A 115,343-nucleotide genomic window follows, 5' to 3' on the forward strand; every position below is an offset into this window, starting at 1 on the left:
ATCCCGGCCACCCGCGACGACCGCCTGCTGATCTGCTCCGACGGGCTGACCGACGAGCTCACCGACGCCCAGATCCAGGAGATCCTGCTGCGCGTGACCGACGCGCAGGAGGCCGCCGAGGCTCTCGTGGCCGCAGCGCTGGACGCCGGCGGGCGCGACAACGTGAGCGTCGTCGTGGTCGACGTGGCGATCGTCTGGCACGGGCTGACCGCGGACCAGACGCACAGCTACGACCCCCCGGGTCCGAACGGTCGGGTGTGCCCCGAGGCGCCCGCGGACCCGGAATGGGACGAGCAGATGCACGGCATCACCCAGCCGCGGATGCGAGGCGGCGACGCATGATCATCCCCATGTACGTCTCCGGCGACTGGTACGCCGTCGTGACCGACGGCGCCGTCGCGCTGCTGCCGCCCACGATCTCCGAGACCAAGCTCACCCAGGTCTGGGACGCGCTCCGGGAGAGCGCCGACCTCACGCACTCCCTCACCGCGCTGGCCCGCGGCGGGCTCGTCGGCCTGCCGCCCTTCGCCCTGGTCTCCGTCGTGGACGGGCACGTCCGCGGGTTCTTGCGCGGGGACGTGCGCCTGCTGATCACCGACAGCCACGGCACCCAGGAGCACACGGCCGAGCACGTCGCGACGTGGGCCGAGATCAACGTGCCCGACGCCGCGGCGCTCACCGTCGCGGTCCCCGCCGCCCTCTCCCCGACCGGACGCACCGTGCGGATGCCGGCGCTCGCGGCCGTCGTGGCGGCGTCGAGCGTCGAGGTCCGGCTGCGCGACGGCGCGATCGCCGCACCGTCCCTGGTGGCCCCACGCGCGACGGCCGACGACACCGCCGCGGAGACGACCACCTACTCCGACCTCGACCTGCCCGCTCCCGTCGCACGCCGGGCACTGCAGCCTGAGCCGGCACGCGCCGTCGTGCAGGCACCTGCTCCGGCTCCCCACCCTGCCCCGGTGCGGGCGCTCGAAGCCGCCTTGCCCGCGGGACTCGCCTCACGGCCCGTCCCCGGACCGCCGCCTCCGCCCCCCGTGAAGCCGGAGACCGACGAGGACCCTTACGGCAGCACCGTGCTGAGCACGAGCCTCGTGGAGATCCGCCGCCAGATGCCCAGCTGGCAGGAGGACCCGGTCCCGGGCCCCTTCGCCATCCCTCCGGTGCCCGCCCGCGTCCCGCGGATCCGGATGTCCTCTGGGCTCTCGGTCCCCCTCGACCGCGCGGTCCTCATCGGGCGCGCCCCGGTGGTCTCTCGCGTGGCCGCCCGTGACCTGCCGCGCCTGGTCACGGTTGTCAGTCCGAACCAGGACATCTCCCGCACACACGCCCAGGTGCGTGTCGACGGTGAGGACGTGCTGGTCACCGACCTGAACTCGACCAACGGCATGCTTCTCGTCGAGCCCGGCCTGCCCCCTCGGCGGCTGCGCTCGGGGGAGCCGACTCCGCTGCGCGCGCACGCCGTCGTCGACCTCGGTGACGACGTGACCTTCACCTTGGAGAGTGACTCGTGAGCGCCCGTCGCCAACCCTCGATCCCCCCGAAGATCCCCGGTTTCGAGTACGTCCGGCTCCTCGGCATGGGTGGCTTCGCCGACGTGTTCGAGTACCGCCAGGAGCTGCCGCGGCGCTCCGTGGCGGTCAAGGTCCTGCTCAGCGGCTCCCTCGACCAGGACGCTCGCGAGGCGTTCTTCGCCGAGGCCAACGTCATGGCGCAACTGTCCCACCACCCCTCGATCGTCACGGTCTACCATGCCGACATCGCCTCGGACGGGCGCCCCTACCTCGTCATGGAGTACTGCTCCCGGCCCGGGTTCGGGACCCGGTACCGGATGGAGCGGTTCACCGTCGCGGAGGTCCTGCGGACCGGAATCCGGGTCGCCTCGGCCGTGGAGGCCGCCCACCACCTGGGGATCCTGCACCGGGACATCAAGCCCGCGAACATCCTGGCGACCGACTTCGGCTGGCCGGCGCTGACCGACTTCGGTATCGCCGCGACGCTCGGCTCGTCGATGGCCGCGACCGGCATGTCCATCCCGTGGTCCGCGCCCGAGCTGCTCGCTGAGCACCCGGCCGGCGACGCCCGTGGCGATGTCTACTCCCTCGGCGCGACGATCTACTCCCTGCTCGCGGGCCGCTCTCCCTTCGAGATCCCGGGCAAGTCCAACACCCCGGCCGATCTGCTCTCGCGGATCGAGCGGTCCCCGCTGCCACGGATCGAGCGCGAGGACGTGCCTGCCGGGCTCGCCGCGGTCCTTGCTCGCGCGATGTCCAAGGACCCCGACCGCCGGTTCCTCAGCGCCCTCGCCTTCGCGCACGCGCTGCAGACCGTGGAGCGCAGCATGCAGCTGCCGGTCACGAGCATCGACCTGTCCCAGGACTCCCTCTCCGACCTCGGCGTCAGCCGGCCCGACGCCGCAGCCGAGGGATCTGCGTCCTTCGCGCCCCCCGCTCCGGGCGGGTCCGCGGCAGCCGGCGAGCAGCCGGCGGACCAGGCGACGCGGCTGCGTCCCGTCGTGAGCATCGACCCGCTGGGCAGCGCCGTGGCCGCGGCCGCAGTCCAGCGCGCGGCGGAGTTTGACGACAACGCGACCCGGCTGCGTCCCGTCACGACGATCAACGCCCAGACCGGTCCGGTCCGGCCGTCGAGCGGCCGGCCCGGTCGGCCCACGCCGCCGGTCCCGCCTGCCCCCGAGGTCGCCCAGGGTGGGTACGAACAGGGTTGGTACGCCCAGCCAGGCCCGCAGGGTTACGCGCAGGGCTACCCCCAGTCGCAGGGCTACGGCCAGGACCCGGCCACCCAGCAGGGCCAGCAGCAGGTCTATGCCCAGGAGCAGCTGCAGGGCTACCCCGCGCAGGGCTACGCGCAGGGATACCAGCAGGGCTACCCACCCCAGCAAGGCCCGCCCCAGCCAGGCGGCCAGACGGGCTACCCGGGCCAGACGGGCTACGCGGGCCAGCCGACGCAGGCCTACCCGGGGCAGCCGGGTCAGCAGGCCTTCATGCCGTCCCCGGATGAGCGTCGCTCGCGCAACTACCGCCAGTCGCAGGTCCAGTCCAACGACGGGGACGCTGGCCGTCGTTCGGCGGGCCGTACGATCGCGATCGTGGTGAGCGCCGTCGTCGTGCTCTCGGCCCTCGGTCTCATCGCGTACCTCACGCTGGGACGCGACGCGGGATCGGCCGGGCCTGACGTCGACCCGACCGCGACGTCGACCCCGTCGCTGATCGGCGGGGACACCGTCCCCGCGCCGACCAAGCTCGCCGGCACCAACCTCGGCGACGGCACCGCACGTTTCACGTGGACCAACCCGGACGCGTTCGAGGGCGACGAGTTCCTCTGGCAGGTCGTCGCGGCGGGTGAGACGACGCGCGCTGAGAAGATCGACAAGACCTCAGTGGTCGTGGACCTTCCCCAGGGAGCGGACGTGGTGTGCATCGAGGTCTCGCTCGTCCGGTCGGACGGACGCGCGTCGTCGACGCCCGCGCAGGGGTGCAGCCAGTGAGGTTCTTCGCGGGGGAGACCCGCAAGGAAAGGGTCCGCTCGGTCTCCACGGTCGTGGCCGGGGTCACGGTCCCCGCCATCCTGGCGATGCTGGCGATCATCAACCCGGGCGTCAAGATCGCCGAGGTCGACCTCAACGACGGCGCGGTCTGGGTCACCAACGCCCAGGGCCTCAAGCTCGGCCGGTACAACGCCAAGGTGCAGGAGCTCAACGGCGGGCTCATCGCGAGCGACCCGGGCTTCGACGTCCTGCAGGACGCTCAGACGATCCTGGTCAGCGAGCCGACCAAGCTCTCGGTCGTCGACCCGGCGACGGTCACCCTCACCACGCAGGCTGAGATCCCCGCCCGGTCCCAGGTGTCCATGGGTGCCGGCGTCGTCGCGGTGGTCGGCCCGGACGGGGCCGTGTGGGTCCGCACCGCCGCCTCCCTCGAGTCCATCGACGCCGTGACCGACGCCGACCTCGACCTCGGTGACGGCGCCCGCGCGGTCGTGACCACGACCGGCACGGTGCTCGCCTTCGATCCTGCGGACGGTACCGTGCACCGCGTGGAGCTCGCTCCCGACGGGCTGCAGGTCAGCGAGGTGGGCAGCCTCAAGGACGCCGCGGGGGTGGTGCCCGAGGAGGTGACCGCCGTCGGCGACACGCTTGTCATGCGGGCCGGGTCCCGGCTCTACGGCGACGGCTGGACCCGCGACTTCGCCGACCAGGGGGCCTCCCTGGTGCTGCAGCAGACCGGGCCGGGCAGCCGTGTCGTGCTCGCGGCGACCACGACGCGGCTGCTGTCGATCGACCTCGACAAGGGCAGCTCGTCGGCGATCGAGACCAAGGGCAACGGCTTGCCTGCCCGCCCGGTCGCGCTCGGCGCGTGCATCTACGGCGCCTGGGCCTCGACGACCGGGAACTACGTCAGTCAGTGCGGAGGCGCCGACCCCGAGCTGGTCGACCTGGCCGAGATGACCGCGGCCGACACCCTCGTCTTTCGCGTCAACCGCTCGGTGATCGTGCTCAACGACACCGCGCAGGGACGTATGTGGCTGCCGGACGACCTGCCGCAGGTGCAGAACCCCAACTGGGACGACATCGAGCAGGAGGAGGAGCCCGAGGACCGTCAGGACGAGTCGGACAGCATGGAGACCGTGCAGCAGGTGCTGTCCCAGTGCACCGAGCAGTCCCTCGCCCCCGGCGCCTCCGACGACGAGATCGGGGTGCGCCCCGGGCGCACGGCGATCCTGGAGGTGCTGGGCAACGACACCGCGGGGGAGTGCGGCATCATCGCGATCAGCGAGTTCGAGCCGATCCCCGCCGAGTTCGGCCGGATCGAGTCGATCTACGGGGGCCGTGCGCTGCAGATCGAGGTTGCCCCCGACGCCCGCGGCGCCGTGACGTTCACGTACACGATCACCGACGGCCGCGGGCAGAACCCGCCCTCGACCGCGACCGTCACGCTGACTGCCCGCGACGACTCGGAGAACAACGACCCCGTCGAGATCCGCAAGGGCTCGGCCGAGGTCGAGCAGGGCGCGACGATCGAGTACGACGCGCTCGCGAACTTCACAGACCCGGACGGGGACGACCTCGTCCTCGTCTCGGCCACGACCGACGGGACCGGGACGGTCCGCGCCCGCCAGGACGGCGTCCTCACGTTCATCGCCGAGGGCGACCAGCTCGGGCGTCAGACTCTCCAGCTCGTGGTCAGTGACGGCACGGCGCAGGTGACCGGGACTATGACGGTCGACGTCCGCGCTGCCGGTTCGGTGCCGCCGAGGATCGACCCGGTGCACGCGGTGACGTACGTGGGCTCCCCGGTCGACGTCGATGTCCTCGCCTCCGTGCACAGCGCCTCCCGCGAGCCGGCCCGCCTGGCCACGGTCGACGAGGTCGCCGGGACGACGATCGCCACCAACCTCGACGACGGCCGCTTCACCTTCACCGCGACCAACCCGGGCACCTACTACGTGGGCTTCACCGTCGTCGCCGCGCCGCAGCAGGCCGTGGGACTCGCGCGGATCGACGTGCGCGAGTGGCCGAGCGAGCCGCTGCCGCCCGTCGCCGTCCGCGACATCGCGCTGCTCCCGGCCGGCGGAGAGGTCACGATCGACCCGCTCGCGAACGACGTCGACCCCGGCGGCGGGGTGCTCGTGCTCACCTCGATGACCACCCAGGACGGGTCCGCGCTGCAGGTCGCCGTGCTCGACCACCGCCTCGTCCGGATCACCTCCCGGCTCGCGCTCACCGTTCCCGAGACGGTCAGCTACGTGATCTCCAACGGCGTGGCCGAGGCCCGCGGGGAGATTCTCGTGGTCCCCGTGCAGCCCTCGAGCCAGCAGCGGGCTCCCGTGGTCCGCGACCTCGACGTCTCGGTCCGCACCGGCGGCGTCGTGACCATCGAGGCGCTCGCCGCGGCCTTCGACGCCGACGGCGACACCATGACCCTCGTCCCGGAGCTGCCCGAGCCGCTCTCCGCGGGCCAGGGCCTGCTCTTCGCCTCCGGCGACACCCTGCGTTACCAGGCCCCCGACTCGCCGATGACGGTGCGCGCGGTGTTCAGCGTGCGCGACTCCGCCGGGAACGTCGGCTCCGGGCAGGTGACCATCTCGGTGCACGCCTCCGCGCCGGAGAGCAAGGCACCCCCGCAGCCCAAGAACCTCACCGCCCGGACCTTCGCCGGGGAGACCGTGCGGATCCCCGTGCCGTTGACCGGGATCGACGGTGACGGCGACGGCGTGACGCTGCTCGGCCAGGGTGACACGGCCCCGCTCAAGGGGCGCATCGTCGCGATCGGCGCGGACTGGATCGACTACGAGGCCCTTCCTGGGGAGACCGGGACCGACACGTTCACCTATGCGGTCGAGGACTGGGTGGGCCAGCGTGCGCTCGGAACCGTCCGGGTCGGCATCGCCACGCGTCCGAGCGAGGCCATGCCCATCGTGGCGCGCAACGACGAGGTGACCGTCCAGCCCGGTCAGCGTGTCGAGGTGAGGGTGCTCCGCAACGACGTGGACCCCTCCGGTGGGGAGCTCACGCTCCTGGACGAGCTGGTGGTCCCCGAGGGTGTCAGCGCCCACGTCGAAGGCCGCCGCATCGTCGTGGACACCCCGGCCACGGTGACCGACCCGATCTCGATCACATACACGGTGACGAACGAGCGGGGCGGGCAGGCCTCGGCCGTGCTCACCCTGTTCATCGTCGCGAACGCCGTGATCGCACCACCCATCGCCGGTGACGTGATCGTCGCCCCCCTTGAGGTGGTCGACAAGTCCACCGTCGAGGTCAACGTGCTCGCGGTTGCGGAGAATCCCTCTGGGCCGATGAGCGACATCGCCGTGTCCGTGCCGTCCTCGCACGCGTCCGTGGCATCGGTGACGGCGTCCGGTGGGGTCCTGGTGACGCTGACCGACCGTGCCGAGACGATCCCCTACCTGCTGACCAACACCCGGCCCGAGGCGAACGGGGCCAAGGCCTACGCCTTTATCTCCGTCCCGGCGCTGGGTGACTTCCCTCCGATCCTGCGGCCCAAGGCACGCGAGCTCCGGGTGGCCTCGGGGGCCGAGCTCGTCATTCCCATCGCGGAGTTCGTCCAGGTCGGGACGGGCAAGACGGCTCGGATCGGCGCCGCAGGGCAGGTCAGCGCGACCCGCTCTGACGGCAGCGACCTCATCGTCGACGAGGCGACCCTGCGGTTCGTCTCCGCCCCCGGGTATGCCGGGCCCGCCTCGGTCACCTTCCAGGTGACCGACGGGTCCTCCCGCGACGACGCCAACGGCCGCCGAGCGACGCTCACGCTGCCGATCACGGTCTACACCGAGGACGACTTCCCGCCGACCTTCACACCGCAGATCCTCGACATCGGTCAGGGAGACGTCGGCACGACGGCCAACCTGCTCGCCTATACCAAGGGCCCCCAGGGCGCCGACGCCGCGCAGACGTACACCTACCGCCTGGCCGGCGCCGCGACGGCCGGGTTCGTCGTGACGATCGACGGGACCAAGCTCAGCGTGTCTGTGGCTGCCGACGTCCCCCGCGGGACCGTGGGAGCCGTCCCGATCACGCTCGGCTACGGCCGGGCCGGGACCATGGATGTCCAGGTCTCTTTCAAGGTGACCGCGAGCGGTCGGGTGCTGGCCACCGCAAGCGCCTTCAACCTCGTGGGCAATGCCGGCGAGGAGACCCGCGTCGACGTGCTGACCGGGTCCTCCAACCCCTTCCCCGGCGAGCCGCTGAGCGTCGTCGGTGCCACGGTCGTGACCGGGACCGGGACTGCCGTGGTCTCCGGGAGCTCGGTGCTCGTGCGCCCCACCGAAGGGTTCGTCGGCGAGCTGGTCGTGCGTTACCGGCTGCGGGATGCGACCAACGACGCGCTCCGTGAGGTGGAGGGCAAGATCACCGTCGTCGTGCGGGACAAGCCCGCCACTCCGGCCGCCCCTCGGGTGGGGGACGTGACGAGCCAGACCGTGGTCCTCGCCTGGGACGCTCCGGCCAACAACGGCACCCCGATCACCGGGTACCGGGTGACCCGCGGCAGCGGCCAGACGACCGCGTGCGCGACGACGACCTGCACGATCACCGGGCTGACCAACGGCACGGACTACACCTTCACCGTCGCTGCCCAGAACGCCGTGGGCTGGTCGGCCGAGTCGCCACCCAGCGCCAAGGCCACGCCCGACGCCGTCCCGGACACCCCCGGAGCCCCGACGCTCACGGCTGGTGACGGACAGATCACCGTCAACTGGACCGCTCCGGCGAACCAGGGGACGCCGATCGAGAAGTACACGGTCATGCTGTCCGGCGGTGGCGCGCAGTCGAAGGTGGTTAGCGCGACGTCCGTGACATTCACTGGTCTGGCGAACGGCACGGGATACACCGCACAGGTGAGGGCGCACAACAAGGCGACCCCAGCCGAAGGAGGGCCGTGGAGCCCGTCCAACGGTCAGCCGGTGACTCCGGCGGGTCTGCCCGGAGCTCCAACGGTCACCGCCCAGCGCACGAACGACGTGTTCGGCGGTGCCATCAAGGTGGCTTGGACCCCTGGTTCGTGGAACGGTGACAGCAGCGGGGGCTTCACGGTCACGATGACCGGGCAAGGGACGGTGACTCGTGATTACGAGCCAGGGGCGACGTCCGACGACTTCACAGCGGTGAACGGGGTCACCTACACCTTCTCCGTGGTGGCTCGGAACAAGGCGGGAACCGGACCGGCCGGGACGGCGACCGCCCAGACCTATGGGACGCCGGGCAAACCGGTCGCGGGCACGACCACGCCGATCAATGGCCGCGCGTTCGGTGACGGCCAGGTTCAGCTGAACTGGTCTGCTCCCGCCGAGACCGGTGGAGTGGGCATCGCGTACTACCTGCTCAATGACACGGAACGTGTGACATCGACGAGCGCGGTCAAGGGAGGGCTCCCGGGAGGTACCGCAAGCCCGACCTACACGCTCGTCGCCTGCAACACCAAGGACGTCTGCGGTGACGAGGTCACGCTTGGTTCGGCGACGCCGTTGACAAAGCCCGCTGCTCCGAGCGTCACCGTCGCGGGTGGCCTCAACAAGGCAATCGTCAGCTGGGTCGGCAACGGCAACGGCAACGGTGGTGCGGACGTGACGTACCAGTACGCCCTCGGTTCCTCGCCCGACGTCTGGTCGACGGCATCGGGCACCTCACTGGCGCTGGACATCACCCTCCCGGACACGGAGAACTCCCGCGTCATCGAGGTGCTTGTCCGGGCGGTCAACTCCGAAGGGCAGAGCCCGGTCGGGCGTTCCTCGGGCACGGTGACCCGACCGCGCGAGCCGAACGCACCCACCTCGGTGGACCTCACGGGGTCAGGCCCCAAGACGCTGAACATCTCCTGGCCGAACGCCGAAGGGAATGGGACGGCGGTGAGCAAGTATCGCTACCGGATCGTTCGCGGCGGGACCGAAGGAGACTGGGTGGAGGTCGGTCTCGTGAACTCGGTGAGTATCACCGGAGTCGACGCGGGTCAGGTCAAGGTCGACGTCCAGGCCTACAACGGCGCCGGTGCCGGGTGGAGCCCGTCGAAGCGAAGCGGCAACTTCACGGTCGAGGCGGAGGCCCCGACCACTCCCGACCCCGGGACCGGCGACGGTGGCTGACCCCGCTCGCCGGCCCGCGCCACGCACCCAGCTCCGTTCACGCCTCCCCGACAGAAAGCAGCCCACCCGATGACATCGCAACCCACGACTGCCGCGGCGACCATGACCCCGGAGCAGTCGGTCTGGTTCGCCCAGACCTTCAGCACCCTCGTCGACAACGTCGGCCAGGCCGTCCTGGGCAAGACGCATGTGGTGCGCCTGGCCCTGACGGCGATGCTCGCCGAGGGGCACATCCTTCTCGAGGATGCCCCGGGTACGGGCAAGACGATGCTGGCCAAGGCGCTCGCCGCCACGGTCGACGGCACCCACCACCGCATCCAGTTCACCCCGGACCTGCTGCCCTCTGACGTGACCGGCGTGACGATCTACGACCAGAAGACTGCGGCCTTCGAGTTCCACAAGGGCCCGATCTTCGCCTCCGTCGTGCTCGCCGACGAGATCAACCGAGCTTCGCCCAAGACGCAGTCCGCGCTGCTCGAGGTCATGGAGGAGTCCCGGGTCACCGTCGACGGCGTGACGCACTCCGTGGGTCGCCCCTTCATGGTCATCGCGACCCAGAACCCGATCGAGCAGGCGGGCACGTACAAGCTGCCCGAGGCCCAGCTCGACCGCTTCCTCATCAAGACGTCGCTCGGCTACCCCGACCACGCCTCGACCGTGCAGATCCTCGCCGGGTCCGCCGCCCGCGACCGCACCGCCACGCTCGAGCACATCATCACGTCTGCGGCGATCGCCGACATGGCCGACCTCGCGGCGACCGTGTACGTCGACGGCTCGATCAACGACTACATCGCCCGCCTCGCCGAGGCGACCCGCACCGACTCCGAGACCCGCCTGGGCGTGAGCGTCCGCGGCTGCCTCGCTCTTGTGCGATGCGCCAAGGTGTGGGCCGCGGCCCAGGGCCGGGCATACGTCATCCCCGACGACGTCAAGGACCTCGCGGTCGCGGTGCTCTCGCACCGTCTCGTGCTCGACGTCGAGGCGGAGTTCTCGGGTACGACGCCCGAGGAGATCATCGAGCGGATCATGTCCTCGACCACCCCGCCGTCGGAGCGGGTCGCCTGAGATGACCGACCCAGCAGACGCCCCGCTCGACCGGAGAGCCAGGGCGGTGATCCGGGCGCGTGCCATAGCGCAGACTGTGCGCGCCCGGACCGGGGTCCTCTCCGGCCTGGGCTGGTCGGTTCTGCTGGCTGGCGTCGTCGCGCTCGTCGCGGGGCGCCGCTACGGCTGGGCCGAGCTGGTCGTGGCCGGCTGCGTCCTGGTCATCACGTTCCTCGTCGCGGTCGCGATGACCGTGGGCCGCTCGAGCTACGCCGTCGACGTCGACCTCGCCGACCACTTCGTCACCGTCGGTGAGCGGGCCATGGGCCGGATCGAGGTGCGCAACGCCGGCAGGCGCCGTCTGCTGCCCGCGCACATCGAGCTGCCGGTCGGCGTCGGCGCGGCGAGCTTCGCGCTGCCGAGCATGGCCCCCGGCGCGGTCCACGAGGAGATCTACGCGATCCCGACCGCCCAGCGCGCCGTCGTCATCGTCGGACCGGTCCGCTCGGTGCGGGCCGACCCGCTCGGCGTGGCCCGCCGCGAGATGCGCTGGACGGACCCGGTCGAGCTCTACGTGCACCCGGCGATCGTGACGCTCGCCGGTACCCGCGCGGGGTTGCTGCGTGACCTGGAAGGTCAGGCCACCCGGACGATCTCGGACAACGACATGTCCTTCCACGCGCTGCGCGAGTACATCCCCGGTGACGACCGCCGCAACATCCACTGGCGCACGAGCGCCCGCACCGGGACGCTCATGGTCCGTCAGTTCGAGGACACCCGGCGCACACACACCGCGCTGGCACTGTCGAGCGAACGCCCTGACTACGCGAGCGACGAGGAGTTCGAGCTCGCGGTGAGCACCTTCGCCTCCCTGGGTGTCCAGCTCATCCGGGACGGCCTCGACCTGACCGCCCTGACGTCGACCTCTGACCTGCGCATCCGCAGCCCCCGGGTCCTGCTCGACGACTGCTCCGCGATCGTGGGCGCGCCGCGCGCAGCCGATGCCCGCGACCTCGCCCAGACGGTGGCCCGCGCGGTCCCGGGCGCCTCCATGGCGCTCCTGGTCACCGGCTCCGTCGCCAGCCCGACGACGCTGCGCACCTCCGCGGCCGCCATCCCCACCGGCGTGCGCACCGTATTCGTGCAGTGCGACCCGGGAGCCGAGGTCGGCCTGCGGACCCAGGGCTCGCTGTCCGTGGCCACGCTCGGCGAGCTCACCGACCTGCCCCGACTGCTGCGACGGTTGGTGACCCAATGACCCGCACCTCCACGGCCCCCGCACCGCTGCGGACGATCACGACAGCTCTCGCCCGGCGGACCGCGGGTGACCAGCTCATCGACGTCGTCGTGATGGCCCTCGCGGTGCTCCTCGCACTCGTGCCGCTCGTCCCGGTCTTCGGGCTCTCGGCGGCCGCCCCGGCGATCGTCGGCGGCGTGGTCCTCGGCGCCCTGATCGCCGCCCTGGCGGCCGTGCGCCGGTGGCCCGTGGTCACCACGATCGCCGCGACCCTCGTCGTCTACGCGGTCTTCGGTGGCGCACTGGCCGTGCCGTCCACGACCTCCGCGGGGGTGCTGCCTGGCGTCGACACCCTGGTCGCCCTGGCCGAGGGGGTCGTGACCAGCTGGAAGCAGGTGCTCACCCTCGACCCGCCGCTCGGTTCCACGGGAAACGCCCTCGTCATGCCGTACGTCCTGGGCCTCATCGCCGTGGTCGCGGCGGCAGGCGTGGCCGCCGGGCGCAAGCACCCGCTGCGCATCCTCGTCGCGCCGATGATCCCCGCGGGCGTACTTGTCCTCTCGATCCTCTTCGGCACGGTCGACCGGACGCTCGCCACAGTCATCGGCGCCTCGATGGCCGCCCTGCTCGTGGTGTGGGCGGCCTGGCGCCGCGGGCACTGGAAGCCCCGACGCGCGGCGTCGCTCGCGGTGCTGGCCGTCCTCGCGATCGGCGGCGGCACGGTGGTGGCGCCCCTCGTCGCCGGTGACGTTCCCCGCTTCGTGCTGCGCAGCGTCGTCGTGCCGCCCTTCGACCCGCGTGAGCACGCGAGCCCGCTGTCGGCCTACCGGGCGTTCATCAAGAATTCCAAGGAGACGGATCTGCTCGCGGTGAGCGGCCTGCCTGAGGGCGGGGTGGTTCGTCTGGCGACCATGGACAGCTTCGACGGAGTGGTGTGGAACGTCCTCGGCGACGGCGAGCCCGCCGCGTCGGGGTCCTTCCGCAAGGTCGGGGACGTGATCCCCACCTCGGTCACCGGGAGCCAGGTCACGGTCGACGTCGAGGTGCTCGCCCTGGACGGGGTGTGGTTGCCCACCGTCGGGCAGACCACCGAGATCAGCTTCGACGGGAGCGATGCCGTGCGGTCCCGCAACGCCTTCCGCTTCAACGACGCGACCGGGACCGGCGTGCTGAGCACGGGGCTGACGCAGGGGGAGAAGTACACCCTCGACGCGGTGATCCCCGCGGTGCCCAGCGACGAGGAGATCGGCTCCGCGCGGCCCGGCGACGTCATCCAGCCGGCGCCTGTCGGCGTGCCGGACATCGTGGTCACCCGGTCCTCGGAGGTCTCGGCCAGCGCCACGACCGCGGCCCTCGTCGCCCGCAACCTGGAGACCTACCTGCACGACACCGGTTTCTTCAGCCACGGGATCGAGGCATCCGGCGACTACCCGTCGCTGTCCGGTCACGGGGCCAGCCGGATCGCCGAGCTGCTCGGCGCCGACGTCATGGTCGGCGACGCCGAGCAGTACGCTTCGGCGATGGCGCTCATGGCCAGCCAGCAGGGCCTGCCGGCCCGGGTGGTCATCGGTTTCATCCCGTCCGAGGAGCAGCAGGGCGCGGAGAAGATCACCTTCACCGGTGACAACATGCAGGCCTGGGTCGAGGTGAACTACGCCGGCGTCGGCTGGGTTGCCTACTACCCGACGCCGCCCACGAACCAGACGCCGCAGGAGAACGAGGACCCGGTCGAGAAGGAGCCGCAGCCGCAGGTCATCCAGCCGCCGCCGCCCCCGGCGGACCCGGTGGTGCCACCGAAGGAGGATGCCGAGGAGCCGAACGTCGAGGCGAACGACGAGCCCGCGGAGACCGGCGTCGACGTGCGCCGGATCGTGCTCATCTCGACCGCGGTCGGTGTGCCGCTGCTCCTGCTGCTCCTGCCGCCGCTGTTGATCGTCGCGGCCAAGCGGCGTCGTCGTCGCCGGCGCCAGCGGGCCCTCCACCCCGTCGCCCGGATCAGCGGTGGCTGGGACGAGGTGCTCGACACCGCCCGCGACCACGGGACGGTGCCGCCCGCGGACGCCACCCGCCGCGAGACGGCCCGGGCGCTGGCCGCTGTCTACCCGCGGATCCCCGCGACGGCGCTCGCCGAGCACGCCGACGCCGCGGTCTTCTCCGGCGCGCTGCCGACCGAGATGATCGTGACCCAGTACTGGCAGACCGTCGACCAGTCGGTCGCGGCGATCAGCTCTGAGGGCACTGTCTGGTCGCGGGTCCGCGGCCGGTACTCCCGGGCCTCGCTGCGCGCGGCGAAGCAGGCACGCAAGGCCGCCCGGTCCGCGGGTCTCGGGAAGGCCGGGCGGGTGCCGGTGCGGCCTGGACGGGCGGCTACCCGGCGGTAGGCGCGGAGGTCTCCTCGAGCCGGGCGACCTGCGCCGTCACGGCCGCGAGGACCTCCGGGTGGGCGACGGTACGGAAGTGCCCCATGACCGGGAGATGGACGTTGACGGCCCCCTCGAGCGCGCTCCCGCCCGGGATGTGCGGGTCGAAGTCGCCGTAGATGCTCACGATCCGCCCGTGGGACGTGCTGTCGCGGGCGAGGTCGACCATGTCCGGGAACCGCGGGGCCAGGGCGCGGACCGGGCGGGAAGGAAAGCGGGTTGCGTAGACCGACCCGCGGAAGGGCGTGTTCACGGCGACCACGCCGACGACGGCGTCCGTGAGGCCCGGCCGGTTCAGCAGGTACTTGCCGATCAGGCCGCCCTTGGAGTGGGCGACGAGGACCACCCGGTGGCCGCCCAGCTCGGCGATCCGGTCCGCCACCAGGCGCGCGGAGGTCTCGAGGTCGAAGGTGTTGAGACCGAGTGCGGGGACCGTGACGACCGGATGCCCGGCCCGGTGCAGTGCCCGGGCGAGCGGCTCGAGGAAGAACCACGTCTCGTAGATCCCGGGGACGAGCACAACCGGTATCCGGGGCCCCGATGCCAGTCCCGAGGGGTCCCGGGGGCGCAGCAGCCCGCGGGCCTGACGCCATGTGACATAGGCGTAGTCCGTCCCCCACGCCCAGCCCGCCCGCGCGGCCCGGAGGACCGCCGGGGCCCTGGTCATCGACCCAGGTGGTCGAGGATGTGCTCGGCGACCGCGTCGGAGTGGTCGTAGATGACGGCGTGCGCGGCGCCGGGGATCTCGTCCCAGCGGCCCTGGGCAGGCAGTGCCGCGATGAGATCGATCCAGGCCTGCGGAGCGACGTGGTCGTGCGTCCCGCGCAGCACCAGCGTCGAGGCCTCGACCAGGGGCAGTCGTTCCTCGATCGGGTACGCCATCATCCGGGGCAGGACCTGGAAGAACCACCACGGTCCACAGCGCAGGTACCCGCTCATCGCGATCCGGCGGGTGCGTGAGGACTCCCGCACGGAGCTCTGCAGGAAGCGCAGCCCTTGGCGGGTTGTGGACCGCTCCTCGACGTTGACCGGAGGGCCGATGAGCACCGCGTGCGTGGCGATCTGCGGCTGCTGGACGAGCACCTCGGTGACGATCTGGGCGCCCATCGAGTGCCCGACGAGGACGGGAGCGACCAGGCCCTCGTCCTGGATCCACCGTGCCACCAGGGCCCCGAAGTCTTCGATCTCGAGCGGGTGTCCAGGCCGGGGGACACCGGCGAAGCCCGGTAGGTCGAGCAGGTAGACCATGCCGACCTTGGCCAGCGTGAGCGCCAGCCGCTCGAAGTACTGCGAGGAGACGCCGATCCCGTGGACCAGGACGAAGTCGTGGCGGTCCGCGGAGTCGGCCTCGATGAGCTCGTCGACGCTCGCCCGCCACACCCGCAGGCACAGCCCGTCGTGGACGACCCGGGTGACGCGGATGTTCAGGCCGTTCGGGGCGCTCGACGCGCGAAGTGTGTGCGGCACGTGTGACCCTCTCTCGTGTTCGAGCAGAGCGTAGCGTCCCGGCGGGCGTCAGGTCAGCCGCCGAGCGCCACGGTGCCTACGTCGGAGCGCTCGCACACGAGTTCGCCGCTGATCACGGTCAACCGGGCGACCTGGATCGAGGACCGTCGCTGGGCGTAGGTCACCTCGCCGAAGGGCGCGCCGTCCTGCCCTGGGTGGGTGAAATAGAAGACGTACGCATGCTCGGCATCGGCCGGGATGGTGTCCAGCGACACCGCACCGGGCACGATGACGTCCGCGTGCAGTCCGATCGACGTGTCGTCCGGGCGGGTGCCCGGCCGATCGAGGATGAGGCCCTGCCCGTGCCAGGTCTGCAGGTCGCCCGAGCGGTAGACCCGCTGGCCCTGCCACTCGTCGACGATCATCCAGAAGTACCCGCCGAGGGCGAACACGTTCGGGCCCTCGTGCGGGCGGCCGGTGATCACCGGGCCGATCGGTGTCCACGTGAACAGGTCGTCGCTGTCGGCCGCGTAGGTGTGGGAGTCGGCGGCCTCGTTCTTGAACCACATCCGGTAGGCGGCCGTGCCCTCGGGGGCGGCGTCGTCGGCAGCGTTGTCGTTGGGTGATGCGGCGCGGAGCGCACCGGCGAGCGGGAAGATGCACGCGTCGATGACCTTGTGCGAACCGAGGTCGAGGCGGCTCACGTGGGTCCACGTCAGCAGGTCCGGGCTCGTGTAGTGCTCGATCTCGCGGTCGTGGCCCGGCCACTGAACCGGTACGCCCCGGATGTAGGAGACGTACATGTGGTATCGCCCCTGAGCCCAGACGATCTCGGGAGCCCAGAACGTGTTGCGCCCCCACTCGAAGTCGAGCCCCTCCAAGATTCCCCGATACAGCCAGGTCGCGCCGTCGTCGCCGGAGACCGCCACGCCGATGTCGGAGCCGTGCACCCAGGCGACACCGGGGCCCTCGGCCGTGGCGCGGCGTTGGGTGTAGAACATCCACCACTGCCCGAGATCACGGTTGAAGACGACGACCGGGTCGGTCGCGCCGTCGAAGATCGGATCGCGGAAGAGCGGGGCGGCGGCCCGGGGGGTCGGGTTGCTCAGGGTGAGCGGTGCCGTCTCGGCGTCGACCGCGGAGTCGGCTGTGGTGGCGCTCATACCGACGCGCTGACGCTGAGCCCGAGCTCGACGCGTGGGTCGCGGACCGCGCTCTCGAGCGACGTGGCGAGCAGCGCCTGCTCGCGCAGCTCGGTCGCGGTGATCCGGCGCCCACCGGCGTCGGCTGAGGCGTAGATCGCCGTGACGATCTCGAGCGGCCTGCGGGCCGAGCTGGCGACGTCGGGCAGGACGGTGCCTTCGCGCAGGGACCGGTAGGTCTCGCGGATCAGGGGCACATGCCCGCTGGGCTCGTCGTGACCCGGGAAGGCCCAGGTCGCGGCCTCGGCGGCGTCGACGATCGGGGCCGCCGTGATGCGCCAGTCGGGGCCGGCGTGACCGTAGAGGTGCTCGACCTCGATCGTCGCCTTCTCGCAGTCGATGCGCACGTGGCTCGTCTCGCGCGGGCACAGCGTCGACGAGGTGGCTGTGGCGACGACGCCGTTGGCGAAGAGGATGGTCGCGGTCGAGGCGTCCTCCATGGTGGTCGCGCGGTCCAGTCGCCACGTCTGGGCGCTGATCTCCGCCCAGTCGCCGAGCAGGTGGGCGAGCAGGTCTATCTGGTGGATGCCGTGCCCCAGGGTCGTGCCGCCGCCCTCGGTGGACCACCTGCCGCGCCAGTCGACGGCGTAGTAGCCGGCCCCGCGGTACCAGAGGGTCTCGCACTGGGCGATCAGCGGCCTGCCCAGCGCGCCCGAGGTGAGCAGCGCGCGCACGTGCGCGGCACCGGTTCCGGTGCGCTGCTGGAAGACGATCGCGAAGGCCAGCCCGGCATCGTCGCAGGCCTGCTGCATGTCGTCGAGCTCGGCGAGGGAGAGCGCCGGTGGCTTCTCGCACACGACGTGCACGCCCGCGGCGACGGCCTGCAGGGTCTGCTCGCGGTGCGCGTCCGGGGGAGTGCACAGGTGCACGACGTCGACGTCCTCGCCCGCGAGCAGCTCGGCAAACGTCTCGTAGCGACCGGGGATGTCGTAGGTATCGGCGAAGGCCGTGAGCCGTTCGGCGATGCGTTCCGCGCAGGCGACGGTCACCGCGAGCGGGTCCAGGGCGATCGCCTGGGCGTGCAGGTGGGCGACGGACCCGGTGCCGATGATGGCCACGCGGATCGGCCGGTCGTGGCCGATCGCGGGCCACGGCGCGGCCGCGGTCGGCGCATCGGCGGGAGCTGAGGCATAGGTGGCGTAGGGGTCGAAGGGCAGGGTAGGACGTGCAGAGTCAGACATCGTCGTGTGCTCCGGTCGGGTGGGGCGTGAGGTGTCAGGAAGAGCTGCTCGACGCGCGGACGACAAGCTCGGGCTGGAACTGCACCTGCTCGGGGCGGAACTTCTCGCCCTGCTGATGTTCGGAGAGCAGGAGGTCGGCCGCGCGGTAGCCGAGCTGGTGGGTGGGTTGGCGGACGGACGTGAGCGGGGTGGCGAGCTCCCCGGCAAAGTTCACGTCGTCGTAGCCGACGACGGCCATCTGACCGGGCATCTCGATCCCGGCCCGGCGCAGCGTGCGCTGCACGCCGAGTGCGACGAGGTCGTTCACGCAGAAGACCGCGGTAGGCCGGTCGACCCCGGCGGTCGTGGTCGCGAGCAGGTGCGTCATCGCGGCCTCGCCGCCGTCGGCGTTGAGTGCGGAGGCGGTGATCTCCACGAGGTCGGCGGTCGGGTCGAGGCCGGCGGACTCGAAGGCCCGCAGCAGCCCGGCGTAGCGGTCCCCGCACTGACGGATGCTGTGCGCACCGTTGATGAACGCAATCCGGGTGTGCCCCTCCTGGATGAGGTGGTTGCCGGCCAGCTGCCCGCCTACCACGTCGTTGACCGCGGCCGAGGAGATGTCCGGAACCGGTGAGGTTGCGTCGAGCAGCACGACGTTGACGCCGCGGGCGCGCAGCTCGAGCAGCGGCTCGATGTCGTCGCCCGAGGGGACCACGAGCACGCCCTGGACGCCGTGCTCCTCGAAGAGCTTGAGGTAGCGGGCCTCGCGCTCGGGATCCTCGTCGGAGCTCGCGAGCATGAGGGTGAAGTCGTCCTCGGCGAGACGGTCCTCGATGCCGCGGGCCACCTCGGTGAAGAAGGGGTTGCCGATGTCCAGGACGATCGCCCCGACCGTGGTGATCGTGCCGGCGCGCAGCTGCCGGGCGGATCCGTTGGGGACGAACTGCAGCTCGGCGATGGCACCCTCGACGCGCTCGCGGGTGGTCGGTGAGACGCGGTCGGGCCGGTTGAGCACGTTGGAGACGGTCCCCACGGAGACCCCGGCCTTGCGTGCGACATCGCTGATCGAGCTGCGCCGGCGTGGGGCGGTCGTGGTCACGGTGGGGCCTTTCGGTGAGGGGTGCAGCGGCTCGTCGTTGAGCCTCGCGCGACATGATCCTATCGGCGCTTGACCTGCCGGGATGGTGACCGTACCGTCCCCAGCACAGCAATGAACCGATTCACTCACTGTATCGCAGATGCTTGCCCATCAGAGGAGGACTCATGTCCCGTGTGTGTTTTGTCTCCCAGGTCCGCTCCGACCGGCTCGCCGAATACCGGGAGCGGCACGCGGCCGTCTGGCCCGACATGCTCGAGGCGTTGCGCGATGCGGGCTGGTCCGACTATCACCTGTTCCTGTCCCCGACCGGCCTGCTGGTCGGTTTTGTGGAGACCGACGATTACGAGGGCGTGCAGGCCGCCATGGCGTTGACCGAGGTCAACGCGCGGTGGCAGACCGAGATGGGGGAGTTCTTCGTCGCTGACGACGTGCGCCCGGACGAGGGGATGGTCGCCCTGGACGAGGTGTTCCACCTCGAGGGCCAGCTTGCGGCGGCTGGGCTGGCGACCGAACGGCCATGAACTCCCGCGCGACGGCTCCCGCTTGACCGGAGTCGGGATGACTCCGTACTGTCATCTTGAAACGATTCACAACGAGGTGGAGACCACAATGCCAGCACGCGAGCTGAGCCCCCAGGTGCGCGCAGCGCTTCTGTCCCAGACCATTGAGCTGCCGTCCTGGGCCTTCGGCAACTCGGGCACCCGATTCAAGGTCTTCGCACAGGCAGGTGTCCCTCGTGACCCGTTTGAGAAGATTTCTGACGCCGCACAGGTGAATCGATACACCCAGGCCGCCCCGCGGGTGTCCCTGCACATCCCGTGGGACCTCGTCGACGACTACGAGGTCCTCGCTGCCCACGCCCGCGACAACGGCGTGACGATCGGCGCGATCAACTCGAACCTCTTCCAGGACGACGACTACATGCTCGGGTCGCTCACCAACCCGGACCCGATCGTGCGCAAGAAGGCGATCGATCACCACCTGCAGTGCCTCGACATCATGCGTGCCACGGGCTCGACCGACCTCAAGCTCTGGCTGCCCGACGGCCTGAACTACCCGGGTCAGGACAACCTGTGCGCCCGCCAGGACCGCCTCGCCGAGGGCCTCGCGGAGATCTACGCCGCCCTCGACCCCGAGCACCGCCTGGTCATCGAATACAAGTTCTTCGAGCCGTCCTTCTACGCGACCGACATCCCCGACTGGGGCACCGCGCTGCTGCACTGCCTGGCCCTCGGCGAGCAGGCCGTCGTCGTGCTGGACACCGGGCACCACGCCCCAGGCACCAACATCGAGTTCATCGTCGCGCAGCTGCTGCGCCAGGGGCGCCTGGGCGCCTTCGACTTCAACTCCCGCTTCTACGCCGACGACGACCTCATGGCCGGGGCTGCGGACCCGTTCCAGCTGTTCCGGATCATGCACGAGATCGTCTCGGCCGGCGCGCTCGCACCGGACTCCGGCGTGAACTTCATGCTCGACCAGTGCCACAACATCGAGCCGAAGATCCCCGCGCAGATCCGCTCCGTCATGAACATCCAGGAGGCCACCGCCAAGGCGCTGCTCGTGGACACCGTGGCGCTCGAGGCCGCGCAGAGCTCCGGCGACGTGCTCGCTGCGAACGGCGCGCTGATGGACGCCTACAACACCGACGTGCGGGGGCTGCTCGCCGGCCTGCGCGAGGACCAGGGACTGCACCCGGACCCGATGGCCGCCTACGCGGCATCGGGCTACGCCGAGAAGATCGTGGCCGAGCGCGTCGGCGGCGCGCAGGCCGGATGGGGAGCCTGAGATGACCAAGACGACAACGACAACGGTCGCCGCCGACCTCCTCACCCGCTCCAACCGGCTCGGCGCGGACCCCCGCAACACCAACTACGCCGGCGGCAACACCTCCGCCAAGGGCAGCGAGACCGACCCCGTCACGGGCGAGCCGGTCGAGCTGCTCTGGGTCAAGGGCTCCGGCGGCGACCTCGGGACGCTGACCGAGAAGAACCTCGCCGTGCTGCGCCTGGACCGCCTGCGCGCCCTCACCGCGGTCTACCCGGGCGTGGACCGCGAGGACGAGATGGTCGCGGCCTTCGACTACTGCCTGCACGGCAAGGGCGGCGCCGCACCGTCCATCGACACGGCCATGCACGCCCTCGTCGACGCCGAGCACGTGGACCACCTGCACCCCGACTCCGGCATCGCGCTGGCCACTTCCGCCGACGGCGAGGCGCTCACCGCGCAGTGCTTCGGCGACGCGGTCGTGTGGGTGCCCTGGCGCCGGCCCGGCTTCCAGCTGGGTCTGGACATCGCGGCCATCAAGGCCGCGAACCCGCAAGCCATCGGCTGCATCCTGGGCGGGCACGGGATCACCGCCTGGGGCGCCACGAGCGGTCAGGCCGAGGCCCGCAGCCTCGAGATCATCAACAGGGCCGAGGCCTTCATCGCCGAGCGCACGGCCGAGCTCACCGCACAGGGCACGCACCCCTTCGGCGCGCTCGTCGCCGACCACGCCGCCCTGCCCGACGACGTCCGCCGCACCAAGGCGGCCAAGCTAGCCCCCGTGATCCGCGGGCTCGCCTCGACCGACGCGGCCCAGGTCGGACACTTCTGCGACGACGACGTGGTCCTGGACTTCCTGTCCCGCGAACGCCTCGCCCCGCTCGCCGAGCTCGGCACGAGCTGCCCGGACCACTTCCTCCGGACCAAGATCAAGCCGCTCGTCGTGGACCTGCCGGCCACGGCCACGGTCGAGGAGATCACCGCGCGGCTGACCGAGCTGCACGAGGCCTACCGGGCCGACTACGCGGGCTACTACGACCGCAACGCGGTCCCCGGCTCCCCGGCCATGCGCGGCGGCGACCCGGCGATCGTGCTGGTGCCCGGCGTCGGGATGTTCTCCTACGGCAAGAACAAGCAGACCGCGCGCGTGGCGGGGGAGTTCTACGTCAACGCGATCAACGTCATGCGCGGCGCCGAGGCGATCAGCACCTACGCCCCGATCGACGAGGCGGAGAAGTTCCGTATCGAGTACTGGGCGCTCGAAGAGGCCAAGCTCGCGCGGATGCCCGCGCCCAAGCCGCTCGCCACCCGCGTTGCGCTCGTCACCGGGGCCGGCTCCGGGATCGGCCGCGCGATCGCCGAGAGGCTCGCCGCCGAGGGAGCCTGCGTCGTCATCGCCGACCTCAACCTCGAGGGCGCGCAGGCGGTCGCCGACGAGCTCGGCGGGCCCGACGTCGCCATCGCCATCCGCGCCGACGTCACGAGCGAGGACGACGTCGCCGCCCTGGTCGACGCCGCCGCGCTGGCTTTCGGCGGGGTGGACCTCGTCGTCAACAACGCCGGGCTGTCGATCTCGAAGCCGCTGCTGGAGACGACGTCCCAGGACTGGGACCTCCAGCACGACGTCATGGCCAAGGGGTCCTTCCTCGTGGCCCGCGAGGCCGCCCGCGCGATGATCGCCCAGGGGATGGGCGGGGACATCATCTACATCGCGTCGAAGAACTCCCTGTTCGCGGGGCCGAACAACATCGCGTACTCGGCGACCAAGGCGGACCAGGCCCACCAGGTGCGGCTGCTCGCGGCTGAGCTCGGTGAGCACGGCATCCGCGTCAACGGGGTCAACCCCGACGGCGTGGTGCGCGGCTCGGGGATCTTCGCTGGCGGCTGGGGCGCCAAGCGCGCCGCGGTCTACGGCGTCGACGAGCAGGACCTCGGCGCCTACTACGCCCAGCGCACGCTGCTCAAGCGCGAGGTGCTCCCCGAGCACGTCGCCGCAGCCGTGTACGCGCTCACCGGGCCGGATCTCTCCCAGACCACCGGGCTGCACATCCCGGTGGACTCGGGGGTGGCTGCCGCGTTCCTGCGGTAGCGACGGATCCGCGGGGACGGGACGACAGTGAGCAAGCAGGACGACGCGGGCGGGGCCGCGGCCTTTGTGGCGGTCGATATCGGTGCTTCGAGCGGGCGGGTGATCGTCGGGCGGGTGCTGGGGGGGCCGGCGCCGGGTGGGCGGGTTCGCGGGGAGCAGCTGGTCGAGCTGCACGAGGTGAACCGCTTCCCCAACGGCCCGGTCGACGTCGGGGGCACGCTGCACTGGGACGTGCTGCGCCTCTACCAGGGCGTCACCGACGGCCTGCGCGCGGCGGCCGGTGAGATCCACACCCGCGGAGACGTCCTCGTCGGGATCGGCATCGACTCCTGGGCCGTGGACTACGGCCTGCTCGACGCGGACGGCGCGCTGCTTGCCAACCCCGTGCACTACCGGGACTCCCGCACCGCCGGAGTTTCAGACCGCGTGTTCGCCCAGATCAGCGCGGCAGACCACTATTCCGTCAACGGCTTGCAGACGCAGCCGTTCAACACGGAGTTCCAGCTCGTCGCGGCGGCCCGATCCGCCCTGAAGGCCGCCGCGGCGTCACTCCTGCTCATCCCCGACCTGCTCGGGTACTGGCTCACCGGCAAGCAGGTCGCCGAGGTCACCAACGCCTCGACCACGGGCCTGCTCGACGTCCGCACCCGCGACTGGTCCGCGTCGCTGCTCGACAGGCTCGAGGAGGCCTTCGGGGGTGAGTCGATGGTGACCTTCGCGGGTCTGCTGCCGCGCGTCGTCGAGCCCGGGACGATCGTGGGTCCGCTGCGCCCCGCCGTCGCGCATGCGCTGGGCATCTCCGGCGCGGTCCCGGTGATCGCCGTCGGGTCCCACGACACCGCCTCGGCGGTTGTCGCGGTTCCAGCCAGCGGGGAGAACTTTGCCTACATCTCCTGCGGCACGTGGTCGCTCGTGGGGCTCGAGCTCAGCGAGCCCGTCCTCAGCGAGGCGAGCCGCGAGGCGAACTTCACCAACGAGCTCGGCGTCGACGGCACGGTCCGTTACCTGCGCAACGTCATGGGCCTGTGGCTGCTGCAGGAGTCCATCCGGACGTGGAAGGCGGCCGGGCTGCCCGCCGACCTGCCCGACCTGCTCGCAGCGGCGGCCCAGGTCCCCGCGCTGACCACCGTGATCGACGTCGACTCCCCGGAGTTCCTCGCCCCCGGAGACATGCCGGCCCGGATCGCCGAGGCCGCCGAGCGGACCGGCCAGACGCCCCCGCGGTCCCAGGCCGAGACGGTCCGCTGCATCCTCGACTCCCTGGCACTGGCCTACCGGCGCGCCGTGCGGCAGGCGAGCGAGCTGTCCGGGCGCGTGGTCGACGTCGTGCACGTGGTGGGCGGCGGGGTGCGCAACGAGCTGCTGTGCCAGCTCACCGCGGACGCGACCGGCCTGCCGGTCGTGGCAGGCCCGGTCGAGGGGGCGGCACTGGGGAATGTCCTCGTCCAGGCGAGGGCGGCGGGAGTGCTCACCGGTGACCTTGCGGCCCTGCGTGCGGTCGGGGCGCGCGGCGTGGCGCTGGCCAGGTACGAGCCGAGCGACGGCGTCGGGCACGTCCCCGAGCCGCACTGGGCGGTCGCGGAACACAGGCTGGTGACGGCGGCTGTGTCCGACGACGAGGACCTGCTTCCCGCCTAGGTGCTGCTGGGCTGTCGCCCCGTCGTGTACCGAGCGGTGGCCCGCCGCCCATCCTGCGCTGAGTGCGGGCGAATGGCTGGGTTCTCGACCGAAAACCCAGCCATTCGGCTGCACCCACGGAAGTTGAGGAGGTCTGTGGGAGGACTGCGGTATGTAAACGGGAGGACGTGGGGAGGTGCGGGCTGGGTGATTGGGGCACCGCTCGTTTACCGTGAAGTCATGACAACGCAACCTGTGGCTGCTTCGCGCCCTGAAGTCACTCTGCGTCGCGTCCGCGGGACCGACCTCGAAGCGTTCTTCGAGATGGAACGGGACCCCGAGGCGAACTGGATGGCCGCCTTCACGGCCAAGGACCCCTCCGACCGCGTCCTCTTCGACGCCCGCTGGGCCCTCCTGCTCGACGACGCGCAGGTCACGGCGCGTACGATCTGCGCCGACGGCCTGATCGCCGGGAGTGTGATGTCCTACATCGAGGACGGCGAGACCGAGATCACCTACTGGATCGCTCGGGAGTACTGGGGCTCCGGGGTCGCCAGCCAGTCTCTGGCCCTCTTCCTCGACGAGGTCACCGTGCGCCCGCTCAACGCCCGCACCGCCAAGGACAATGTCGGGTCGCTGACCGTGCTGAAGCGGTGCGGCTTCGAGATCGTCGGCGAGAACGAAGACTTCGCGAACGGCCGCGGAGAGCTGGTCGAGGAGCACCTCCTCCAGCTGGCCTGAGGCTGCGGCGCCGCTCGGCCATACGGGGCGTGCTCTTGACTACAGGGCGTGCCATCAAACGCACGTTTCGTCGTCAAGAGCACGCCCCGTACGGTGTCGAGTGGGCGCCCGTTGGGCCGGGCGGCCGTTGGGTCGGGTCGTCGCTGGAGGGCTGGGGAGCTGGGCGGGTGGGCTTCGGGTTACAGCGAGGTCGTCAGGAGGGTGTTGACCAGGACGACGTAGGTCCCGGTCCCCGCGACGATGCTCAGCAGGGCGTTGCGCCGCCAGAGGTGGACGCCGACGGTCACGGCGAGGGCCAACGCCTCGGGCAACCCGTGCCAGCCCGAGCCGAGCGGCACGGTGCGCAGGGTGTAGACGACGAGGATGAGCATGATCCCGACCGGCATGTACCGGCCGAGGAATGCGATGTACGGCGACGCGCGGAGAGGCTCGAGGGCCGCGAACGGCAGCGCCCGCAGGGCGAAGGTGATGACGAGGATTGTCGTGAGCGACGCGAGGATGTAGCCGGCGCTAGGCATGGGACGGACCTACCTCATCGTCGGGTGCCGGGGGTGCCGGGGGTGCCGGGGAAACTGCGGGTGCGTCGCGGGAGCCCGGTGCGTCGCGGGAGCCCGGTGCGTCGAGGGCATCGCCGGGCGCGGTGCCCTCCCGGAGTGGTCGGCCTCCGTGCTGGTCGGTTCCGGGACCATAGACGTGGCGCCGGTCGAGCAGGAACCGCACCGTGAGCGCCGCGACGAAGAGGGCCATGGCGACGATGAGCATCTGGTCGGGGGCGACGACGAGCGCGACCAGCGCCGACAGCAGGGCCAGGATCGGGGACGGCACGTCTCGGGTGACCCGGAACGCATCGATCGTGAGCACGGTGAACAGTGCCGTCAGAGCGAAGTCCATGCCACGCGGGATCGACGGCAGCACCGTGCCCAGGAGTGCGCCGAGCACCCCGCCGACCACCCAGTACCCCTGGCACAGCACCTGCATCCACAGAATCCGGGCCGTTGTGCGCTCGGCAGCGGGGACGTGGTGGGCGAGGGCGTAGGCCTCGTCGGTCAGTGCGTACATGCTGTATGTCTTCGCCCACCGGCCGCGGACGGCGTGGAGCGGGAAGGACAGCGCGTAGAAGACGTGCCGGAAGTTGACCAGCACGGTCGCCAGCGCGATCTGGGCGAGCGGGGTCATCGCGACGATCAGGCCGATCGCGAGGAACTCGAGCGATCCGGCGTAGATGAACACCGAGAACAGCGGCGCCCACCACCAGGCGAGCCCGGCCTGGACGACGAGCAGCCCGAACGCGATCCCGAGCGGCACGAGGGCGATCCCGACCCCGGCGGTGTCCCTCAGGGCGTGAAGGAACGGTCGAGACGTAGGCATGCCAACCACGCTACCTGCGCCGGCCCCTGCTCCCTACCGATCCGACCCACAGCCCGAGACCGCTAGTCCATACGTACGGGGCGTGCTCTTGACGACGGGGCGTGCCGTCAAACGCACGTTTCGTAGTCAAGAGCACGCCCCGTATGGACGGGAGTTGTGCCAATAGCTGGGGGGCAGGGGCCGGGCGGCACATAGGTGCGGGGTGGTGCTCGGGTGGCGGGTGGTGCGGAGGTGGGGCGGGTACCTGGGGAGGGCGGGGCGGCGTCGGGCAGCGACGCGGAAAGACGCGGGACACGAGAGGCGCTGGGGGACCGGATGGTCCGCCCAGCGCCTCGGGTGCTCAGCGCGAGCTCTTCAGCGCGCGCTGATCAGGAGATGCAGGTCAGGCGTCGACGACGATCGCGTTGACCAACGGCTCGCGGCGGTACTTGCGCTGCAGCCACCGGGAGACGGCACGGGCGATCGTGGCCTCGAGGCGGTCGATGTCCCCGACGTCCTTCTTCGGGATCTGCGCGAGCGCCTTCTCGATCTCGACGACGGCGTCGTCGAAGGTGTGCCCGTCGTGGACGAACCCGCGGGTGATGAACTCCGGGGTCTCGGCGAGGACGCCGAGGTCGAGGTCCACGAGCGCGAGGACGGTGACGATTCCCTTGGAACCGAGTGCGAGGCGCTCGGCGAGGGTGTCCTCGGTCGCGGCGCCCACGGTCTGGCCGTCGACGTAGACGTAGCCGGCCGGGACCTTGCCGACGATGGAGACCTTGCCCTTGAACAGGTCGACGACCGTGCCGTCCTGAGCGATGACGACGTTGTTCGCGGGCACGCCGGTCTTGACCGCGAGCTCGCCGTTGGCACGCAGGTGACGGGCCTCGCCGTGGATCGGCATGACGTTCTTCGGCTTGACGATGTTGTAGCAGTACACGAGCTCGCCGGCGCTGGCGTGGCCGGAGACGTGCACCTTGGCGTTGCCCTTGTGGACGATGTTCGCGCCCAGATCGGTCAGGGAGTTGATGACGCGGTAGATCGCGTTCTCGTTACCCGGGATGAGCGAGCTGGCGAGCAGCACGGTGTCACCCTCGTCGACCTTGATGACGTGGTCGCCCTTGGCCATGCGGGACAGTGCGGCCATCGGCTCGCCCTGGGATCCGGTGCACACCAGGCAGATCTTGTTCGGCGGCATCGACTCGAGCTTCTTGAGGTCGACGACGAGCCCCTGCGGGATCTTGAGGTAGCCGAGCTCCTCGGCGATCCCCATGTTGCGGACCATCGAGCGACCGACGAAGGCGACCTTGCGGCCGGACTCGTGGGCGGTGTCGAGGATCTGCTGGATGCGGTGCACGTGGCTGGCGAAGCTCGAGACGATCACGCGGCGCGGGGCCGTGCGGAACACCTGGTCGATCGCCGGGATGAGGTCCCGCTCGGACATCGTGAAGCCGGGGACCTCGGCGTTGGTCGAGTCCGTCATGAACAGGTCGACACCCTCTTCAGCCAGCTTGGCGAAGTGGTTGAGGTCCGTGATGCGCGAGTCCAGCGGGAACTGGTCCATCTTGAAGTCGCCGGTGTTGAGCACGAGGCCCGCACGGGTGCGGATCGCGACGGCCAGCGCGTCAGGGATGGAGTGGTTGACCGCGACGAACTCGAGGTCGAAGGGACCCTGCTTGGAGTGCCCGCCGGCCGCGACCTCGATCGTGCGAGGACGGATGCGGTGCTCCTTGAGCTTGGCGGAGATGAACGCCAGCGTGAGCTTGGAGCCGATGATGGGGATGTCGGCGCGCTCCTTGAGCAGGTACGGGACACCTCCGATGTGGTCTTCGTGACCGTGCGTGAGCACGATCGCGACGACGTCCTTGAGACGGTCCCGGATCCAGGTGAAGTCGGGGAGGATGACGTCGATCCCGGGCTGGTGCTCTTCGGGGAAGAGGACTCCGCAGTCGACGACGAGGAGCTTGCCCTCGAACTCGAACACAGTCATGTTGCGCCCGACCTCGCCGAGGCCGCCGAGGGCGACGATGCGCAGGGCACCACGGGGCAGAGCGGGCGGGGCATTGAGGTTCATCTTCATTGAGCTGAGCAAGTTGTTACCTTCAAACTACTGATGGCCCGGAAGGGCCGGTCGGTCAAAACAGAGGTCTTTGGGGGCCAGTCGGCTGCCCGGTCAGGTGGCTACGAGGGGTTCGAGCACGGCGTCGGGCAGGCGGTTGCGCACGGAGGTGACGCGCCACCGGTCGGGGAAGAGCGCGAGGTATTCGCCGTCCTCGCGCTGCAGGACCTCGACGCCGAGCTGGGCGTTGAGGTCGGCGACCCACTCCGCGGTCGTGCGCAGCGCGATCTGGTACTGCAGGCGGTCGAGGGAGACCGGGGAGTTGAACTCGGTCCCCATCCGGTGCTCGGCGACCTCGAACTGCATGGGCCCGACGGCGGCCAGCACGGGCGCCTGGTCCCCGCGCAGGTCGGAGCGCAGCACCTGGACGACGCCTTCGGCGCCGAGCTGCATGACCCCGCGCTGGAACTGCTTGTACTTCGACACGTCCTTTGCGCGCATGACGGCGAAGTGCTCGGGCGCGAAGGTCGGCAGCGGGGGGAACTCGACACGCTTGTCGAGGTAGAGGGTGTCGCCCACGCGCAGGTTGGCGGCGTTGACGAGGCCGATGACGTCGCCGGGGTAGGCGACGTCGACGATCGAGCGCTCGCGGCCGAAGACCTGCTGGGCGTACTTGGTCGCGAAGGGGCGGCCGGTGCGCGCGGAGGTGACGACCATGCCGCGCTCGAAGACGCCCGAGCAGATCCGGGCGAAGGCCAGGCGGTCACGGTGCGCGGTGTCCATGCCGGCCTGCATCTTGAAGACGAAGGCGCTGAACGGGGCCTCGACCGGCCGGGGCTCGCCCGTGATGGTCACCCGCGGGGTGGGCGACGGCGCGACGTCGACCAGCACGTCGAGGAGCGCGTGCACGCCGAAGTTCTGCACGGCCGAGCCGAAGAGCACCGGCGTGGTCAGGCCGGAGCGGAAGGTCTCGTCGTCGTGGTCGGCGCCCGAGGCCTCGAGCAGCTCGGACTCCTCGACGGCCGTCGTCCAAGCGTCGCCCTCCCGGGCGAGCGCGGCATCCGGGCCCATGTGCTCCTCGGGGGCGATCGTGGTGCCACCGGCTGTGCGGGTGAAGCGGGTGTACTCCCCGGTGCGGCGGTCGAGCACGCCGCGGAAGTCGCCGCCGATGCCCACCGGCCAGGTGAGCGGGGTGGGGATGAGCCCGGTGCGCTCCTGGATCTCATCCATGAGCTCGAGCGCGTCCTTGCCCGGGCGGTCCCACTTGTTGATGACCGTGATGAGCGGGATGCCGCGGTGCTTGCAGACGGCGAACAGCTTCATCGTCTGGACCTCAAGGCCCTTGGCGGCGTCGACGAGCATGACGGCGGCGTCGACCGCGGAGAGCACCCGGTAGGTGTCCTCGGAGAAGTCGGCGTGGCCGGGGGTGTCGACGAGGTTGATGACGGCGTCGCGGTAGGTGAACTCGAGGGCCGCGGAGGTGATCGAGATCCCTCGGGCCTGCTCCATGTCCATCCAGTCGGAGACGGTGCGCTTGCCAGCCTTGCCGTCGGCCCGGCCTGCTTCGCGGATCGCCTTGGCGTGCAGCGCGAGGGCCTCGGTGAGCGTGGACTTCCCGGCATCAGGGTGGCTGATCACCGCGAAGGAGCGTCGCCGGGCGGCTTCTGCGAGGACGACGACGCCGTCCCTGCTGGTGGAGGGCTCCGTGGCGGGGACTGCGGTGCTTTCGTGGGTGGCCTGAGGCACTGAACTTCCTGCGCTAGTTCGACAAGTGTGGGGGTGAGGGCATGCCCCCAGCGGTCCATTGTCCCGCGAAATGTGGGTGCTGGGCGACACGAACGATGTGGCGGGGTTTCTTAGGTCGGCGCGGGTGGCGCCCCGGACGGGCCGGTGCGGTGTGTCGCGGGGGTTGGGAGGGGACCTACGTCCCGTGGAATCGGTGGCCCGTGTTGAGACGATGACTATGTTGAAACGATTCACTCGCTTCGAGAGTGGCCGATACGATGAGGTGGGAAAATGCACACGACCGCGAGCCGCGCGACCCGTCAGACGCGGGACGAGATCCTCTACTACTGCCTCGAATCGGTGCGTACGGGACTCAACTTCAACACCCAGGGCAACATCAGCGTCCGTCTCCCGGATGCCCACGACGGGGCCGACGCGATCGTCATCACCCCGTCCGACGTGCGCTACGACGCGATGCGTCCCGAGGACATGGTCGTCGTCGGGTTGGACGGGACCGTGCTCGAGGGGACCTTGTGCCCCTCGACCGAGCTGCCGGTGCACCTGGCCCACTACCGCCGGCGTCCGGACGTGCAGGCGATCGTCCACACCGAGTCGACCTTCGTCAACGTGCTCGGCGCGCTCGGGCGGCGCATCGACCCGGTGCTGCTCAACATGGTGCTCTACGCCAAGGGGCCCGTCGAGATCATGCCTTTCGAGTTCTCCACGAACGCCGACTTCGGCCGGCGCAGCGCCGAGCTCATGGGCGACGACGTCAACGCCGTTGTCTGGGGCAACCACGGTCTGCTCGCGGTCGGGGTCTCGCTCAAGCTCGCCTTCAAGGTGGCCGTCGCGGTCGAGGAGAACGCCGAGGTGCTGCACCGGGCGAGCGGGGCCGGGGTGCCCAACGTGCTCGTCTACGGCGAGATCGACATCCCGGTCGGGGCGCGGCTGCCGTAGCGGAGTGGGCGGATCCGCCAGTCGGATGGGTGGTCCACCTCCGGCTACCTCCGCCGGTGCCGCAGTACGGGGCAGGGCCGGGCGGCTGAGCTGGTGCTGTTCCGTTGGCCCGTCGTGAAGCAAGCGGAGGTAGTCGCTTCCCTGCCAGAGGGTCGTCTGGGATGATCAACGGGTGACTCGATACCTTGCAGCTGAAGACCGATACTCCTCCATGCCGTACCGCCGCAGCGGACGCAGCGGCCTGGACCTCCCCGCACTGTCGCTGGGCCTGTGGCACAACTTCGGCGACACGACCCCCTTCGAGACCCAGCGCGGCGTCCTGCGCCGCGCCTTCGACCTCGGAATCACGCACTTCGACCTCGCGAACAACTACGGCCCGCCCGCTGGCTCCGCCGAGGAGAACTTCGGCCGCCACATGGCCCAGGACTTCCGCCCGTACCGCGACGAGCTTGTCATCTCGAGCAAGGCCGGCTACGACATGTGGCCCGGCCCCTACGGTGACGGCGGCTCGCGCAAGTACATGCTGAGCTCCCTCGACCAGTCCCTGACCCGGATGGGCCTCGACTACGTCGACATCTTCTACTCCCACCGCCCCGACCCCTCGGTCCCGATCGAAGAGACCATGGGCGCCCTGCACACCGCTGTGACCAGCGGCAAGGCCCTCTACGCGGGTGTCTCCAACTACAGCCCCGCGCAGACCCGCGTCGCCCAGCAGGTCCTCGCGGACCTGGGCACGCCGCTGCTCATCCACCAACCGAGCTACTCGATGTTCAACCGTCACGTCGAGCTGCCCGACGCCGGCCGCACCGACGACCCGGCCGCGACCGGTCAGTCTCTGCTCGAGACCGTGGGTGACCTCGGCGTCGGCATGATCGTGTTCTCCCCGCTCGCCCAGGGCATGCTGACCGACCGCTACCTCTCCGGCGAGGTGCCCGCGGACTCGCGGGCCGCCGTCGGGCACTTCCTCAAGGCCGAGACGGCGCTCAGCGCGACGTACCTCGAGCGGGCGCGCGGCCTCAACGCGATCGCCCAGGAGCGTGGGCAGAGCCTCGCGCAGCTGGCGCTCACCTGGTTGCTTCGCGACGAGCGCGTGACCTCCGCGCTGATCGGCGCGAGCAGCGTCGCCCAGCTCGAGGACAACGTCAAGGCCGCGCACGCCGCGCCGCTGTCGGCCGAGGAGATCGCGGCGATCGAGTCCTTCGCGATTGATGGCACCAACCGCTGACGCTGTGACCTTGCCCGACGTGAAGCGGGTCCTCGTGCTGTCCGGCCGCGGCCGGTACGAGGACCCGTGGCACGACATGGCGGCGACCTCGCACCGGGTCGCGACCGTGCTCACCGAGGCCGGCTACGACGTCGTCGTGCGCGGGTCCTTCCCGAACGCGCTCGACGACGTGGCGGATGTCGACCTGCTCGTGGTCAACACCGGCTCGGGGCGCCCCGACGCCGCCCACGACGGCGACGACGCGCGGTGGGCGCCGTTCCACGAGGCCGTGCGGGCGTGGGCCGACGCCGGGCGACCGGTCCTGGCCCTGCACCAGGGAGCCAACACCTTCGGCGACAGCCCGCACTGGGAGCGGATCCTCGGCGGACGGTGGGTGGACGGGGAGTCGATGCACCCACCGATCGGCCCGGCGACGTTCGTTGTCGCCGACCCCGACCACCCGATCGGCGCGCCACTCGTCTCGCGGCTGACCGGCGCGGTGACCGCTTTCGACGAACGGTACAGCTACCTGCGGGTGGCCCCCGGCATCGACGTGGTCCTCACCCAGGTGCACGACGACGTGGCGCACCCGGTCGTGTGGGCGCACCAGGTCGGGGGAGTGCGCGTCGCCTACGACGGGCTCGGCCACGACGTGCGGTCCTACGACTCGGCCTCCCGCCGCGCGCTGCTGCGCAGCGAGGTGACCTGGCTGCTCGCGCCATAGCGCTGCGAGCGAGCGTCGCGGTGTGCCGACCTCGTGAACGGTTCGTCGAACTCGTGAACCACGCCCGTTTCTCGCGTGAAACGGCCGGTAGCTCACGAGTTCGGCGGCCCGCTCACGAGTTCGGTCGGGGGACCGGGACCGGGACGGGTACCGGGAGAGGAAAAGGCGCGGTCAGAGGCCGTGGCTTCCGCCGCCGCCGCCACCTCCGCCGGAGAAGCTCGAGCCACCACCGGAGAAGCCGGAACCACCCGAGGATCCCGTCGTCGAGTGTGACGGGGCGGACGGGGTCGAGGACAGGGTCGACGAGGACGTCTCGGAGAAGCGGTTGATCGTCGTCGCGAAGGCCCCGAAGGCGAAGGTGTCGGAGGTCGACCAGTACCAGGTGGGACGCTGGACCGCGATCCCCTGGGCCTCGAGGCGGGCGAAGATCGCCGCCCATCGGTCGGCCAGGTCGTAGACGATCGCGTACGGCAGGTACCGGCTGAACACGTCCTGCCCCTCCTCGAAGCGGAGCTGATTCGCTTCGGCGACGCTCAGGTACTTCTCGAAGCCGCGAGACTGCTCGTAGTACGCGCGCCCGAGCGCGGTGCGCTGCTTGAAGGAGGCGAACGAGCCGCCCTCTTGTCCCAGCTTCTGGGTGACCAGGCGACGCGCGTGGATCTCGGAGCCGACCTCCCCGAGGACCGCGCCGAGGCGCGCTGCGAACTCGTCCCTGAGGTCGCTCATCCGGACCGTCGTCCGCTTGCGGAACAGGGCCTGCAGCAGGGTGGTCTCGTAGCCGAGCAGGTCAGACTGGGCCGGCGGAGTTGCCACGAGGGTCCAGTCGTTGGCCGGCCTGCCGCTCTTGCGCGGGATCTCCTCGATGCGCAGGTAGCCGCGCACCGCGAGGTCGATGATCGTCGCCGTGGCATCGCGGCTGCGCAGCGTCTTGGTGTGGATCGCCCCGACCTCGGCCACACTGAGGTCGTCGGGTGGGGTGAACCGGACCGCGACGGGTGGCTCGTGGGTGACCACGGCGACCGGTGTGCCGGAGCCGGGGGCAGGGATGACGCCGGGCGGGATCCCTGCATAGGCGAGGTCGCGGCGCTTGCGGCGCAGGGCGAGGGTGCTTCCGCCGATGCCGCCGCCGAGGACCACGATGAGCGCGCCGGCGCCGATGAGCGAGCCCTTGATCGTCGAGCGGACGCCGTCTGCTGACTTCTGTGATTCGGCCATCCAGTCGTCGTCGATCTCCTCCGGGACGAGGATCGGGTCGGTGTTGGCGAAGGTGCCCAGCGGGTAGCCCACGGCCAGGGTGAGGTCGGTGTCGGCGGGCAGGTCGGTCGCGCTCGCGGTCACGACGGCGCCGGGCGGCGAGATCGGGTCGCACGGCGCGCCGTCGGCGGACTGGGTGCAGCGCACCCGCTCGGCGGGGACCGGGGCCGTGACGGTGACGTCGACCTGGTCCATCGCGACGTGGCTGTCGCCGGTGATGTTCCAGAACAGCTCTTCCCCGTCCGGGGCGTCGGGATCGCCCTCGATCCGGTTGAGCGCGCCGGCGATCCGGTAGCTGAGCACGTAGGTCTGCACACCGGTGACCCGGACGTCGGAGTCCTCGGGGGCGGCGACCTGGACCTCCAGGCTCCCGCCGTGGTCGATCACGACGACGTCCGACGGCGCCCCGGAGGGGCTGCCTGCCTCGAAGTCGGAGTACTGGTACTCGCGATAGCCGCCCGCGGGGTAGTCGAAGAGGACGTTGAGGTCCCGGGCGAAGCCGCGCCCCTCGCGTGAGCCGAAGTCCCACCGGTAGGTCTCGGTGACCAGCACGTCGCCGGAGTCCTCGATCACCAGGTCGACGGCGAGGTGGCGCACCTGGTCTTCGCCGGCGCTGCCGGAGTCGGCGCGGGCGGCGGCGGTTCCGGTCAGCAGGAGGACCGCGGCCAGGAGGAGCGTCAGAGCGGCCGCGACGACCGAGGTGACCAGGACACGACGTCGAGCGACGTGCTCGCTGGGGAGCGTGACGCCGGGACGGCCGGCCAGGTTGCGCGGTGTGCCGAGCAGATTCGGAGCCATGCCAGCACCTTAGCGGCGCGCGGGTGCGGGGCGCGTGAGGCGTCCGCCGCGCCGGAGCGTGCTGTGGTCGAGCGGGGGGTGTCAGTCCCCGGCCAGCCACGGCGTCGGGTCGTCCACCACGTCGTCGAGGCTCTGGCGTGCCCCCCCGATCGTCGCCGCGCCGGCCCCCACGGGCGCGCGGCGCACGGTGAACGAGGACCACGGCGCCGACAGCACCCGGGTGCCCAGCTCGGCCAGGATCACCGGTCCGAGAAGGTCGGCCAGCTCGGAGTAGGCCCCGCCGAGGAGGATGTCCGGCACGTCGATGAGGTTGACGAAGTCGGCCAACGCCGCGCCAAGTGCATGGCCGGCGCGGTCGAGCGCGGCGGTCGCGCGGGCGTCGTCGCGCGCGACGGCACGGAGCAGGTCGGTGACCGACGACCCGCGGGGCAGATGTGCGGCGCGCAGCACCGCGTCCGTGCCGGCGTACTGCTCGAGGCAGCCGGTCGCCCCGCACTGGCAGGGCGGCCCGGCCGGATCGACGACGACGTGCCCGAGCTCCCCGCTCCACCCGCGCCCGCCGCGGAACAGCTCGCGGTCGAGCACGATCGCGGCCCCGATGCCGACGTCGGCCGAGACGTAGAGGAAGGAGTCCGGCACCTCTGTGGTGGTCCCGGGCACGGGGACCTGGGCGAGGGCCGCGAGCTTGGCCTCGTTGGCGATCATGATCGGCGCGGTCCCGGTGTGCGCCGCGATGGCTCGGGTGTCGACGGGGGACAGCTCAGCCCAGCCGAGGTTCGGGGCGACGCGCAGCGTCGATGTCGCGGAGTCCACCAGCCCGGGGAGGGCGACGCGGACGCCGGCCAGGCGCGCGCCGTCGTGCATGGAGCGGGCGGTGGCGAGGAGGTCGGCGGAAAGCGTGCCGAGCTGGGCGAGCACGGTCGCTGGGTCGCTCGCATGGAAGTCGCCCGGGACGGTGCGGGTGGCGAGCGTGGCGCCCGAGAGGTCGAGCACGGTGCCGGCGAGGTAGCCGACGTTGACCTCGAGGCCGAGGCCGATGATGGTGCCGGTGGCCGGGGCCAGCGGGACGGCCGGGCGCCCGGCGCGGCGGGCGGGTGCGGGGATGAGCTCGGCCACGATCCGGGCCTCGATGAGTCGGTCGACGAGGGCGGAGACGGTCGCGCGGGTCAGGCCGGTCGACGCCGCGACGTCGGCCCGGGACGGAGGGGTGGGGGCACCGAAGATCTCCCGCGCGACGAGCGCGATATTCTGCTCTCGCAGCGAGTGCTGCCCGAGCGCGGGGGTTGCGGCCATAGTGTTGACCTTACCGGCTTCCGGGGATAAGTTCATCCATACAACTAATCCGTCGGGTGGGAATGGCCCCCTCGACGGACAGCTCTCGACGAGGAGACCTCACGTGACGAACAACTCCGGAATCAACTACTCCTTCGGCCTGTGGACCGTGGGCTGGCAGGGCCAGGACCAGTTCGGTGGTGCGAGCCGTGCGCCGCTGCCCGCGGCGGAGTCCATCCACAAGCTTGCCGAGGCGGGTGCGTGGGGCTTCACATTCCACGACGACGACGTGGTGCCCTTCGGCTCCGACGACGCAACCCGCGACCGCCTGCTCGGCGAGGTCAAGACCGCGGCCGAGGAGACGGGCCTGACCATCGAGATGGTCACGACCAACCTCTTCTCCCACCCCGTCTTCAAGGACGGGGGCGTCACGTCCAACGACCGCTCCGTGCGCCGCTTCGCGCTGCGCAAGGTGCTGCGCAACGTCGACCTCACGGCCGAGCTCGGCGCCAAGACCTTTGTCATGTGGGGCGGGCGCGAGGGCACCGAGTACGACGGTGCCAAGGACCTGCATGCCGCCCTCGAGCGCTACCGCGAAGGCGTCGACCTGGTGGCCGGGTACATCAAGGAGCAGGGCTACGACATCAAGATCGCCCTCGAGCCCAAGCCCAACGAGCCGCGCGGCGACATCTTCCTGCCGACCATCGGCCATGCCCTCGGCTTCATCGCCGAGCTTGAGCACGGCGACATCGTCGGCCTCAACCCTGAGACCGGCCACGAGCAGATGGCGGGCCTGAACTACACCCACGGCCTCGCCCAGGCACTGTGGGCCGGCAAGCTCTTCCACATCGACCTCAACGGTCAGCGGTCCATCAAGTTCGACCAGGACCTCGTCTTCGGTCACGGCGACCTGCTCTCCGCCTTCTTCACGGTCGACCTCGTCGAGAACGGCTTCCCCGGAACCCCCGACGGCCCGCGCTACACCGGCCCGCGTCACTTCGACTACAAGCCCTCGCGCACCGAGACCACGGTCGGGGTGTGGGACTCCGCCCGCGCCAACATCGAGTCCTACGAGATGCTCGCCCGCAAGTCCGCGGCCTACCGCGCCGACCCCGAGGTCCAGGAGGCGTTCAAGAACGCCGGCATCTTCGAGCTCGCCACCCCGACGCTCGCGGCCGGTGAGACCGTCGCCGACCTGCTCGCCGACACCTCCTCCTTCGAGGACTTCGACGCCGACGCCGCCGCGCAGCGCGACTTCGGCTTCGTGCGGCTCAACCAGCTGGCCCTGCGCCACCTGATCGGGTCCTGATGACCGCGACCTTGCCGTCCGTGGGCGGCGCAGCTGATCCGTCGGTCTTCGGGGCGCCCGTCGGTGCGCTCGTCGCTGGGGTCGATTCGTCGACCCAGTCGTGCAAGGTCGTCGTCCGCGACGCGGTGACCGGGGCGCTCCTTCGCTCCGGTTCCGCGTCGCACCCCGCCGGGACCGAGGTCGACCCCGCCGCCTGGTGGGTCGCCCTCGGCTCCGCCGTGGCCGCCGCCGGTGGCCTGCACGACGTCGCTGCCCTCGCCGTGGGCGGGCAGCAGCACGGCATGGTGCTGCTCGACGCTGACGGAGAGGTCATCCGCCCGGCCCTGCTGTGGAACGACAACCGTTCCGCCGGGGCTGCGTCGGATCTGATCCATGACCTGGGTGTGCGCACGGGCGGCTCCGGGGAGCAGGCCTGGGCCGATGCGATCGGCACCGTCCCGGTGGCCTCCCTCACGGTGACCAAGCTCCGCTGGGTCGCCGATCACGAACCCGAGAACGCCGCCCGGATCGCGGCCGTGTGCCTGCCGCACGACTGGCTGACCTGGCAGATCTCCGGCGCGGGAGGGGTCCCGGGCGCTGCCCGTGACCTCGGCGCGCTGACGACCGACCGGTCGGATGCCTCGGGCACGGGGTATTTCTCCGGGGCCACGGGCGAGTATCGGTTGGACCTGCTCGACCTTGCTCTCGGTGAGGGTGCCTCGACGCGGATCACGCTGCCGCGGGTTCTGGGGCCGGGGGAGTCGGGCGGGTCGGTTGAGGCGTCGGTGCTCGCCGAGGCCCTCGGAGCCGCTGCCCCAGCTGCGTCCGCTGGGGAGCGGATTGTGCTCGGCGCCGGTGCCGGTGACAACGCCGCCGCGGCCCTCGGGCTGGGCATGGCGACCGGCGACGTGGCCGTCTCGATCGGCACGTCGGGGGTCGTCTCGGCGATCTCCGCGCTGCCCTCCGCCGACGGCTCGGGCCTGGTCGCCGGCTTCTCCGACGCGACCGGCGCCTTCCTGCCGCTCGCCTGCACGCTCAACGCCAGCCGGGTGCTCGACGGCGCGGCGCAGATGCTCGGGGTGGACCATGCCGAGCTGTCCCGCCTCGCGCTCACCGCACCCGCCGGAGCGGACGGGCTTGTCCTCGTTCCCTTCCTCGAGGGCGAGCGCACCCCCAACCGGCCCGACGCGACCGGCACGCTGCACGGCGTGCGGCTCGCGAACATGACACCCGCGCACCTGGCCCGGGCCGCGGTCGAGGGCATGCTCTGTGGGCTGGCCGACGGCCTCGACGCCCTCGTCGCGCAGGGCGCCAAGGTCGAGCGGTTGCTGATGATCGGCGGCGGCGCGAAGTCCGAGGCGGTCCGCGAGATCGCCCCGCAGGTCTTCGGGCTTCCGGTCGAGGTCCCGCCCGCTGGTGAGTACGTAGCCGATGGCGCAGCCCGCCAGGCGGCCTGGGTGCTGGTTGGTGGGGGGCAGGCTCCGGCCTGGCCTGCGGCGTCGGGCACCACGGTCCACACGGCCGCGCCCGAGCCGGTCATCCGGGAACAGTACGCGGCGGTTCGCGACCTCGTCTGACGCAAGACGGCCGCTGGCCCCGCCCTCTTGGGTGGGGCCAGCGGCCGTTTGCGTGCGGTCAGTCCTCGACGACGTTGATCGTGACCTCGATGTTGCCGCGGGTGGCGTTGGAGTACGGGCACACCAGGTGGGCCTGGTCAGCGAGAGACTGCGCCTGGTCGGCGGGCAGGCCGGGGAGCACGACCTCGAGGGTCACGGCGAGGCCGAAGCCACCGGCCTCGAGCGTTCCGATGCTGACCCGCGCGCCGACGCTCGAGTCTGCGATCGAGATCTTCGCCGCGCGTGCCACGCTCTGCAGCGCGGAGTGGAAGCAGGCCGCATACCCGGCGGCGAAGAGCTGTTCGGGGTTGGCGCCCTGACCCGATCCCCCCATCTCGGTCGGGATGGCGAGGGTGAGGTCCAGCCGGGCGTCCGACGTCGTGACGTGGCCGTTGCGGCCGCCTCCGGTCGCGAGGGCTTCGGCGGTGTAGAGGGGAATCATGGGCGATCTCCGATCGTCGGACGGGTCACCGGACATCGCCGGTGAGGCTGGTACAGAGCTTGTCGAGCAGCCGGGCGAGGGTGGCGGACTCCTCGGCATCGAGCCCAGAGCGTTCCGCGAGGGAGCGGGGCACGCCCGCGGCGCGCTGCTTGAGCGCGGCCCCCTCCTCGGTCAGTGCCACCCGGACCACGCGTTCGTCGGCCGAGTCGCGGGTGCGGCTCAGCCAGCCGGCGGTCTCCATGCGTCGCAGCAGCGGTGAGAGCGTGCCGCTGTCGAGGGAGAGTCGTGCGCCGATCTGGGAGACCGGGAGGCCGTCCTCCTCCCACAGCACCAGCATCACGAGATACTGCGGATAGGTGAGGCCCAGATCGTCGAGCAGTTCGCGGTAGGTGCCGAGCACGGAACGTTCGCCTCGGTAGAGGCGGAAGCACAGCTGGGCGTCCAGGTGCAGGTCGGGCTGCAGGTCGGTTGCCGGCTGGTCGAGGCTCATTCAATGACTGTAGTGGGCAATTAAGTTGTGCACAACTGATATGCGGCCAGGGCGTGGCTCACGGTCAGGGCGCGGGGCGGCGACGCCGACGTCCCACGCAGTACGGCAGTACGTCGCGGCGGTCCGTCGCGACGGTCCCGCGGCGATCATCCACGAGCGCTGAGTGCGGTCAAACGGTTGCCGGATATCCGTTTTGGGCAACCGTTTGACCGCACTCAGCGGATGGTCTGGGATCCTTGGAGTGCTCTGCAGTAACTACACAAGGACGTGACATGACGCTGTCTATCAAGGCCGGCTCGACCGTGCTGTTCATCGGGGACTCGATCACGGAGTGGGGGCGCGACGACGCCGCCGGATCGCTCGGGCACGGCTACGTGCGGATGGCGGCGGACGGCTGGGCCGCCGCGCACCCGGAGCACCCGATCACGGTGATCAACAAGGGGATCGGCGGCAACCGGGCCGTCGACCTGCGCGAACGCTGGACGCGCGACGCGATCGACGTGGCACCCGACGTCGTGACGATCATGGTCGGCATCAACGACACCTGGCGCCGCTTCGACGCCGACGACGCGACGTCGACCGAGTCCTACGAGACCGACCTGCGCTTCATCCTCGGGCGGCTGGCCGCCGAGACCTCCGCCCAGGTGCTGTTCATCGAACCGTTCGTGCTGCCCGTGCTGGCTGACCAGTGGGAGTGGCGCGAGGACCTCGACGCGCGCATCGCCGTCGTGCGCCGGGTCGCGGCCGAGACCGGGGCGACGCTGCTCGCCGCGGACGGCCTGCTGACTGAGCTCGCCGTGAACGCCGGCGGCAACTCGGGCGGGGAGACCCGCGGCTTCGCCCGCTACGCCGACGACGGCGTCCACCTCACCGACGAGGGCAACGCCGAGCTGGCGGCTGCCTGGCTGGCCCGCACCGAGGCAATCTAGCCTCTGGGAGGCGTGACACGTGAGGCCTGAGCCGTGAGGCCTGACACCGGAATCCAGTACCTCCGAGCCCAGTCAGTTGCCGAATCGGCCCCGTACGAGAACTGTCGGCGGATGGGCAGACAGACGTGCAGGTAGACAGGCGTGCAGACAGGCAGACAGGTCGGCGTCGGGCGAGGTCAGCGGCACCCCCGTCAACCTTGGCTCATCGGTGTGTCGTAGGATCGGTGCCTTGACGAGGAGGGGTATCTGATGCAGAAGGTTCCCACCGTCTACGACGTCGCAGCACTCGCAGGGGTGTCGATCGCGACCGTGTCGCGGGTGTTCCGCAAGCCGCACGAGGTGTCTCAGGCGACTCAGGACCGGGTGCACGCGGCCGTCCTGGACCTGGGCTATGTGCCGAGCGGGAGCGCTCGCAGCCTCGCCGCGAGACGGGCCGGCGCGATCGGCCTGTGCTTCCCCGACTTCGACGGGATCGACGGCGGGCCGGCACCGATCGCCTATGCCGACGGCCCGGTGGACGCGCAGCTCGACCCGCCCGAGGGCGTCGAGCCGAGCGGGGACCTCTACATCAGCGAGGTCATGCTCGGCACCGAGCTTGAGGCGTGGCGGCACGGCATGGCCGTAACCATCGCGGTGGCGCGGGGGGAGCGGGGCACCGAGATCTTCGACAACCTCGCCGGACGCGTTGACGGCATGGTTACGCTCTCGCGGACGGTGCCCGAGCGGCTGCTCGCCCACATCGCCCGGCGCATCCCGGTCGTCGTCATCGCGGGCCCGCGCGCGGGGGACGAGTACGACCACATCGGCACCGACAACGTCGCCGGGATGCAGGCGATGACCAAGCACGTCGTCGACGTGCACGGGATCCGCGACGTGGCCTTCGTCGGAGGCCCGGCGGACTCCCCGGACGATCACGACCGCTTCGAGGGTTTCCGAGCGGGCCTGCTCGCCGCGGGGATCGTGGCGCCGCCGGAGCCGCTGCTGCGCGGTGACTTCACCCGTGGCCACGGCCGGATCCTGGGCCGTCGTCTGGTCGAGGCGGGCCCGGTCCCGCGGGCCCTCGTGTGCTCGAACGACCAGACTGCACTCGGTGTCCTGGATGCGTTGCTCGCCGCGGGCCTGCGGGTACCCGATGACGTCATCATCACGGGCTTCGACGGGATCGACGCCTCAGAGATGTCACGACCGCGGATCACGACCGTCAGGCAACCCATGCGCGAGCTGGGGCGAGCGGCGGTGGACACCCTGCTGTGCAGGCTGGGCGACCCCCTCATGCCACCGCAGACCCGGACCTTGCCGGTCACGGTGCTGCTGCGCGAGAGCTGTGGTTGCCTCGCCTGACCTAGGCGTCCGCACCCTTCTATCCTCTCCAGCGGGCCCACGCCAGCCTAGGGGCGGCCCCCGCTGGGCGCCCACAACCGGTCATCGACCTCCGGATCTACGGTTGCGCGAACCAATGTATGCGCATACATTGGTCAGGACAGCAGTACTGACCGACGCGATCCGCACAGTTGCGTACCGCCCGGTCGACGTGACAAAGACGACACGAAGGAGAAAAAGCCATGATCGACGGCACCCGTCGGACGCGTAAGCGCCTGACCTCCGCGCTCGGCCTGGGCCTCGCAGCGGCCCTTGCGCTCAGCGCTTGCGCGGCCCCCGAGGGTGGCACCGCGAGCACCGCCGGCGGATCCAGCTCGCTCATGCTCGCGGCCGACAACGGCTCCCCGACGTTCGTGAAGAACTTCAACCCCTTCGTGATCGAGAAGCGCACCACCGCGACGATCATCTACGAACCGCTCATCGTCGTGAACGCGCTCGACGGCAAGGCGACCAACTTCCTCGCGACCGACTACTCCCAGCCCGACGCCAGCACGATCGTGGCCGACATCCGCGAGGGCGTCACCTGGAGCGACGGCACGGCCTTCTCGGCCGAGGACGTCGTCTTCACGTACAACCTCCTCAAGGCGTTCCCGGCCCTGGACACGACCGGCGTCTGGTCCCGGCTGGCCTCCGTGAGCGCCGAGGGCGAGAAGGTCACCTTCGAGCTCACCGCCGAGGACTCCTCCGCGCCCATCGTCGTCCTCGCGGTGCCGATCGTCGCCAAGCACCTCTGGGAGGGCGTCGCCGACCCCGTCACGTTCACGAACGACGCCCCGGTGGGAACCGGCCCGTACACGCTCGGCGACTTCAATGCGAACCAGTACAAGCTCGAGAAGAACGTCGACTACTGGCAGGCCGACAAGGTCGCCGCCGAGGAGCTGGTGCTCCCGGCCGCGAACTCCCAGCTCGACATCGTCAACAACGGCTACGACTGGGCCTACGCCTTCATGTCCGACGTCGAGAACACCTGGGTCGCTTCCGCTGAGGGCAACGAGTTCTGGTTCCCGGCCGGCGGCACCGTCGCGATCGTCCCGAACCTCACCAAGGCTCCCTACGACGACGTCAACTTCCGCCAGGGCATGTCCCTTGCGCTCAAGCGCGACACGATCGCCGAGAACGCCTCCGAGGGCACCGTCGGCGCCTCCGGCCAGCAGGGGCTGCTGCTGCCGACCCAGGAGGAGTGGCTCACCGACGCCATCCCCGACGAGGGAATGGTCACGCAGGACACCGCAGCGGCCGAGGCTGCCTTCGCCAAGGCCGGCTACACCCTCTCCGGCGGCAAGCTCGTCGACGCCAACGGCACCCAGGCCTCGATGACCATCACGACGCCGAACGGCTGGACCGACTGGCTGCGCGCCGTCCAGGAGATCCAGAAGCAGTACACCGCCATCGGCATCGACGTGAAGATCAACCAGCCGCAGCCGGCCGCCTACTTCCAGGCGATCCAGAACGGCGACTTCGACGTCGCGATGAGCTCCTTCGGCGGCAACGGCTCGGTCTTCCAGGGCTACTACAACCTCCTGAGCTCTGACTTCAACGAGCCGATCGGCACCACAGCGCCGTCGAACTACCAGCGCTACTCCAACCCTGAGGTCGACGCGCTGCTCACCGAGTTCCGCGCGACGGTCGACGAGGCCCGCCAGAAGGAGATCGCCGGCGAGCTCCAGGAAGTCATGTTCAACGAGGTCCCGGTCGTCTCGGTCTATTACGCGGGCCTGTGGGGCCTCTTCTCCGACAAGAGCTTCACTGGCTGGCCCAGTGCGGAGAACCCGTACATGACGCCGACGCCGTACACGTCGAGCGCGCTCGTCGTCCTGACCACCATCACGAAGGTGGACAGCTGACCGGTCCGCACCGGATCGATCACCGGCGGGGTGGTGGCGCACGTGAGCCGCGCCCCCACCCCGCCGGTATGTCCCCTTATCTCCTGACGAAGGCGAGCACCCCGTGTGGTATCTCCTGCGCAAGCTTGGCTTGCTGCTCCTGACGGCGTGGGCCGCGATCACGCTGAACTTCCTGCTGCCGCGGCTCATGCCCGGCACCCCGGCTGACGCGGCCATCGCGAAGCTCGCGCAGAACGGCCCGGTCGACCCCGCGACCCGCGCGGCCATCGAGGCCCAGCTCGGCGTCCCGACCGGTGACGTCTGGTCGCAGTACATCCAATACCTCGGCAACGTGTTCCGCCTCGACTTCGGGGTCTCGTACACATTCTTCCCGCAGAGCGTCTCTTCGCTCATCATGAATGCGCTTCCGTGGACGCTCGTCATGGTCGGCCTCGTGACGGTCGTCGCGTTCATCTGCGGAACCCTTCTCGGAGTGCTCGCCGCCTGGAAGCGCGGGACCTGGCTCGACACGCTGCCCACCCTCGGCGGCACGTTCACGTCGGCCTTCCCCTACTTCTGGACCGCGCTCCTGCTGGTCTTCTTCCTCGGGTACCAGCTCAAGTGGTTCCCCACCTCGGGGGCCTACGGACGCGAGTCCACCCCGAACATGTCGCTCGCCTTCGTCTCCGACGCGATCGGCCACGCGTGGCTGCCCGCGATCACGATCCTCATCACCTCCCTGGGCGGGTGGATCCTGGGCATGCGCAACAACATGATCAACACCCTCGGCGACGACTATGTGACCTTCGCCGAGGCGAACGGTCTGCGCAGCCACACCGTGGCGATCAAGTACGCGGCCCGCAACGCGATCCTGCCGAACCTCACCGGATTCGGTCTTGCCCTCGGTGGCGTCGTCGGCGGCTCCCTGCTCGTGGAGCAGGTGTTCAACTACCCCGGCGTCGGCTATCTGCTCTACAACGCGGTGACCAACCAAGACTTCCCGCTCATGCAGGCCCTGTTCCTCATGATCACGATCAGCGTGCTCCTGGCGAACTTCTTTGTCGACATCTTGTACGGACTCTTGGATCCGAGGACACGCCGATGACCGTTCCAGCGAATCTCCCGGAGCCCACGGGCTCAACACCCCCTTACCTGACGCCCGCGGGGGCCGACGGCTCGACGGTCGTCCCGCCAGCCCGCGGACCGGCCTCGCCGCTGCGGGTCATCTCCCGCGGGGCCTCGACGATCTGGAGCAACAAGAAGGCCCGGATCGGCGTCGTCGTGCTGGCCGTCTTTGTCCTCATGGCGGTCTTCGCGCCGCTCATCGCGCCCTACGGCGCGACCGAGAACGGCTTCGGGCGCAACCAGGCGCCGTCGGGCGCGCACTGGTTCGGCACGACCGCGGCCGGTGAGGACGTCTTCTCCCAGGTGGTCTTCGGTGCACGGATCTCCGTGCTCGTCGGCTTCATCGCCGGGTTCCTCTCGACGCTCATCGCGGTCGTCGTCGGCCTGTCGTGGGGCTACATCCGCGGTCCGCTCGCCGACGTCATCAACTTCGTCGTCAACCTCGTGCTCGTCATCCCGGGGCTGCCGCTCATGATCGTCATCGCGGCCTACCTGCAGAACGGCGGCATGACGATGATCATCTTCGTCGTCGTGCTGACCGGCTGGGCGTACGGGGCGCGTGTGCTGCGCTCCCAGACGCAGTCCATCCGCGGTCGTGACTTCATCACCGCGGCGCAGTTCTCCGGAGACGGCGCGGCCCGCATCGTCTTCCGCGAGATCCTGCCGAACATGACCTCGCTCATCACCGGCAGCTTCTTCGGTGCCGCGACGTCGGCGATCCTCGCGGAGTCGGGCCTGTCCTTCCTCGGGATCGGCGACACGACGACCGTGAGCTGGGGCTCCATGCTCTTCTGGGCCTCGAACTCCAACGCGCTGCTCACCGGGCAGTGGGTGCTGCTCTTCGCACCCGGCCTGTGCATCGCGCTGCTCGCCACGTCGCTCACCCTCATCAACTTCGGGGTGGACGGACTGTCCAACCCCCGCCTACGGGAAGGATCTGGACGATGAGCCTGCTCGAGGTCAACAACCTGTCGGTCGTCTACGAACCGCGCGGCGCCGAGCCGACCTACGCGGTCAAGAACGCCTCCTTCTCCCTCGAGCGCGGCGAGTTCGTCGGCCTCGTGGGGGAGTCGGGCTCCGGGAAGTCGACCCTCGGCTTCGCGGTCACCCGTCTCGCCAAGGCGCCGGCCCGCATCTCGGAGGGCACGATCCTCTTCGACGGCCGCGACATCGCGAGCATGAAGGAGGAGGAGCTGCGCAAGCAGCGCCAGGGCGGCTTCGCGATGGTGCTGCAGTCGGGCATGAACGCGCTCAACCCGGTGCGCTCGATCCGCAAGCACTTCGGCGACATCTTCGCCGCGCACGGCCACGTGCCCAAGAGCAAGCGGCTCGCGCGTGCCTACGATCTCGTCGAGAAGGTCGAGCTGCCCCGCACGGTCCTCGACCGCTTCCCCGGTGAGCTCTCGGGCGGCATGCGACAGCGCGTCTCGATCGCCCTCGCGCTCTCGCTCGAGCCCCAGCTCATGGTCTTCGACGAGCCGACCACCGCGCTCGACGTCCTCGTCCAGCACGCCGTCATGGGCACCATCCGGGAGCTGCAGAAGTCCGAGAACTTCACGGCGCTGCTGATCAGCCACGACCTCGGCATCGTCCTGGAGTCGACGTCGCGGGTCATGGTCATGAGCGAGGGCGTCATCGTCGAGGACGGGACGTCCCAGCAGATCCTGCAGTCCCCGCAGCACGCGTACACGCAGATGCTGCTCAGCCACTACGCCGACCCGCGCGCCGAGGTCGTCGAGGTGCCGGGGCTCGTCGTGCGCGGCTCGACGATCTCGACGACCGGGCACAGCTCGGTCGCCGAAGCCGTCGACGCCGCCTCGCCGGCGCACAGCGCGACGGCGACCGGTGCGCCCACGGCGCCCGCCCGGCGTCGGGCAGGGCGGCCTGAGGCCACCGCGATCGTGGTCGACGACGTCACCAAGGTCTATCCGCCGCCGCGCCGCGGCCAGGACCCGGTCACGGCCGTCGACCACGTCTCCTTCACCCTCGAGCAGGGCCAGTCCATGGCCCTGGTCGGCGCGAGCGGCTCGGGCAAGTCGACCCTCGCCAAGCTTGTCACCGGCGTCGAGCGTCCGACGTCGGGCGCGATCCACTTCGGTGACGCCCGGGTCGACAAGCTGCGCCGCAAGGGGCTGCGCGAGCTGCGCCGGGAGGTGCAGATGGTCTTCCAGGACCCGTACTCCGCGCTCAACCCGCTGCACACGGTCGAGTACGCGCTCATGCGACCCGTCCTCAACTACACCGGGCTGCGCGGGGTCGCGGCGCGCACCCGCGTCCTGGAGCTCCTGGACACGGTGGGCCTGACGCCCGTCGAGCAGTTCGCGGCGAAGCTCCCGCACCAGCTCTCCGGCGGGCAGCGTCAGCGGGTGGTCATCGCCCGGGCGCTCGCCTGCGACCCGCAGGTGATCATCGCGGACGAACCCGTCTCGATGCTCGACGTGTCGCTGCGCGCCGGCGTGCTCGCGCTCCTGGACGACCTGCGGGTCACCTTCGGCGTCTCGATGCTCTACATCACCCACGACCTGCTCTCCGCACGCCTGGTGACCGACCAGATCATGGTCCTCAACCAGGGCCGGGTCGTGGAGTCCGGGCAGACCGCACAGGTGCTCCGGTTCCCCGAGGACCCCTACACGATGGAGCTGCTCGAGGCGATCCCGCAGCCCCAGCGCGCGGGGACCGGGCGATGACCGGCGCGCCCTGACGGCCCTGGCTTTTCTGACTGCACCGCCCCCACAACCAAGCGAGGCACACATGCTGCACTTCCCGGAAGGATTCCACTGGGGATCCGCGACCGCCGCCCACCAGATCGAGGGCAACAACGTCAGCTCCGACTGGTGGCGCCGCGAGCACCTCACCGGCTCCACGATCGCCGAGCCCAGCCTCGACGCCTGCGACAGCTACCACCGCTTCCGCGAGGACATGCAGGTGCTCGTCGACGCCGGCTTGAGCATGTACCGCTTCTCGATCGAGTGGGCCCGCATCGAGCCCGAGAAGGGCTTCGTCTCCCAGGCGGAGCTCGCCCACTACCGCCGGATGGTCCTCGCAGCCCGCGAGCTCGGCCTCGAGCCGATGATCACGCTGCACCACTTCACCATCCCGCAGTGGTTCGAGGACGAGGGCGGGTGGCGTGCGCCCGACGCCGTCGAGCGCTTCGCCTTCTACACCCAGACCGTGCTCCCTGTCCTGGAGGGCGTGGAGTGGGTGTGCACGATCAACGAGCCGAACATGGTCGCGATGATGGCCGGCGGCGACGGCCAGGGCACGACCCTGCAGGCCTTCGGCCAGCCCGGACCCGACGTCAACGTCGCACAGACCCTGCTCGAGGCCCACCGCGCCTGCCGGGCTGTGCTCGCGGAGGCGGGCGACTTCCGCACCGGCTGGACGGTCGCCACCCAGGACTTCCAGCCCGAGCCCGGCTGCGAGGAGATCGCCCGCGACTACGGTTACCACCGCGACGCCTGGTACCTCGAGATGGCCGCCGGCGACGACTGGGTCGGCGTGCAGGCGTACACCCGCACGAAGATCGGCCCCGAGGGGCCGCTGCCGATCGCCGACGGCGCGGAGCTGACCCTGACCGGCTGGGAGTTCTACCCGCGCGCCCTCGAGGACGGCATCCGCCTGTCCCACGAGATGGCACCGGGGGTGCCCGTCTTCGTCACAGAGAACGGCATCGCGACCGACGACGACACCCGCCGGGTGGCCTACATGCAGGGCGCGCTCGAGGGCCTGCACCGGGCGATCACCGACGGGATCACGGTGGAGGGCTTCCTGTATTGGAGCCTGCTCGACAACTACGAGTGGGGTTCCTACGGCCCGACCTTCGGCCTGGTGAGCGTGGACCGCACGACCTTCGTGCGGACCGTCAAGCCCAGCGCCCGCTGGTTGGGCGACGTCGCGGCGGCCAACGCGCTCGCCGTCTGACCTGCTCTGCCGTACTCGCACTCCGACACCTGACTCGAGGGATTCACCGTGACCACGCACACCGCCCACCCGTCCGCCACCGACCCTGCCGCGGCAGCCACGGTCCTGCCTGCCCCGTGCAGCCCCATGAGACCCGCGCCGACGGCGGCGGTGCTCGAGGCGGGGACGACCCGCATCGAGCTCTCGGTGGCCGGTGACGTGCGTGCCATCACCCGCGGGGAGTCGATGCTGGTCAACCAGTACGTGCCGAGCGAGCACGACGCCATGGTGGGCGGGGTGTTCCTGCGCCGCCACGGCCTGGACGCCTCGGGCGCCCGCGTCGTCGAGGGCGCGCCGCTCGTCGGCGGACGCGCGGCCGGCACCTTCGCCGCGAGTCCGGCCGGCGCACGCTGGTCGGGTCAAGTGCTCGGGGCCAGCTACGCGGTGACCCTCACCCTCGATCCGAGCGGTGAGCTGTGGGTGTGGCGGATCGACCTCAAGGCCGCGGAGCCCGAGTCGGCAGGCACCGTCTACGATGTCGTCTTCGCCCAGGACCTGGCCCTGGCCCCCGTCGCGACGGCCGTCAACAACGAGCCCTACGTGAGCCAGTACATCGTGCACCACGTGCTCGACGACGCCCGGGCCGGGTCCGTCGTCGCCAGCCGGCAGACCATGGCGACCGCGCCCGTGCTGCCGCTCGCGGTGACCGCTCTTGTCGAGGGCGCCCGCGCGCACCTCACCGACGGGTTCTCCTTCTACGGCCTCGACGCGAAGGCCGACGGCCGCGCCCATGGCCTCGACGTGCCCGACTGGGACTCGCTCGTCTACCAGTACGAGTTCGCCCTCCCGGTCCTGCTCGGACCCGAGGTCGACCTCACCGCCCCGCGCACGGTGCACGCGGTGACGGCCGTCGTCGTGGACTACCGCGGCGAGCTCGGCGACGCCCTCGACGCCGTGCCCGGGCTGCTCGACCGCGCGGTCGCGCTCGCCGCCAGCGTGCCCGACGCCGCGCCGTCCGCCTTTGAGGCCGCCGCGCCCCACGCGTCGTCGCGCTCCCTGCTCGTGTCAGCTCCGCTGCTCTCCGGCCGCGACCTCTCCGACGCCGAGCTCACCGCCCTCGGGGCCGCGTCGGCGCACTCCGACGCGTCGTCCTGGGTCCTCCAGCCCGAGCGCGACCCTGCCGGGCGCCTGCTGTCCTTCTTCACCCCGGACGCCACGCACGTCGTCAGTCGCGCCAAGGAGCTCGCGGTCGAGCGGCCGCACGGGCACGTCCTCAAGGCCGGCTCCGACGTCGCACCCAACGACAACATCCTCTCCGCGACCGCCTATGCCTACGGGGTCTTCGCCTCGCACGTCGTCGTCGGCAACACGACCTCGAACCGCTTCGTCTCCGTCCAGCGAAACCACCTCAACCTGTTGCGCTCCTCGGGGGTGCGCGCCCTCGTGCGCGCCGGTGACCGGTGGCAGCTGCTCGGCGTGCCCTCCGCCCTCCTCCTCGACCTCGGCGGCGTCCGCTGGGTCTACGCGACCGAGCACGGTCGCATCGAGGTGCGCACGACGGCGAGCCACGACGGCCGCGCCATCGAGGTTCGTATCGACTCCGAGCGCCCGCTCGACGTCATCCTCACGGCAGACATCGAGCTCGGCGAGCAGTCCTGGACCGCGACCCGAGCTCTCGACGGCCGCGCCCTCGTCTACGCCGCGGACGTCGGGACCGACGTCGCCGAGCACTGCCCCGATCTCGTCTACGTGCTGGCCAGCGCGGCCGGGCGGCTCGGCGACGACGCGGCGCTCTTCGCCGACGGGCGGTCCCGCGGCACGGGCCTGACCACGGTGGCCTTCGAGGCGACGACGTCGGCCTCGCTCGTGCTCACCGGCGACCTCGACGGCGCGGTGAGCGCCTTGTCCCTCGCCGAGGGCGTGCTCACCAGCCCGCTCGACGTCGACGCCGAGCTTGCTGCGCACCGCGGCTACATCGCGGACTACACGCGCAACCTGCGGGTCGAGGGCGAGGGCCGCCTCGCCGAGGTCAACCTCCTGCTGCCGTGGTTCACGCAGAACGCGCTCGTGCACTTCCTCGTGCCGCACGGCCTCGAGCAGTACTCCGGTGCGGCCTGGGGCACGCGCGACGTCTGCCAGGGCCCGCTCGAGCTCAACCTCGCCTTCGGCCACTTCGACGCGGCGGGCGACATCGTCCGCCGGGTGTTCGCCCACCAGCTCCCCGACGGCACCCTGCCGCAGTGGTTCATGTTCGACGCCTACCGCGAGCGGTACTCCGACGAGGCCCACGGCGACGTCGTCGTCTGGCCCCTCATGGCGCTCGGGGAGTACCTGTCGGCGACCGGCGACACGACGATCCTCGACGTCGAGGTGCCGTTCTGGGACGGCGAGCTGCGCCGCCCAGGCACCCGCACGGCGCCCATCGCCGACCACGTGCGTGCCTCCCTGGACTACATCCGCAGCCACCGCGCCCCCGGGACCGAGCTGCTCTCCTACGGTGAGGGCGACTGGGACGACACCCTCCAGCCCGCCCAGGCCTCGATGAGCCGCGAGATGGCCTCCGCCTGGACCGTGGCCCTGCTGTTCCAGGCGGCGAGCACCCTCGACGCCCAGCTGCGCGGGACTGCGCACGACGCGCTCGCAGCCGAGCTCGCGGCCGAGGCGGGGACGATCGCGGCCGAGTTCACCGACCGCCTCGTGATCGACGAGGTGCTCGCCGGCTACGTCGTCTTCGCCCCCGAGGGCCCGTGGCCCGTGCTGCACCCGAGCGACGACCGGACCGGGTTGTCCTACCGGCTCATCCCGATGACCCGATCGATCATCGCCGGGCTGTTCACCCCCGAGCAGGCGCTGCACCACGAGAGCCTCGTCGAGGAGCACCTGCACTTCCCCGACGGCGTGCGCCTCATGGACCGGCCCGCACCCTTCCACGACGGGCAGACGCGGTTCTTCCGGCGCGGGGAGCAAGCGGCGAACTTCGGCCGCGAGGTCGGGCTCATGTACACCCACGCCCACATCCGCTACACCCAGGCCCTCGCCACGCTGGGCCGCGAACGGCTCGTCACCGAGCTGCTGCGGATCAGCCCGGTCGGCCAGTTCGAGCGGCTGAGCACGAGCCTGCCGCGCCAGCGCAACTGCTACTACTCCTCCTCCGACGCGGCCTTCACCGACCGCTACGACGCAGCCGCGAACTTCGACCGGCTGCGGGACGGCTCGGTCGGGGTCAAGGGCGGATGGCGCGTGTACTCGAGCGGCCCGGGCATCTACCTGCGCCAGCTCGTGCAGAGTGCGCTCGGCCTCGTCGAGCAGGCCGGCGGGGTGGTCATTGACCCGGTCCTCGCCCTCGAGGACGACGGCCTGACGATCGGCATCGACCTCGCCGGGGCGCACCGCACGGTGCGCTTCCACATCGAGCCGGGTAGTGCCGGGGTCCGCGTGGAGGCCGACGGCAGGCTGCTGACCGGTGTCGAGACGACGGCGCACTACCGACGCGGCGGGCTCTGGGTTGCGGCGTCGGACCTCACCGGGGTCGGTGTCCTGGACGTCCACGTCGGCGTAGACCGCAGCACGCTCCTTGCCCCCCACTGAGAGGCCGCTGGTGCGAGAGCGGTGCCACGTGCGCGCTCTGCCCGCCGCGCAGGAGGTTAAGGTGATGCCCGACGAAGGGTTGAGGGATGCCAGCCAGACGCGTGACCGCCCGGGACGTAGCCAGGCATGCCGGGGTGTCGCAGAGCACTGTGAGCTACGTGCTCAACGACACCCCGAACCAGACGTTCCCGGAGACCACGCGTGCCAAGGTGCGGCAGGCCGCGAGGGAGCTGGGGTACACGCCGTCGGCGGCAGCGCGGGCTCTGCGTCGGGGAACGAGCGAGTCAGTCCTCATCGTCCTGCCCGACGCGCCCGTGGGTGAGAACTTCGCGCGGGTGATCGAGTCCATCACCGAGGTCGTCGAGCCGCACGGCTACAGCGTCGTCTACCGGCGGCAGAAGGATGCCCGCTCGCTCTCGTCGCTGTGGCACGAGCTCATGCCGGCCGCGATCGCCAACCTCGCCGCCTTCACCATCGAAGAGCGAGAAAAGATCGAGCAGGCCGGCATCCCCGTCGTCGCCTCGAGTCTTGACATCGGCGACCCGCAAGCGCTCAGCGTCCCCCAGATGCTTGTGGGTCGGATGCACGTGAAGCACCTCGTCGAGCGTGGTCACACGCGGATCGCGTTCGCCGCCTCGGCCGACCCCATGGTCGGGGAGTTCCTGACCCGCCGACTGGAGGGAGTACGTGCCGAGTGCGAGGAACGAGGGCTGCCCGCCCCCATCGTCGTCGCCGTCCCGCTGGACGAGGACGCTGCAGCACGGGCGGTCAGCGAGCTCGTCGAGGGGCCCGATCCGGTCACCGCCGTCTCCGCCTACAACGATGAGGTCGCGTTCGCGATCCTCGCGGGCATGCGCTGCCACGGCCTCTGTGCCCCAGACGACCTCGCCGTGATCGGCGTCGACAACATCTCCTTGGCGCAGTTCGCTGTCCCTCCGCTGACCACGGTTGACATCCACGCGGACGCCATCGGCCGCAGGGTGGGTCGACTGCTCCTGGGGCGCCTGAAACCAGAGCTCGCTCTCGCTATGGCGGAGACGCCCGAGGTGCCCGTAGACCTTGTGCTTCGCCGCAGCACCTGAGCCGTCCTGCCCGGTCCTGAGCCGTCCTGATCGGCCGCTGTCGGCTGCGCCGAATCTCCTTCTGATAACGACCCTTGTCGCGACGAACATCACGCTGTACGATCGCTGATACGTCACACTGATACGTCACAGTAACTCGATGGCTCAGAACCGTTCTCCGGTTGCGTGGCACGAAGACACCCTGGTCCCCGGGGCCACATCAAAGGAGATGACCATGCGACGAAGCATGACTGCGTTCGGAGTAGCCGGTGTGCTGCTCCTCGCCACCGCGTGCGGCGGCGGAAGCGACGATGCCGCTGGCAGCTCGGGTGGCGGAGGGACAGCATCACTCGTCCTCGCCCAGTCGGGCATCCCCATCTCGTTCGACGTCCAGGGCTACGCGTCCGGGCAGCAGACCCAGTACTTCACGGCCGTGTTCGACACGCTTCTCCGTCAGGACGGAGCCGGCGAGATCGTCCCCGGCGTCGCGTCCGAGTGGTCCTATGACGACACCCGCACGGTCCTTACCCTCACGCTCAACGAGGGCATCACCTTCACCGACGGTGTCGCGCTCGACGCTGACGCGGTCGTGGCGAACATCGAGCACTTCCGCTCGTCGAGCACTCCCGACCTGTCCAACGCCGTCTTCGTCTCCGCCGTCACGGCCGTCGACCCGACGCACGTCCAGATCACGCTGTCCCAGCCGGACCCGATGATGCTCAACTGGCTCACTCAGCCGCTCGGCTACATGTCCTCACCCGACTCGTGGGACAACCCCGACGTCGCGACCAACCCCGTGGGGAGCGGCCCGTACATCCTCGACACCAAGTCGACCGTCGTCGGCTCCACGTACGAGTTCGACAAGAACCCTGACTACTGGGACAACTCGTTCGAGCTCTACGACTCCCTCAGCATGAACTACTACGCCGACCAGTCCGCTCTGCTCAACGCCCTGCAGGGCGGCCAGGTGGACGCGGCCTCGTTCAGCAACTTCTCCTCGCTCGCGCAGGTGGAGTCCGCCGGGTACGACGTCAACACCGCGCAGCTCGACTGGGAAGGGCTGATGCTGCTCGACCGCGACGGTGCCATCGCACCGGAGCTGGCCGATGTCCGGGTCCGGCAGGCGATCAACTACGCGATCGACAAGGAAGGCATCCTCTCCGCGATCCTCCTCGACCACGGCACTGCGACGAGTCAGATCTTCGGTCCCGCCACGGACGGTTACGTCGAGGACCTCGATGACGCATACGTCTACGACCCGGACAAGGCTCGCGACCTGCTCGCAGCGGCCGGGTACTCCGACGGCATCAAGCTGAGCATGCCCAGCGCCGCGGCACTCGACAGCAGCTTGCTGACCCAGATCCAGCAGCAGCTGGCCGACGTCGGCATCACGGTGACCTACACCGATGTCGGCACCAACCTCATCTCGGACATCATGGGCGCCAAGTACCCCGCCACCTGGTTCCGGCTCGCGTCGGCAAGCGACTGGCAGACGGCGACGTTCGCCATCACGCCTGACGCACTGTTCAACTCCTTCGCGACGACGGTCCCCGAGGTGACGGAGCTTCTCACGACGATGCAGACAGGCTCTGAGGACGAGGCGGCCACCGCAGCCGAGGACCTCAACCGCTACATCGTGGAGGAGGCGTGGTTCGCGCCCTTCTACTTCGTCGACAACATCTACGTCAGCAAGCCGACGGTCGACGTGACGATGGCCGCCGACATGGTCGTCCCGTACATCTACCTCATCCAGCCCGCCGCCTGACTCGGCACGGGGGCAGGCCAGCAGGCCTGCCCCCTCAGCGCTCGGAGGAGCTCTCATGGTCACCTTCCTCGCCCGACGTCTGCTGACCGGCATCGCCATGCTCCTGGTCATCAGTGCCCTGGCATTCATCCTTCTGTACCTGACCGGCACGGACATCGCCCGCAGCCTGCTCGGTGACAACGCCTCCGCGGAGGCCGTCGCCCTCCGCGCCTCCCAGCTCGGCCTGAACGATCCGCTCCTGTCGCGCTACGCCGACTGGCTCGGGGGCGCCCTCCACGGCGACCTCGGCACGTCGTGGTTCGGTGGGGCGCCCGTGGTCGACGTGCTCGGCTCCCGGTTGGGGGTCACGCTCTCCCTCGTCGTGATCTCCACGCTCATCTCGGCTGTGGTCGCCACCGTGCTTGGTGTCTGGGCGGCCGTGCGGCGGGGATGGGTCGACCGCATGGTCCAATTTGTCTCTCTCGGGGGTGCAGCTGTCCCTAACTACCTCATCGCCCTCGGCCTGGTGACCCTCTTCGCCATCAACCTCGGATGGTTCGCGCCCACCGGGTACACCCGGCCCGAAGACTCCATCGGCAAGTGGGCGGCCTCGATCACCCTGCCCGTCCTGGCACTCACGATCGGCTGCATCGCCGGCACCGCCCAACAGGTCCGGTCCGCCATGATCGACGCGCTGCGCCAGGACTACGTCCGCACGCTCCGCAGCCGCGGGCTCTCCCATCGCAGCGTCGTCTACAAGCACGTGCTGCGCAACGCGGCCGGCCCCGGGCTGTCGGTTCTCGCCCTGCAGTTCGTCGGCCTCCTCGGCGGCGCTGTGATCATCGAGCAGATGTTCGCGGTCCCTGGCCTCGGCTCGCTCTCAGTCTCCAGCACCATCCAGGGTGACATCCCGGTGATCATGGGCGTCGTCATGGTGGTGGCGGTCATCGTCATCGCCGTCAACCTGCTCATCGACATCGCCCATGGCTGGCTCAACCCGAAGGCGCGTGTCTCATGAGCGACCTGACTACCACGCTCCCGGCCGACACCCGGTCCGCGGACGCGTCCCTCGCCAAGCGGCTGCTGCGTGACCCGCTCGGTCTTGTCTCGCTCGTCTTCCTCGTGGTCGTCGTGCTGGCGGCCGTGCTCGCGCCCCTGCTCACCCAGCACGACCCCACGGTCGCCGTGCTGGGAGACGTGCTCGCCGACCCCGGCGACGGCCACCTCCTCGGCGGGGACAGCGCAGGTCGCGATGTCTTCGCGCGGCTGCTCTACGGCAGCCGTTTCAGTCTCCTCGGCGCCGCCCTCGCGCTTGGCGTGGCCGTCGTCATCGGTGGTCTGAGCGGACTGGTCGCCGGCTATTTCGGGCGATGGTTCGACACCTTGTCGTCTGGAGCTGCCGCCGTCCTCATGGCACTGCCCGGCATGGTCGTGCTGCTTGCGGCACGGTCCGTCGTCGGCACCTCGGCGTGGTGGGCGATGGCCATCTTCGGCATCCTCCTGTCGGCCTCGGTCTTCCGTCTCGTGCGCCAGACGGTCCAGTCCGTCCGCAACGAGCTCTACGTCGACGCCGCGCGGGTCGCCGGACTGTCCGACCTGCGGATCATCTTCCGTCACGTGCTGCGCGTCGTCCGAGCGCCCATCATCATCCAGGCCGGGTTCATCGCGTCCGTGGCCATCGCGATCCAGGCAGGCCTGGAGTTTCTCGGCCTCGGCGACATGTCGATCCCCACGTGGGGCAGCATGCTCAACGACGGGTTCGCCCGCATCTACCAGCAACCCCTGCTCATCCTGTGGCCAAGCCTGATGATCGCGCTCGTGTGCCTGGCACTGACCCTCGTGGCCAACTCGCTCCGGGACGCGTTGGAAAGCACCTCGAGCCCGCGTCGAGCGGTCGCTCCAACGTCCCCCGACGGCGCATCCGGCGACGCGACCGCGTCGGCAACGAATCACGCGGCGGACGACGCCGGGACGCTGCTGCGTGTCGAGGGTCTCCGCGTCGGGTACGCGATGCCGGACGGCTCCACCAAGGAGATCGTCCACGGCATCGACCTCGAGGTGCGCCGCGGCGAGGTCGTCGGGCTGATCGGCGAGTCCGGGTCGGGCAAGACCCAGTCCGCCTTCGCCATCATGAAGCTCCTCCCAGAGGGTGGCGGCATCCTCGGGGGGCGCGTGCTGTGGAAGGGACATGACCTGGCCCGGCTCTCGGAGCGGGACATGACGAGGATCCGAGGCAAGGAGATCGCGTACGTCCCGCAGGAACCAATGAGCAACCTCGACCCGTCGTTCACCATCGGCGCCCAGCTGGTCGAGCCGATGCGGGTCCACCTCGGGCTGAGCCGGGCCCAGGCCCGCACCCGGGCCGTCGAGCTGCTCCGCCGGGTGGGCATCAACCAACCGGAACGCGTGTTCCGCGCCTACCCGCACGAGGTGTCCGGCGGGATGGCGCAGCGTGTGCTCATCGCCGGAGCCATCAGCTGCGAGCCGGAGCTGCTCGTCGCGGACGAGCCCACGACCGCGCTCGACGTCACCGTCCAGGCCGACATCCTCGACCTCCTGCGTAGCCTCCAAGACGACTTCGACATGGGGATCCTGCTCGTCACGCACAACTTCGGCGTGGTCGCAGACCTCTGCGACAGGGTCGCGGTCATGCGGGAGGGCGACATCGTCGAGCGTGGGTCGACCCGGGACATCTTCGTCCACCACGAGCACCCGTACACGACCCAGCTGTTCGACGCGATCCTCACGCCGGAGAACACCCGGCAGCCCTACCGGGCGCCGGACCAACCGACGACCCCCCACACAGAGGTGAGCACGTCATGACCGAGCCGCTCCTGCAGATACGCGACGTCGTCGTGGAGTACCCGAGCAAGGGCTTCCGGACGAAGCCGTTCCGGGCGCTCAAGGGCGTCAGCCTGGACATCCGGCCTGGTGAGTGCGTCGGCCTCGTCGGTGAGTCTGGTTCCGGGAAGACGACGCTCGGCCGGGCCGTGCTCGGACTCGCCCCGGTCACCGGCGGGTCCATCCGGTTCGACGGGCGCGAGCTCACCGCGATGAGCTCCCGCGAGCGTCGGGGTATGGGCAGCGACATCCAGGTCGTGTTCCAGGACCCGTACACCTCTCTCAACCCGTCGATGACGATCGGCGACATCCTCGCCGAGCCTCTCACCGCCCGCGACGTGGGCCGCAAGGCCGCGCAGGCACGTGTCGCGGAGCTGCTCGAGCAGGTGCGCCTGCCGACCGACTCCGTCCGCAGGCTCCCCCGGGAGTTCAGCGGTGGGCAGCGCCAGCGCGTCGCGATCGCGCGGGCGCTCGCCCTGGACCCCCGGCTGATCATCTGCGACGAGCCCGTGTCCGCGCTGGACCTGTCGACCCAGGCGCGTGTCCTGGACCTCTTTGTCGAGATCCAGGAGCGGACCGGCGTGGCGTACCTCTTTGTCACGCACGACCTCGAGGTGGTGCGGCACGTGAGCCACCGGGTGGCCGTCATGTACCAGGGAGAGATCGTCGAGCGCGGCGAGACCGCGGACGTCACCTCTGCCCCGGAGCACCCGTACACCCAGCGCCTGTGGATGGCGTCACCCGTCCCGGACCCGGTCGCTCAGGAGAGACGGCGCGCCGAGCGCCAGCGCCTCCTGGCGGTGCAGGCCGAGCAGGACCAGCAGGCAGGTGCAGTCGCCTGAGAAACCGCCAACGGCGATCCACTGCCCCGATATCGAACACATCTCCTTCCCGCTCCCGAAAGGCTTGACCATGCCCGAGGACCTCTCTCCCCGCCCGACGACGCCCGACGAGCTCTCGCTCACCTCGACCCGGCTCACCGAGCTGCTGGGCCAGCTGACGCTCGAGGAGAAGGTGCACCTTCTCACCGGGTGCGACTTCTGGACCACGTGGCCCATGGAGAAGATCGGGCTCCGCCGGCTGCTCGTCTCCGACGGGCCCTCCGGGGTGCGCGGTGAGGTGTGGGACGAGCGGTCGCCCTCGCTCAACCTGCCGTCGGCGTCAGCGCTCTCCTCGTCATGGGACACCACGATCGCGCGCAGGTACGGCAACATCTCGGCGCAGGAGGCCCGCCGCAAGGGGGTCGACGTCATCCTCGGACCGACCATCAACCTGCACCGCTCGCCGCTCGGCGGACGCCACTTCGAGGCATTCAGCGAGGACCCGGTGCTCACCGCCGACCTGGCCGCGGCCTACGTGGAGGGCGTGCAGGAGAAGGGCGTCGGTGCGACCCCCAAGCACTACATCGCCAACGACTACGAGACCGACCGCTTCACGGCGAGCACCGCGGTCTCCGAGCGAGCCCTGCGAGAGCTCTACCTGCTCGCGTTCGAGAAGCCGGTCGTCGACGCGGGGGCCTGGCTCGTGATGTCGTCCTACAACGCGGTCAACGGTGTCACCCTGACCGAGCACGAGCTCTTGCGGACCCCGCTGAAGGACGAGTGGGGTTTCGACGGCGTCGTCATCAGCGACTGGACTGGAGTCCGCAGCGTCGAGTCCGCCGCCGCCGCCCAAGACCTGGTCATGCCGGGGCCGGACGGTCCCTGGGGGCACGCCCTCGTCGAGGCCGTCCGTGACGGCAGCGTTGCGGAGTCAGCCGTCGACGAGAAGGTGCTGCGGATGCTCCTGCTCGCGGCGCGTGTCGGGGCGCTCAAGGGCTTCGAGCCGGCAGGGCACGCCGACGCCGAGCCCATGGACGGGATCGCGTTTGCCCGCGAGGCCGCGACCGAGGGCACCGTTCTGCTTGCCAACGGCGGGATCCTGCCGCTGGACCCGGCCGCACTCACCCGCGTCGCGGTCATCGGGCACAACGCCCGCCAGGCGCGGACCCAGGGTGGAGGCTCTGCCACCGTGCTCCCCGAGGCGGTCGTAACCCCCCTCGAGGGCTTGCGATCCGCGCTGCCGGGTGTGGACGTGACCTACGCGCTCGGGGCCGTGGTCCAGCAGGGCATCGCCGAGCTGCAGCTCGCGCAGGTGATGAATCCTGCGACGGCGCAGAACGGGATGCTCGTGCGCTTCCTCGACGCCGCCGGCGAGGAGCTGTTCCGCGAGGACCGGTTGGCCACCTCGCTCGTCTACTTCGGGGGAGATGCACCGATCGCCTCCGCGAGCACCGTGGAGCTCTCGCTCACGTGGACGCCCGACGTCACGGGTGAGGTGCTCCTCGGCTTCTCCGCCGTGGGGAACGGGCGCATCGTCGTGGACGGCGCGCTGGTGCTCGAAGACAGTGCCGCGGCCGTCGGCATGGACCTCGGGGCGAGCTTCCTCTCCCCGCCTTCCGTCTCGGCGCCGATCTCCGTCACCGACGGCCAGCCTGTCGACGTCCGCGTCGAGTTCGACCTCGACTCACGCGACTCGGCGCTCGCGGGCGTCTTCTCCATCACGCTGGGCCTTGAGCCGGACACCAGCTCGCCTGACGCGCTCCTCTCGGAAGCCGTCGCTGCTGCCTCGGCGGCCGACGTCGCCGTCGTCGTCGTCGGCACGAACTCGCAGGTCGAGTCGGAGGGCTTCGACCGGACGGACCTCTCGCTCCCCGGCCTTCAGGACGAGCTCGTACGGGCCGTGATCGCCACGGGTACCCCGACGGTCGTCGTCGTGAACTCGGGCTCGCCGGTGCTGATGCCCTGGCGCGAGGACGTCGCGGCCGTGGTGCTGGCGTACTTCGGCGGGCAGGAGATGGGCAACGCGCTGGCTGACGTCCTGCTCGGCCTGGCTGAGCCCGGCGGGCGCCTCCCCACCACCTGGCCGAAGACGCTGGCCGATGTCCCGGTGCTGAACGTCACCCCCGTCGACGGCGTCGTCGCATACGACGAAGGCGTGCACATCGGCTATCGCGCGTGGCTCAAGGCTGGGACCGAGCCTGCCTACCCGTTCGGCCACGGGCTCGGGTACACCACGTGGGAGCTCGCCGACCTCTTGGTCGAGGGTGGGCTGACCCCCGAGTCCGGACCCACGGCCCACCTGTCGGTGACCAACACCGGTGCCCGGGCCGGCAAGCAGGTCGTGCAGGTGTACCTCTCGCGGTCCGAGACCGCCGTCGACCGTCCGGTGCGCTGGCTCGTCGCGCACACGACGGTGCGCGCGGCAGCGGGCGAGACCGTGTCGGTGTCGGTTCCGGTGCAGGCCCGCGCGGGCGCCCACTGGCAGGACGGTGCGTGGCGCTATGAGCCCGGCATGTTCCGCGTCGAGGTGGGGACGTCCGTCGCGGACCTGCCCCTGCACGCCGACGTGGCGCTCACGCTCGACCACGTCGTGTAGTCCCGCACGCTGCCGCACCGACAGAGGAGAGACACATGAGCATCGCCCAGCACAAGACCCCGTCCGCCGTGGCGGGCACCCCCACCGTCCCCACGCGGTGGGTCGTGACGACCGAGTCCGACCCCTGGCAGTCCCGGAAGGCCCCGACGCCGGGACCGATGACGGCGATGCCGGACATCTTCGTCGAGACCGGGTCGCCCGCACAGACGATCGAGGGTTTTGGGGCATCGTTCAACGAGCTCGGGTGGACCGCGCTGCAAGCGCTCGACGCCGAGCAGCGCGCAGAGATCTTTGACGAACTCTTCTCGCCGGGGGTCGGTGCGAACCTGACGCTATGCCGCATGCCCATCGGGGCGAACGACTTCTCCCTGGACTGGTACTCCTATGACGAGGTGGCCGGCGACGTCGGCCTTGAGCACTTCGGGATCGAGAACGACCTCGACACGCTCGTCCCGTTCATCCGTGCGGCCCAGGAGCGCCAGCCCAGCCTGCGCCTGTGGGCCTCCCCATGGAGCCCGCCGACCTGGATGAAGACCAACGGGCACTACGCCGGCGCGATGCCGATCCCCGGAATGCAAGATATCCAGAACGGCCTGGAGCCTCATCAGGTCGGGCGCGAGGGGACGGACATGTTCCGCAGGGAGGAGCCGTACCTCAGTGCGTACGCCGCGTACTTCGGCCGGTTCGTCGACGCGTACCGCGAGCTGGGCATCCCGGTCGAGATGGTCATGCCCCAGAACGAGTTCAACTCGCCTCAGGTGTTCCCGAGCTGCACGTGGACGCCGGAGGGACTCGCCCTGTTCATCGCCCGCCTCGGACCCGAGATGGAGCGGCGCGGAGTGGCAGTCTTCCTCGGGACCCTGGAACGTGGCGACGACAGCCTCGTCCAGCGCGTCCTCGACGATCCCGCAGCCGCCCGGCACGTACGCGGCGTCGGGATCCAGTGGGCGGGCAAGCGTGCCCTGCCGTACGTGCACCGTGACAACCCGGACCTGACGATCTACCAGACCGAGCAGGAGTGCGGAGACGGACTCAACGACTGGCGGTACTGCCGCTACGCGTGGACCCTGATGAAGCAGTTCCTCACGACCGGCGCCAGCGCCTACATGTACTGGAACATCGCGCTCGAGCGCGGCGGGCTCAGCCGGTGGGGCTGGGCGCAGAACTCCTTTGTCACGGTCGACACAGCCGCGGCGACGTATACGTTCAACCACGAGTACTACCTCATGAAGCACGTCAGCCACTTCCTCCAGGCGGGCGCCCGCGCCCTCCCGACGTCGAGCTACACGGGATTCGAGAACCAGGTCGCGTTCAGTAACCCGGACGGCACGGTCGTCGTCGTCATCCAGAACGACACGCACACTGACCGGGCCGTCCGCATCCTCGTCGACGGGCAGGTCTTCACTCCCACCTTGCCGGCCGACTCCTTCAGCACCCTCGTCCTCCCCTCGGCACCTGCCGAGCGCTGACGACCAGCACCCCCATCGACGATCGGAGACACCTCGTGGCAGGTACGTCCTTCAACGACAGCTGGTCCTACCGAGCCCCCCTGGGACCGTTCGCGGCGGCCAACGGCGAGGGCAGCAACCTCACGCCCGTGCGGCTGCCGCACGACGCCTTGCGCGACGCCGAGCGGAACCCTGCGGCGCCCTCGAAGGGCGGTGGAGCGTACTACCCGGCCGGTGCGTACTCGTACCTCAAGACCTTCGACGTCCCCGCGGGCTGGGCCGGCAAGATTGTTCGCCTGGAGGTGCAGGGCGCGTACCGCCACGCGATGGTGTTCCTCAACGACGAGTACGCGGGCAACCGCGCCGACGGCTACGCCCGCTTCTTCGTGGACCTCACGCCCTACCTGCGGTTCGGCGCCGAGAACACGGTGCGCATCGAGGCGCGCTCAGGGGAGGACTCTCGCTGGTACTCCGGTGCGGGTCTCCACCGACCCGTCGTGCTGCACGTCGACGAGCCCGTGCACGTCGTCCCGGACGGGGTGCGTGTCACGACCGTCCGCGTGGAGGACGACCAAGCCGTCATCGAGGTCGCCACCACCGTCGCCAACCGCGGGCTGACGACCGCCTCCCTCACCGTCACGACCGACGTCTCCGACGCCACCGGCGCACGCGTCGAAGGGGATGCCACACCGCTGACCCTCGCCCCTGGTCGGACCGGCGTCGTCCGGCACCGTCTCTATGTGGCGGACGCCGCCCTGTGGAGCGTCGACTCGCCGTCGCTCTACACGGCACGCACCAGCCTCGGGCACCCGGCCGAGGACGTGGTGACCACCTTCGGTGTCCGCACGGTGACCGTCGATCCCCGCAAGGGGCTGCGGATCAACGGGGAGGCCGTGCTGCTTCGTGGTGCGTGCATCCACAGCGACAACGGACCGCTCGGTGCCGCGTCGATCGCCCGCGCCGAGGAACGCCGCATCACACTCCTCAAGGAGGCAGGCTTCAACGCGATCCGCTCTGCCCACAACCCCGCCTCGCCGTCGATGCTCGATGCATGCGACCGGCTCGGCATGCTCGTCATGGACGAGGCCTTCGACATGTGGACCCGCGGCAAGACCCCGTACGACTACGCGCTCGACTTCCCGCAGTGGTGGGCGGCCGACCTGGAGTCGATGGTCGCCAAGGACTACAACCACCCCAGCGTCATCCTCTACTCGATCGGCAACGAGATCGTCGAGGTCGGCACCCCGCACGGGGCCGCCCAGGCCCGGGACATGGCCGAGCACATCCGTGGGCTCGACCCCACGCGCCCGATCACCAACGGGATCAACGCAGCTCTGGCCGTCATGGACGAGCTCGCCGAGATCCTCGAGGCCGACCAGGGGCTCAACGAGATGATGAGCGACATGGGCGAGGGCATGAGCGCCATCGGTTCGTCCGAGGCGGTCACACGGCGCACGGCCGAGTCGAGCTCCGTGCTGGACGTCCTCGGTCTCAACTACGCCGACGGTCGCTACGCGCAGGACGCGGAGCTGTTCCCGCACCGCGTGCTCGTCGGCTCCGAGACGTTCCCGTCGCAGATCGGCAGCCTGTGGCCCAAGGTCCTCGCTCACCCGAACGTTATCGGCGACTTCACCTGGACGGGCTGGGACTACCTCGGCGAGGTCGGCATCGGTGCCACCGCGTACCTGGAAGACCCCGACGCCGTGGCCTCCCTAGAACGCGAGTACCCCTACCTCACGGCGTGGTGCGGGGACCTCGACATCACCGGCTGGCGCCGGCCGATGTCCTACTACCGCGAGATCGTCTTCGGACTGCGCACCCAGCCCGCGATCGCCGTCGTCCGCCCCGAGCGCCACGGCCACACGGTGACCATGCAGTCCCCCTGGGCGTGGAGCGACTCCGTGTCGTCCTGGACGTGGCCGGGCTACGAGGGCGCGCCCGTGACGGTCGAGGTCGCGGCCGACGCGGACGAGGTGGCTCTGTTCCTCGACGGGACCGAGGTGGCCCGGGGACCCGTCGGCGCCGCACGGCCGATGCTCGTGACCTTCGAGACCGTGTACCGCCCCGGTGAGCTCACCGCGGTCGCCTACCGGGCAGGCGCCGAGACCGGTCGCGCCTCGCTCGTGTCGGCACAAGGCCCGACGGCGCTCGTCGTGAACGCCGACCGTGCCACCCTGTGGGCCGGCGACACCGACCTCGCCTACGTCGCGATCGAGCTGCGGGACGCTGCAGGCATCCTCGTGACCGGTGCCGACGTGACCGTGGCCGTCGACGTCACCGGCGTCGGGACGCTCGCCGGGCTCGGGAGCGGCAACCCCACGACAACCGAACGGTTTGACGCTGTGACCCGCACGACGTTCGACGGACGGGCGCTCGCGGTCGTGCGCCCCACCGGCGAGGGACTGATCGAGGTGACGGTCACCGCGGAGGGCCTGGGGGCGGCGGTCGTCCTGCTGGAGGTCGTGCGGCCCTGAGCAGTGCGTCCGACAGACAACCAGAACTCATCCACGAAAGGCATGGAATGTCACTCCACATCGACCCCACCGCGACGATCGGTCGCGTCAATCCTGCCCTCCACGGGCAGTTCATCGAGTTCCTCGGCTCGTGCATCGACGACGGGATCTGGGTGGGTACCGACTCCACGGTCCCTCACACGGGAGGTGTGCGCCAGGGAGTCCTGGACGCGCTCGTCGAGCTCCAGCCACCCGTGCTGCGCTGGCCCGGCGGCTGCTACGCGGACACGTATCGCTGGCGGGACGGGATCGGTGACCCGGCCCAGCGGCCGACGACGTACAACGAGACGTTCGGGACGAGCGAGCTCGACGATCACGCGTTCGGCACCGACGAGTACCTGCGACTGTGCGAGACGATCGGCGCCGAGCCGTGGATCAACGTCAACATGATGAGCGGCAGCGTCGCCGAGATGCGCGACTGGATGGAGTACTGCAACCGCGACTCCGGGACAGACCTCTCGACGCTCCGCGCCCAGAACGGGCACGCGGACCCCTATGGCGTGCGCCTGTGGGGCATCGGCAACGAGGCCTGGGCCGGCGGCGGCATGATGACCCCGACGAGCTATCTCGACGAGTACCGGCGCTACGCCGCTGCGCTCCCGCGCTTCACCGCGAGCGTGCTCGATGCCCCGGCGGCGTACCCCATCGCCAGCGGACCGGACGGCAACAAGCCGCTCGAGCGGGTTGCGTGGACACGTGACTTCTTCCGGGCTCTCGCGTCCTTCCGTCAGCCGCCGATCTCCGGGTACGACCTGCACTTCTACAACTGGAACATCGACCACGAGAACGACTCCCCGACCCGCTTCGACGAGGAAGGCTGGGACCGTGTCATCCAGTCGAGCCTCGAGCTCGAGAAGGTCATCCACGAACAGTGGCAGCTCATGCAGGAGGGGCTCGCGCTCGTTCCTGAGCCAGAGTCCAGCCTCGACACGAAGCTGGCCCACGTCGACCTCATCGTCGGGGAGTGGGGCAACTGGCACCGTGACGCGTTCTATGCCCGCCCAGCGCTCTACCAGCAGGTGACCATGCGTGATGCGATCACGACCGCGCTCACCCTCGACATCCTCCAGCGCAACTGCGACAAGGTGTCGATGGCGTGCAACGCCCAGACGGTCAACGTGCTCAACTCGCTCATCCTCACGGAGGGGGAGTCGACGATCCTCACCCCCAACTTCGACGTGTTCATGATGTACAAGGCACACCGAGGCGCCATGGCGCTCACCGTCGACCCCGTCGATGCGGTGAGCGGTGCGCACGCCTTCGCCTCGGTGACGCAGGACGGCATCCTCGTCAACCTCACGAACGTCCACATGACTGACGACGTCGAGGTCGAGCTGACCTTCCCGTCACCCGTACGCCTCGAGTCCATCGAGACCCTCCGGTCCGACGAGCCGACACGGTTCAACTCGGTCGAGCATCCCGACGCGGTCCGCCGGTCGACGACACGTCTGCAGACCGGCGACACGCTCTCCCACGTCGTGCGCCTGCCGGCTGGGTCCGTGAACGTCGTGCAGGTCCGGACTGCGTGACTTCCCGGCATCTGCGGGGCACCGCTTCCGGGGTGGGCGAGAATGGGTCGTCAGATGATGGCTGGAGAAGCGGGAAGGGTCACTGATGTCTCAACGACGACCGGGACAACCGGGACCTCGTCGCACCGATCGTTTCCACCGACAGGTCCCTGCGGAGCAGCCGCCCCACGTCGTCGAGACACCGCACCTGACCCGGTATGTCACCGACGGGCGTCCCGCGCGCGAGCCGGAGGGGACGTCGGTGGCCGAGGCGCTGCGCTTTTGCCAGGGCGACGCGAACCGGATGGCCATGTTCTTCTACCCGGCGCCCACACGCTCGGGAATCGCGGAGCTCGCCGATGCCTGGGATCTGCACCCTCTTCTTCTCGAAGACCTGCTGAATGCCGGTCAGCGTCCCAAGCTCGAGCGCTACGGAGACGTCCTTTTCCTGGTAGCGCGCTCGGCGCGATACATCGACGAGGCGGAGGAGGTCGAGTTCGCAGAGTTCCATGTCCTCGTCCGCCCGGGCGCCGTGGCTGTCCTGTGCCAGGACAAGCGGTGGATCGACGGAACCGACGGGAGCGACTTCGACGATGAACAGAAGGCTTCGGTCGATCGACGAGAACGCACGTTGCTCGCGGACGAGAGCCTCTTGAAGCTCGGGCCGGAGGCGGTGGTCTACCGGCTCCTCGACGCGATCGTCGACGGTTATGGTCCGGTCCTGCAGGGGCTGGCTATCGACAAGGAACAGATCGAGAGGCAGGTCTTCAGCGGAGACGCGGCTGCTGCGGAGCGGATCTACCGACTCAGCCAGGAAGTCATCGATATGCAGCATGCTGTCTCGTCGTTGACCGACGTCCTCGACGCGCTGCGGGCGGGATTCGACAAGTACGAGATTCCAGGCGAGCTCCGGACGTACCTGGACGACGTCTCCGACCATCTCACCCGAGCCGCTTCTCGGACGTCCGAGCTCCGCGACGCGCTCTCCCAGATATTGAACGTGAACTCCACGTTGGTGGCTCAGCGCCAGAACGAAGACATGAAGAAGATCTCCGGGTGGGCAGCGATCCTCTTCGCCCCTACGCTGATAGCCGCCATCTACGGGATGAACTTCGACGTGATGCCCGAGCTGCACTGGGCGTTCGGCTATCCGATGGCGATCGCCCTGATGGTCGCTTTCGCCGCACTGCTCTACGTGATCTTCAAACGGAGCCGGTGGATGTAGGAACGGCACCTCCGCGCCTCGACCACGGTGGCTTCCTACAGGTGTGGCAGGACCAGGGCGGTATAGCGCTCGGCGACCGTCCGGATGACCGTGTCCCCTGCGGTGTCCCAGATCTGCTGGTTGAAGATCTCCACCTCGATGTCGCCGGTGTACCCGGCGGTGGTGACCCAGCGTGTGATGGTCGGGAAGTCGATGTAGCCGTCGCCCATGTACCCGCGGGAGAGCAACGGGTCCGCGGCGAGCGGCAGGATCCAGTCGCACACCTGGTAGGACGCCAGGCGTCCCTCCGCTCCAGCCCGCTTGATGAGCGACTCCAGAGCGGGGTCCCACCACACGTGATACGTGTCCACCACGACGCCGACGACGTCCCCCGGGTGCGGGGCTGCCAGGTCGAGGGCTTGTCCGAGCGTGGAGATCACGGCGCGGTCTGCGGCGAAGATCGGGTGCAGCGCCTCAAGAACGATGCGTACGCCGTGCTCGGCGGCGAACGGGACGAGGTCGGCGATGCGGTCGGCGACCCGCGCGCGGGTGGCCACCAGGTCCTTGGCCGCGTCACGCTCGGCGGTCGCGTCGGCCGAGTACCTGCGGGCCGGCAGCCCCGGCCCCGGGTTCGCGTCCAGCCCCCCGACGACAAACACCAGCTCGGAAGTCCCCACGGTCGCGGCCTCGACGATCGCGGCCTTGTTGTCGGCCAAGGCCGAGGCGATCCCGGCCGGGTCGGAGGCGGTGAGGAATCCGCCGCGGCACAGCGAGGAGACGCGCAGCCCGGCGTCGGCCACGATCTTGGCCGCCTTGTCCGCACCGACCTCCTGGACCCGGTCGCGCCACAGCCCGACGGCACCGTACCCGGCGCGGGCCGCGCCGTCGACGGCCTCGGCGAGGGTGAGGAGCTTGGTCGTCGCGGTGTTCAGGGACAGGCGGGACAGGTCGGGTGCGCCGGAGGTCATCGTCGAGTCCGTTCGGTGGTCGGGGTCCTGGCGTCTCGCCAGGGGCGGCACCGCCGCGAGGGCCGACGACGCACATCAGCGCCCGAGGAAGGCGCTTTCCGTTGAGCATAGGACCGCCGTGACGGGCACGTCAACAAGTTGCGACCCGTTCGCTCCTCGGGAGGGAAAGCGCTTGCCCAACGCTTCGGATTCTGGGACGATGGCGGGCAGCACACGGCGCGCTCGCGCCGTCGGACAGGCCCGCATCGCCGGGCGCACCCAGAAGGATGGCAACGATGCCCAAGGTCGCACTCGTCACCGGTGGAAACCGCGGAATCGGGCTGGGTATCACGCGCCGGCTGCTCGCCGACGGCTACGCTGTCGCGATCCTGGCCACCCGCCCCGAGCCCACGGAGCTCCTCGACGAGCTCCGCGCAGGCGGGCCGGACGGCGGCCCGGCCGAGGTCCTCTACGTCCAGGGCTCGGTCGCCGAGCTGGCCGACCACGACCGCTTCGTCGCCGCAGCCCTGGAGGCCTGGGGGCGCATCGACCTGCTCGTCAACAACGCCGGCGTCGCGCCGTCGGTCCGCGCGGACCTCCTCGAGGCCGGCGCAGAGAGCTTCGACCGCGTCCTGGGCATCAACCTGCGCGGCCCGTACTTCCTCACCCAACGCGTCGCCAACGCGATGATCGATCTGCGCGGGGAGCGCAGCGACGCGACCGGCGACGAGAGCCCCGTCGGCACCATCATCAACGTCTCCTCGATCTCGGCGACGGCCGTCTCGACCAACCGCGGCGAGTACTGCGTGTCCAAGGCCGGGGTGTCCATGGGTACCCAGCTCTTCGCCGTGCGCCTGGCCCCCGAGGGGATCGTCGTCTACGAGGTGCGCCCCGGCGTCATCGCGACCGACATGACCGCCGCCGTCACCGAGAAGTACGACACGATGTTCGCCGACGGGCTCGCCCCCAACCCCCGCTGGGGCCGCCCCTCCGACGTCGCCGGCGCCGTCGCGATCCTCGCCTCGGGGCAGACGCCGTACTCGACCGGCGAGGTCTTCCACGTCGACGGCGGCATGCACATCCCGCGCCTGTAGCCCAGCGCACTCGTCCCACCACCCTCGCCTCAGGAGAACCTCCCATGTCCGACCAGACCCACTCGCCCCAGCCCGCGGGAGACCACTCGGTCAACGCGAGCTACGACCTTGAGACTGTGCGGATCGCCGGCTTCGACGTGCCCGTGGTGTCGGCGAACACGGTCATCGTGGGGACCGGCTCGGCCGGCTTCTGCGCCGCGGACCGGCTGTGGGAGTTCGGCCAGGAGGACATCGTCATGGTGGCCGACAAGGTCAACGCGGGGTCCTCGCGCAATGCTGGCTCGGACAAGCAGACGTACTACAAGATGACGCTGTCAGGCGGGGACGGTGACTCCGTCCGGGAGATGGCCCAGACCCTCTTCTCCGGCGGGGCGATGGACGGCGACAACGCGCTGTGCGAGGCGGCGCTGTCCGCCCGGGGCTTCCTGCGCCTGTGCGAGCTCGGCGTGCCCTTCCCGCAGAACCGCTTCGGGGAGTTCGTCGGCTACAAGACCGACCACGACCCGCGCCGCCGGGCGACCTCGGTGGGGCCGTACACCTCGCGCTCGATGGTCGAGCAGCTCGAGAAGAAGGTGCACCGCAACGGCACCCGGATCTATGACCGGTGCCGCGTCGTCGACGTCCTCACCCGCGACATCCCGGCCGGCGCCGGCCGGACCGCCGCCGACCTCGCCGACCTCGCCGGCGCCGCTGCGCCCGCCGAACCCCAGCGCGAGGTGGTGGGGCTGCTCTGCCTGCGCACCGACGTCGTGCACGACGGCGCGCAGAGCCCCTACGTGCTCTTCCGCGCGACCAACCTCGTCTACGCGACCGGCGGACCGGCCGGGATGTACGCGACGTCGGTGTTCCCCAACGGGCAGTGGGGCGCCTCGGGGGCCGCCTACCGCGCCGGGGTGCACGGCAAGAACCTCACCGAGTGGCAGTTCGGGCTCGCCTCGACCAAACCGCGGTGGAACGTGTCGGGCACGTACATGCAGGTCATGCCGCGTTTCGTGTCGACCGACGCCGATGGCGGTGATGAGCGGGAGTTCCTTACCGAGACGATCCCCGACTATGGCCGCCAGCTGTCGATGGTCTTCCTCAAGGGCTATCAGTGGCCCTTCGACATCCGCAAGGCCCTCGACGGCTCCTCGCTCATCGACCTGCTCGTCTACCAGGAGACGGTGCTGCGCGGGCGCAAGGTCTACCTCGACTTCACCCGCAACCCGATGCAGCACAAGCTCGATCCGACGAAGATCTCGCCCGAGGCGCGCGCGTACCTGGCCAAGGGTGGCGCGCTCTTCGGCACGCCCATCGAGCGGCTCAAGCACATGAATCTGCCCTCCTACGAGCTCTATCTCGGCAAGAATCCCTACGTCGACCTCGCCACGGACTGGCTCGAGGTGGACGTGTGCGCCCAGCACAACAACGGCGGGCTCGTCGTGGATGCCTGGTGGGAGTCCAACCTCGCCGGTTTCTTCCCGGTGGGCGAGGCCGGCGGCGCGCACGGCATCTACCGCCCCGGCGGCGCGGCGCTCAACTCTGGGCAGGTCGGGGCGACCCGCGCCGCCCAGCTCATCGCGGCGCGGCGCACCCGGGCGCCGCTCGACCTGGCGCCCTTCGCCGAGATCGCCGGGCCGCTCGTGGAGTCCGCCGTCGCCCTCGTCGCCGGCGCCGCCGCACGGGTGGTCGCCGGTGCGCCCGACAACACCGGGGACCTGCTGCGCGCAGCCAGCTCGCTCATGAGCGAGAAGGCCGGCCCGGTGCGCTCGGCCGAGTCGATCACGCAGGCGCTCGCCCAGGTCACGCGGTGGCTGGCGACGTACGACTCGCTCGTGGCCGCCGATCCCACGAGCCGCCGCTCGGTCGATCGGACCTTCCTCGTCCGCGACATCATGACCACGCAGTACGTGTACCTCTCCGCGATGGCCGACTACGTCGCGCACGGGGGCCGCAGTCGGGGGTCCGTGCTGTACACCGATGCCGCGGGGAGCCTGCCGCAGGTGGGCTTCGGTGACGCGCCGGCGGCCGAGCTCGACCTGCCGGAGATCTTCCGTTTCGCCCTGGACAGCGGCGCGCTGGACGACGTCGTGCAGGAGGCCGCGTGGGCGGGTGGCGGCGAGGCGGTGCGCGGCGGGGAGGCGCGCGGCGGCGTCGGGCCCGGCGATGGCGACGCCGCAGGCGAGTGCAGCTTCACCTGGCGCCCGGTACGCCCGATCCCCGAAGACGACGACTTCTTCGAGAACGTCTGGCGCACCTACCGAGAGAACCAGAACATCTTCTGACCCGCCTGGCAGGCTTGCCGGCAACATACGGGGCGTGCTCTTGACTACGGAACGTGCTGTTGAACGCACGCCCCGTAGTCAAGAGCACGCCCCGTACCGGGTCGACGGGGGTGGCCTTGACCTCCGCGGCGCGGGCGAGCGAGGGTCGACGGGCGGAGGGGGAGCCCGGTCGCACCCAGGTGTTGTCCACGTCACAGGTCGGGGAGTCCTTAAGGCCTACGCCCCGACACGTCCATGAGGTTAGGCTTACCAAAGAACCTCAGCGGGGCCGTGTGCCCCGGAAGCTCATACCGGAAGGCTCTCTCGTGTCCGCCTCATCCCTGCCCATCGCCCGCGCACGGCGCGCCCTCGTCGCCGCGACCACCGCGGCCCTTGTGCTCGCGCTTGCGGCCTGCGGGTCCTCCGACGACACAGACGGTGACGCGACCCCGAGCGGGTCCGCCGCCAGCGACAGCACCGACGCCTTCCCCGTGACCATCACCGGGGCCCTCGGTGAGACCGTGATCGAGAAGGCACCCGAGCGTGTTGTCACCCTCGGCTGGGGCGCCGACGACATCGCAGTCTCCCTCGGCGTCATCCCCGTCGGGACCGAGGGTGACACCTGGGCCGGCGACGCAGATGGCTACCACCCGTGGTTCCGCGAGGCCGTCGAGGCCGAGGGCGCCGCGCTGCCCGAGACGATCACCATGTACCCCGAGCTCGACGTCGAGGCGATCATCGCCCTCGAGCCCGACCTCATCCTCGCCCCGCAGTCCGGCATCAACCAGGCCACCTTCGACCAGCTCTCGGAGTTCACCAACGTCGTCGCCTACCCCGACGGTCCGTGGATCACCCCGATCGATGAGCAGATCACGATCGCCGCGACTGCGCTCGGCAAGAGCGACAAGGCGCAGGGCCTGATCGACGGCATCGACACCACCCTGAGCGCCGCCGCCGCCGATCACCCCGAGTTCGAGGGCAAGACCATCGCCTACGTCGCCGCCCAGGAGCTGGGTACCCTCGACGTCTACGTGCCCGGTGACCCGCGGATCGACACTCTCCTCGGCCTCGGTTTCACGTTGGCCCCGTCGGTCGCCGACCTCACCGCGCCGGCCGGGCAGTTCGTCGCGCCGTTCGGGCTGGAGAACGCTGACAAACTGAGCGACGTCGACGTCCTGTTCACGTGGTTCAACGACACGGACGAGCAGGCCGCGACCGAGGCTCAGCCGCTGTTCGCTGCCATCCCCGCCTTCGCCTCCGGTGCCTACGTCCCCATGGTCGACCGCCAGCTCGGCATGGCCGTGACCGTCGGCACGCCGCTCAGCGTGCCGTGGGCGATCGACCGCTACGTGCCGATGATCGCTGAGGCAGTCGCTAAGGTCGGTTGATGACTGCAGCACTTGACGCCGTACAGGGCCGGACGCTCGCGTCCGGCCCTGTACGGCGTTGGGGGCTGGGCGCCGGCCTGATCCTGGCCCTCGCCGCGACCGCACTCGTGACCGCTCTCAGCCTCTCGGTCGGCACCAACCAGCTGCCGCTGAGCACCGTCTGGCACGGACTGGTCTCACCAGACGACTCCTTCGCCTCGACCGTGATCGCCTCCCGCGTACCGCGCACCCTGCTCGGTCTGCTCGTCGGTGCCGGCCTCGCGGTCGCGGGCACCCTCATGCAGGGGATCACCCGCAACCCCCTCGCCGACCCCGGCCTGCTCGGCGTCAACGCGGGTGCCTCGGCCGCGATCGTCGCAGGGACGGTCGTCTTCGGTTCTCTCGGCCAGCGCGCTATCTTCGTGGCCGTCCCGGGTGCCTTCCTCGCGGCGGTTGTCGTCTACGCGATCGGGTCGGGTCGCAGCGGCCCGACGCCGGTCCGCCTCGTGCTGTCCGGGGCCGCGATCACCGCGGTGCTCATGGCCGGGATCCAGGCCGTCACGCTGACCAATCCCGAGGTCTTCGAGACCTACCGGTTCTGGGTCGTGGGGTCCCTGGCCGGGCGACCGAGCGAGATCGTCGACATGATCTGGCCCGTCGTCGTGGTCGGCCTGGTGGCTGCCCTGCTGCTCGGGCGCCCGCTCAACACGCTCGCCCTCGGCGACGAGACGGCCAGGGCGCTCGGCGGCAACGCCGGACGGACCCGGCTGCTCGGCGCGCTCGTGGCCACGGTCCTGGCCGGCGCGTGCACCGCGGCGGTGGGACCGATCGCCTTCGTCGGCCTCGCCGTCCCGCACATCGTGCGCACCATCACCGGGTCGGACTACCGCTGGCTCGTGGCCTACTGCATCGCACTGGGCCCGGTGCTGCTCCTGGGGGCCGACGTCGTCGGGCGCATCGTGGCCCGGCCCGGTGAGCTCATGGTCGGGGTGGTCACGGCGTTCATCGGCGCGCCCTTCCTCTACGTCGCCGTCCGCCGGTCCGGGAGCGGGCTGTGAGCGGCCGCAAGGACGCGTCACCGGCGATCGCCGAGGCGGCCGTCGCGACCCCACCAGCCCCGCGCCCCGACGACCCCGGCGCGACCGACCACCTGCGCGTGGCCAGCCTCGTCCTGCCGTGGAACCGCCGCGCGGTGATCGTCATCGCCGTCGCCTGCGTGGCGGTGATCGCCTCGGTCGTGGCGGCCCTGACCCTCGGCAAGCTCGGCGTCGCGCTGCCCGACCTCCTCTCGGTGCTCTCCGGCGAGGGGTCCAAGACCCAGCACTGGGTCGTCTTCAACAACCGCCTGCCCCGCGGCCTGGTGGCCGTCGGAGCCGGCGCGGCGTTGGGGATCTCCGGTGCGATCTTCCAGAGCGTGACCCGCAACCCGTTGGGCAGCCCGGACATCATCGGCCTCAACGGCGGCGCGGCGGCCGGCGCGGCGGCGGTCACCCTCGTCTGGCCGGGGCTGCTCCCGGCCCCCGTCGGTGCGCTGCTCGGTGGGGGGATCGCGATCACCCTCGTCCTGCTCGGCGCCGGCCGCGGCTTCCACGCGCCGCACCGGATGGTCGTGATCGGCATCGGGGTGGGCGCCATGGCCCTCGCCTTCGTCCAGTTTGCCGTCACCCGGACTCGGCGCGAGCAGGCGCAGGAGATGGCGGCCTGGCTCAACGGGTCCCTCAGCGCCCGCAACTGGGACCACGTGTGGACCATCTTCGTGGCGCTCGCCGTCTTCGGGACGGCGGCCCTGCTGCTGAGCCGCGGGCTGCAGCTCGTCGAGATGGGCGACGAGGCCGCCCTCGCCCTCGGCGTGCGGACCCAGCGGGTGCGCCTGGCCGCCGTCGCCGTCGGCGTCGTGCTGGCTGCGGCGGCAGTCGTGGTCTGCGGGCCGATCGCCTTCGTCGCCCTCGTCGCACCGCAGCTGGCCCGCCGGATGACGCGGTCCGCGGGGCCGGGGATGGTGGCGGCCGGCGTCTTCGGCGCGCTCATCATGACCGTCGCGGACCTCGTGGCGCAGTACCAGCCCTGGTCGGCCACCCTCCCGGTCGGGGTGCTCACCGCCGGGATCGGTGGGGTCTACCTCGCCGCGCTGCTCACCCATGAATGGAGACGAGGAACCCTGTGACCTCCCGCCCCGCCCCGGCCGGCGCGCCGACGCCGGCTGCCGTACCCGCACCGTCGGCCCCACCCGCGCCTGTCCGCGCCCGCGGCCTCCGCCTGGCCTACGACCAGCGCACGGTCGTCGACGGCCTCGACGTAGACATCCCGGCAGGGTCTTTTACGGTCATCGTCGGACCGAATGGCTGCGGCAAGTCGACCCTGCTGCGCGCGCTGGGGCGGACCCTGACGCCCAAGGCCGGCACGGTCGAGCTCTACGGTCGGGCGATCACCGCCATGAACAACAAGGAGGTCGCCCGCCGGCTCGCGCTCCTGCCGCAGTCGCCGATCGCCCCCGAGGCGATCACCGTGCGCGACCTCGTGGGCCGGGGACGCTACCCCTACCAGACGCTGCTGCGGCAGTGGTCGGCGAGCGACGGTGCGGCGGTGCGGGAGGCGATGGAGGCGACCGGGACGACCGACCTCGCCGACCGCCGGGTCTCCGAGCTCTCGGGCGGGCAGCGTCAGCGGGTGTGGATCGCGATGGTGCTGGCCCAGGACACCGACCTGCTGCTGCTCGACGAGCCGACGACCTTCCTCGACATCGCCCACCAGGTCGACGTCCTCGAGCTGTGCGCCCGCATGCACGAGGCCGGCCGGACACTCGTCGCGGTCCTCCACGACCTCAACTTCGCCGCGCGCTACGCAACCCACATGATCGCCATGCGCGACGGCAAGATCGTTGAGAGCGGGACCCCGCACGAGGTGATGACGGCTGAGAACGTCGAGGAGATCTTTGGCCTGCGGTGCCGCATCATCGACGACCCCGAGAGCGGGACGCCGCTCGTCGTCCCGCTCGCCGGACGCGTCGCGCGCGGCTGACGCGAGGTCGGGGGGCTGACGCGACGCTCAGGCGCGCGCCCCGGCGTCGGGCAGGCGCCGCATGGGGATGTGCGGGATGTTGTCCTCGAGGAAGTCCGCGCCGCTGCGCACGAAGCCGAAGCGCTCGTACCAGCCCTCAAGGTGGGCCTGGGCGTCGATGTCGATCCGCGTGCCTGCCCCGCACAGCCCCATAGCCGCCTCCATCATGGCCGACGCCGTCCCGCTGCGGCGGGCGGTCGGGTCCGCGCACACCCGCCCGATGCGGCGCCCGCCGCCGGGGGCATCGAGGATGCGCGACGTCGCAAGCACCCGCCCGTCGCCGTCGGCCGCCCATACCTGGAGCGTGCCCGGCGCGGTGTCCGCGCCGTCAAGGTCGGGGTAGGGGCAGTCTTGCTCGACGACGAAGACGTCGACCCGGAGCTTGAGGATGGCGTAGAGGGTGAGGGGGGACATGTCGGCCAGGGCCGCGTGATGGATCGTGTGGGGCACGGACCAACTCTAGAACCGGAGCACAGCCAATCAGGTCGATTCCCCAAGGTTCGTCACAGGCGAGGCGCGTTGGGTGGAGCCATCGCCCCGCCCGGGTCGAGGAGGAGGAACGATCATGAGCTCTCTCATCGCCGAACGCACCGGCCCGCTGGCGGCCACCGGATGCACTCCCGGGGGCGCGCAGGCGGAAGGTGCCTGGCTCACGGCGACCATCCGCCCCGTAGGCATGATCTGCCGCTGCGACGCCGACCGGCTGGCCGTGATGCTCGACGCGCTCGCGGGTGCGTCCTCGGTCGTGGTCCTCGACCTGCAGGCCGCGCGCATCGAGAGCGCCCGGGTGGCCGACGTGATCGGGCGGGCGGCTGCGCTGCTCGACGCGCGCGACGGCTGCCTGCTGTGCGTCGGGGCCGACGGCCCCACCCGGGCGTGCCTCGAGCGGGCCGGCGCGCCGGTGGCCTTCGTCGATCCGCCACAGGTCGGCCTGCTGTCCGCCGGGCAGTGACTCGTCTGTGCGGGGACTGCGGGTCAGAGGTGGGTGGCAGGTCAGAGCGTGATCGCCGGGATGTCGATCGTGCGACGTTCGGCCGAGGACTGCAGGCCGAGCTCGGCGAGCTGGACCCCGCGCGCGGCCGAGAGCAGACCGAAGCGGTGCTCGCGGCCGGCGACGACGTCGCGCAGGAACTCTTCCCACTGGGCCTTGAAGCCGTTGTCGAGGTCGGCGTTGGCCGGGACCTCGAGCCACTGGTCGCGGAAGGGCTCGGTCACGGGCAGGTCCGGGTTCCATACGGGCTTGGGTGTGTGGGCGCGCTGCTGGGCGACGCAGTTGCGCAGGCCGGCGACCGCGGAGCCGTGCGTGCCGTCGATCTGGAACTCGACGAGCTCGTCGCGGTAGACGCGCACGGCCCAGGAGGAGTTGATCTGGGCGACGACCTGGTCGCCGCCCGGGGTCTCGAGCTCGAAGATGCCGTAGGCGGCGTCGTCCGCGGTCGCCTGGTATTCCGCGCCCCTCTCGTCCCAGCGGGTGGGGATGTGCGTGACGGTGTTGGCGTTGACGGACTTGACAGTGCCGATGATGCCCTCGAGGACGTAGTTCCAGTGGCAGAACATGTCGGTGGTCATGCCGCCGCCGTCTTCCTTGCGGTAGTTCCACGACGGGCGCTGGGCCTCCTGGACCTCACCCTCGAAGACCCAGTAGCCGAACTCCCCGCGCAGTGAGAGGATCCGGCCGAAGAATCCCTCGTCGACGAGCCGGCGCAGCTTGACCAGGCCCGGCAGGTAGAGCTTGTCGTGCACGACGCCGGCGGTCACGCCGGTGTCCCGGGCGATCTGGGCGAGCTCGATGGCCTCGGCGAGGGTCTCGGCGGTCGGCTTCTCGGTGTAGATGTGCTTTCCGGCGGCCATGGCCTTCTTGAGAGTCGCGGCGCGCAGGCTGGTCATGGACGCGTCGAAGATGATGTCTACGCTCGGGTCGTTGATCGCGGCGTCGAGGTCGGTCGTCCAGTGCTCGACGCCGTGCAGCTCGGCGAGCTCCTTGATCTTGGCCTCGTTGCGGCCGATGAGGATCGGCTCAACCTGCACCTTGGTGCCGTCCTCGAGGGTGAACCCGCCCGCGTCGCGGATCGGCAGGATCGAGCGGACGAGGTGCTGGCGGTAGCCCATGCGGCCGGTGATGCCGTTCATGGCGATGCGCAGGGTGCGGGTGGTCATCGAAGGTCTCCGTGGGTCGATTCCGGTGCGGCAAGAGCGGGCGCACTCCGGCGACGCAACACCAGTGGAATGCGCTTTCCAGAATAGGGAAAGGGCTTGCCGGAGTCAAGGGGTCGGTGGCGAACAATGTGCGCTCGCAGGGCCCAGAGCCGATGCCGACGAGCGTTGACGCGTGACGGGCGCAGATCTCTGACGAGCGCCGACGTCGATCTCTGCCACAGTGGACGGATGGAAAAGTTCTCACTCACCGCCCTCGGTCGCAACGCACTCGAGACGGCGCGGGCCGCACCGAGCGGACGCAGCGCGCAGACCGTCTTCGGCGGGCACGAGCATGTCCTGCGCCAGACGCTCATCGCGCTCGTGCAGGGGACGAGCCTCGCTGATCACGAGAACCCAGGAGAGGCCACCGTCCTGGTGCTCCAGGGTCGGGTGATCCTTGCTTCCGAGGGCACCATCTGGGAGGGAGCGCACGGCGCGCTCCTCGTCGTACCGCAGGCCCGGCACTCCCTCGAGGCCCTTGAGGACTCGATCATCCTGCTGACCGTCGCCAAGCTGGGCTGAGCGCGGGTCGCCCGAGTCGAAGCCGGTCGGCGACCCGCGCACGACGACGGCAGACGAAGGGTGAGCCCTACCGAGGGATGCGCCCTCAAGGCAGGGATGGTCTGAGGCTGTCGATTCCTAGCGCCGGTGGGCGCCTCGCTCGCACGAAGCGTGGCGCCCACCGAACCCCGCAGGGTGCTCAACTCTCGTCGAGCTGTACGCGTCAATCGAAAGACCGCTCGAAAGACCGCCAGGGTGCTGTTGCAAGCACCCGAGCATGCATCCTTTCTACCACGAGTTGGTCAAGTCCGCGCGTCGGAGGTTCACATTCGGTCAACGGCGGGCGTCGTGGCGGAGCCAATTCGGCATCCGGGGGAGCACCTACCGCGCTGCCGTGGTGCGGCGCAGCACCACGACGCCCGCGGCCTCGACCGTGACCGTCCCGTCATGCACCGCGCCGGTGAGCAGATCGGTCCCCGACGCCTCCACGACCGCGCTCGAGTCGGTGTGGTTGACCGCGAAGAGGAACTCCGCGCCCTCGGTCGAGCGGCGCACGACGAGCTCGACCCCGGCGGGTGCGACGGCCAGCGGCGCGACGTCGGCCTCGGCGAGCAACGCGGCCACGAAGGCCGCGCGGGCATCGTCGGACAGGTCGGTCGCGACGTACCAGGCCGCGCCGTCCCCGCGGGCGGCGCGGGTGATCGCGGGCCAGCCCGCGCTCGGCCCGGTCGAGAACGTCGCCTGCGCGACGGCGTCGGTCAGGCCGACCGGCTCCGACCAGCCGGAGCCCGTGGGCTCCGCGCCGAGCAGCGGTGACTCGAGGGAGACCACGTCGCCGGGCAGGACCGGGGCGAACTCCTCCACGCGGATGCCGAGCAGGTCGCGGAAGGCGCCCGGGTAGCCGCCGAGGTGGATGTGGTCGTCACCGTCGGCGATACCTGAGAAGTACGTGATGACGACCGTGCCCCCTGCCGAGGCGAAGGCGGTCAACCGGGCGACGAGCGCGGCGTCGGCCAGGTAGAGGTGCGGCACGACGACGAGCCGGTAGCCGGTGAGGTCCGCGTGCGCGGGCAGGACGGCGGTGCCGACCTGCGCCTGCCACAGCGAGCGGTACCAGGACAGGACCTTCGACCGGTAGCGGAACTCGTTGGAGGGGTGGGAGTCGATCTCGCTCGCCCACCAGGACTCCCAGTCGAAGAGCACCGCGGTCTGGGACACGACGGAGGACCCGGCGATCTCACCGAGGGCGACGAGGTCGGCGCCGAGGCTGACGACGGAACGCCACAGGGCCGAGTCGGTCCCGGCGTGGGGGACCATCGCGGAGTGGAACTTCTCCGCGCCGGCCCGGGACTGACGCCACTGGAAGAAGCACACCGCGTCGGCGCCGTGGGCGACGTGGCTCAGGGAGTTGCGGCGCATCTGCCCGGGGCGCTTGGCGAGGTTGACATGCTGCCAGTTCACGGCGGACGTCGAGTGCTCCATGAGCATCCACGGCTCGCCACCGGCGATCCCGTGCACGAGGTCGGCGGAGAAGGCCAGCTCGATCTCCGAGAGCGGGTCCGCGGCGGTGACGTAGTGGTCGTTGGAGACCAGGTCGACGTCGGGCGCCCAGGAGGTGTAGTCCATGTTCTTGGTGTCACCCATGACCATGAAGTTCGTGGTCACCGGCACGTCGGGGGTGATCCGGGTGAGGATCTCGCGCTCGGCGCGCAGCTGCTCGCGCAGCTGGTGGGAGCTGAACCGCGCGAAGTCGAGCTGCTGGGTCGGGTTGACGAAGGCGGTCGAGCGGCGCGGGGGGAGGATCTGGTCCCAGCCCGTGTAGCGCTGCGACCAGAAGTCCGTGCCCCACGCGCGGTTGAGCTCGTCGAGCGTCGCATAGCGGGTCTCGAGCCAGCCGCGGAAGGCGACGGCTGCGACGTCGGAGTAGTCGAGGGCGTTGTGGCAGCCGAGCTCGTTGGACACGTGCCACATGGCCAGCGCCGGGTGGTTGCCGTAGCGCAGCGCCATCTGCTCGACGAGGGCGAGGGAGTGCTCGCGGTACACCGGCGAGCTGGGGCTCCAGGACTGGCGGGAGCCGTGGAAGAGGGTGTGGCCACTGGCGTCGACCGGGAGAATCTCGGGGTGCGCGGTCGTCAGCCAGGGCGGCGGGCTCGCCGTCGCAGTCGCGAGGTCCACGGCGATGCCGTGGCTGTGCAGGATCTCCATGACATCGTCGAGCCAGGCGAAGTCCCATCGGTCGGGCGCCGGCTGCAGCCGGGCCCAGGAGAAGATCGCGATGCTCACGAGGTTGACGCCGGCCTCGGCCATGAGGCGGGCATCCTCGAGCCAGACCTCGCGGGGCCACTGCTCGGGGTTGTAGTCGCCTCCGTAGGCGAGCGGGCCGCGGGGGGTGGGCGCGGCGTCGGCCAGAGGTTCGGGCCAGCGGATCCAGCGGGAAGCCATGTCATCAGTCCTGTGTGTCGAGGTGCGGGAGGAACGGTCCCGGCGCGGGCCGGGTGCGGCCTGGGGCCGGGCGCGTGCGTGCCCGGCCCCAGGAGGAGCTACTTGACGGTGAAGCCCTGGCCGGAGCCGTAGGAGATGATCTGCTCCTGCCACGTGGCCAGGCCGTCGGCGAGGGAGGTCTTGTTGCTCAGGGCCTGTCCGGCGGTGTCACCGAAGATCGAGTTCGAGTAGACCTGGAAGGGCAGGTACTGCCATCCGGAGGACACAGACTTGGAGGACTCGACGAACACCTCGTTGGTCTTCTGGTTGCCGAAGAACGAGTCCTCGGTCGCCAGGAAGTCCGCGTCGTCCATGATCGCCGTGGTGGCGGGGAAGAGGCCGGCCTCGGACTGGGCGAGCACAGCCTCCGGGTCGGTCGTCAGCCAGCGGGAGAAGGCGAGCGCAGCGGCCTTGTTCTTGCCCTGCTCGAGGACCGACACGCCGGAGCCGCCGTTCTCGGCGTTCATGGGGGTGCCCTCTTCGTAGGTGGGCATCGCGGCGGCACGCCACTGGCCGTCGGTCGTCGGGATGTTGCTGCGGATGGATCCTGGTGCCCATGCCCCGGTGAGCCACATGGCGTACTTGCCGTCGGCGAAGGAACGCCAGAACGCGTCGTTCCAGCCCGGCGCGACGTCGACCAGGTTCTCCTGGATGAGGGTGTCGTAGAGCTTGGTCCACTGCGTGGTGCCCTCGTCGGTGAAGTCCACCCCGACGTTGGTGCCGTCGACGCTGAACGGGCGTCCACCTGACTGCCAGATGAGGGAGTCGACGCCGCCGGCATCGCCCGGGTCGATCGAGGTGATGAAGTTGTTCGGGTTGTCGGCCTTGATGGCACGGGCCACCTCGGTGAACTCGTCCCACGTGGTCGGGACCTCGAGGCCGAGGCGCTCGAGGATGTCCGCGCGGTAGAACATGACCATCGGGCCGGTGTCCTGCGGGAAGCCGTACTGCGATCCGCTGACCGTGACCTGGTCCCAGGCGGAGCCGGTGTAGTCGGACTTGAGGTCGCCAAGGCCCACGTCGGTGAGGTTGACGACGGCCTCGCTCAGCGCGAACTGGGGAAGGGCGAAGTACTCGATCTGCGCGACGTCGGGCGCACCGGTCCCGGCCTTCACGGCGTTCTGGAGCTTGGTGTACTGGTCGGCCGACTGACCGGCGTTGGTCACGTTGACCTTGATGTTCGGGTACTTGGCGTTGAAGATGTCGACGACCTCGTCGATGCCGGGCACCCAGGTCCAGTACTCCAGGGTCACCTTGTCCGACGACGCGAGCGCGGCATCGAGGTCGGCTGCGGTTACGCCGGAGTCGCCCGAGGACGTCTTGTCGCCGTCGTCGCTGCCGCCGCAGGCCGCGAGGCCGAGCGTCAGCGCCAGTGCGGCGGTGATCCCCGCTCCGCGCAGGAAACGGGTCTTGGTGTTCTTCATGATTCTCCTAGTGATACTTCGTTGTATGCGTCGACATGACGCTGGAGGGATCGAGATCGGAGGGGCTACTGCTTGACGGCACCTGCCGCGAGACCGGACTGCCAGAACCGCTGCAGGAAGAGGAAGACGAGCACCAACGGGATGATCGCGACGAGCGACCCGGTGAGCACGAGGTTGTAGACGGGCTCTCCCTGACCGGACGAGCCGGCCTGGGCGTTCCACTGGTTGAGGCCGACCGTGAGCGGGTAGAGCTTCGGGTCGGACAGCATGATCAGGGGCAGGAAGTAGTTGTTCCACGTGGCGACGACGGTGAAGAGCAGGACCGTGACGAAACCCGGTGTGAGCAGCCGCAGCGACACCGTGAGGAAGGTCCGCAGCTCGCCGGCGCCGTCGAGGCGGGCCGCCTCGAGCAGGGAGTCGGGCACGGAGTCCTGGGAGTACACGTACATGAGGTACAGCCCGAAGGGGCTCGCGAGCGCCGGGATGATGACGGCCCAGACGGTGTTGGTCAGGCCGAGCTTGGAGAACATCAGGAAGGTCGGCACGGCGAGGGCGGTCATCGGCACGGTCATGGCACCGATGACGATCGCGAAGGCGGCGCGGCGCCCCGGGAAGTTGTACTTCGCCAGGCCGTAACCACCCAGAGTGGCCAGGAGGGTCGCCCCGACGCCGCCGATACCGGCGTAGAAGATCGTGTTCGCCAGCCAGCGCGGGTACACCGAGTTCTGATAGCTGAACAGCGCCTTGATGTTGTCCCACAGGGCGAAGTCGTCGGCGAACCACAGGCCGAAGGAGCTGAACAGCCCGCCGTTCGTCTTGGTCGAGTTGATGACCAGCCACACGAGCGGGAGCAGCACGTAGACGAACATCACGACCATGATCACGGTGAGGGTGATCGAGGCCTTGGCCCGGGGTGCGGTCGGGCGGCGTCGTCCACGTCCGGCGCCGGAGCGCTTGCGCGCCGGGGGGACGGGAGGAGAGACGGCGACGGAGGTTGCTTCGGTGGTCATGAGTTCTTCCCTGCCTTGTCGGCGCGGTTGCCTACCCGCTGGGCGCCGTAGGCGACGAGCACGGTGACGAGTCCGACGAGGATCGCGACGGCGGCGGCGTAGTTGTACTGCTGGCCGTTGAAGGCGAGGTTGTAGGCGTACATGTTCGGCGTGTAGTACGTGTTGAGCACGGTGGGGGCGAGGGACTTGAGCACGTTGGGCTCGTTGAAGAGCTGGAAGCTGCCGATGATCGAGAAGGTCACGGTGAGCAGCAGCGCCGGGCGCAGCGCGGGCAGCTTGATGGACCACGCGGTGCGCATGGCTCCGGCCCCGTCGATCTCGGCGGCCTCGTAGAGCTCGGTCGGGATGACCCGCAGCGCCGAGTAGAGGATGAGCATGTTGTACCCGACGAAGGACCACGTCACGATGTTGCCGATCGAGGCCAGCACCCAGGAGCCGGAGAGCAGGTCCGGTGGCGTGGCTCCGAAGAAGTCGAAGACCTGTCCGACGAGCCCGAAGTCCTTGCCGTAGATATAGCCCCACATGAGGGCCGCGACGACCGAGGGCACGGCGTAGGGCAGGAACAGCGCGATGCGGAAGCCGCTCGACCCGCGCAGGCGCCCGGAGTCGATCGCGAGGGCCGCGAAGAGCGCGATGCCGATCATGATCGGCATCTGCACCGCGAGGAACAGCAGCACGCGTCCGAGGCCTGCGTGCAGCAGCGGGTCGGAGATCGCCTTGGTGTAGTTCGCGACGCCGGAGAAGAAGTTGCCGCCGATGAGCCGGTCCTGGAAGAAGGAGAGGTACACCGCGTAGCAGAGCGGGGCGACGATCGAGAAGAAGAAGACCGCGAGGAACGGGGCGACGAACCCGGCCCCGGCCCAGTCTTGACGCTTGTAGCGGGTTCGGCGCCGAGGGCGCGCGGAACCCGCCGGTTCGGGTGGCGCTGCGGCCAAGTGCTCAGTTGCGGACGTCATCGTCTCTCGTCTTCCGGTCGGTAGTCCGGGTCAGCGCTGCGGGTCCCTGTTCGGGTCTGCGAGCCTCATCACCGTGTTTGCGCAAACATCGTTGTTGTTCGACGAGCATCACACCTGGGAAGCGCTTTGGTCAACCGAAGCGGATTGCAGAACGGTAACGGCGAGATTGTGCGCAACGTGTCGAGGGTCGCATCGTGGATTGGCGCGAGAACCGCTGTGCTTGCGCAAACAATGCATCACGTTCTACTCTCCAGACCATGTATGGGAAGGTGTGACGATGGTGTCGAGCGAGCTCAGTGACGAGACGGACCGGACGGACGAACGCCAGTCCGCGCGCCGTCGCGCACCGTCGATGGTCGACGTCGCCAAGATCGCCGGTGTCTCGGCCCAGACGGTCTCCCGCGTCGCCAACGGCCGAGCCAACGTCGATCAGGACACCCGTTCCAAGGTGCTCAAGGCGATGGGTGTGGTCGGCTATCAGCCCAACGGCGCCGCCCGCGCCCTGGCCACCGGGCGCTTCGGAGCCCTCGGGGTGATCTCCTTCTCGGTCGCGCGGATCGGTGACGCGCGCACGATCGAGGCCATCGCGGTGTCCGCCCGCAGCGCGGGCTACTCGATCAACCTCGTGACCCTCGAACGCCCCACCGCGGGCGGGATCACCGCCGCGATCGCGAACCTCGCCGGGCAGAACGTCGACGGGCTGGTCATCATCCAGGCCGAGATCCTCGACGTCCCGTCGCTGGTCATCGCACCGAACCTGCCCGTGGTCGTGACCGATACCTACCCCTCGAGCCACCCCGACTACCCGATCGTGGACACCGATCAGGAGGGCGGCGTACGCCGCGCTGTCGAGTACCTGCTCGCGATGGGTCACCGCACGGTCTGGCACCTGGCCGGCCCGACGACGTCGAGCGCGGCCCAGGAGCGCCTGCGTGCCTGGGAACGCGTGCTGGACAAGGCGGGCGCCGAGCGGCGCCCTGTGCACCGAGGGGACTGGACGGCGGCCTCCGGCTACCGGATCGGTCAGCTGCTGGCAACCGTGCCGCGCTCCGAGCTGACCGCGCTGTTCTGCGCCAACGACCAGATGGCCCTGGGGGTCATGCGGGCCTTCCACGAGCGCGGCATCCGGATCCCCGAGGACGTCTCGATCGTCGGCTTCGACGACATCGACGAGGCCGAGTACGTGTGGCCGCCGCTCACCACGATCCGCCAGCGCTTCGAGGAGCTCGGCGCGCTCTGCGTGCAGACCCTGCTCGAGCAGATCGAGGCGGGCGTGCGCGCCGTGAACCAGGTCCGCGTGGTCCCGGTCGACCTGGTCGTCCGAGACAGCTCCGCAGCACCCTCGCATCCCTGACCGGGCGCGCCCCTCGCCCCGCCCCGGGTCGCCGAACTCGTGACCCAGTCGCCGAGCTCGTGAGCGACGGCCGTTTCAGGCGAGGAAACGGGCCTAACTCACGAGTTCGGCGGGCCGTTCACGAGCTCGGCGGGCCGCGGCTAGCGCGCTCAGCCCTCCTGGACCACCGCGACCGCGCCGGCCGCGACCGTCAGGTCGCCTGACACCGCGGCGCCCGTGAGCAGCTCGCGCCCTGAAGCCTTCACGCTCGCGTCCGTACCGGTGTGGTTGATGACGAACAGGAAGCTCGCGCCGCCGGAGCCGTGGCGGCGGACCACCTCGACACCCGCGGGCGCCTCGACCTCGCCGGTCAGCCCGGCGTCGGCCAGCACGGCCTCGACGAGGGCCGCGGTGCCGGCCTCGTCGAGGCGCGTGGCGGCGTACCAGGCGGCCCCGGAGCCGACCGTGTTGCGGGTGACGGCCGGCAGCCCGGCGAGCGCGCCGTCGTCGTACACGGCGACCGCCTGCGCGCCGGCGAGGTGCGTCTTCTCGGTCCACAGGTCCGCGCCGAAGGTGCCGACGAGGTCGCCAGAGGTGCCGGTCACGGAGACCTGCTCGTCGGCCTGCAGGGTGTAGAACTCCTCGGTGCGGATGCCGAGCAGATCACGGAATGCCCCCGGGTAGCCGCCCAGGCGCACGTGGTCCTCGGGGGTGACGATCCCGGAGAAGTACGTGACAAGCACGGTCCCCCCGCGCTCGGCGACGGCCGCGACGTTGGCCGCGCCAGAGTCACTGACCAGGTACAACGTGGGGACGATGACCAGGTCATAGCCGCTGAGGTCAGACCCGGGGCGCACGACGTCGGTGCTCACCCCGCGCAGCCACAGCTGCTTGTAGAGGGCCTGGGCCTGGTCGAGGTAGCGCAGCGCCTGGGTCGGGTGGGAGTCGAGCTCGCTCGCCCACCACGCCTCGTAGTCCAGGACCAGTGCGACACGGGAGCGGACGGTCGACCCCTTGACCGGGGCGAGGTCCTTGAGCGCCTGGCCCAGCGCCACGGTGTTGTTCCACACGTCGGACTCGCGGCCGGCATGCGGGACCATCGCGGAGTGGAACTTCTCCGCGCCGGCCTGGGACTGGCGCCACTGGAAGAACATGACCGAGTCCGCGCCACGAGCCACGTGCGCGAGGGAGTTGCGGAGCATCTCACCCGGCGCCTTGGTGCGGTTGCGCGGCTGCCAGTTCACAGCCGAGGTCGAGTGCTCCATGAGGATCCACGGCTGCCCGCCGGCGATCCCGCGGGTGAGGTCGGCCGAGAAGGCGAGCTCGATGTGCCGGTCGGGGTTCTCGGCGCTCGTGTAGTGATCGTTGGAGATGACGTCGAGGTCACCGGCCCAGTCGAAGTAGTCCATGCCCTTTGTGCCCGAGGACGCCATGAAGTTCGTCGTGATCGGCACGGCCGGGGTGATCGCCCGCAGGGCGTCGCGCAGGTCCTGGTAGTAGCCCAGGAGCGCGCGGGAGCTGAACCGGTCGAAGTCGAGCTGCTGGGTGGGGTTGGCGTAGGTGGGCGCGGCACGCGGAGGCAGCACGTCCTCGAAGGTGCCGTACCGCTGGGACCAGAACGCCGTGCCCCAGGCCGTGTTGAGCGCGTCGATCGACCCGTAGCGCTCGGCGAGCCAGGAGCGGAACGCGGACGCGGCGGCGTCGGAGTAGTCGCGCGGGACGTGGCAGCCGATCTCGTTGTCGACGTGCCACAGCGCGAGCGCCGGGTGGTCCTTGTACCGCTCGGCCATGACCGTGGCCATCCTGATCGCATACTCGCGGAACAGCGGGTGGGTCACCGCATAGGACTGGCGTCCGCCCTGGCCCAGCACGGTCCCGTCGGCGAGCTGGGGGAGGACCTCGGGGTGGCGCGCGGTCAGCCACGGCGGTGGGCTCGCGGTCGCGGTGGCCAGGGCCACGCGGATGCCCGCGGCGTGCAGCCGGTCCATCATCTCGTCGAGCCAGTCGAAGTCGTACTCGCCCTCGGCGGGCTCGAGCGTGGCCCACGCGAAGATCGCGACCGAGACGATGTTCACGCCCGCCTCGATCATCATCTCGACGTCCTCGAGGCGGGTGGCCTGGGGCCACTGCTCGGGGTTGTAGTCACCGCCGTAGCCGAGGCCGGTCAGGCCGGTGGGCCAGCCAGGAACACCGCCGGCGGGGGCGGGAGACAGGGGGGCGGTCGAACGGTTCACATCGGTGGGAGCCATGCAGGGAAGCGTATTCCAGCGGCGTGGGAAACCCAAGCCGCGTGGATGGTGACCGGCCCGCCCGGGCCTCGCCCCGCCGTCGGGCATGCGCGGGAGCAGGCCGTGCGGATCAGCCCCGCCGCGGGGTCGAGTCACGCACGATGACCTCGCCGTCGACCGGCACGATGCGCGGCTCGGCCCGCGCCGGAGACAGTGCCAGCTCGGTGACCAACGCGCCGATGTCGGCGAGCGGCAGCCGGATCGTGGTCAGCGACGGGGTGATGTCCCGCAGCGTGATGATGTCGTCGAAACCGGCGATGCCCACGTCGCCTGGCACGCTCAGACCGGCCGCGCGGGCGGCCGCCATGGCACCGACCGCCATCACGTCGTTGACCGCGAAGACCGCGTCGACCGGTCCCGCGCCGCCCGCGCTGATCAGCCCGCGCGAGACGAGCTCGCTCATACCCTCGAAGCCGCCGTCGCGGGTGAAGGCACAGTGCACGACGCGGGCGTCGTCGATCGTCACGCCGAGTGCCGCGAGGCCGTCCCGGAAACCGTTGAACCGCGCCCGCGCGGTGAGGTGCCCCTGCGGTCCGGCGAGGATCGCAAAACGCCGGTAGCCGAGACCGTGCAGCTTGGTCGCGAGCTCGCTCGTGCTCGCCTCGTTCTCGATCGTCACCGTGTCCACGCCCAGCAGCGCCTGCCCGACGACGGCCACCCCGCCGCCGTGCGAGCTGTACTCCGCGAGGGCGTCGGCGAGCGTCGTGTTGGCGTCTGCATCGTCGGTGCGCCCGCCCGCGACGATGATCGCCCGGGCCCGCTGACGCTGCATGAGGTCGACGAAAGCGAGCTCACGCTCCGGATCGCGGTCGGTGCTCGCGAGCGTGACCATGAGCCCGGCTCGCTCGGCGGCCGCGGTGACCCCCGAGACGATCATGGAGAAGTACGGGTCGGCGATGTCGTGGACGACGAGCCCGAGCGCGGTCGTCCGCCCGCGCGCCATGGCCTGGGCGTTCGCGTCCGGGGAGTACCGCAGCCGGTGGGCCGCCGCGAGCACCTTGTCGCGCAGCTCCGGGCGGACGGTACGGTTGCTGCTCCCGTTGATCGCGCGGCTGGCGGTCGCCAAGGACACGCCTGCTTCACGGGCGACATCGCTCAGGGTGACGGTCATACGGCACATCTTAGGGCTGCCCGCGCCGTGGCCTGCCCCGAATGGGTCACCCGGCTCGGGGCCCCGGCCTGCCGAGTGCCGCTCAGCCCACCAGCTCGCCGGTCTGCTCCGCGCTGCCCAGGGCGCCCCGGGAGCGGACCGAGCTGCGCCAGGCGAGCAGGCCACCACCGATCGCGGCCGAGGCGAGCGAGCCGACCAGCACCGCCGCCTTGACCGCCTCGTTGTTGGCCGTCCCGGGCTCGAAGGACAGCTCGCCGATGAGCAGCGCCACCGTGAAGCCGACGCCGCCGACGCACGCCACCGCGAGCAGGTCCAACCAGCGAAGCGAGACGTCCAGGGCTGCTCCAGTGAATGTCACCAACAGCCAGGTGGCGAGCAGGATCCCGATGGGCTTGCCGAGTACGAGACCGAAGAACACGCCTTGCGCAGCAGGGTTGGACGCAGCCTCCGACAAGGCCGACGCGCTCATCGTGACCCCGGCCGCGAACAAGGCGAAGACCGGCACGGCAAAGCCGGCCGAGAGAGGCCGCCACGCGTGCTCGTAGCGTTCGGCCAGGCTCACACGCTCGCCTGTGCGGGCGAGCGCCGGCACCGTGAAACCGAGCGCGACGCCGGCGATCGTGGCGTGGACCCCGGAGGCGTGCATGAACGCCCAGGCGAGGACCGCGAGCGGGAGGAGCAGCCAGGGTGAGGCCCCACCGCGGCGACGGACGACCACAGCGAACACGCCGATCGAGAGGAAAGCCGCGACCATCCACACGAAGTTCAGCCCGTTGGCGTAGAACACCGCGATGACGACGATCCCGAGCAGGTCGTCGACCACGGCCAGGGTGAGCAAGAAGGCTCGCAGCGCTGTCGGCAGGCCTCTGCCGAAGATCGTCAGCACCGCCACGGCGAAGGCGATGTCGGTGGCAACCGGGACCGCCCAGCCGTTCGGGTCCCCGCCTGCGCTCAGGGTGTTGATCACCGAGTAGACGGCGGCGGGCACCGCCATGCCGCCGACCGCGGCGAGGATCGGCACGATCGCCGTAGACGGCCGCCGCAGCTCTCCGTCGACCATCTCCCGCTTGAGCTCGAGGCCGACGACGAAGAAGAAGATCGCCAGCAGACCGTCCGTGGCCCACTGTGCGACGGACAAGTCGAGGTGCAGCCGAGACGGACCAAAGGTCAAGTTGCCCAGTGCACGGTAGCTCTCGCTGAAGGGTGAGTTCGCCCAGATCAGCGCCACGACCGCGCCCGCGAGCAGGAGGATCGCACCGGTGTTCTCGGCGCGCAGCGTGTCGGTGAAGTTGCGCAGGCCGCCGGGAGTCAGGCGCCCGAGAAGGGGCTTGGGAGGAGTGCTCATCATCGTCCTTGAGGGGTGATCAACCACTGTCCGCTCATCGTCGGGCGGATCGTTGGTGGTCACCATAGCCCAGGATCTGGGCCGAATATCGGGGCCTTCGGGCGTGGATGATCACCCTCGGCAGGTGGTATCACGCGGGTGAAACTAGTCGTCAGACCGGCCGGGCGGAGCGGGCGCGCTGCGCGGAAGATCTTCGATGAACGCCTGCACGACGGCGGTGTCCTGGTCGCCGAGGCCGGCCGCGGTCAGGTCGGTGAACACGGCGCGCAGCAGGTCGAGCTGGGGGGTCGCCGTCCCGGTCCGGATGGCCTCGTCGGTCGCGGACCCGAGGTCTTTCACCATGAACTTCGCGGCGCCCGAGGGACTGTGGTCGTGCTCGGCGAAGCGCCGCTTCTTGACCTCGAGCACACGACTTCCGGCATAGCCGCCGCCGAGCAGGTCGAGGAGCGCGGCGACGTCCAGGCCGGCGCGCTCGGCGATGACGCTGGCCTCGCCCAGGGCCAGCACGGTGGCGGCGACGATCATCTGGTTGCAGGCCTTGGCGATCTGGCCCGAGCCGAGAGGGCCCAGGTGCACAGGGGTGCCGGCGGGGGCGAGCGCGGCGCAGGCCTGCGCGGCGTCGTCGTCGGACCCCCCGACCATGATCGACAGGGTTCCCGCACGGGCTCCTTCCTCGCCGCCGCTGACGGGCGCGTCGACCACGTGCGCGAGGCCCCCGGTGCGGGCGCGGACTGCGACGTCGAGGGCCCGCACCCCCGCGGAGGAGACCGTCGAGCAGATGGCGATCGAGGTGGGGCGGGTGATCCCGGCGAGCAGGCCGTCCGGCCCGTCGAGCACCGCCTCGATGTCGGGCAGATCGGGAACCATGAGCACCACCGTCGGCCGTGCGCCGCGGCATGCCGCGGCGAGGGAACGCGCGGTCGGATGCCAGACGGCTCCGGCGTCGACCAGCGGCTGGGCGGATGCCGGGCGGCGCGCGCTCACGTGGAGTCGCGCGTTCGCGAGCGACGCCAAGATGTGCGCGGCCATCGGTGCCCCCATCACCCCGAGCCCGATGAAGCCGACATCGTTGGCGGGTGAGGCGCAGGGGAGGTCTTCGTATGTCTGAGCGGGCATGGGGCCACCGTACCGAAGGTCACGAACGGGTAGCGATCGCCTGGGTCGCGGAGAGCAGGGTTGACGGATGAGAACTTCTCGCGTCTACTGGTTCCACCCACCGGAACTCGGTTCCATGTGCGGAACTCGACTCTGGTGTCGGTTCGCCGCAGGACGGTCTCGGTGGTTCCAGACAGTACTCGGTCAGCTCATCCCTGGTGGGCCCACTAAGGAGTTACACATGATGCGGAACAAGGTTGTTTCGATCGTTGCCATGGCAGGCGTCTCGGCGCTCGCCCTCTCGCTGGCTGCCTGCAGCTCGGACAGCAGCGAAGGCGGCACGGACACGAAGGTCTTCAAGGTTGCGTTCAACCAGACCGAGAGCCACCCGCAGTACAAGGCGCTCGAGGCCCTCGGGGACCGGCTCAAGGAGCGCACCGACGGTCGCTACGACCTGGAGGTCTTCCCCAACGAGACCCTCGGCAGCCAGAAGGACACCATCGAGCTGGTCCAGGCCGGGTCGATCGACTTCTCGATGGTCTCCGGGTCGCTCCTGGAGAACTTCAACCCCGACTTCGTGGTGTTCAACCTTCCCTACGTCTTCGACAGCAAGGAGCACCAGAGCGCGGTCGTCAACGACCCCGAGATCACCGCTGACCTGTTCTCCTCGATCGAGGACAAGGGCATCTCGGTCCTGGCCGGCTTCCACGGCGGCATCCGCAACGTGTACAACTCCGAGAAGCCCATCAACACCCCCGCGGACCTCGCAGGAATGAAGATCCGGGTCATCGAGTCGGACACCAACCTGCGGATGATGGAGCTCATGGGCGGGTCCGGAACCCCGATGGGTCAGGGCGAGGTCTACACCGCGATCCAGTCCGGTGTGCTCTCCGGCGCCGAGAACAACGAGTCGATCTACGCGAACCTCAAGCACGCCGAGATCGCGCCGTACTACTCCTACACCCGGCACCTGATGTTCCCCGACTACCTGATCGTCAACCCCAAGACGATGGATGCGCTCTCCGCCGAGGACCAGAAGATCTTCTCCGAGGAGCTGGCCGCCGCGCTCGTCGAAGAGGGCGACTTCTGGGCCGACGAGGTCAAGACGAGCATCGCCACGGCCGAGGCCGCAGGAGCGAAGTTCAACGAGGTCGACGCAGACGCGTTCCGCGACGCGCTCGCCCCGCTCGTGGAGGAGAAGCTCACCACGCAGGTGAGCAAGGACCTCTACGCAAAGGTCCGCGCAGCGGCCGAGTGATCACCCGGCAACCCGAAGAGGTCTCCTCATGAAAACAGTCAAGAAGGGTCTCGACAGCGCGCTGAGCTGGTTCTGTGTCGTGCTGTTCGCCGTCCTGGTAGTCGACGTCTCCTGGCAGGTCTTCTCCCGCCAGGTCCTCAACTCCCCGAGCGGGTGGTCCGAGGAACTCGCCAAGTACGTCTTCATCTGGCTCGGCCTCTTCGGGTCGGCCCTGGTGTTCGGCGAACGCGGTCACATCTACGTCGACTTCGCCGTCAGGAAGCTGCCCGCCAAGATCCAGTACGTCGTGGGCCTGCTCATGCAGGTCGCGATCCTGGCGTTCGCCTCGCTCGTCCTCGTCTACGGCGGCTGGCAGGTCGCCCAGCTCTCCTGGGACCAGAAGCTTGCCGGTCTGCCCATCGACGTCGGGCCTCTGTATCTCGCGCTGCCGATCTCCGGCGTGCTGATCATCTTCTACACCATCTACCACCTGGTTGCCATCCTCCTCCGCGTCGAGAACGCGGTCGAAGATGCCGAGCCGGACGTCCTTTAGGAAGGGGCACACTCATGGACGTCGCAGCTCTTGCAGCACTCATCCTGGTCGTCGGAGTCTTCGGATTCCTGCTCCTGGGAGCCCCCATCTCCGTCGCGGTCGGCCTGTCCTCCGCGCTCGCCATGGTCTCAGCCCTCGGTTTCGAAAACGGGATGCTCACCTCGGCGCAGCAGATGTTCCGCGGGATCAACAACTTCTCGCTCCTGGCCATACCGTTCTTCGTCCTAGCGGGCGTCATCATGAACAACGGCGGCATAGCCTTACGGCTGATCAATGCCGCCAAGGTCCTCGTCGGCCGTATGCCCGGCTCGCTCGCTCAGACGAACATCGCAGCCAACGCCCTGTTCGGTGCGGTCAGCGGCTCGGCGGTCGCGGCGGTCGCCGCGGTCGGCTCGACCATGGGGCCGCTGCAGGCCAAGGAGGGATACGACAAGAACTTCGCCGCTGCGACCAACATCGCGTCGGCGCCGGCCGGGATGCTCATCCCGCCGAGCAACCTCATGATCGTGTACTCGCTCGTCTCGAGCACCTCGATCGCGGCCCTCTTCGTCGCCGGGTACATCCCGGGGATCCTCTGGGCGGTGACCTGCATGGTCATCGTCTACCTCTATGCCCGCAAGCGGCCCGAGCTGAAGATCACCGAGAAGATCAGCATGGCCGTGCGGGCGAAGATCCTCGTCGACGCCCTCCCGGCACTGGCGCTCATCGTCGTCGTCATCGGCGGCATCCTGCTCGGCTACTTCACCCCGACCGAGGCGTCATGCATCGCGGTGGTCTACTCCCTCGTGCTGTCCTTCATCTACCGCTCGATCAAGATCCGTGACCTCAGGCCGATCTTCCTGGATTCCACCCGTACGACGGCGATCGTCATGTTCCTCGTGGGTGTCTCCTCGATCATGGGCTGGGTCATGTCCTTCGCGAAGATCCCCGCCATGGTGGCCGACGCGATGTTCGGGATCAGCGACAACCCCACGGTGCTGCTGCTTCTCATCGCGGTCGTCATGCTCATCGTCGGCTGCTTCATGGACCCGACGCCGGCCGTGCTGATCTTCGCGCCGATCTTCCTGCCGATCGTCATGAGCTTCGGGGTGGACCCGATCCACTTCGGAATCATGATGGTCTTCAACCTCTGCATCGGCACCATCACGCCGCCGGTGGGACCGGTCCTGTTTGTCGGGGCCAAGGTAGCGAACCTGCGCATCGAAGACGTCATCCGCAAGCTGGTGCCGTTCTTCATCGCTCTCGTGATCATGCTGCTGGTGGTCATATTCGTGCCTCAGCTCTCGCTGTGGCTCCCCGGAGTCCTCGGACTCACGTAGCCCGTCCTGGTCCGCCCCGTCCCGTGACCCGCAGGTGCGGGACGGGGCGGACCGGCACGGCATGTCAGTTGTCTCTCTATATATAGGTGAGGATCGTCATGGAACAGCGGTATGCAACAAGCCCCGAACACGTGCCGGGGATGGACACGGCAGAGCTTCGCGGTCGCTACCTCGTGCAGGACCTCTTTGCCGCCGACAGCATCAACGCGGTCTACACCCACCACGACCGGGTCGTGCTCGTCGGCATCAGCCCGGCGACCAAGCCCCTCACGCTGGGCACCTACCCGGAGATCCGCTCGGAGTACTTCTTCGCCCACCGCGAGGGCGGCATCGTCAACGTCGGCGGAGCGGGCTCGATCACGGTCGACGGCGACGAGTTCGTGTTGGCCAAGGGCGCGTGCCTGTACATCGGACGGGGAGCGCAGGCTGTCTCCTTTGCGTCCTTGGACGACGAGGGCGAGAACGGCCCCGCGGCGTTCTACCTCGTCTCCGCGCCGGCCCACACCACCTACCCGACAACCCTGGTGGCACCGGGGCAGGGGACCGTCCGCGAGCTGGGCGACCCGCTCACCTCCAACCGGCGCACGCTCAACCAGTACATCCACGAGAACGGCGTCAAGAGCTGCCAGATCGTCATGGGTGTCACAACTCTTCACCCGGGCAGCATGTGGAATACAATGCCTGCTCACACGCATGATCGCCGGATGGAGGCCTACCTCTACTTCGATCTGCCGCCTCAGGCCCGGGTCATCCACATCATGGGTGAGCCGACCGAGACCCGGCACCTCGTGGTCGGGAACAGGGAAGCCATCATCTCCCCGAGCTGGTCGGTGCACTCCGGCGTCGGCTCGGAGAGCTACAGCTTCGTCTGGGCAATGGCGGGAGAGAACCAGTCCTTCGACGACATGGACGGATTCTCGATCGCTGACATGCGCTGACATCGGCGACGGACATGGGGATGGGACGCGATGGGCACGCAGACCGCGGCAGGCACCGGGCAAGGCTCGGACGCGAAGACGGACACGAGTGCGAACGCGAGCGAGAAGACGCTGCTTGTCCTCGAGGCGGCCTTCTCCTACTCACGGTTCACGGACATCGTCGAGGCGACCGGCCTGCCCAAGGCCACGACGCACCGCATCCTCGCGACCCTGATGGATCGCCAGTTCATCTCGGTGAACAAGGACGGCGGCTACCTCCCGGGGCCGAAGATCTTGTCCCTGGCCGGGCGGGCCCTGGAACGGATCGACATCTCGGCGATCGCGGCCCCGCACATCGACGACCTGGTCGCCCGGGTGCACTGCACGGTCCACCTCGGTGCGGCCAACGGCGACGAGGTGCTGTACCTGGTCCGCACGGACTCCGACACGCCGTACCGGATGCCGTCGAGGGTCGGGCACTCGATCCCGATGCACTCCTCGGGGATCGGCAAGGTCATCCTGGCGTCCTACTCCGACGACGCGCTCGAACGCTTCGTCGCCCGGGCGGGTCTGCCTCGTCGGACCAACCGCACCCTGACCACGCTCGAGGACCTGCGCGCGGAGATCGCCGACGTGCGCCGGCTCGGATATGCCCTCGACCGCGAGGAGAACGTGCCCGGCGTGACCTGCGTGGCGGCCCCCGTCTACGACCACACCGGGACCGTGAAGTACGGCGTGAGCATCTCGACCATCACGCTCGCGCACACCGAAGAACAGATCGAAGCAATGTCACCCGAGGCGATCGCGACCGCGAACGCCATCTCGGCGGCGTTGGGACACACTCCCCGCTGACCGGTGCCCTGAGGGGCGCCGGCCGGCGCCCCATCAGAGAAGAGCACTGATCATGTCGCACGACGTCACCGCGCCCGGGCAGCTCATCGAGCACCTGTTCAGCCTCGAGGGCCAGCTTGCGGTCGTGACCGGAGCCAGCCAGGGAATCGGCCTGGCCATCGCGAGCACCCTCGCCGCCGCCGGGGCGGACATCATCGGCGTGTCCACCTCCATGCCCGACGGCGAGAGCGCGGCTCGCGCGGCCGTCGAGTCCGCGGGACGCACCTTCATCCCGCTCCGGGCCGACTTCACCGACCGGGTGGCGGTCGCCACGCTCGCCGCGGACCTCGCCGCCCGCCCCGTCGACATCCTCGTCAACAACGGCGGCACGATCCGCCGAGCCCCGGCCGCCGAGCACTCCGACGAGGACTTCGACGCGGTCATGGACGTCAACCTGCGCAGCGCGTGGGTGCTGTCCCGGGAGATCGGCGCCGCGATGATCGAGCGCGGCCACGGCAAGATCGTCAACACCGCCTCGATGCTCAGCTTCCAGGGCGGCATCAACGTCCCGGGATACACCTCCTCGAAGTCCGCGATCGCCGGGCTCACCCGGGCGCTGGCCAACGAGTGGGCGAGCAAGGGGCTCAACGTCAACGCCGTCGCCCCCGGCTACGTCGCGACAGCGAACACCCAGCAGCTGCGCGAGGACACCGAGCGCAGCGAGTCCATCCTCGCGCGCATCCCGGCCGGTCGGTGGGCCCAGGCCGGCGACATCGCCGGTGCGGTGCTCTTCCTGTCCTCGCGGGCCGCGGACTACGTCAACGGTGCGGTGCTGCCGGTCGACGGCGGCTGGCTCGCCCGCTGACCGTTCCCATCCTTTCCCGCTCTCTCGCCTACCCAGCTTCCCGCCCAGTCCCGAGAGGACCAGACGATGCGCATCACCATCACCGAATGTGACCACGACTCCTTTGCACCCGAGATGGCCGTCGCCCGTGGCGCCGGAGCGGACTTCGTCGTCGCGCAGTCCACCGACGCGGCGACGCTGGTCGCCGCGTGCGCCGACGCCGAGGCGATCCTCGTGCAGTACGCCTCCATCACCGCCGAGGTCATGGACGCCCTGCCCGCGCTCAAGGTGATCGGGCGGTACGGCGTCGGCGTCGACTCGGTCGACGTGCCCGCCGCGACCGCGCGCGGTATCGCCGTGTGCAACGTTCCCGACTACGGGACCGAGGCGGTCTCGGACCACGCGATCGCCCTGGCGCTGTCCGTGGCCCGCGGCATCCCTCGGCTGGATCGTGGCATGCGGGCCGGTAGCTTCGACCTCGCGGTCGTCCGCCCGCTCTACCAGACCACCTCCCGGGTGTTCGGGATCATCGGCATGGGCCTGATCGGCTCCGCGACGGCACGCAAGGCGGCCGGGCTGGGCTACGAGGTGATCGGCTACGACGTGCGCGCCGAGCCCGGGGCGGCCACCTTCCGCGGTTTCCCCGCGGTGACCCTCGACGAGCTGCTCGAGCGTTCGCAGGTCGTGTCCATGCACACCCCGCTGACCGAGGAGACCCGCAACCTCATCGGTGCACCCGAGCTCGCCCGGATGCGCACGGACGCGATCATCGTCAACACCAGTCGCGGCGGCGTGATCAGGACCGACGCGCTCGTGGACGCCCTGCGGTCCGGCGCGATCGCCGGCGCCGGGATCGACGTCCACGAGACCGAACCGCTCCCGGCGGGGCATGCGCTCATGGACTTCGACAACGTCGTGCTCACCCCGCACCTAGCCTGGTATTCCGAGGAGTCCTACGTCGAGCTCAAGCGCCGCACGATCGAGAACGTCGTCGAGGTCTGTGCCGGCCGCCCGCCGCGCAACATCCTCAACCCCGAGGTCCTGGGGACCCCGGGGCGCAATGCCCAGTTCGCCCTCACGACAGGAGCCTGAGATGAACACCATGAACGCGGCACGTTGGACGGCCACCGACGAGGTCGAGGTCGCCCGGGTGCCCCGGCCGGCCGTACCTGAGGGCTGGGCCCTGGTGAAGATCGCCTACAACGGCATCTGCGGGACCGACCTGTCGATCTTCCACGGCAAGCACCCCCGCGCCGAGCACGGCCTGATCCCCGGTCACGAGATGTCCGGGTGGATCGAGGAGCCGGGGGAGAGCGGTCTCGCGGTCGGTTCGCTCGTCGTCGTCGAGCCGCTCATCTCGTGTGGGGAGTGCCTGTCCTGCCGGGGTGGTAACGCCCACGTGTGCAGCCGGCTCGGCCTCTACGGCATCGACGCCCCGGGCGCGATGGCGGACCTCGTGGCCCTGCCCCCGCACGTGCTGCACGCGGTGCCCGACTCGGTCGACCCGCGGACCGCCGCGCTCGCCGAGCCGCTCGCCGTGGCGGTGCACGCGGTCGCCCGCTCCGGCATGGAGGCCGGGGACACGGTCGCCGTCTTCGGCGCCGGGCCGATCGGGGTGCTGGTCGCCCTCGTCGCCCGACACGAGGGCGCGGCCCAGGTGGTTATCACCGAGCCGAGCCCCTGGCGCCGAGCGGTGGCCGGCAGCCTGGGCCTGACCGTCGTGCCCGAGGGGTCGACGATGACGTCCGTCGTGGCCGATCTCACGGGCGGAGAAGGGGCGGACACGACCTTCGACTCCGCGGCCCACCCCTCGGTCGCCGCCGAGGTGACGGCCGCGACGCGGGTGCTCGGGCGGATCGTCGTTGTCGGCGTCTACAAGCAGCCGACCCCGATCGACCTGCAGGCGATCTGCTTCAAGGAGCAGTCGATGGTGGGTGTGCGGGTCTACACGACCGCGGACATGACCCGCGCGATCGAGCTCATGGCCTCGGGCGCGCTCGGCCTGGAGCACTTCCCGACCAAGGCGTTCTCGCTCGAGGACTCCGCGGCCGCCTTCGAGGCCGCGACGACCGGGCAGGACTGCCTCAAGGTGCTCGTCACCCCGCTCGCGGGGATGGCCGACGACGCCGGGGAGGTCGCACCGTGACCGCCTTCGACCTGACCGGCCAGGTGGCTGCGGTCACCGGCGGCGGCCGAGGACTGGGCGCGGGCATCACGAGCGCGCTGCTCGAGGCCGGGGCAGACGTCGTCGTCTTCGGTCGCAGCGGCGTGCCGACCGAGCTGACCGATCACGCCGCGGCCCTGGGCCGACAGGTGCACTTCTACCCGATGGACCTTGCCGACCCGGCCCAGGTCGAGTCGGTCTCCCGTGAGGTGCTCGCCGCCCACCGTGTCGACATCCTCGTCAACAACGCCGGGACCCAGGACCGCCACCCCGCGGTGGACTTCCCGCTCGAGGCTTGGGACGCGGTGATCAACGTCAACCTGCGCTCGGTCTTCCAGCTGTGCCAGCTCTTCGGGCGACCCATGCTCGAGCGCGGCGCGGGCAAGGTCGTCAACCTCGCATCGCTGCTGAGCTTCCAGGGCGGGTTCACCGTGCCGGCCTACGCGGCGAGCAAGGGCGCGGTCGCCCAGCTCACCAAGGCGCTGTGCAACGAGTGGGCCGGCCAGGGAGTCAATGTCAACGCCGTCGCCCCGGGCTACATGGCCACGGAGATGAACGCCGCGCTGCTGGCCGACCCGCACCGCCTGGCCCAGCTCTCTGTGCGGATCCCGGCCGGGCGCTGGGGCAACCCCGAGGACATCGGCAACGTCGTGGTCTTCCTGGCCTCCCAGGCCGCGGCCTACGTCCACGGCCAGGTGCTCGCCGTCGACGGCGGCTGGCTCGCCCGCTGACCCCACCCCGCGCCCACCCCACCCGCCAAAAATCCCGCTAAGTGCGGGCTAACGGCTGCCCGATGTCCGGTTTGGGCAGCCATTCGCCCGCACTCAGCGGGTTGGGGAGAGAGGTGGGTGGGGTGTCAGACGGCGGCAGCCAGGTTGGCGCTCGCCGCCGCGGCTGCGTGGCGCTCGCGCCAGTAGGAGCCTTCCGGGAAGCGGTACTCGGCTACGGAGGCCGGGTGCATCTGGGTCGAGTACCCCGGCAGGCGCGGCAAGGAGTACGCGGCGTTCGTGACGATGCAGGGATCGGTGAAGTGCTCGTGCAGGTGATCGACGAACTCGGTGACGCGTCCCTCGCGGGTGCCCGAGACCGCCACGAAGTCGAGCATGGACACGTGCTGGACCATCTCGCACAGCCCGACGCCGCCCGCGTGCGGGCAGACCGGCACGTCGAACTTGGCGGCGAGCAGCAGGACCGCCACGATCTCGTTGAGGCTGGCCAGGCGCCCGGCGTCGAGCTGGCAGAAGTCGAGCGCGCCGGCCTGCATGAACTGCTTGAACATGACCCGGTTGTGGCAGTGCTCTCCGGTCGCGACCCCGATCGGGGCGACGCCGCGCTTGATGGCCGCGTGGCCGAGCACGTCGTCGGGGCTGGTCGGCTCCTCGATCCAGAGCAGGTCGAAGGGGGCGAGCGCGTTGGTCCACTCGATCGCCTGGTCGACGTCCCACACCTGGTTGGCGTCGATCATGAGCACCCGGTCCGGGCCGATCACCTCGCGGGCGATCGTGCAGCGGCGGATGTCGTCGGCGAGGTTCGCCCCGACCTTGAGCTTGATGTGGTTGTAGCCCTCATCGATCGCCTCCTGGCACAGCCGGCGCAGCTTTTCGTCGGAGTAGCCCAGCCATCCGGCCGACGTCGTGTAGCAGGGGTAGCCGGTGGCCTCGAGCTCGGCGATGCGGGCGGCCTTGCCGGACTCCTTCGCACGGAGCAGCTCGATGGCCTCGTCGCGGGTGAGTGCGTCGGAGAGGTAGCGCAGGTCGGCGACGTCGACGAGCTGCTCGGGAGTCATGTCCGCGAGCAGGCGCCACACGGGCTTGCCGGCGAGGCGCCCGGCGAGATCCCAGGCCGCGTTCATCACGGCGGACAGGGACAGGTGCACCACGCCCTTCTCCGGTCCGAGCCAGCGCATCTGCGCGTCCGAAGTGAGGAAGCGGTAGACCCCGCCCATGTCCGCGGCCATCTCCTCGACGTCCTGGCCGATCAGCTGCTCGGCCTGCTGGCGCGCGGCCAGGGCGACGATGTCGTTGCCGCGTCCGGTCGTGAAGGTCAGGCCGAAGCCGGCGAGCGGGGAGCCGTCCGCGGCCACGCCGTCGGTGCGCAGCACGACGTAGGCGGCGGAGTAGTCGCCGTCCTTGTTCATCGCGTCCGAGCCGTCGGCGGTCAGGGAGGTGGGGAAGCGGACGTCTTCGATCTCGATGCTGGTGATGCGGGCCATGTCTGGCGCCCCTTCGTCATTGATGGGTCGGGAGGGTCACGAATGATGCAACACTAGCATTCATCAGATGACTACTGTCATCTATGCAGGCAATCGTCAGACTCGAGGAGTCAGACCGGTAATAGATCAGATCTTTACGTTGACTGTGTCCTCGGCGTGCCTCGCCGCGGATCAGTCAGGAGACGAGGAACATGGCCCACCGCCAGCACGCCCCCGCGTCCGGCGACGAGTACGTCGTCGGGCTCAGCTCGGACGTCACCGCCCCGGACGGCTCGACGATCTTCGGTGACGTCGGCCTGGACCGGCTGACCGACGCAGGCCTGCGCTGGGAGGTCATGGCGCCGATCGCAGGCCACGCACCCACCGCGACCGAGCTTGCCCCGTACGACGCCGTGCTGTCCTTCGGCCACTGGGGCTACTCTCGCGACGTGGCCGCGGCCACCCCGCGACTCAAGCACGTGGCGCGCTTCGGAGCGGGCTTCGACGGGATCGACCTCGCCGGCCTCGCGGACGAGGGAGTTGTGGTCACGAACACCCCGGACGGGGTGCGCCGCCCGCTCGCGCTCGCCGCCATGACCCTGCTGCTCGCGCTCAGCCACCGGCTGCTCGACAACCAACGCGCGGTCGCCGAGGGCCGGTGGCGGGACCGCGGGAGCTACCGCGGGCTGGGCCTGGCAGGACGCACGGTGGGGATCATCGGCTTCGGCAGTGTGGGTGCCGATCTGGCCGAGCTCATCGCCCCGCTCGGGGTGCGGATCATCACGGTCGACCGCCCGAGCGTCCGTGCACGCCAGCAGGCGGGAGAGCTGGCCGGAGTTGAGCTGCTCAGCCTCGACGAGCTCGCTGCCCGCTCCGACTACGTCATCCTCACCGCTTCGCTCACCCCCTCCTCCCACCACATGGTCGACGCCGACTTCCTCGCGCGGATGCCCTCCACGTCGTACGTCATCAACGTCGGACGCGGGCCGCTGATCGACCAGGTGGCGCTCACTGAGGCGCTGCGCACAGGGAGCATCGCCGGGGCCGGTCTCGACGTGCTCGAGTCGGAGCCGCCGACCGCCGACGAGCCGCTGCTCGCCATGGACAGCGTCATCGTCACCCCGCACGCGCTGTGCTGGACAGCTGACTTCGTCCAAGACGTCGCGGGCAGCGTCATGGAAGCCCTCATCGACGTCGCCAACGGCCGCCCTCCGAGCCACCCCCTCAACTGACCCGCAGAGCGAGGAGGTTCCCGCACTCAGCGAGCGAGCGGATCCGGACCGACGTCGAGGGCGCGCGCGGCACGTGCGCCGGCCTCGGCGAGCCAGTGCTCCGGATCGGCGAGGGCACGGGCCTCGCCGGCAAGATCTACGAGCGCGCAGTGCCAGACGCCGCGCTCCTCGAGCGGCCCGGGGTCGGGTATCGCGCCCGCGACGACGGCGGTCCGCAACCGCGCGGTGCCCGCACCCCTCGCTTCGTTCGGGTTCTCGGATCTGTTGGCGACCCCTGCGCCATTCGTCTCGCCCGCGAACCGGAGCGCCTCTCCGACGACCTTCCCCTGCAGGCTCGTCGCATCGAACCGGCCCTCGCCCGTGATCAGCACGTCGGCGCCGGCGAGCAGCCCGGACAGCCCGACGAGCGTAGCGATGTGCGCCGCCCCCGGGGTGGCGGTCGCGCCCCAGGCCAGCATGAAACCGAATCCCGCCCCGCCCGCGGCCCCGGCTCCCGAGACCTCGGTAGACCCACCCAGCACCTGCGCATACCGTGCCAACCCCGCCTCCAGCAGTGCCGTGTCGTCGGCCGATGCGCCCTTCTGCGGACCGTAGACCCCGGCCGCGCCGTAGGCGCCGAGCAGCGGGTTGGTGACGTCGGTCAGCAGCGTGACCCCGCCGGCCGGGGCCTGACGCAGACCCGTCAGGTCGGCGGTCTCCAGTCGCGGGAGGGCACCGCCGCCGTCGGGCAGGACCGCGCCGGCGGCGTCGCGCAGGACGAGCCCGAGCGCGCTCAGCGCGCCGGCCCCGCCGTCGGTCGAGGCCGACCCGCCCAGGGCGATCGTCAGGGACCGCGAGCCGGCGTCGAGCGCGGCGGCGATCACCTCGCCCAGCCCGCGGGTGGACGCCCCGAGCGGGTCCGGGGAGGTCATCAGGGCGAGCCCGGACACCTGCGCGAGCTCGACGACCGCGGCGCCGCCGGGCAGAGAGAGCCACCGCCCCAGGGCCGGTCGCCCGTCCGGCCCGGTGCAGCCGGGGACGTCGTGGACCACTCCGCCCGGGACAGCCGAGGCGATCACCGCGAGGGTTCCCTCACCGCCGTCGGCCAGCGGGACAGTGACGACCTCGTCGCCCGGTCGGATCGAGGACCACCCGCAGGCGATCGCCGCCGCGGCGCCCGCGGCATCGACGGATCCCTTGAAGGAATCCGGTGCGACGACGACGCGCACTCACGCCCCGCCGACGAAGTCCGCCTGGCGCCACGCCTCGTAGATGACGATCGACGCACTGCTGGTGAGATTGAGCGAGCGTCGGCTGGGCAGCATGGGGATCTTCACCTCGTCGGTGATCCGTGGGTGCCCCAGGACCTCCTCGGACAGTCCGGTCGGCTCGGGGCCGAAGAGCAGGATGTCGGTGGGCCGGTAGACGATGTCGGAGTACCGCGTGGTCGCCTTCGTGGTGAAGGCGAAGACCCGCGCGGACGGGTCCGTCGCGAGCAGCGCCTCGAGGTCAGCGTGCACGCTCACGCTCGCGAGGTCGTGGTAGTCCAGTCCCGCGCGCTTGAGCTTGGGCTCGGACAGATCGAAGCCGAGCGGCTCGACGAGGTGCAGGGTCGCGCCGGTGACCGCGGCGAGACGGATCGCGTTCCCGGTGTTCTGGGGGATGCGCGGTTCGTGGAAGGCGATGCTCGGCAGAGTGTCAGTCACCCGACGATTCTGCCACCCGATCCGCTCGATCCGCTCGATCCACCCGGCTCAGCCGATCCACACCTCGTCGTCGGTGCCGCCGACATCGAGACCGGCCTCGACCAGCAGCGAGAGCGCGGCCCGCGCGAGCGCCAGCCGCTCGCGCGCCGTGGCGTCGTCGGGCCGGATCGTGACCTTGGCGCCGACGAAGGCGATCGGTGCCTGCCCCGCGGCCGCGAGGGCCGCGCGCACCTCGTCGGCGCCCAGCAGCGAGGCCGACGACGCAGCGAGGGCGGGGCCGGTGCCGCGCGGGGCCATGTGGTTGTCAGCCCACGCCGGACCCCACGCGGTCACCTGGTCCGTGGCCCCGGAGAAGATGATCGAGCGCAGCAGCCCGGCCTGGGCCGCGAGCCGGACGTGCTCGGTCGCGGTGTCGCCCGAACGCCCCTCGATCGCTGACCGTCCCCAGTTGATCCCCACGCCGAGCCGGGCGGACGGTTCGCTAGCCAGCACGACCTGGATCGCGGCGATCTCGTCCTCGATCGACAGGAAGCCCTTGACCGGCGCCTGCCCGGCGACGAGCGCGTCGCAGTGCTCGACGACGATCTCCGCCCCGCCTAGGTCCCACGTCGCCAGCTCGGCGAGGGACTCTGCGAACGCCTCGACCGACCCGAGCAGCGGGCCGGGCGCGCTCTGCACCTCGATCGCGGTGACCCGCGGCCGGCCGCCGGCCTCGGCCAGGGCGCGGGCAAGGTCGCGGACCACGGCGACGTCGGCGAGCGCTGCGCGCCGGCCGTCGGCATCGGTCGAGGCGAGGCCGTAGCCGGGCGCGGTGGCAAGCCGCATCATGGTGCGCGGGATGCACGTGACCATGAGGTCCCACCCGGGACGCAGGGTCCGGGCGATCCACTCGGGATCCAGGCTCGGGGCGCCGTCGCCGAGCAGCGGGAACTCGATCGTGGCGATCGGGAGGTCGCCCAGCCCGGCGTAGAACTCCTCCTCGGCGCGGCCGTCGTCGGCGAGCGGCCCAGGGGTGAGGGCGTAGGCGCCGAAGGTGAGGGACGGGAGGGACGCAGACGTCATCAGGACTCCAGGGGTGGTGCGTGGGCACGGCCGTGCTTACGAGGACTCCATTGTCGCCTGCACCGGTGACGGGTGTTCTCCCAACCCGACACCGCACCGAGTTCCCGGACAATGACTCAGATCTGTTTGCAGAACAGCCCCTTGATGGGGATGAGCGCGGCGCGGATGCACAACGCGCTGCCACGAGCGATCAACCGTGCGTGGGTGGCCGCCCCGCGAACCCATCGGCCTGTCGAGCTCAGCGATGGGGGAGCAGTCCAGTTCGCCACTCGCAGGGGCTTGGACAATCTCGACGTCGAGAAGATCTCGACTGACTTGGGCACGGTCACCGTGACGACCGTCGAGCAGACGATCCTGGACCTCATGCGGGGGCTGGGGGCAGACGGGATGGAAGGTGAGATCGAGCCCGTTGTTCGAGCGCTGGCGGACCGGACCGACCTGACCAGGGTGCTGCGGTTGGCCACCGAAGACAAGGGCAGCCGCGCCGCGCTCGACAGGTTCATGAACGTGCTCGCTTGAGTCTGGCTCCAGACGACCTTGCTGACGTCGCCGAGCATTTCGGCGTCGCAGACGAGCAGGTGCACCGCGACCATGCCATCTCCCATCTGTTGGCGGCGCTGGCACGCGAGGTGCCAGAGAGGGTCAGCTGCTCGTGGGGGAGGGATATCCAGCCTGGCCTACCGAGGTCGCCCAGATCCGGCAGCGCTACTCCGATGTACCCGCCGCATCCCTGCGGGTGCTGACGCGCGACGCGTTCGCGGCGGCAAAGTTGTCCGCGTGGATCGATCGGGGCGCGTCACGTGATCTGTACGACCTGTGGAAGATGGTCGGTGAAGGGATGATCACCGCCGACGCGGTTGCTCGTGCCTGGGACGCAGTCAGGGACTCCCCGCTCCCTACCTAGCCTCCGCGTAGGACTCGACAACGGCCACGCTCACCTGGAACTCCACGCCGCCCTCGCCCGCCGTCCGGGCTATGCTTCCGGGCCAGGTGCGTTCCCGGGCATCGCCGCTCGGCCACGACGCACCCTGACGTCAGGGGTGAGCCGATCATGGGGTCCAGCAAACAGTCCGGCCTGGTCCGGACGGCCCTCGTAGCCGGGGTGGCCGGCGCGGTCACCGGTGCGCTCGCAGCCACCGCGCGCCTCGATGCCCGACGCCGCAGCGCGCTTCCCGACGACGCGGCGCTTCCCGATGACGCCGCGCCGGCCACCATCGGCGCACCTACAGCACGAGTCGCGCCGTCGGCCGCGTCCGCGACCGACGACTACCATCTCGCGATCCGCGAGCAGCTTGTCTCCCTCGTGCTGCGGGTCGTCGGTGCCGGGTACGTGCTGCTCGCGCTCGTCGCCCCTTTCCTCATCGGAGAGACCGACGCGGTGGCGCGCCGCATGTGGGCCCTCATGCCGTGGATCGAACCGGGCACCGCGCTCGCGCTGCTCGGCGGGATCGCGGTGCTCATCGTGGCGCTGGGCCTCGACCAGCACAGCAGTTCCGGCCAGCACAGCGGTTCCGACGAGCACAGCGAGCCCGGCCACTCCGCCGGAACGGTCACGGCGACCGGTGAACCTCACGGCCGCGCGGCGGCCGCGGTCCGCCTGGACATCCAGCTCGCGGTGCTCGCGGTGTCCTCGGTCGCGGCGATCGGCGTCGGGCTCGCGGTCGTGCTGTGGGCCGTGGTCGCCTGGACCGGCAACCTGCCCGACGGATCCGCGCCCGTGCACGGCACGATCATCGCGACCGCGGGCGGCATCGTGTGCCTGGCCGTGCTGCTCGCGCGGGTGGGCATCTCGACGGTCCCGTCGAAGCGAGTCGGCACCCGTGCCGAACGGGACCGGGTCGAGGCCGAGATGCGCGAGCTCCCGGGGCGTCTGGCTGAGGCGGGCGGCGGCGCGAACGTGTCCCGACGGTGGATCGTGTGGCCGTGGCCGACCATGTGGGCCCCGACCGTGCTTGCCGCGGCCGGCCTCCCGGTGGCGATCGCGATCGCGTGGGACACCGGCGACCTGCCGCTGAAGTTCTTGGCCTTCGTCCCCCTCGTCGCTCTCCAGTCCGTGCTGGCTGCGGGGCTCTGCATCGAGGTCACCGCGCGGGTGCGCGCACGGGTGCATCCCACCTTCTCCGGCCTCGTCGCTCTCGTGGTCCTGGCCCTGTCGGTCCTGGCCGTGGGGCTCAGCGGTTCCGCGGCGATGGCCACCGCCGGGGCTCCGGTCTACCGGTGGACGATCGTCATCGCGACCATCGTCCCCGTCGTCGTGACCGGCGCTCTCGCGGTCTGGTCGGCGCCCGTCCGCCGACGGCTCGCGGTGCACGGCGAGCTCGTCCGCACCATCCCGGGCCTCTCGGTCACCTACCGGCACGCCTACGTCTCCCGCCTGCACCACGCCTGAGGCGGCGCTCCTCCTACTTGGCCTCCGCATAGGAATCGACAACGGCCACGCTCACCTGGAACTCCACGCCGCCGCCGCCCGCCGGCCCGAACAGCAACCGCCCGGCCTCGGTCGCGCACTCCCTCACGATCTCGGCGACCTGCTCGGCGAGGTGCACCGGGGTGTGCACCATGACCTCGTCGTGCAGGAAGAACGCCAGGTGCGGACCGGCGGTCACGTCGCCGCCGGGGGTGAGGTCGCGCAGCCGCAGGCGCAGCAGGGCCATCCAGCACAGCGCCCACTCCGCGGCTGTCCCCTGGACGATGAAGTTTCGCGTGAAACGCCCCCACCCGCGCGCCAGGCTGCGTGCCCGCTCCTGCTCGACGCCGGTCGCACCCTCGTCCGACGCCTCGCTCTGGGCGAGGCGCCAGTCGTCGCCGGGGCGCGGTGAGCTGCGGCCCAGCCAGGTGGACACGACCTCCCCACGCTCGCCGGCCCGCGCCGCATGCTCAACGAGGGCCAGGGCTTGCGGGTACGCCTTGATCATCCGGGGCAGCATCCGCCCGCTCTCGCCTTGGGTCCCTCCGTACATCGCCCCGAGCATCCCGTACTTGGCCTGCTCCCGGGTCTCGACCGCGCCGGCGGCGACCATCCCCTCGTACATGTCGGTCGCCTGACCGGCCCGCGCCATCGCCAGGTCGCCGGACATGGCGGCCAGGATCCGCGGCTCGAGCTGGGCGGCGTCGGCCACCACGAGGGTCCACCCCGGGTCGGCACGCACCGCACCGCGGACCTGGTGGGGGAGCTGCAGCGCGCCGCCGCCGTCGGAGGCCCACCTGCCCGTGACCACGCCGCCGGGCACGTAGACCGGCCGGAACCGCCCGCCCGCGACCCAGGTGTCGAGCCAGTGCCAGCCGTTCGCGGTCAGCAGCCGGGACAGCTTCTTGTACTCCAGCAGCGGCGCGATCGCCGGGTGGTCGATCTCCCGCAGCTCCCACGATCGTGTCGAGGTGGCCGGCAGGCCCGCCAGGCGCAGGGCCTTGAGCAGCTCCCCGGGGGAGTCGGGGTTGAAGTCACCGACGCCCAGGGCCGCGCGCAGCTGGGTGAGCTTGGCCTCGAGCAGCGCGGGCCTGTACCCGGGCACCGGGCGCTTCCCGAGCACCGCAGCAAGGATCCGGTCGTGCTCCGCGGCGTCCCACGGCACGCCCGAGTGGGTCATCTCCGCGGCCACGAGCGCCCCGGCCGACTCCGCCGCGAGCAGCAGGCCCAGCCGTCCCGACTCCGATTCGCCGCCGGGTCCGGCGGCGGCCGCGAGGGCGCGGCGCTGACGGCGCAGCTCCTCGAGCGGGTCGAGACGGACCGGTGGGTCGAGGTCGAAGAGGCGGTCCGAGTCGGTCTGGGTGCGCGGCTGGTCCCAGGCCGACGGAGGGACGGAGGCGAAGGTGGTGCGCGCCGTCAGCGCGCTGGCCCGCAGGATCGCGTGGCACAGCCGCAGGTCCCAGCACCGGGCGACCGCTACCTGGGCGGCGAGGAGCGCCGGGTACCAGGTCGCTGTGTCCGGCCACACCCACCGCGGGGCGGGCGCGTCGACAGCCGCCTCACGGGCGTTGACCAGGCCGGGCAGGTCAGCCGTGTCCAGCTCGACCTTGGCCACGACCGCGTCGTCGTCGTCGACGTCGAGCACCTGCACCCGATCGGGTGCGGCGGGGACGACAACAACATGCATGCCACCAGTGTCCCTGCCGCCACCGACATGTCCCTACCGCGCCGCAACCCAGCTCTCCTGAGATCGGGGATAGCGGACGGTCGCCGCGGTCACCACGGCGAGCAGCGCCGCCGCCGGCACGAGGACCCACCGGCCGTGTCCGCCCGTGACGAGCAGTGCGCCGACCAGTGCGCCGGTGAACATGGCCAGGATGGAGACGCCGCGCCGTCCGACCCGGCTGCCCTGCCCGCCGACGACGCGGGCGTCGGCGGAGATCCCGGTGATGGTCTTTGTCAGGACCGTCGTGGTGAGATCCGGGACGTTGAGGGAGGTGGCCGCGGAGTTCTGCAGCCCCATCGCGACGGCCAGGAGCACGACGAGCACGTACCGGCCGGCGCCCGTGAACGGGTCGCGGGAGATCGCGACCCAGCCGAGCGCGAGCAGGACAGCGACCGTCTCGATGAGCGCTGCGCGGAAGACCAGGCGTCCGCGATGGCGGTGGGATGTGCTGTCCACCCGGCCGCCGAGCAGAGCTCCGACCGAGAAGGCGAGGATCGCGGTGATCGAGGTGACGATCGAGAAGCCCTCGGCGCCCCCGACCGCGAAGCCGAGAAAGATGACGTTCCCGGTCATGTTCGCGACGAACACGTGCCCGAGCATCAGGTAGCTCAGCGAGTCGACGAGGCCGGTGACGACGGAGAGGATCAGCAGCAGCGGGGGAAGGGGTCCGTGAGGATCGTCCCGCGGCGGGTGAATCATGTGCCAGGCCTCGCGCAGGTGCTCTCTCACGGATGCCTCTTCTCAGCGGGTCTCAGCGGGACGATGGCTCAGCGGAACGGCTGAGCGTCGTCCATGAGCCGGGACCGGATGAGGAACCGCAGCCCCTCGGGCCCCTCGACCGAGAAGCCGGAACCCCGACCGGGCACGACGTCGACGGTCAGGTGCGTGTGGCTCCAGTACGCAAACTGCTCGCGGGACATCCAGAAGTCGATCGGCTGGCCAGGGGTGCCAGGGGTGCCAGGGGTGCCAGGGGTGCCTGGGTCGCCGGGAGCGGCGATGTCGAAGCGCCCGAGCAGCACATCGGCGTCGGAGGTGATGAAGTCCCCGGCCGGATAGCACATGGGCGAGCTGCCGTCGCAGCAGCCACCGGACTGGTGGAACATGAGCGGGCCGTACTTGCCCCACAGCAGGTGCAGCAGGTCGATGCTCGCGTCGGTCAACGCGACCCGGGACTGGCTCTCTCCGTCGATGACGACCGCGGCGTCGATCATGGGTGCCTCCTCGCGGTTGGGATGCGCGGGCCGGTGCGACGACGAACCGTCGCCGCACCGGCTTGTCCGGCTCAGAAGAACCCGAGCGCCGTCTCGGAATAGCTCACGAGCAGGTTCTTCGTCTGCTGGTAGTGGTCCAGGGCCAGCTTGGAGTTCTCCCGGCCGATCCCGGAGCTCTTGTAGCCACCGAAGGCGGCCCCGGCGGGGTAGGCGTGGTAGTTGTTGATCCACACCCGCCCGGCCTTGATGTCCCGCCCGGCGCGGTAGGCGAGGTTCCCGTTGCGGGACCACACCCCGGCGCCCAGCCCGTAGAGGGTGTCGTTGGCCTTGGCGATCGCGTCGGCGTAGTCGTCGAAGCTCGTCACCGCCACGACGGGTCCGAAGATCTCCTCCTGGAAGATCCGCATGGAGTTCTGCCCCTCGAAGATGGTCGGGGCGACGTAGAAGCCGTCGGTGAGGTCTCCGCCCAGGTCGACCCGCTCACCGCCGAGCAGCAGCCGCGCGCCCTCCTGCTTGCCGATGTCGATGTAGCTGAGGATCTTCTCGAGCTGGTCGTTGGAGGCCTGCGCGCCGACCTGGGTGGCGGTGTCGAGCGGGTTCCCCTGGATCGCCTTCTTGGTCCGGTCGAGCGCGTCGGAGAGGAAGGTGTCGTAGATCGGCTTCTGGATGAGCGAACGGGACGGGCAGGTGCAGACCTCGCCCTGGTTGAAGGCGAAGAGCACGAACCCTTCCTGAGCCTTGTCGTAGAAGGCGTCGTTCTTGTCGGCGACGTCCTCGAAGAAGATGTTCGGGCTCTTGCCACCCAGCTCGACCGTTGACGGGATGAGGTTGGCGCTCGCGTACTGCAGGATGAGCCGGCCCGTCGTCGTCTCGCCGGTGAAGGCGATCTTGCGGATCCGCGGGCTCGAGGCGAGCGGCTTGCCGGCCTCGAGGCCAAAGCCGTTGACGATGTTGAGCACCCCGGGCGGGAGGATGTCCCCGATCAGCTCGATGAGCACGAGGATCGAGACGGGGGTCTGCTCGGCCGGCTTGAGCACGATCGTGTTGCCGCCCGCGAGGGCGGGCGCGAGCTTCCACGTCGCCATGAGGATCGGGAAGTTCCACGGGATGATCTGCCCGACGACGCCGAGCGGCTCCGCGTAGTGGTACGCGACGGTGTCCCCGTCGAGCTCGGTGAACTCGCCCTCCTGGGCCCTGATGACCGAGGCGAAGTACCGGAAGTGGTCTGCGGCCAGGGGGAGGTCGGCGTTGAGCGGCTCGCGGATCGGCTTGCCGTTGTCCCACGTCTCGGCGACGGCGAGCAGCTCGAGGTTGGCCTCGATGACGTCGGCGATCTTGTTCAGGACGGCGGCGCGCTCGGTCCCGGTGGTCTTGCCCCACGCGGGGGCGGCCTTGTGGGCGGCGTCCAGGGCCGCGTCGATGTCCTCGGCGGTGCCGCGGGCGACCTCGGCGAAGGGCTTGCCGGTGACGGGAGAGATGTCCTCGAAGTACTGGCCCTTGACGGGGCGTACCCATTCCCCGCCGATCCAGTGCTCGTAGCGACTTTTGAAGGTGACGAGGGCCTCGGGGGTTCCGGGGGCTGCGTAGATGGTCATTGTGCTCCTATGACGACACTGTCAGGTGAGCGCTCGGCGGTGCCGCCGAGCTTCTCCTCAATCTACCGACCGCCCCGCGCCCCCGCGACAGGTGCTCCCGGGGCCGACTGGGCGGGCGCGAGTATCGTCCACACCCAGGCGGCGGCCTGGTCGGGAGCGGGCAGGGGATCCATGTCGAGCCAGGCGGTCAGGACGCCGATCAGCGACCCGGTGATGCTCGCGGCAGCGATCTCCACCGGCAGCTCGATCCTGTCGTAGTCGTCCGCGTGCAAGCAGATCCCGGTCATGACGATCGTGGTGATCCGGCGGCGCAGCCGTGCGGTCGCGACGGGCGAGCCGTGCTCGCCGAGCGCCCTGCGGTACAGGGCGGCGTTCTCCGCGAGGTGCTCGGCATAGCGCACGAGCACCTCGGGCGGGTCCTCGCTGAGCTCGAGCGTCGCCAGGTCGGTGAGGTCCGCCCCGGCGAGGCGCACCTGCTCGTCCAGGGCGTCGGCGAGCAGGGTGTCTTTGTCGGCGTAATGCTGGTAGAAGGTGGAACGGTTGATCGTGGCCCGGTCGGCGATGTCCGCGACGGCGATCTCGTCGAGGTCGCGCTCCCGCGCGAGGGAGAGCAGCGCGTCCTGGAGCAGGGTGCGCGTACGGGCGATACGGGGGTCCATGAGCCCATTGTGTCAGTCCGTGGACACTCTTGCCAGTAGATAAGCAACAACTGTTGCCTAACCAACGATCGTTGTTTAGTGTGGTCGTGTCGTCCGATGAAGCGCGACCACGCAAGGCTGCACCGCTCACTTCCCGGGCTCGCCCGGACGACCAAGGGATCACCATGGCTT

General features: G+C 70.2%; 91 protein-coding genes (2 of these 91 running past the window's edge). 58 read left to right on the forward strand and 33 right to left on the reverse strand.

All coding sequences use genetic code 11. From position 1 onward, the window contains the following. From BLQ50_RS14935 to BLQ50_RS14965, 7 genes are all read left to right on the forward strand, one after another. Positions 1–342 carry the end of a PP2C family protein-serine/threonine phosphatase gene (locus tag BLQ50_RS14935; RefSeq protein ID WP_093185292.1) on the forward strand. The gene continues 513 nt to the left of window position 1, outside the view, so 342 of the gene's 855 nt are visible here — the last part of the coding sequence; the start codon falls outside the window, past its left edge; it ends in the stop codon at positions 340–342. Continuing rightward, positions 339–1,511 (forward strand): FHA domain-containing protein, encoded by a 1,173-nt coding sequence (locus BLQ50_RS14940; protein ID WP_093185296.1) that lies wholly within the window; start codon positions 339–341, stop codon positions 1,509–1,511. The genes BLQ50_RS14935 and BLQ50_RS14940 overlap by 4 nt, the downstream gene beginning before the upstream one ends. Then, a complete protein-coding gene (locus BLQ50_RS18875; protein ID WP_217629187.1) occupies positions 1,508–3,502 on the forward strand; it encodes a serine/threonine-protein kinase in 1,995 nt (664 codons plus the stop codon). Before BLQ50_RS14940 ends, BLQ50_RS18875 begins: the two co-directional genes overlap by 4 nt. Further along, entirely contained in the window at positions 3,499–9,615 is a 6,117-nt protein-coding gene (locus tag BLQ50_RS14950; protein WP_139185847.1) for an Ig-like domain-containing protein, read from the forward strand. The genes BLQ50_RS18875 and BLQ50_RS14950 overlap by 4 nt, the downstream gene beginning before the upstream one ends. 69 nt (positions 9,616–9,684) lie before the next feature. After that, entirely contained in the window at positions 9,685–10,680 is a 996-nt protein-coding gene (locus BLQ50_RS14955) for an AAA family ATPase (protein ID WP_093185301.1), read from the forward strand. Position 10,681: 1 nt separating this feature from the next. Further along, on the forward strand, positions 10,682–11,917 hold the full coding sequence (locus BLQ50_RS14960) for a DUF58 domain-containing protein (protein ID WP_093185304.1): 1,236 nt from the start codon (positions 10,682–10,684) through the stop codon (positions 11,915–11,917). Next, positions 11,914–14,277 (forward strand): transglutaminase TgpA family protein, encoded by a 2,364-nt coding sequence (locus tag BLQ50_RS14965; RefSeq protein ID WP_093185307.1) that lies wholly within the window; start codon positions 11,914–11,916, stop codon positions 14,275–14,277. Before BLQ50_RS14960 ends, BLQ50_RS14965 begins: the two co-directional genes overlap by 4 nt. Here the strand turns inward: BLQ50_RS14965 and BLQ50_RS14970 are convergent. From BLQ50_RS14970 to BLQ50_RS14990, 5 genes are read right to left on the reverse strand one after another with little or no spacing between them, the layout of a single operon-like run. Next, entirely contained in the window at positions 14,264–14,983 is a 720-nt protein-coding gene (locus BLQ50_RS14970; RefSeq protein WP_093185311.1) for an esterase/lipase family protein, read from the reverse strand. The two genes, BLQ50_RS14965 and BLQ50_RS14970, sit on opposite strands and share 14 nt — an antisense overlap. After that, positions 14,980–15,783, reverse strand: coding sequence for an alpha/beta fold hydrolase (locus BLQ50_RS14975; protein ID WP_175559150.1), 804 nt, complete (start codon positions 15,781–15,783; stop codon positions 14,980–14,982). The genes BLQ50_RS14970 and BLQ50_RS14975 overlap by 4 nt, the downstream gene beginning before the upstream one ends. A gap of 53 nt (positions 15,784–15,836) precedes the next feature. After that, positions 15,837–16,925: a glycoside hydrolase family protein gene (locus BLQ50_RS14980; RefSeq protein ID WP_245701279.1), complete on the reverse strand. Its 1,089-nt coding sequence runs from the start codon at positions 16,923–16,925 to the stop codon at positions 15,837–15,839. Next, on the reverse strand, positions 16,922–18,145 hold the full coding sequence (locus BLQ50_RS14985; protein ID WP_093185316.1) for a Gfo/Idh/MocA family protein: 1,224 nt from the start codon (positions 18,143–18,145) through the stop codon (positions 16,922–16,924). The genes BLQ50_RS14980 and BLQ50_RS14985 overlap by 4 nt, the downstream gene beginning before the upstream one ends. A 34-nt stretch (positions 18,146–18,179) precedes the next feature. Then, a complete protein-coding gene (locus BLQ50_RS14990) occupies positions 18,180–19,223 on the reverse strand; it encodes a LacI family DNA-binding transcriptional regulator (RefSeq protein WP_093185318.1) in 1,044 nt (347 codons plus the stop codon). Positions 19,224–19,387: 164 nt separating this feature from the next. On the opposite strand from BLQ50_RS14990, the gene BLQ50_RS14995 reads away from it, so the two are divergent. The 5 genes from BLQ50_RS14995 (at position 19,388) to BLQ50_RS15015 (ending at position 25,434) form a co-directional block, all read left to right on the forward strand. Continuing rightward, on the forward strand, positions 19,388–19,744 hold the full coding sequence (locus BLQ50_RS14995) for an L-rhamnose mutarotase (RefSeq protein WP_093185321.1): 357 nt from the start codon (positions 19,388–19,390) through the stop codon (positions 19,742–19,744). A gap of 88 nt (positions 19,745–19,832) precedes the next feature. Next, positions 19,833–21,008: an L-rhamnose isomerase gene (rhaI, locus tag BLQ50_RS15000; protein ID WP_093185324.1), complete on the forward strand. Its 1,176-nt coding sequence runs from the start codon at positions 19,833–19,835 to the stop codon at positions 21,006–21,008. 1 nt (position 21,009) lies between these two features. Next, positions 21,010–23,076 carry a bifunctional aldolase/short-chain dehydrogenase gene (locus BLQ50_RS15005; RefSeq protein ID WP_093185326.1) on the forward strand — a complete coding sequence of 689 codons (2,067 nt, stop codon included), beginning with the start codon at positions 21,010–21,012 and terminating at the stop codon, positions 23,074–23,076. 27 nt (positions 23,077–23,103) lie between these two features. Continuing rightward, positions 23,104–24,714, forward strand: coding sequence for a rhamnulokinase (locus tag BLQ50_RS15010; protein ID WP_217629188.1), 1,611 nt, complete (start codon positions 23,104–23,106; stop codon positions 24,712–24,714). A gap of 219 nt (positions 24,715–24,933) precedes the next feature. Next, positions 24,934–25,434, forward strand: coding sequence for a GNAT family N-acetyltransferase (locus tag BLQ50_RS15015; protein ID WP_093185329.1), 501 nt, complete (start codon positions 24,934–24,936; stop codon positions 25,432–25,434). Positions 25,435–25,613: 179 nt separating this feature from the next. Here the strand turns inward: BLQ50_RS15015 and BLQ50_RS15020 are convergent, their stop codons facing one another. The 4 genes from BLQ50_RS15020 to BLQ50_RS15035 all read right to left on the reverse strand — a co-directional run bounded on the left by BLQ50_RS15020 (position 25,614) and on the right by BLQ50_RS15035 (position 30,586). Next, positions 25,614–25,952: a branched-chain amino acid transporter permease gene (locus BLQ50_RS15020; RefSeq protein ID WP_093185331.1), complete on the reverse strand. Its 339-nt coding sequence runs from the start codon at positions 25,950–25,952 to the stop codon at positions 25,614–25,616. Continuing rightward, positions 25,945–26,802, reverse strand: a complete 858-nt coding sequence (locus tag BLQ50_RS15025) for an AzlC family ABC transporter permease (protein WP_093185334.1) — start codon at positions 26,800–26,802, stop codon at positions 25,945–25,947. Before BLQ50_RS15025 ends, BLQ50_RS15020 begins: the two co-directional genes overlap by 8 nt. Positions 26,803–27,184: 382 nt before the next feature. Then, positions 27,185–28,855 carry a ribonuclease J gene (locus BLQ50_RS15030; protein ID WP_093185559.1) on the reverse strand — a complete coding sequence of 557 codons (1,671 nt, stop codon included), beginning with the start codon at positions 28,853–28,855 and terminating at the stop codon, positions 27,185–27,187. 99 nt (positions 28,856–28,954) lie between these two features. Continuing rightward, the gene (locus BLQ50_RS15035; RefSeq protein ID WP_093185337.1) at positions 28,955–30,586 is read right to left on the reverse strand and encodes a peptide chain release factor 3; all 1,632 of its coding nucleotides are present in this window, start codon (positions 30,584–30,586) and stop codon (positions 28,955–28,957) included. Between the two features lie 270 nt (positions 30,587–30,856). Between BLQ50_RS15035 and BLQ50_RS15040 the strand changes: the two genes are divergently transcribed. The 3 genes from BLQ50_RS15040 to BLQ50_RS15050 all read left to right on the forward strand — a co-directional run bounded on the left by BLQ50_RS15040 (position 30,857) and on the right by BLQ50_RS15050 (position 33,450). After that, positions 30,857–31,522: a class II aldolase/adducin family protein gene (locus BLQ50_RS15040; protein ID WP_093185339.1), complete on the forward strand. Its 666-nt coding sequence runs from the start codon at positions 30,857–30,859 to the stop codon at positions 31,520–31,522. Between the two features lie 211 nt (positions 31,523–31,733). Next, entirely contained in the window at positions 31,734–32,747 is a 1,014-nt protein-coding gene (locus BLQ50_RS15045; RefSeq protein WP_093185342.1) for an aldo/keto reductase, read from the forward strand. Positions 32,748–32,751: 4 nt separating this feature from the next. Beyond that, the gene (locus BLQ50_RS15050; RefSeq protein ID WP_425424105.1) at positions 32,752–33,450 is read left to right on the forward strand and encodes a ThuA domain-containing protein; all 699 of its coding nucleotides are present in this window, start codon (positions 32,752–32,754) and stop codon (positions 33,448–33,450) included. 171 nt (positions 33,451–33,621) lie between these two features. On the opposite strand, the gene BLQ50_RS15055 is transcribed toward BLQ50_RS15050, so the two are convergent. Together BLQ50_RS15055 and BLQ50_RS15060 are read right to left on the reverse strand one after the other, a co-directional pair. After that, the gene (locus BLQ50_RS15055) at positions 33,622–35,502 is read right to left on the reverse strand and encodes a DUF2207 domain-containing protein (RefSeq protein ID WP_093185347.1); all 1,881 of its coding nucleotides are present in this window, start codon (positions 35,500–35,502) and stop codon (positions 33,622–33,624) included. Between the two features lie 81 nt (positions 35,503–35,583). Next, positions 35,584–36,795 (reverse strand): ROK family protein, encoded by a 1,212-nt coding sequence (locus BLQ50_RS15060; RefSeq protein ID WP_093185351.1) that lies wholly within the window; start codon positions 36,793–36,795, stop codon positions 35,584–35,586. Between the two features lie 103 nt (positions 36,796–36,898). Between BLQ50_RS15060 and xylA the strand changes: the two genes are divergently transcribed. Together xylA and BLQ50_RS15070 are read left to right on the forward strand one after the other, a co-directional pair. Next, complete coding sequence (gene xylA, locus BLQ50_RS15065) at positions 36,899–38,083, forward strand: xylose isomerase (RefSeq protein ID WP_093185355.1); 1,185 nt, start codon at positions 36,899–36,901, stop codon at positions 38,081–38,083. Then, complete coding sequence (locus BLQ50_RS15070; protein WP_093185358.1) at positions 38,083–39,639, forward strand: xylulokinase; 1,557 nt, start codon at positions 38,083–38,085, stop codon at positions 39,637–39,639. The genes xylA and BLQ50_RS15070 overlap by 1 nt, the downstream gene beginning before the upstream one ends. A gap of 58 nt (positions 39,640–39,697) precedes the next feature. Here BLQ50_RS15070 and BLQ50_RS15075 read toward each other — a convergent pair whose 3' ends face one another. Further along, positions 39,698–40,120, reverse strand: coding sequence for an organic hydroperoxide resistance protein (locus tag BLQ50_RS15075; RefSeq protein ID WP_093185362.1), 423 nt, complete (start codon positions 40,118–40,120; stop codon positions 39,698–39,700). Between the two features lie 25 nt (positions 40,121–40,145). Further along, on the reverse strand, positions 40,146–40,610 hold the full coding sequence (locus BLQ50_RS15080) for a MarR family winged helix-turn-helix transcriptional regulator (protein ID WP_093185365.1): 465 nt from the start codon (positions 40,608–40,610) through the stop codon (positions 40,146–40,148). Between the two features lie 272 nt (positions 40,611–40,882). Here BLQ50_RS15080 and BLQ50_RS15085 point away from each other — a divergent pair, with 272 nt between their 5' ends. From BLQ50_RS15085 to BLQ50_RS15170, 18 genes are all read left to right on the forward strand, one after another. After that, positions 40,883–41,539: an SGNH/GDSL hydrolase family protein gene (locus BLQ50_RS15085; RefSeq protein WP_093185367.1), complete on the forward strand. Its 657-nt coding sequence runs from the start codon at positions 40,883–40,885 to the stop codon at positions 41,537–41,539. A gap of 249 nt (positions 41,540–41,788) precedes the next feature. Beyond that, on the forward strand, positions 41,789–42,880 hold the full coding sequence (locus BLQ50_RS15090) for a LacI family DNA-binding transcriptional regulator (protein ID WP_093185370.1): 1,092 nt from the start codon (positions 41,789–41,791) through the stop codon (positions 42,878–42,880). Between the two features lie 221 nt (positions 42,881–43,101). Next, entirely contained in the window at positions 43,102–44,763 is a 1,662-nt protein-coding gene (locus BLQ50_RS15095; RefSeq protein WP_093185373.1) for an ABC transporter substrate-binding protein, read from the forward strand. Between the two features lie 103 nt (positions 44,764–44,866). Beyond that, positions 44,867–45,847, forward strand: a complete 981-nt coding sequence (locus BLQ50_RS15100) for an ABC transporter permease (RefSeq protein WP_093185375.1) — start codon at positions 44,867–44,869, stop codon at positions 45,845–45,847. After that, positions 45,844–46,815 (forward strand): ABC transporter permease, encoded by a 972-nt coding sequence (locus BLQ50_RS15105; RefSeq protein ID WP_093185378.1) that lies wholly within the window; start codon positions 45,844–45,846, stop codon positions 46,813–46,815. Before BLQ50_RS15100 ends, BLQ50_RS15105 begins: the two co-directional genes overlap by 4 nt. Continuing rightward, positions 46,812–48,554: an ABC transporter ATP-binding protein gene (locus BLQ50_RS15110; protein ID WP_093185380.1), complete on the forward strand. Its 1,743-nt coding sequence runs from the start codon at positions 46,812–46,814 to the stop codon at positions 48,552–48,554. Before BLQ50_RS15105 ends, BLQ50_RS15110 begins: the two co-directional genes overlap by 4 nt. A gap of 64 nt (positions 48,555–48,618) precedes the next feature. After that, positions 48,619–49,788: a glycoside hydrolase family 1 protein gene (locus BLQ50_RS15115; protein ID WP_093185383.1), complete on the forward strand. Its 1,170-nt coding sequence runs from the start codon at positions 48,619–48,621 to the stop codon at positions 49,786–49,788. 48 nt (positions 49,789–49,836) lie between these two features. Continuing rightward, positions 49,837–53,355 carry a hypothetical protein gene (locus BLQ50_RS15120; protein WP_139185848.1) on the forward strand — a complete coding sequence of 1,173 codons (3,519 nt, stop codon included), beginning with the start codon at positions 49,837–49,839 and terminating at the stop codon, positions 53,353–53,355. An 86-nt stretch (positions 53,356–53,441) separates the two neighbouring features. Then, positions 53,442–54,437, forward strand: coding sequence for a LacI family DNA-binding transcriptional regulator (locus tag BLQ50_RS15125; RefSeq protein WP_093185389.1), 996 nt, complete (start codon positions 53,442–53,444; stop codon positions 54,435–54,437). A gap of 226 nt (positions 54,438–54,663) precedes the next feature. Beyond that, complete coding sequence (locus BLQ50_RS15130; RefSeq protein ID WP_175559151.1) at positions 54,664–56,181, forward strand: ABC transporter substrate-binding protein; 1,518 nt, start codon at positions 54,664–54,666, stop codon at positions 56,179–56,181. Between the two features lie 55 nt (positions 56,182–56,236). Then, on the forward strand, positions 56,237–57,178 hold the full coding sequence (locus BLQ50_RS15135; protein ID WP_093185395.1) for an ABC transporter permease: 942 nt from the start codon (positions 56,237–56,239) through the stop codon (positions 57,176–57,178). Next, positions 57,175–58,983 (forward strand): dipeptide/oligopeptide/nickel ABC transporter permease/ATP-binding protein, encoded by a 1,809-nt coding sequence (locus tag BLQ50_RS15140; protein WP_093185398.1) that lies wholly within the window; start codon positions 57,175–57,177, stop codon positions 58,981–58,983. Before BLQ50_RS15135 ends, BLQ50_RS15140 begins: the two co-directional genes overlap by 4 nt. Continuing rightward, the gene (locus BLQ50_RS15145) at positions 58,980–59,843 is read left to right on the forward strand and encodes an ABC transporter ATP-binding protein (RefSeq protein WP_093185401.1); all 864 of its coding nucleotides are present in this window, start codon (positions 58,980–58,982) and stop codon (positions 59,841–59,843) included. Before BLQ50_RS15140 ends, BLQ50_RS15145 begins: the two co-directional genes overlap by 4 nt. 70 nt (positions 59,844–59,913) lie before the next feature. Further along, entirely contained in the window at positions 59,914–62,418 is a 2,505-nt protein-coding gene (locus tag BLQ50_RS15150) for a beta-glucosidase (protein WP_093185404.1), read from the forward strand. Positions 62,419–62,453: 35 nt separating this feature from the next. Beyond that, positions 62,454–63,887, forward strand: a complete 1,434-nt coding sequence (locus BLQ50_RS15155) for a glycoside hydrolase family 30 protein (RefSeq protein WP_093185406.1) — start codon at positions 62,454–62,456, stop codon at positions 63,885–63,887. A 35-nt stretch (positions 63,888–63,922) separates the two neighbouring features. Next, entirely contained in the window at positions 63,923–66,340 is a 2,418-nt protein-coding gene (locus BLQ50_RS15160; protein ID WP_093185409.1) for a glycoside hydrolase family 2 TIM barrel-domain containing protein, read from the forward strand. 47 nt (positions 66,341–66,387) lie between these two features. Continuing rightward, positions 66,388–67,908 (forward strand): alpha-N-arabinofuranosidase, encoded by a 1,521-nt coding sequence (locus tag BLQ50_RS15165; protein WP_093185411.1) that lies wholly within the window; start codon positions 66,388–66,390, stop codon positions 67,906–67,908. 85 nt (positions 67,909–67,993) lie between these two features. Then, complete coding sequence (locus BLQ50_RS15170; protein ID WP_093185414.1) at positions 67,994–69,112, forward strand: magnesium and cobalt transport protein CorA; 1,119 nt, start codon at positions 67,994–67,996, stop codon at positions 69,110–69,112. Between the two features lie 35 nt (positions 69,113–69,147). Here BLQ50_RS15170 and BLQ50_RS15175 read toward each other — a convergent pair whose 3' ends face one another. Next, complete coding sequence (locus tag BLQ50_RS15175) at positions 69,148–70,059, reverse strand: sugar phosphate isomerase/epimerase family protein (RefSeq protein WP_093185417.1); 912 nt, start codon at positions 70,057–70,059, stop codon at positions 69,148–69,150. 275 nt (positions 70,060–70,334) lie between these two features. Here BLQ50_RS15175 and BLQ50_RS15180 point away from each other — a divergent pair, with 275 nt between their 5' ends. From BLQ50_RS15180 to BLQ50_RS15205, 6 genes are all read left to right on the forward strand, one after another. Continuing rightward, positions 70,335–71,132, forward strand: a complete 798-nt coding sequence (locus tag BLQ50_RS15180) for a 3-ketoacyl-ACP reductase (RefSeq protein WP_093185419.1) — start codon at positions 70,335–70,337, stop codon at positions 71,130–71,132. A 44-nt stretch (positions 71,133–71,176) separates the two neighbouring features. Continuing rightward, positions 71,177–73,396: an FAD-binding protein gene (locus BLQ50_RS15185; protein ID WP_093185422.1), complete on the forward strand. Its 2,220-nt coding sequence runs from the start codon at positions 71,177–71,179 to the stop codon at positions 73,394–73,396. Positions 73,397–73,701: 305 nt separating this feature from the next. Next, complete coding sequence (locus BLQ50_RS15190) at positions 73,702–74,763, forward strand: iron-siderophore ABC transporter substrate-binding protein (RefSeq protein WP_245701281.1); 1,062 nt, start codon at positions 73,702–73,704, stop codon at positions 74,761–74,763. After that, positions 74,763–75,800: a FecCD family ABC transporter permease gene (locus BLQ50_RS15195; protein ID WP_093185425.1), complete on the forward strand. Its 1,038-nt coding sequence runs from the start codon at positions 74,763–74,765 to the stop codon at positions 75,798–75,800. Before BLQ50_RS15190 ends, BLQ50_RS15195 begins: the two co-directional genes overlap by 1 nt. Beyond that, positions 75,797–76,906, forward strand: a complete 1,110-nt coding sequence (locus BLQ50_RS15200) for a FecCD family ABC transporter permease (RefSeq protein ID WP_217629189.1) — start codon at positions 75,797–75,799, stop codon at positions 76,904–76,906. The genes BLQ50_RS15195 and BLQ50_RS15200 overlap by 4 nt, the downstream gene beginning before the upstream one ends. Then, complete coding sequence (locus tag BLQ50_RS15205) at positions 76,885–77,760, forward strand: ABC transporter ATP-binding protein (RefSeq protein WP_093185427.1); 876 nt, start codon at positions 76,885–76,887, stop codon at positions 77,758–77,760. The genes BLQ50_RS15200 and BLQ50_RS15205 overlap by 22 nt, the downstream gene beginning before the upstream one ends. A 27-nt stretch (positions 77,761–77,787) precedes the next feature. Here the strand turns inward: BLQ50_RS15205 and BLQ50_RS15210 are convergent, their stop codons facing one another. Next, positions 77,788–78,249 carry a GNAT family N-acetyltransferase gene (locus BLQ50_RS15210; RefSeq protein WP_245701284.1) on the reverse strand — a complete coding sequence of 154 codons (462 nt, stop codon included), beginning with the start codon at positions 78,247–78,249 and terminating at the stop codon, positions 77,788–77,790. Between the two features lie 115 nt (positions 78,250–78,364). Here BLQ50_RS15210 and BLQ50_RS15215 point away from each other — a divergent pair, with 115 nt between their 5' ends. Then, positions 78,365–78,751, forward strand: coding sequence for a hypothetical protein (locus BLQ50_RS15215; RefSeq protein WP_093185430.1), 387 nt, complete (start codon positions 78,365–78,367; stop codon positions 78,749–78,751). Between the two features lie 41 nt (positions 78,752–78,792). Here BLQ50_RS15215 and BLQ50_RS15220 read toward each other — a convergent pair whose 3' ends face one another. Next, entirely contained in the window at positions 78,793–79,956 is a 1,164-nt protein-coding gene (locus BLQ50_RS15220) for a Gfo/Idh/MocA family protein (RefSeq protein ID WP_093185432.1), read from the reverse strand. Positions 79,957–80,184: 228 nt separating this feature from the next. Between BLQ50_RS15220 and BLQ50_RS15225 the strand changes: the two genes are divergently transcribed. Continuing rightward, entirely contained in the window at positions 80,185–80,517 is a 333-nt protein-coding gene (locus BLQ50_RS15225) for a cupin domain-containing protein (protein ID WP_093185435.1), read from the forward strand. A 360-nt stretch (positions 80,518–80,877) separates the two neighbouring features. Here BLQ50_RS15225 and BLQ50_RS15230 read toward each other — a convergent pair whose 3' ends face one another. The 4 genes from BLQ50_RS15230 to BLQ50_RS15245 form a co-directional block, all read right to left on the reverse strand. Then, positions 80,878–82,938, reverse strand: coding sequence for a beta-galactosidase (locus BLQ50_RS15230; protein ID WP_093185437.1), 2,061 nt, complete (start codon positions 82,936–82,938; stop codon positions 80,878–80,880). 98 nt (positions 82,939–83,036) lie between these two features. After that, positions 83,037–84,401, reverse strand: coding sequence for an ABC transporter substrate-binding protein (locus BLQ50_RS15235; RefSeq protein WP_093185440.1), 1,365 nt, complete (start codon positions 84,399–84,401; stop codon positions 83,037–83,039). Positions 84,402–84,466: 65 nt separating this feature from the next. Further along, positions 84,467–85,411, reverse strand: a complete 945-nt coding sequence (locus tag BLQ50_RS15240) for a carbohydrate ABC transporter permease (protein ID WP_093185444.1) — start codon at positions 85,409–85,411, stop codon at positions 84,467–84,469. Then, positions 85,408–86,367, reverse strand: a complete 960-nt coding sequence (locus tag BLQ50_RS15245; protein WP_093185446.1) for a carbohydrate ABC transporter permease — start codon at positions 86,365–86,367, stop codon at positions 85,408–85,410. Before BLQ50_RS15245 ends, BLQ50_RS15240 begins: the two co-directional genes overlap by 4 nt. A gap of 277 nt (positions 86,368–86,644) precedes the next feature. On the opposite strand from BLQ50_RS15245, the gene BLQ50_RS15250 reads away from it, so the two are divergent. Continuing rightward, a complete protein-coding gene (locus BLQ50_RS15250; RefSeq protein ID WP_093185449.1) occupies positions 86,645–87,721 on the forward strand; it encodes a LacI family DNA-binding transcriptional regulator in 1,077 nt (358 codons plus the stop codon). A 149-nt stretch (positions 87,722–87,870) separates the two neighbouring features. On the opposite strand, the gene BLQ50_RS15255 is transcribed toward BLQ50_RS15250, so the two are convergent. The 4 genes from BLQ50_RS15255 to BLQ50_RS15270 all read right to left on the reverse strand — a co-directional run bounded on the left by BLQ50_RS15255 (position 87,871) and on the right by BLQ50_RS15270 (position 93,560). Further along, positions 87,871–89,949 (reverse strand): beta-galactosidase, encoded by a 2,079-nt coding sequence (locus tag BLQ50_RS15255; protein WP_093185451.1) that lies wholly within the window; start codon positions 89,947–89,949, stop codon positions 87,871–87,873. Between the two features lie 109 nt (positions 89,950–90,058). After that, a complete protein-coding gene (locus tag BLQ50_RS15260) occupies positions 90,059–91,099 on the reverse strand; it encodes a LacI family DNA-binding transcriptional regulator (protein WP_245701285.1) in 1,041 nt (346 codons plus the stop codon). Between the two features lie 82 nt (positions 91,100–91,181). Then, entirely contained in the window at positions 91,182–92,444 is a 1,263-nt protein-coding gene (gene nhaA / locus BLQ50_RS15265) for a Na+/H+ antiporter NhaA (protein ID WP_245701287.1), read from the reverse strand. A gap of 144 nt (positions 92,445–92,588) precedes the next feature. Then, positions 92,589–93,560 carry an NAD(P)-dependent oxidoreductase gene (locus BLQ50_RS15270; RefSeq protein ID WP_093185458.1) on the reverse strand — a complete coding sequence of 324 codons (972 nt, stop codon included), beginning with the start codon at positions 93,558–93,560 and terminating at the stop codon, positions 92,589–92,591. Between the two features lie 220 nt (positions 93,561–93,780). Here BLQ50_RS15270 and BLQ50_RS15275 point away from each other — a divergent pair, with 220 nt between their 5' ends. The 9 genes from BLQ50_RS15275 to BLQ50_RS15315 all read left to right on the forward strand — a co-directional run bounded on the left by BLQ50_RS15275 (position 93,781) and on the right by BLQ50_RS15315 (position 102,135). Beyond that, on the forward strand, positions 93,781–94,797 hold the full coding sequence (locus BLQ50_RS15275; protein WP_093185461.1) for a TRAP transporter substrate-binding protein: 1,017 nt from the start codon (positions 93,781–93,783) through the stop codon (positions 94,795–94,797). 28 nt (positions 94,798–94,825) lie between these two features. Then, entirely contained in the window at positions 94,826–95,329 is a 504-nt protein-coding gene (locus tag BLQ50_RS15280; protein WP_093185463.1) for a TRAP transporter small permease, read from the forward strand. 14 nt (positions 95,330–95,343) lie between these two features. Next, positions 95,344–96,648 (forward strand): TRAP transporter large permease, encoded by a 1,305-nt coding sequence (locus tag BLQ50_RS15285; RefSeq protein WP_093185465.1) that lies wholly within the window; start codon positions 95,344–95,346, stop codon positions 96,646–96,648. A 98-nt stretch (positions 96,649–96,746) separates the two neighbouring features. Beyond that, on the forward strand, positions 96,747–97,586 hold the full coding sequence (gene kduI, locus BLQ50_RS15290; protein ID WP_093185467.1) for a 5-dehydro-4-deoxy-D-glucuronate isomerase: 840 nt from the start codon (positions 96,747–96,749) through the stop codon (positions 97,584–97,586). Positions 97,587–97,616: 30 nt separating this feature from the next. Next, positions 97,617–98,417 carry an IclR family transcriptional regulator gene (locus BLQ50_RS15295; protein WP_093185470.1) on the forward strand — a complete coding sequence of 267 codons (801 nt, stop codon included), beginning with the start codon at positions 97,617–97,619 and terminating at the stop codon, positions 98,415–98,417. A 52-nt stretch (positions 98,418–98,469) separates the two neighbouring features. Further along, a complete protein-coding gene (locus BLQ50_RS15300; protein ID WP_093185472.1) occupies positions 98,470–99,261 on the forward strand; it encodes an SDR family oxidoreductase in 792 nt (263 codons plus the stop codon). A gap of 66 nt (positions 99,262–99,327) precedes the next feature. Beyond that, positions 99,328–100,332: a C-terminal binding protein gene (locus tag BLQ50_RS15305; RefSeq protein WP_093185475.1), complete on the forward strand. Its 1,005-nt coding sequence runs from the start codon at positions 99,328–99,330 to the stop codon at positions 100,330–100,332. A gap of 1 nt (position 100,333) precedes the next feature. Then, complete coding sequence (locus BLQ50_RS15310; protein WP_093185477.1) at positions 100,334–101,386, forward strand: zinc-dependent alcohol dehydrogenase; 1,053 nt, start codon at positions 100,334–100,336, stop codon at positions 101,384–101,386. Then, positions 101,383–102,135 (forward strand): SDR family oxidoreductase, encoded by a 753-nt coding sequence (locus BLQ50_RS15315; RefSeq protein ID WP_093185480.1) that lies wholly within the window; start codon positions 101,383–101,385, stop codon positions 102,133–102,135. Before BLQ50_RS15310 ends, BLQ50_RS15315 begins: the two co-directional genes overlap by 4 nt. Positions 102,136–102,260: 125 nt before the next feature. On the opposite strand, the gene BLQ50_RS15320 is transcribed toward BLQ50_RS15315, so the two are convergent. After that, positions 102,261–103,616, reverse strand: coding sequence for an L-fuconate dehydratase (locus BLQ50_RS15320; protein ID WP_093185482.1), 1,356 nt, complete (start codon positions 103,614–103,616; stop codon positions 102,261–102,263). 191 nt (positions 103,617–103,807) lie between these two features. Between BLQ50_RS15320 and BLQ50_RS15325 the strand changes: the two genes are divergently transcribed. After that, entirely contained in the window at positions 103,808–104,827 is a 1,020-nt protein-coding gene (locus tag BLQ50_RS15325) for an NAD(P)-dependent oxidoreductase (RefSeq protein WP_093185485.1), read from the forward strand. A 26-nt stretch (positions 104,828–104,853) separates the two neighbouring features. On the opposite strand, the gene BLQ50_RS15330 is transcribed toward BLQ50_RS15325, so the two are convergent. From BLQ50_RS15330 to BLQ50_RS15340, 3 genes are read right to left on the reverse strand one after another with little or no spacing between them, the layout of a single operon-like run. Then, positions 104,854–106,035 (reverse strand): glycerate kinase, encoded by a 1,182-nt coding sequence (locus tag BLQ50_RS15330; protein ID WP_093185487.1) that lies wholly within the window; start codon positions 106,033–106,035, stop codon positions 104,854–104,856. After that, complete coding sequence (locus BLQ50_RS15335; RefSeq protein WP_425424106.1) at positions 106,036–106,512, reverse strand: tRNA (cytidine(34)-2'-O)-methyltransferase; 477 nt, start codon at positions 106,510–106,512, stop codon at positions 106,036–106,038. A gap of 48 nt (positions 106,513–106,560) precedes the next feature. After that, positions 106,561–107,574, reverse strand: coding sequence for a DUF4862 family protein (locus BLQ50_RS15340; RefSeq protein WP_093185490.1), 1,014 nt, complete (start codon positions 107,572–107,574; stop codon positions 106,561–106,563). 150 nt (positions 107,575–107,724) lie between these two features. On the opposite strand from BLQ50_RS15340, the gene BLQ50_RS15345 reads away from it, so the two are divergent. The 3 genes from BLQ50_RS15345 (at position 107,725) to BLQ50_RS15355 (ending at position 109,963) form a co-directional block, all read left to right on the forward strand. Next, a complete protein-coding gene (locus BLQ50_RS15345; protein WP_175559152.1) occupies positions 107,725–108,093 on the forward strand; it encodes a type IV toxin-antitoxin system AbiEi family antitoxin in 369 nt (122 codons plus the stop codon). Positions 108,094–108,226: 133 nt separating this feature from the next. Then, positions 108,227–108,478, forward strand: a complete 252-nt coding sequence (locus tag BLQ50_RS15350; protein WP_245701290.1) for a nucleotidyl transferase AbiEii/AbiGii toxin family protein — start codon at positions 108,227–108,229, stop codon at positions 108,476–108,478. A 147-nt stretch (positions 108,479–108,625) separates the two neighbouring features. Further along, on the forward strand, positions 108,626–109,963 hold the full coding sequence (locus BLQ50_RS15355) for a hypothetical protein (protein ID WP_093185498.1): 1,338 nt from the start codon (positions 108,626–108,628) through the stop codon (positions 109,961–109,963). Between the two features lie 13 nt (positions 109,964–109,976). Here BLQ50_RS15355 and BLQ50_RS15360 read toward each other — a convergent pair whose 3' ends face one another. The 5 genes from BLQ50_RS15360 to BLQ50_RS15380 form a co-directional block, all read right to left on the reverse strand. Then, entirely contained in the window at positions 109,977–111,668 is a 1,692-nt protein-coding gene (locus BLQ50_RS15360; RefSeq protein WP_093185500.1) for a bifunctional 3'-5' exonuclease/DNA polymerase, read from the reverse strand. A gap of 33 nt (positions 111,669–111,701) precedes the next feature. Continuing rightward, entirely contained in the window at positions 111,702–112,406 is a 705-nt protein-coding gene (locus BLQ50_RS15365) for a YoaK family protein (protein ID WP_093185572.1), read from the reverse strand. 68 nt (positions 112,407–112,474) lie between these two features. Then, on the reverse strand, positions 112,475–112,918 hold the full coding sequence (locus tag BLQ50_RS15370) for a DUF779 domain-containing protein (protein ID WP_093185503.1): 444 nt from the start codon (positions 112,916–112,918) through the stop codon (positions 112,475–112,477). Positions 112,919–112,989: 71 nt separating this feature from the next. Then, positions 112,990–114,513: an acetaldehyde dehydrogenase ExaC gene (gene exaC / locus BLQ50_RS15375; RefSeq protein WP_093185505.1), complete on the reverse strand. Its 1,524-nt coding sequence runs from the start codon at positions 114,511–114,513 to the stop codon at positions 112,990–112,992. 62 nt (positions 114,514–114,575) lie between these two features. Beyond that, on the reverse strand, positions 114,576–115,172 hold the full coding sequence (locus tag BLQ50_RS15380; protein ID WP_093185508.1) for a TetR/AcrR family transcriptional regulator: 597 nt from the start codon (positions 115,170–115,172) through the stop codon (positions 114,576–114,578). A gap of 164 nt (positions 115,173–115,336) precedes the next feature. Here BLQ50_RS15380 and BLQ50_RS15385 point away from each other — a divergent pair, with 164 nt between their 5' ends. Beyond that, positions 115,337–115,343, forward strand: the start of a protein-coding gene (locus BLQ50_RS15385) for an MMPL family transporter (protein WP_093185576.1). It continues 2,291 nt past the right edge of the window; the window shows 7 of its 2,298 coding nt (coding positions 1–7); it begins with the start codon at positions 115,337–115,339; the stop codon falls past the right edge of the window.

It is taken from the genome of Sanguibacter gelidistatuariae (genome assembly GCF_900096585.1).
GTDB lineage: Bacteria > Actinomycetota > Actinomycetes > Actinomycetales > Cellulomonadaceae > Sanguibacter > Sanguibacter gelidistatuariae.

Excerpts from the sequence above, each read along its gene's own strand:
- BLQ50_RS14940 (WP_093185296.1), top strand. The coding sequence starts at position 339 with ATGATCATCCCCATGTACGTCTCCGGCGACTGGTACGCCGTCGTGACC.
- BLQ50_RS14955 (WP_093185301.1), top strand. The coding sequence starts at position 9,685 with ATGACATCGCAACCCACGACTGCCGCGGCGACCATGACCCCGGAGCAG.
- BLQ50_RS14960 (WP_093185304.1), top strand. The coding sequence starts at position 10,682 with ATGACCGACCCAGCAGACGCCCCGCTCGACCGGAGAGCCAGGGCGGTG.
- BLQ50_RS14965 (WP_093185307.1), top strand. The coding sequence starts at position 11,914 with ATGACCCGCACCTCCACGGCCCCCGCACCGCTGCGGACGATCACGACA.
- BLQ50_RS14970 (WP_093185311.1), bottom strand. The coding sequence starts at position 14,983 with ATGACCAGGGCCCCGGCGGTCCTCCGGGCCGCGCGGGCGGGCTGGGCG.
- BLQ50_RS14980 (WP_245701279.1), bottom strand. The coding sequence starts at position 16,925 with ATGAGCGCCACCACAGCCGACTCCGCGGTCGACGCCGAGACGGCACCG.
- BLQ50_RS14985 (WP_093185316.1), bottom strand. The coding sequence starts at position 18,145 with ATGTCTGACTCTGCACGTCCTACCCTGCCCTTCGACCCCTACGCCACC.
- BLQ50_RS14995 (WP_093185321.1), top strand. The coding sequence starts at position 19,388 with ATGTCCCGTGTGTGTTTTGTCTCCCAGGTCCGCTCCGACCGGCTCGCC.
- rhaI (WP_093185324.1), top strand. The coding sequence starts at position 19,833 with ATGCCAGCACGCGAGCTGAGCCCCCAGGTGCGCGCAGCGCTTCTGTCC.
- BLQ50_RS15005 (WP_093185326.1), top strand. The coding sequence starts at position 21,010 with ATGACCAAGACGACAACGACAACGGTCGCCGCCGACCTCCTCACCCGC.
- BLQ50_RS15015 (WP_093185329.1), top strand. The coding sequence starts at position 24,934 with ATGACAACGCAACCTGTGGCTGCTTCGCGCCCTGAAGTCACTCTGCGT.
- BLQ50_RS15020 (WP_093185331.1), bottom strand. The coding sequence starts at position 25,952 with ATGCCTAGCGCCGGCTACATCCTCGCGTCGCTCACGACAATCCTCGTC.
- BLQ50_RS15025 (WP_093185334.1), bottom strand. The coding sequence starts at position 26,802 with ATGCCTACGTCTCGACCGTTCCTTCACGCCCTGAGGGACACCGCCGGG.
- BLQ50_RS15030 (WP_093185559.1), bottom strand. The coding sequence starts at position 28,855 with ATGAACCTCAATGCCCCGCCCGCTCTGCCCCGTGGTGCCCTGCGCATC.
- BLQ50_RS15040 (WP_093185339.1), top strand. The coding sequence starts at position 30,857 with ATGCACACGACCGCGAGCCGCGCGACCCGTCAGACGCGGGACGAGATC.
- BLQ50_RS15045 (WP_093185342.1), top strand. The coding sequence starts at position 31,734 with ATGCCGTACCGCCGCAGCGGACGCAGCGGCCTGGACCTCCCCGCACTG.
- BLQ50_RS15055 (WP_093185347.1), bottom strand. The coding sequence starts at position 35,502 with ATGGCTCCGAATCTGCTCGGCACACCGCGCAACCTGGCCGGCCGTCCC.
- BLQ50_RS15060 (WP_093185351.1), bottom strand. The coding sequence starts at position 36,795 with ATGGCCGCAACCCCCGCGCTCGGGCAGCACTCGCTGCGAGAGCAGAAT.
- BLQ50_RS15070 (WP_093185358.1), top strand. The coding sequence starts at position 38,083 with ATGACCGCGACCTTGCCGTCCGTGGGCGGCGCAGCTGATCCGTCGGTC.
- BLQ50_RS15075 (WP_093185362.1), bottom strand. The coding sequence starts at position 40,120 with ATGATTCCCCTCTACACCGCCGAAGCCCTCGCGACCGGAGGCGGCCGC.
- BLQ50_RS15080 (WP_093185365.1), bottom strand. The coding sequence starts at position 40,610 with ATGAGCCTCGACCAGCCGGCAACCGACCTGCAGCCCGACCTGCACCTG.
- BLQ50_RS15085 (WP_093185367.1), top strand. The coding sequence starts at position 40,883 with ATGACGCTGTCTATCAAGGCCGGCTCGACCGTGCTGTTCATCGGGGAC.
- BLQ50_RS15090 (WP_093185370.1), top strand. The coding sequence starts at position 41,789 with ATGCAGAAGGTTCCCACCGTCTACGACGTCGCAGCACTCGCAGGGGTG.
- BLQ50_RS15095 (WP_093185373.1), top strand. The coding sequence starts at position 43,102 with ATGATCGACGGCACCCGTCGGACGCGTAAGCGCCTGACCTCCGCGCTC.
- BLQ50_RS15105 (WP_093185378.1), top strand. The coding sequence starts at position 45,844 with ATGACCGTTCCAGCGAATCTCCCGGAGCCCACGGGCTCAACACCCCCT.
- BLQ50_RS15110 (WP_093185380.1), top strand. The coding sequence starts at position 46,812 with ATGAGCCTGCTCGAGGTCAACAACCTGTCGGTCGTCTACGAACCGCGC.
- BLQ50_RS15115 (WP_093185383.1), top strand. The coding sequence starts at position 48,619 with ATGCTGCACTTCCCGGAAGGATTCCACTGGGGATCCGCGACCGCCGCC.
- BLQ50_RS15125 (WP_093185389.1), top strand. The coding sequence starts at position 53,442 with ATGCCAGCCAGACGCGTGACCGCCCGGGACGTAGCCAGGCATGCCGGG.
- BLQ50_RS15130 (WP_175559151.1), top strand. The coding sequence starts at position 54,664 with ATGACTGCGTTCGGAGTAGCCGGTGTGCTGCTCCTCGCCACCGCGTGC.
- BLQ50_RS15135 (WP_093185395.1), top strand. The coding sequence starts at position 56,237 with ATGGTCACCTTCCTCGCCCGACGTCTGCTGACCGGCATCGCCATGCTC.
- BLQ50_RS15140 (WP_093185398.1), top strand. The coding sequence starts at position 57,175 with ATGAGCGACCTGACTACCACGCTCCCGGCCGACACCCGGTCCGCGGAC.
- BLQ50_RS15145 (WP_093185401.1), top strand. The coding sequence starts at position 58,980 with ATGACCGAGCCGCTCCTGCAGATACGCGACGTCGTCGTGGAGTACCCG.
- BLQ50_RS15150 (WP_093185404.1), top strand. The coding sequence starts at position 59,914 with ATGCCCGAGGACCTCTCTCCCCGCCCGACGACGCCCGACGAGCTCTCG.
- BLQ50_RS15155 (WP_093185406.1), top strand. The coding sequence starts at position 62,454 with ATGAGCATCGCCCAGCACAAGACCCCGTCCGCCGTGGCGGGCACCCCC.
- BLQ50_RS15165 (WP_093185411.1), top strand. The coding sequence starts at position 66,388 with ATGTCACTCCACATCGACCCCACCGCGACGATCGGTCGCGTCAATCCT.
- BLQ50_RS15170 (WP_093185414.1), top strand. The coding sequence starts at position 67,994 with ATGTCTCAACGACGACCGGGACAACCGGGACCTCGTCGCACCGATCGT.
- BLQ50_RS15175 (WP_093185417.1), bottom strand. The coding sequence starts at position 70,059 with ATGACCTCCGGCGCACCCGACCTGTCCCGCCTGTCCCTGAACACCGCG.
- BLQ50_RS15180 (WP_093185419.1), top strand. The coding sequence starts at position 70,335 with ATGCCCAAGGTCGCACTCGTCACCGGTGGAAACCGCGGAATCGGGCTG.
- BLQ50_RS15185 (WP_093185422.1), top strand. The coding sequence starts at position 71,177 with ATGTCCGACCAGACCCACTCGCCCCAGCCCGCGGGAGACCACTCGGTC.
- BLQ50_RS15195 (WP_093185425.1), top strand. The coding sequence starts at position 74,763 with ATGACTGCAGCACTTGACGCCGTACAGGGCCGGACGCTCGCGTCCGGC.
- BLQ50_RS15205 (WP_093185427.1), top strand. The coding sequence starts at position 76,885 with ATGGAGACGAGGAACCCTGTGACCTCCCGCCCCGCCCCGGCCGGCGCG.
- BLQ50_RS15215 (WP_093185430.1), top strand. The coding sequence starts at position 78,365 with ATGAGCTCTCTCATCGCCGAACGCACCGGCCCGCTGGCGGCCACCGGA.
- BLQ50_RS15220 (WP_093185432.1), bottom strand. The coding sequence starts at position 79,956 with ATGACCACCCGCACCCTGCGCATCGCCATGAACGGCATCACCGGCCGC.
- BLQ50_RS15225 (WP_093185435.1), top strand. The coding sequence starts at position 80,185 with ATGGAAAAGTTCTCACTCACCGCCCTCGGTCGCAACGCACTCGAGACG.
- BLQ50_RS15230 (WP_093185437.1), bottom strand. The coding sequence starts at position 82,938 with ATGGCTTCCCGCTGGATCCGCTGGCCCGAACCTCTGGCCGACGCCGCG.
- BLQ50_RS15235 (WP_093185440.1), bottom strand. The coding sequence starts at position 84,401 with ATGAAGAACACCAAGACCCGTTTCCTGCGCGGAGCGGGGATCACCGCC.
- BLQ50_RS15240 (WP_093185444.1), bottom strand. The coding sequence starts at position 85,411 with ATGACCACCGAAGCAACCTCCGTCGCCGTCTCTCCTCCCGTCCCCCCG.
- BLQ50_RS15245 (WP_093185446.1), bottom strand. The coding sequence starts at position 86,367 with ATGACGTCCGCAACTGAGCACTTGGCCGCAGCGCCACCCGAACCGGCG.
- BLQ50_RS15250 (WP_093185449.1), top strand. The coding sequence starts at position 86,645 with ATGGTGTCGAGCGAGCTCAGTGACGAGACGGACCGGACGGACGAACGC.
- BLQ50_RS15255 (WP_093185451.1), bottom strand. The coding sequence starts at position 89,949 with ATGGCTCCCACCGATGTGAACCGTTCGACCGCCCCCCTGTCTCCCGCC.
- BLQ50_RS15260 (WP_245701285.1), bottom strand. The coding sequence starts at position 91,099 with ATGACCGTCACCCTGAGCGATGTCGCCCGTGAAGCAGGCGTGTCCTTG.
- nhaA (WP_245701287.1), bottom strand. The coding sequence starts at position 92,444 with ATGAGCACTCCTCCCAAGCCCCTTCTCGGGCGCCTGACTCCCGGCGGC.
- BLQ50_RS15270 (WP_093185458.1), bottom strand. The coding sequence starts at position 93,560 with ATGCCCGCTCAGACATACGAAGACCTCCCCTGCGCCTCACCCGCCAAC.
- BLQ50_RS15275 (WP_093185461.1), top strand. The coding sequence starts at position 93,781 with ATGATGCGGAACAAGGTTGTTTCGATCGTTGCCATGGCAGGCGTCTCG.
- BLQ50_RS15280 (WP_093185463.1), top strand. The coding sequence starts at position 94,826 with ATGAAAACAGTCAAGAAGGGTCTCGACAGCGCGCTGAGCTGGTTCTGT.
- BLQ50_RS15285 (WP_093185465.1), top strand. The coding sequence starts at position 95,344 with ATGGACGTCGCAGCTCTTGCAGCACTCATCCTGGTCGTCGGAGTCTTC.
- kduI (WP_093185467.1), top strand. The coding sequence starts at position 96,747 with ATGGAACAGCGGTATGCAACAAGCCCCGAACACGTGCCGGGGATGGAC.
- BLQ50_RS15295 (WP_093185470.1), top strand. The coding sequence starts at position 97,617 with ATGGGCACGCAGACCGCGGCAGGCACCGGGCAAGGCTCGGACGCGAAG.
- BLQ50_RS15300 (WP_093185472.1), top strand. The coding sequence starts at position 98,470 with ATGTCGCACGACGTCACCGCGCCCGGGCAGCTCATCGAGCACCTGTTC.
- BLQ50_RS15305 (WP_093185475.1), top strand. The coding sequence starts at position 99,328 with ATGCGCATCACCATCACCGAATGTGACCACGACTCCTTTGCACCCGAG.
- BLQ50_RS15310 (WP_093185477.1), top strand. The coding sequence starts at position 100,334 with ATGAACACCATGAACGCGGCACGTTGGACGGCCACCGACGAGGTCGAG.
- BLQ50_RS15320 (WP_093185482.1), bottom strand. The coding sequence starts at position 103,616 with ATGGCCCGCATCACCAGCATCGAGATCGAAGACGTCCGCTTCCCCACC.
- BLQ50_RS15325 (WP_093185485.1), top strand. The coding sequence starts at position 103,808 with ATGGCCCACCGCCAGCACGCCCCCGCGTCCGGCGACGAGTACGTCGTC.
- BLQ50_RS15340 (WP_093185490.1), bottom strand. The coding sequence starts at position 107,574 with ATGACGTCTGCGTCCCTCCCGTCCCTCACCTTCGGCGCCTACGCCCTC.
- BLQ50_RS15345 (WP_175559152.1), top strand. The coding sequence starts at position 107,725 with ATGAGCGCGGCGCGGATGCACAACGCGCTGCCACGAGCGATCAACCGT.
- BLQ50_RS15355 (WP_093185498.1), top strand. The coding sequence starts at position 108,626 with ATGGGGTCCAGCAAACAGTCCGGCCTGGTCCGGACGGCCCTCGTAGCC.
- BLQ50_RS15360 (WP_093185500.1), bottom strand. The coding sequence starts at position 111,668 with ATGCATGTTGTTGTCGTCCCCGCCGCACCCGATCGGGTGCAGGTGCTC.
- BLQ50_RS15365 (WP_093185572.1), bottom strand. The coding sequence starts at position 112,406 with ATGATTCACCCGCCGCGGGACGATCCTCACGGACCCCTTCCCCCGCTG.
- BLQ50_RS15370 (WP_093185503.1), bottom strand. The coding sequence starts at position 112,918 with ATGATCGACGCCGCGGTCGTCATCGACGGAGAGAGCCAGTCCCGGGTC.
- exaC (WP_093185505.1), bottom strand. The coding sequence starts at position 114,513 with ATGACCATCTACGCAGCCCCCGGAACCCCCGAGGCCCTCGTCACCTTC.
- BLQ50_RS15380 (WP_093185508.1), bottom strand. The coding sequence starts at position 115,172 with ATGGACCCCCGTATCGCCCGTACGCGCACCCTGCTCCAGGACGCGCTG.